The sequence below is a fragment of the Variovorax sp. WS11 genome (assembly GCF_010499245.1).
In the GTDB taxonomy this organism is placed as follows: domain Bacteria; phylum Pseudomonadota; class Gammaproteobacteria; order Burkholderiales; family Burkholderiaceae_C; genus Variovorax.
Window position 1 is genome coordinate 1 of sequence record NZ_JAAGOW010000003.1, and the last position, 111930, is coordinate 111930.

Annotated in this window: 99 protein-coding genes, 4 pseudogenes and 1 riboswitch (1 of these 104 only partly in view); of the genes and pseudogenes, 54 read left to right on the forward strand and 49 right to left on the reverse strand. The window is 68.9% G+C overall.

The window, feature by feature from the left end; translation table 11 throughout:
• Positions 1 to 168, reverse strand: a 168-nt coding sequence (locus GXN78_RS25755) for an SDR family oxidoreductase (protein ID WP_164255764.1), incomplete at its 3' end; no start/stop codon positions are given.
• 37 nt (positions 169 to 205) lie between these two features.
• On the opposite strand from GXN78_RS25755, the gene GXN78_RS25760 reads away from it, so the two are divergent.
• The 13 genes and pseudogenes from GXN78_RS25760 to GXN78_RS25820 all read left to right on the forward strand — a co-directional run bounded on the left by GXN78_RS25760 (position 206) and on the right by GXN78_RS25820 (position 16866).
• Positions 206 to 2011 (forward strand): extracellular solute-binding protein, encoded by a 1806-nt coding sequence (locus tag GXN78_RS25760; RefSeq protein WP_106556666.1) that lies wholly within the window; start codon positions 206 to 208, stop codon positions 2009 to 2011.
• Positions 2012 to 2027: 16 nt separating this feature from the next.
• Positions 2028 to 3056 (forward strand): ABC transporter permease subunit, encoded by a 1029-nt coding sequence (locus tag GXN78_RS25765; protein WP_106556667.1) that lies wholly within the window; start codon positions 2028 to 2030, stop codon positions 3054 to 3056.
• A 61-nt stretch (positions 3057 to 3117) separates the two neighbouring features.
• The gene (locus GXN78_RS25770; protein ID WP_106556668.1) at positions 3118 to 4176 is read left to right on the forward strand and encodes an ABC transporter permease; all 1059 of its coding nucleotides are present in this window, start codon (positions 3118 to 3120) and stop codon (positions 4174 to 4176) included.
• Complete coding sequence (locus GXN78_RS25775) at positions 4173 to 5786, forward strand: dipeptide ABC transporter ATP-binding protein (RefSeq protein ID WP_106556669.1); 1614 nt, start codon at positions 4173 to 4175, stop codon at positions 5784 to 5786. The genes GXN78_RS25770 and GXN78_RS25775 overlap by 4 nt, the downstream gene beginning before the upstream one ends.
• Positions 5787 to 5809: 23 nt before the next feature.
• Positions 5810 to 7007, forward strand: a pseudogene (locus GXN78_RS41435) (YbfB/YjiJ family MFS transporter).
• 163 nt (positions 7008 to 7170) lie between these two features.
• Positions 7171 to 7794 carry a ribosome maturation factor RimP gene (rimP, locus tag GXN78_RS25785; RefSeq protein ID WP_106556671.1) on the forward strand — a complete coding sequence of 208 codons (624 nt, stop codon included), beginning with the start codon at positions 7171 to 7173 and terminating at the stop codon, positions 7792 to 7794.
• Between the two features lie 17 nt (positions 7795 to 7811).
• The gene (gene nusA / locus GXN78_RS25790) at positions 7812 to 9296 is read left to right on the forward strand and encodes a transcription termination factor NusA (protein WP_106556672.1); all 1485 of its coding nucleotides are present in this window, start codon (positions 7812 to 7814) and stop codon (positions 9294 to 9296) included.
• 24 nt (positions 9297 to 9320) lie between these two features.
• The gene (infB, locus tag GXN78_RS25795) at positions 9321 to 12239 is read left to right on the forward strand and encodes a translation initiation factor IF-2 (protein ID WP_106556673.1); all 2919 of its coding nucleotides are present in this window, start codon (positions 9321 to 9323) and stop codon (positions 12237 to 12239) included.
• A gap of 30 nt (positions 12240 to 12269) precedes the next feature.
• Positions 12270 to 12641 carry a 30S ribosome-binding factor RbfA gene (rbfA, locus tag GXN78_RS25800; RefSeq protein WP_068685509.1) on the forward strand — a complete coding sequence of 124 codons (372 nt, stop codon included), beginning with the start codon at positions 12270 to 12272 and terminating at the stop codon, positions 12639 to 12641.
• A 2-nt stretch (positions 12642 to 12643) separates the two neighbouring features.
• Positions 12644 to 13588: a tRNA pseudouridine(55) synthase TruB gene (gene truB / locus GXN78_RS25805; RefSeq protein ID WP_106556674.1), complete on the forward strand. Its 945-nt coding sequence runs from the start codon at positions 12644 to 12646 to the stop codon at positions 13586 to 13588.
• A complete protein-coding gene (gene typA, locus GXN78_RS25810; protein WP_106556675.1) occupies positions 13585 to 15420 on the forward strand; it encodes a translational GTPase TypA in 1836 nt (611 codons plus the stop codon). The genes truB and typA overlap by 4 nt, the downstream gene beginning before the upstream one ends.
• On the forward strand, positions 15383 to 16324 hold the full coding sequence (locus GXN78_RS25815; RefSeq protein WP_106556676.1) for a DMT family transporter: 942 nt from the start codon (positions 15383 to 15385) through the stop codon (positions 16322 to 16324). Before typA ends, GXN78_RS25815 begins: the two co-directional genes overlap by 38 nt.
• Positions 16325 to 16398: 74 nt before the next feature.
• Complete coding sequence (locus GXN78_RS25820; protein WP_106556677.1) at positions 16399 to 16866, forward strand: YXWGXW repeat-containing protein; 468 nt, start codon at positions 16399 to 16401, stop codon at positions 16864 to 16866.
• 21 nt (positions 16867 to 16887) lie between these two features.
• Here GXN78_RS25820 and GXN78_RS25825 read toward each other — a convergent pair whose 3' ends face one another.
• The 6 genes from GXN78_RS25825 to GXN78_RS25850 all read right to left on the reverse strand — a co-directional run bounded on the left by GXN78_RS25825 (position 16888) and on the right by GXN78_RS25850 (position 20799).
• On the reverse strand, positions 16888 to 17277 hold the full coding sequence (locus GXN78_RS25825; RefSeq protein ID WP_106556678.1) for an ATP-binding protein: 390 nt from the start codon (positions 17275 to 17277) through the stop codon (positions 16888 to 16890).
• Positions 17278 to 17345: 68 nt separating this feature from the next.
• On the reverse strand, positions 17346 to 18068 hold the full coding sequence (locus GXN78_RS25830; protein WP_181360542.1) for an anti-sigma factor: 723 nt from the start codon (positions 18066 to 18068) through the stop codon (positions 17346 to 17348).
• Between the two features lie 11 nt (positions 18069 to 18079).
• A complete protein-coding gene (locus GXN78_RS25835) occupies positions 18080 to 18592 on the reverse strand; it encodes a sigma-70 family RNA polymerase sigma factor (protein WP_106556679.1) in 513 nt (170 codons plus the stop codon).
• A 58-nt stretch (positions 18593 to 18650) separates the two neighbouring features.
• Positions 18651 to 19229: a putative colanic acid biosynthesis acetyltransferase gene (locus tag GXN78_RS25840; RefSeq protein ID WP_106556680.1), complete on the reverse strand. Its 579-nt coding sequence runs from the start codon at positions 19227 to 19229 to the stop codon at positions 18651 to 18653.
• A gap of 26 nt (positions 19230 to 19255) precedes the next feature.
• Positions 19256 to 19732, reverse strand: coding sequence for an SsrA-binding protein SmpB (smpB, locus tag GXN78_RS25845; RefSeq protein WP_106556681.1), 477 nt, complete (start codon positions 19730 to 19732; stop codon positions 19256 to 19258).
• A gap of 89 nt (positions 19733 to 19821) precedes the next feature.
• Positions 19822 to 20799 (reverse strand): AraC family transcriptional regulator, encoded by a 978-nt coding sequence (locus GXN78_RS25850; protein WP_106556682.1) that lies wholly within the window; start codon positions 20797 to 20799, stop codon positions 19822 to 19824.
• Between the two features lie 133 nt (positions 20800 to 20932).
• Here GXN78_RS25850 and GXN78_RS25855 point away from each other — a divergent pair, with 133 nt between their 5' ends.
• The 6 genes from GXN78_RS25855 (at position 20933) to GXN78_RS25880 (ending at position 25687) form a co-directional block, all read left to right on the forward strand.
• The gene (locus GXN78_RS25855; RefSeq protein WP_106556725.1) at positions 20933 to 21718 is read left to right on the forward strand and encodes an SDR family oxidoreductase; all 786 of its coding nucleotides are present in this window, start codon (positions 20933 to 20935) and stop codon (positions 21716 to 21718) included.
• Positions 21719 to 21749: 31 nt separating this feature from the next.
• Positions 21750 to 23018, forward strand: coding sequence for a styrene monooxygenase/indole monooxygenase family protein (locus tag GXN78_RS25860; RefSeq protein WP_106556683.1), 1269 nt, complete (start codon positions 21750 to 21752; stop codon positions 23016 to 23018).
• Between the two features lie 3 nt (positions 23019 to 23021).
• Positions 23022 to 23567, forward strand: a complete 546-nt coding sequence (locus GXN78_RS25865) for a flavin reductase family protein (protein WP_106556684.1) — start codon at positions 23022 to 23024, stop codon at positions 23565 to 23567.
• Positions 23568 to 23620: 53 nt separating this feature from the next.
• Positions 23621 to 24850, forward strand: coding sequence for a dienelactone hydrolase family protein (locus tag GXN78_RS25870; protein WP_106556685.1), 1230 nt, complete (start codon positions 23621 to 23623; stop codon positions 24848 to 24850).
• A gap of 64 nt (positions 24851 to 24914) precedes the next feature.
• Complete coding sequence (locus GXN78_RS25875) at positions 24915 to 25355, forward strand: type II toxin-antitoxin system RatA family toxin (protein ID WP_106556686.1); 441 nt, start codon at positions 24915 to 24917, stop codon at positions 25353 to 25355.
• Positions 25355 to 25687 carry an RnfH family protein gene (locus tag GXN78_RS25880; RefSeq protein ID WP_106556687.1) on the forward strand — a complete coding sequence of 111 codons (333 nt, stop codon included), beginning with the start codon at positions 25355 to 25357 and terminating at the stop codon, positions 25685 to 25687. Before GXN78_RS25875 ends, GXN78_RS25880 begins: the two co-directional genes overlap by 1 nt.
• A gap of 31 nt (positions 25688 to 25718) precedes the next feature.
• Here the strand turns inward: GXN78_RS25880 and GXN78_RS25885 are convergent, their stop codons facing one another.
• On the reverse strand, positions 25719 to 26255 hold the full coding sequence (locus GXN78_RS25885; RefSeq protein WP_106556688.1) for a DUF4124 domain-containing protein: 537 nt from the start codon (positions 26253 to 26255) through the stop codon (positions 25719 to 25721).
• A gap of 149 nt (positions 26256 to 26404) precedes the next feature.
• Between GXN78_RS25885 and guaB the strand changes: the two genes are divergently transcribed.
• From guaB to GXN78_RS25900, 3 genes are all read left to right on the forward strand, one after another.
• Positions 26405 to 27874, forward strand: coding sequence for an IMP dehydrogenase (gene guaB, locus GXN78_RS25890; protein ID WP_106556689.1), 1470 nt, complete (start codon positions 26405 to 26407; stop codon positions 27872 to 27874).
• A gap of 11 nt (positions 27875 to 27885) precedes the next feature.
• Positions 27886 to 29499, forward strand: coding sequence for a glutamine-hydrolyzing GMP synthase (gene guaA, locus GXN78_RS25895; RefSeq protein ID WP_106556690.1), 1614 nt, complete (start codon positions 27886 to 27888; stop codon positions 29497 to 29499).
• 804 nt (positions 29500 to 30303) lie between these two features.
• The gene (locus GXN78_RS25900) at positions 30304 to 33390 is read left to right on the forward strand and encodes an adenylate/guanylate cyclase domain-containing protein (protein ID WP_106556691.1); all 3087 of its coding nucleotides are present in this window, start codon (positions 30304 to 30306) and stop codon (positions 33388 to 33390) included.
• A 13-nt stretch (positions 33391 to 33403) separates the two neighbouring features.
• Here the strand turns inward: GXN78_RS25900 and GXN78_RS25905 are convergent, their stop codons facing one another.
• Both GXN78_RS25905 and GXN78_RS25910 read right to left on the reverse strand, forming a co-directional pair.
• On the reverse strand, positions 33404 to 34324 hold the full coding sequence (locus GXN78_RS25905) for a hypothetical protein (RefSeq protein ID WP_106556692.1): 921 nt from the start codon (positions 34322 to 34324) through the stop codon (positions 33404 to 33406).
• Between the two features lie 35 nt (positions 34325 to 34359).
• Entirely contained in the window at positions 34360 to 38154 is a 3795-nt protein-coding gene (locus GXN78_RS25910; protein WP_106556693.1) for a Dyp-type peroxidase, read from the reverse strand.
• Between the two features lie 259 nt (positions 38155 to 38413).
• Here GXN78_RS25910 and GXN78_RS25915 point away from each other — a divergent pair, with 259 nt between their 5' ends.
• Positions 38414 to 39088, forward strand: a complete 675-nt coding sequence (locus GXN78_RS25915; protein ID WP_181360543.1) for a protein-L-isoaspartate(D-aspartate) O-methyltransferase — start codon at positions 38414 to 38416, stop codon at positions 39086 to 39088.
• A gap of 5 nt (positions 39089 to 39093) precedes the next feature.
• Here the strand turns inward: GXN78_RS25915 and GXN78_RS25920 are convergent, their stop codons facing one another.
• The 7 genes from GXN78_RS25920 to cyoA form a co-directional block, all read right to left on the reverse strand.
• Complete coding sequence (locus GXN78_RS25920) at positions 39094 to 39633, reverse strand: response regulator transcription factor (protein WP_106556695.1); 540 nt, start codon at positions 39631 to 39633, stop codon at positions 39094 to 39096.
• Positions 39623 to 40918 (reverse strand): ATP-binding protein, encoded by a 1296-nt coding sequence (locus GXN78_RS25925; protein ID WP_106556696.1) that lies wholly within the window; start codon positions 40916 to 40918, stop codon positions 39623 to 39625. The genes GXN78_RS25920 and GXN78_RS25925 overlap by 11 nt, the downstream gene beginning before the upstream one ends.
• Positions 40902 to 41690 carry an SURF1 family protein gene (locus tag GXN78_RS25930; RefSeq protein ID WP_239142932.1) on the reverse strand — a complete coding sequence of 263 codons (789 nt, stop codon included), beginning with the start codon at positions 41688 to 41690 and terminating at the stop codon, positions 40902 to 40904. Before GXN78_RS25930 ends, GXN78_RS25925 begins: the two co-directional genes overlap by 17 nt.
• Positions 41687 to 42067, reverse strand: a complete 381-nt coding sequence (gene cyoD, locus GXN78_RS25935; RefSeq protein ID WP_106556697.1) for a cytochrome o ubiquinol oxidase subunit IV — start codon at positions 42065 to 42067, stop codon at positions 41687 to 41689. Before cyoD ends, GXN78_RS25930 begins: the two co-directional genes overlap by 4 nt.
• Positions 42064 to 42708 carry a cytochrome o ubiquinol oxidase subunit III gene (cyoC, locus tag GXN78_RS25940; RefSeq protein WP_106556698.1) on the reverse strand — a complete coding sequence of 215 codons (645 nt, stop codon included), beginning with the start codon at positions 42706 to 42708 and terminating at the stop codon, positions 42064 to 42066. Before cyoC ends, cyoD begins: the two co-directional genes overlap by 4 nt.
• On the reverse strand, positions 42701 to 44704 hold the full coding sequence (gene cyoB / locus GXN78_RS25945) for a cytochrome o ubiquinol oxidase subunit I (protein WP_106556699.1): 2004 nt from the start codon (positions 44702 to 44704) through the stop codon (positions 42701 to 42703). The genes cyoC and cyoB overlap by 8 nt, the downstream gene beginning before the upstream one ends.
• Before the next feature lie 79 nt (positions 44705 to 44783).
• Complete coding sequence (cyoA, locus tag GXN78_RS25950; RefSeq protein WP_106556700.1) at positions 44784 to 45842, reverse strand: ubiquinol oxidase subunit II; 1059 nt, start codon at positions 45840 to 45842, stop codon at positions 44784 to 44786.
• Between the two features lie 173 nt (positions 45843 to 46015).
• Here cyoA and GXN78_RS25955 point away from each other — a divergent pair, with 173 nt between their 5' ends.
• Both GXN78_RS25955 and GXN78_RS25960 read left to right on the forward strand, forming a co-directional pair.
• Complete coding sequence (locus GXN78_RS25955) at positions 46016 to 47362, forward strand: MFS transporter (RefSeq protein WP_106556701.1); 1347 nt, start codon at positions 46016 to 46018, stop codon at positions 47360 to 47362.
• The gene (locus GXN78_RS25960; RefSeq protein ID WP_106556702.1) at positions 47359 to 47961 is read left to right on the forward strand and encodes a 2'-5' RNA ligase family protein; all 603 of its coding nucleotides are present in this window, start codon (positions 47359 to 47361) and stop codon (positions 47959 to 47961) included. Before GXN78_RS25955 ends, GXN78_RS25960 begins: the two co-directional genes overlap by 4 nt.
• Positions 47962 to 47970: 9 nt before the next feature.
• On the opposite strand, the gene GXN78_RS25965 is transcribed toward GXN78_RS25960, so the two are convergent.
• The 4 genes from GXN78_RS25965 to GXN78_RS25980 all read right to left on the reverse strand — a co-directional run bounded on the left by GXN78_RS25965 (position 47971) and on the right by GXN78_RS25980 (position 51335).
• On the reverse strand, positions 47971 to 48453 hold the full coding sequence (locus GXN78_RS25965) for a hypothetical protein (protein ID WP_106556703.1): 483 nt from the start codon (positions 48451 to 48453) through the stop codon (positions 47971 to 47973).
• A 4-nt stretch (positions 48454 to 48457) separates the two neighbouring features.
• Positions 48458 to 48976 carry a hypothetical protein gene (locus GXN78_RS25970; RefSeq protein ID WP_106556704.1) on the reverse strand — a complete coding sequence of 173 codons (519 nt, stop codon included), beginning with the start codon at positions 48974 to 48976 and terminating at the stop codon, positions 48458 to 48460.
• A 115-nt stretch (positions 48977 to 49091) separates the two neighbouring features.
• Positions 49092 to 50201 carry an alpha/beta fold hydrolase gene (locus tag GXN78_RS25975; RefSeq protein ID WP_239142933.1) on the reverse strand — a complete coding sequence of 370 codons (1110 nt, stop codon included), beginning with the start codon at positions 50199 to 50201 and terminating at the stop codon, positions 49092 to 49094.
• 87 nt (positions 50202 to 50288) lie between these two features.
• Positions 50289 to 51335: a DUF72 domain-containing protein gene (locus GXN78_RS25980; protein WP_106556706.1), complete on the reverse strand. Its 1047-nt coding sequence runs from the start codon at positions 51333 to 51335 to the stop codon at positions 50289 to 50291.
• A 201-nt stretch (positions 51336 to 51536) separates the two neighbouring features.
• Here GXN78_RS25980 and GXN78_RS25985 point away from each other — a divergent pair, with 201 nt between their 5' ends.
• Positions 51537 to 51677 carry a hypothetical protein gene (locus GXN78_RS25985; RefSeq protein WP_164255762.1) on the forward strand — a complete coding sequence of 47 codons (141 nt, stop codon included), beginning with the start codon at positions 51537 to 51539 and terminating at the stop codon, positions 51675 to 51677.
• Positions 51678 to 51684: 7 nt separating this feature from the next.
• On the opposite strand, the gene GXN78_RS25990 is transcribed toward GXN78_RS25985, so the two are convergent.
• Positions 51685 to 53955, reverse strand: a complete 2271-nt coding sequence (locus GXN78_RS25990; RefSeq protein ID WP_106556727.1) for a glycoside hydrolase family 3 N-terminal domain-containing protein — start codon at positions 53953 to 53955, stop codon at positions 51685 to 51687.
• Between the two features lie 79 nt (positions 53956 to 54034).
• Here GXN78_RS25990 and GXN78_RS25995 point away from each other — a divergent pair, with 79 nt between their 5' ends.
• The 8 genes from GXN78_RS25995 (at position 54035) to GXN78_RS26030 (ending at position 60383) form a co-directional block, all read left to right on the forward strand.
• On the forward strand, positions 54035 to 55510 hold the full coding sequence (locus tag GXN78_RS25995; protein ID WP_106556707.1) for an ATP-binding protein: 1476 nt from the start codon (positions 54035 to 54037) through the stop codon (positions 55508 to 55510).
• Positions 55507 to 56133 (forward strand): response regulator, encoded by a 627-nt coding sequence (locus GXN78_RS26000; RefSeq protein WP_106556708.1) that lies wholly within the window; start codon positions 55507 to 55509, stop codon positions 56131 to 56133. The genes GXN78_RS25995 and GXN78_RS26000 overlap by 4 nt, the downstream gene beginning before the upstream one ends.
• Positions 56134 to 56251: 118 nt before the next feature.
• Positions 56252 to 56770, forward strand: coding sequence for a heme-binding protein (locus GXN78_RS26005; protein ID WP_106556709.1), 519 nt, complete (start codon positions 56252 to 56254; stop codon positions 56768 to 56770).
• Positions 56771 to 56775: 5 nt separating this feature from the next.
• Positions 56776 to 57471: an ankyrin repeat domain-containing protein gene (locus GXN78_RS26010; protein WP_106556710.1), complete on the forward strand. Its 696-nt coding sequence runs from the start codon at positions 56776 to 56778 to the stop codon at positions 57469 to 57471.
• 41 nt (positions 57472 to 57512) lie between these two features.
• Positions 57513 to 58160, forward strand: coding sequence for an FMN-binding negative transcriptional regulator (locus GXN78_RS26015; protein ID WP_106556711.1), 648 nt, complete (start codon positions 57513 to 57515; stop codon positions 58158 to 58160).
• A gap of 3 nt (positions 58161 to 58163) precedes the next feature.
• Positions 58164 to 58376, forward strand: a complete 213-nt coding sequence (locus GXN78_RS26020; protein ID WP_106556728.1) for a hypothetical protein — start codon at positions 58164 to 58166, stop codon at positions 58374 to 58376.
• Entirely contained in the window at positions 58363 to 59442 is a 1080-nt protein-coding gene (gene tadA / locus GXN78_RS26025; protein WP_219910068.1) for a tRNA adenosine(34) deaminase TadA, read from the forward strand. The genes GXN78_RS26020 and tadA overlap by 14 nt, the downstream gene beginning before the upstream one ends.
• Complete coding sequence (locus GXN78_RS26030) at positions 59439 to 60383, forward strand: LD-carboxypeptidase (protein WP_106556713.1); 945 nt, start codon at positions 59439 to 59441, stop codon at positions 60381 to 60383. The genes tadA and GXN78_RS26030 overlap by 4 nt, the downstream gene beginning before the upstream one ends.
• Positions 60384 to 60444: 61 nt before the next feature.
• Here the strand turns inward: GXN78_RS26030 and GXN78_RS26035 are convergent, their stop codons facing one another.
• Positions 60445 to 60702, reverse strand: a complete 258-nt coding sequence (locus GXN78_RS26035) for a hypothetical protein (RefSeq protein ID WP_239142934.1) — start codon at positions 60700 to 60702, stop codon at positions 60445 to 60447.
• Positions 60703 to 61078: 376 nt separating this feature from the next.
• Here GXN78_RS26035 and GXN78_RS26040 point away from each other — a divergent pair, with 376 nt between their 5' ends.
• Together GXN78_RS26040 and GXN78_RS26045 are read left to right on the forward strand one after the other, a co-directional pair.
• Entirely contained in the window at positions 61079 to 62026 is a 948-nt protein-coding gene (locus GXN78_RS26040; RefSeq protein ID WP_106556715.1) for an adenylate/guanylate cyclase domain-containing protein, read from the forward strand.
• A 97-nt stretch (positions 62027 to 62123) separates the two neighbouring features.
• Positions 62124 to 63512, forward strand: coding sequence for a phenylacetate--CoA ligase family protein (locus GXN78_RS26045; protein WP_106556716.1), 1389 nt, complete (start codon positions 62124 to 62126; stop codon positions 63510 to 63512).
• A 187-nt stretch (positions 63513 to 63699) separates the two neighbouring features.
• On the opposite strand, the gene GXN78_RS26050 is transcribed toward GXN78_RS26045, so the two are convergent.
• A complete protein-coding gene (locus GXN78_RS26050) occupies positions 63700 to 65025 on the reverse strand; it encodes an IS1182 family transposase (protein ID WP_164255356.1) in 1326 nt (441 codons plus the stop codon).
• Between the two features lie 145 nt (positions 65026 to 65170).
• Between GXN78_RS26050 and GXN78_RS26055 the strand changes: the two genes are divergently transcribed.
• From GXN78_RS26055 to GXN78_RS26080, 6 genes are all read left to right on the forward strand, one after another.
• Entirely contained in the window at positions 65171 to 65389 is a 219-nt protein-coding gene (locus GXN78_RS26055) for a hypothetical protein (RefSeq protein ID WP_106558787.1), read from the forward strand.
• A gap of 140 nt (positions 65390 to 65529) precedes the next feature.
• Positions 65530 to 66954 (forward strand): methyl-accepting chemotaxis protein, encoded by a 1425-nt coding sequence (locus tag GXN78_RS26060; RefSeq protein ID WP_275407608.1) that lies wholly within the window; start codon positions 65530 to 65532, stop codon positions 66952 to 66954.
• A gap of 338 nt (positions 66955 to 67292) precedes the next feature.
• On the forward strand, positions 67293 to 68774 hold the full coding sequence (locus tag GXN78_RS26065) for a DUF4331 domain-containing protein (protein ID WP_106558786.1): 1482 nt from the start codon (positions 67293 to 67295) through the stop codon (positions 68772 to 68774).
• A gap of 10 nt (positions 68775 to 68784) precedes the next feature.
• Positions 68785 to 69066: a hypothetical protein gene (locus tag GXN78_RS26070; protein WP_106558785.1), complete on the forward strand. Its 282-nt coding sequence runs from the start codon at positions 68785 to 68787 to the stop codon at positions 69064 to 69066.
• A gap of 16 nt (positions 69067 to 69082) precedes the next feature.
• Positions 69083 to 70255, forward strand: a complete 1173-nt coding sequence (locus tag GXN78_RS26075) for a hypothetical protein (protein ID WP_239142935.1) — start codon at positions 69083 to 69085, stop codon at positions 70253 to 70255.
• Complete coding sequence (locus GXN78_RS26080; RefSeq protein WP_106558784.1) at positions 70242 to 71435, forward strand: HupE/UreJ family protein; 1194 nt, start codon at positions 70242 to 70244, stop codon at positions 71433 to 71435. The genes GXN78_RS26075 and GXN78_RS26080 overlap by 14 nt, the downstream gene beginning before the upstream one ends.
• A gap of 3 nt (positions 71436 to 71438) precedes the next feature.
• Here GXN78_RS26080 and ligD read toward each other — a convergent pair whose 3' ends face one another.
• From ligD to GXN78_RS26100, 4 genes are all read right to left on the reverse strand, one after another.
• Positions 71439 to 74018 (reverse strand): DNA ligase D, encoded by a 2580-nt coding sequence (gene ligD / locus GXN78_RS26085; RefSeq protein ID WP_106558783.1) that lies wholly within the window; start codon positions 74016 to 74018, stop codon positions 71439 to 71441.
• An 18-nt stretch (positions 74019 to 74036) separates the two neighbouring features.
• Positions 74037 to 74870, reverse strand: a complete 834-nt coding sequence (locus GXN78_RS26090) for a tetratricopeptide repeat protein (RefSeq protein WP_239142936.1) — start codon at positions 74868 to 74870, stop codon at positions 74037 to 74039.
• Positions 74867 to 75814 (reverse strand): Ku protein, encoded by a 948-nt coding sequence (locus tag GXN78_RS26095; protein ID WP_106558791.1) that lies wholly within the window; start codon positions 75812 to 75814, stop codon positions 74867 to 74869. The genes GXN78_RS26090 and GXN78_RS26095 overlap by 4 nt, the downstream gene beginning before the upstream one ends.
• Positions 75815 to 75988: 174 nt before the next feature.
• Complete coding sequence (locus GXN78_RS26100; protein ID WP_106558781.1) at positions 75989 to 77149, reverse strand: ABC transporter substrate-binding protein; 1161 nt, start codon at positions 77147 to 77149, stop codon at positions 75989 to 75991.
• 207 nt (positions 77150 to 77356) lie between these two features.
• On the opposite strand from GXN78_RS26100, the gene GXN78_RS26105 reads away from it, so the two are divergent.
• Positions 77357 to 77794 (forward strand): hypothetical protein, encoded by a 438-nt coding sequence (locus GXN78_RS26105; protein WP_106558780.1) that lies wholly within the window; start codon positions 77357 to 77359, stop codon positions 77792 to 77794.
• Here the strand turns inward: GXN78_RS26105 and trmB are convergent.
• The 4 genes and pseudogenes from trmB to GXN78_RS26125 form a co-directional block, all read right to left on the reverse strand.
• A pseudogene (gene trmB, locus GXN78_RS26110) lies at positions 77791 to 78454 on the reverse strand (tRNA (guanosine(46)-N7)-methyltransferase TrmB). The gene GXN78_RS26105 and the pseudogene trmB overlap by 4 nt on opposite strands.
• A 67-nt stretch (positions 78455 to 78521) precedes the next feature.
• A complete protein-coding gene (gene gluQRS, locus GXN78_RS26115) occupies positions 78522 to 79436 on the reverse strand; it encodes a tRNA glutamyl-Q(34) synthetase GluQRS (protein ID WP_106558778.1) in 915 nt (304 codons plus the stop codon).
• 16 nt (positions 79437 to 79452) lie between these two features.
• Positions 79453 to 80523: an FAD-dependent oxidoreductase gene (locus GXN78_RS26120; protein ID WP_239142937.1), complete on the reverse strand. Its 1071-nt coding sequence runs from the start codon at positions 80521 to 80523 to the stop codon at positions 79453 to 79455.
• 68 nt (positions 80524 to 80591) lie between these two features.
• Positions 80592 to 81545 (reverse strand): LysR family transcriptional regulator, encoded by a 954-nt coding sequence (locus GXN78_RS26125; RefSeq protein ID WP_106558777.1) that lies wholly within the window; start codon positions 81543 to 81545, stop codon positions 80592 to 80594.
• Positions 81546 to 81703: 158 nt separating this feature from the next.
• Here GXN78_RS26125 and GXN78_RS26130 point away from each other — a divergent pair, with 158 nt between their 5' ends.
• Genes GXN78_RS26130 through GXN78_RS26145 form a run of 4 tightly spaced genes read left to right on the forward strand, consistent with a single transcriptional unit; the run spans position 81704 to position 84421 of the window.
• Entirely contained in the window at positions 81704 to 82405 is a 702-nt protein-coding gene (locus GXN78_RS26130; protein WP_106558776.1) for a pirin family protein, read from the forward strand.
• Between the two features lie 47 nt (positions 82406 to 82452).
• Positions 82453 to 82893 carry a DoxX family protein gene (locus GXN78_RS26135; RefSeq protein WP_106558775.1) on the forward strand — a complete coding sequence of 147 codons (441 nt, stop codon included), beginning with the start codon at positions 82453 to 82455 and terminating at the stop codon, positions 82891 to 82893.
• A gap of 30 nt (positions 82894 to 82923) precedes the next feature.
• Positions 82924 to 83487, forward strand: coding sequence for a flavodoxin family protein (locus GXN78_RS26140; RefSeq protein WP_106558774.1), 564 nt, complete (start codon positions 82924 to 82926; stop codon positions 83485 to 83487).
• Between the two features lie 16 nt (positions 83488 to 83503).
• Positions 83504 to 84421 carry a pirin family protein gene (locus GXN78_RS26145; protein WP_106558773.1) on the forward strand — a complete coding sequence of 306 codons (918 nt, stop codon included), beginning with the start codon at positions 83504 to 83506 and terminating at the stop codon, positions 84419 to 84421.
• A 31-nt stretch (positions 84422 to 84452) separates the two neighbouring features.
• Here the strand turns inward: GXN78_RS26145 and GXN78_RS26150 are convergent, their stop codons facing one another.
• Entirely contained in the window at positions 84453 to 85238 is a 786-nt protein-coding gene (locus GXN78_RS26150; RefSeq protein WP_106558772.1) for a sulfurtransferase, read from the reverse strand.
• Positions 85239 to 85301: 63 nt separating this feature from the next.
• On the opposite strand from GXN78_RS26150, the gene dnaE reads away from it, so the two are divergent.
• Positions 85302 to 88799, forward strand: coding sequence for a DNA polymerase III subunit alpha (dnaE, locus tag GXN78_RS26155; protein ID WP_164255769.1), 3498 nt, complete (start codon positions 85302 to 85304; stop codon positions 88797 to 88799).
• 30 nt (positions 88800 to 88829) lie between these two features.
• On the opposite strand, the gene tolA is transcribed toward dnaE, so the two are convergent.
• The 10 genes from tolA to ribD all read right to left on the reverse strand — a co-directional run bounded on the left by tolA (position 88830) and on the right by ribD (position 96639).
• Positions 88830 to 89405 carry a cell envelope integrity protein TolA gene (gene tolA / locus GXN78_RS42255; protein WP_343231032.1) on the reverse strand — a complete coding sequence of 192 codons (576 nt, stop codon included), beginning with the start codon at positions 89403 to 89405 and terminating at the stop codon, positions 88830 to 88832.
• Positions 89406 to 89796: 391 nt separating this feature from the next.
• On the reverse strand, positions 89797 to 90234 hold the full coding sequence (locus tag GXN78_RS26165; protein WP_106558769.1) for a biopolymer transporter ExbD: 438 nt from the start codon (positions 90232 to 90234) through the stop codon (positions 89797 to 89799).
• A gap of 17 nt (positions 90235 to 90251) precedes the next feature.
• The gene (gene tolQ, locus GXN78_RS26170; RefSeq protein WP_106558768.1) at positions 90252 to 90968 is read right to left on the reverse strand and encodes a protein TolQ; all 717 of its coding nucleotides are present in this window, start codon (positions 90966 to 90968) and stop codon (positions 90252 to 90254) included.
• Positions 90965 to 91429: a YbgC/FadM family acyl-CoA thioesterase gene (locus GXN78_RS26175; RefSeq protein ID WP_106558767.1), complete on the reverse strand. Its 465-nt coding sequence runs from the start codon at positions 91427 to 91429 to the stop codon at positions 90965 to 90967. Before GXN78_RS26175 ends, tolQ begins: the two co-directional genes overlap by 4 nt.
• Positions 91426 to 92625 carry a pyridoxal phosphate-dependent aminotransferase gene (locus GXN78_RS26180; RefSeq protein ID WP_106558766.1) on the reverse strand — a complete coding sequence of 400 codons (1200 nt, stop codon included), beginning with the start codon at positions 92623 to 92625 and terminating at the stop codon, positions 91426 to 91428. The genes GXN78_RS26175 and GXN78_RS26180 overlap by 4 nt, the downstream gene beginning before the upstream one ends.
• Positions 92622 to 93155, reverse strand: coding sequence for a transcription antitermination factor NusB (nusB, locus tag GXN78_RS26185; protein WP_106558765.1), 534 nt, complete (start codon positions 93153 to 93155; stop codon positions 92622 to 92624). The genes GXN78_RS26180 and nusB overlap by 4 nt, the downstream gene beginning before the upstream one ends.
• 11 nt (positions 93156 to 93166) lie before the next feature.
• Positions 93167 to 93637 (reverse strand): 6,7-dimethyl-8-ribityllumazine synthase, encoded by a 471-nt coding sequence (gene ribH / locus GXN78_RS26190; protein ID WP_106558764.1) that lies wholly within the window; start codon positions 93635 to 93637, stop codon positions 93167 to 93169.
• Positions 93638 to 93665: 28 nt separating this feature from the next.
• Positions 93666 to 94826: a bifunctional 3,4-dihydroxy-2-butanone-4-phosphate synthase/GTP cyclohydrolase II gene (gene ribBA, locus GXN78_RS26195; protein ID WP_106558763.1), complete on the reverse strand. Its 1161-nt coding sequence runs from the start codon at positions 94824 to 94826 to the stop codon at positions 93666 to 93668.
• A complete protein-coding gene (locus GXN78_RS26200; protein ID WP_164255771.1) occupies positions 94823 to 95476 on the reverse strand; it encodes a riboflavin synthase in 654 nt (217 codons plus the stop codon). The genes ribBA and GXN78_RS26200 overlap by 4 nt, the downstream gene beginning before the upstream one ends.
• A gap of 44 nt (positions 95477 to 95520) precedes the next feature.
• The gene (gene ribD / locus GXN78_RS26205; protein WP_106558761.1) at positions 95521 to 96639 is read right to left on the reverse strand and encodes a bifunctional diaminohydroxyphosphoribosylaminopyrimidine deaminase/5-amino-6-(5-phosphoribosylamino)uracil reductase RibD; all 1119 of its coding nucleotides are present in this window, start codon (positions 96637 to 96639) and stop codon (positions 95521 to 95523) included.
• Positions 96640 to 96807: 168 nt separating this feature from the next.
• On the opposite strand from ribD, the gene GXN78_RS26210 reads away from it, so the two are divergent.
• From GXN78_RS26210 to GXN78_RS26220, 4 genes and pseudogenes are all read left to right on the forward strand, one after another.
• Positions 96808 to 97389: a GspH/FimT family pseudopilin gene (locus GXN78_RS26210; protein WP_164255773.1), complete on the forward strand. Its 582-nt coding sequence runs from the start codon at positions 96808 to 96810 to the stop codon at positions 97387 to 97389.
• The gene (gene pilV, locus GXN78_RS26215) at positions 97386 to 99524 is read left to right on the forward strand and encodes a type IV pilus modification protein PilV (RefSeq protein WP_106558759.1); all 2139 of its coding nucleotides are present in this window, start codon (positions 97386 to 97388) and stop codon (positions 99522 to 99524) included. Before GXN78_RS26210 ends, pilV begins: the two co-directional genes overlap by 4 nt.
• Before the next feature lie 64 nt (positions 99525 to 99588).
• A pseudogene (locus tag GXN78_RS42260) lies at positions 99589 to 99690 on the forward strand (prepilin-type cleavage/methylation domain-containing protein); the annotation flags it as partial.
• A complete protein-coding gene (locus GXN78_RS26220; RefSeq protein WP_275407614.1) occupies positions 99648 to 99998 on the forward strand; it encodes a type IV pilin protein in 351 nt (116 codons plus the stop codon). The pseudogene GXN78_RS42260 and the gene GXN78_RS26220, both read left to right, overlap by 43 nt.
• Here the strand turns inward: GXN78_RS26220 and nrdR are convergent, their stop codons facing one another.
• From nrdR to GXN78_RS26235, 3 genes and pseudogenes are all read right to left on the reverse strand, one after another.
• Positions 99999 to 100442: a transcriptional regulator NrdR gene (gene nrdR, locus GXN78_RS26225; RefSeq protein WP_106558758.1), complete on the reverse strand. Its 444-nt coding sequence runs from the start codon at positions 100440 to 100442 to the stop codon at positions 99999 to 100001.
• A gap of 19 nt (positions 100443 to 100461) precedes the next feature.
• A complete protein-coding gene (glyA, locus tag GXN78_RS26230) occupies positions 100462 to 101706 on the reverse strand; it encodes a serine hydroxymethyltransferase (protein WP_106558757.1) in 1245 nt (414 codons plus the stop codon).
• 42 nt (positions 101707 to 101748) lie between these two features.
• Positions 101749 to 101874, reverse strand: a riboswitch (ZMP/ZTP riboswitch).
• Positions 101851 to 102753: pseudogene (locus GXN78_RS26235) on the reverse strand (transglycosylase SLT domain-containing protein). It overlaps the preceding riboswitch by 24 nt.
• Positions 102754 to 103346: 593 nt before the next feature.
• Between GXN78_RS26235 and GXN78_RS26240 the strand changes: the two are divergent.
• Positions 103347 to 107150 (forward strand): DUF748 domain-containing protein, encoded by a 3804-nt coding sequence (locus tag GXN78_RS26240; protein ID WP_106558755.1) that lies wholly within the window; start codon positions 103347 to 103349, stop codon positions 107148 to 107150.
• A 94-nt stretch (positions 107151 to 107244) separates the two neighbouring features.
• Complete coding sequence (locus GXN78_RS26245) at positions 107245 to 110046, forward strand: DUF349 domain-containing protein (protein WP_106558754.1); 2802 nt, start codon at positions 107245 to 107247, stop codon at positions 110044 to 110046.
• 13 nt (positions 110047 to 110059) lie between these two features.
• On the opposite strand, the gene GXN78_RS26250 is transcribed toward GXN78_RS26245, so the two are convergent.
• The 3 genes in view from GXN78_RS26250 to GXN78_RS26260 are tightly spaced (at most 2 nt apart) and all read right to left on the reverse strand, a layout consistent with a single transcriptional unit that may run on beyond the window.
• Positions 110060 to 110857, reverse strand: a complete 798-nt coding sequence (locus tag GXN78_RS26250) for a M90 family metallopeptidase (RefSeq protein WP_106558753.1) — start codon at positions 110855 to 110857, stop codon at positions 110060 to 110062.
• Complete coding sequence (locus tag GXN78_RS26255; RefSeq protein ID WP_106558752.1) at positions 110857 to 111618, reverse strand: UDP-2,3-diacylglucosamine diphosphatase; 762 nt, start codon at positions 111616 to 111618, stop codon at positions 110857 to 110859. Before GXN78_RS26255 ends, GXN78_RS26250 begins: the two co-directional genes overlap by 1 nt.
• 2 nt (positions 111619 to 111620) lie before the next feature.
• Positions 111621 to 111930: the 3' portion of a peptidylprolyl isomerase gene (locus GXN78_RS26260; RefSeq protein ID WP_106558751.1), read on the reverse strand. 200 nt of this gene lie beyond the right edge of the window; only the last 310 of its 510 coding nucleotides appear in the window; the start codon falls outside the window, past its right edge — the gene reads right to left on this strand; its stop codon occupies positions 111621 to 111623.

Here is a 111930-nt window from a genome sequence, read left to right on the forward strand (position 1 = left end):
GCCGAAATCGGCGGCGAATTCGGTGATGCGGTCCTTGAAGCGCTCGCCCACGTAGCTGAAGGCGAGTTCGGCGCCTTGCTCGTGGCAGGCCTTGGCGATGCCGTAGGCGATGGAGCGGTTGCTCAGCACGCCGGTGATCAGGAATTTTTTGCCGGAAAGAAAGCCCATGAAGCGACCTCGTGAAAATCTTGGGCAGAATTCTCGCATGCGGGTTCTCTGGCTCTGGTCTTTGGCGTTGTGTGCGGTGCCCGCGTGGGCGGCCCATGGCTATGCGCTCTGGGACGACCTCAAGTACCCGCCCGGCTTCAAGGCCTTCGACTACGTGAATGCCGATGCGCCCAAGGGCGGCGAGCTGCACCTGGTGAGCAACCTGCGCTACTCCACCTTCGACAAGTACAACCCGTTCACGATCAAGGGCTCGGCCCCGGCCTACCTGGCCGGCATGCTCTTCGACACGCTGCTCGCCGGTTCCATGGACGAGACCGCGTCCGGCTACGGATTGCTGGCCGAGGACGTGAGCGTGGCACCCGACCGGCTGAGCGCCACCTTCAAGCTGCGGCCCGAGGCGCGCTTCCACGACGGCTCGCCGGTCGAAGCCGCCGACGTGAAGCACAGCTACCAGACGCTGATCGGGCCCTACGCCACGCCGAGCTACAAGACGCTGCTGGATGAAGTGGAGGGCGCGGACGTGCTGGATGCGCGCACCATCCGCTATCGCTTCAAGAAGCCGAACCGCGAGTTGCCGCTGGTGGTGGGCGGGCTGCCCGTCTTCAGCCGCAAGTGGGGCATGGAGAACGGCAAGGCCAAGCCCTTCGACCAGGTGGTGATGGACATCCCCATCGGCAGCGGCCCGTACAAGATCGGCCCGGTGCGCTTCGGCAAGGACATCACCTACGTGCGTGATCCCAGCTACTGGGCGCGCGACCTGGGCGTCAAGCGCGGCACCGGCAACTTCGACCGCATCACCATCAAGATCTACAAGGACAACACCGCGCGGCTGGAGGCGCTGAAGGCCGGCGAGTTCGACATGATGAGCTTCTACTCGGCGGGCGACTGGGCGCGCCGGGTCAACGGCAAGCGCTTCGACAAGGGCGAACTGGTCAAGTACGAGTTCGCACACAAGCAGCCCTCGGGCTTCCAGAGCTATGTGCTCAACAGCCGGCGCGAGCGCCTGAAGGACCCGCGCGTGCGCGAAGCCCTGGGCCTTGCGCTCGACTACGATTGGATGAACCGCCAGCTGTTCTACGGTGGCTATCCGCGCGTGAAGGACCTGTTCGGCAACACCGACTGCGCCGCCGAAGGCACGCCTTCGGTGGAAGAGCGCGCGCTGCTCGAGCCCTGGCGGGACAAGATCCCCGACTCGACCTTCGGGCCGATGGTGGTGCCGCCCACCACCGAGGGGCCGGACCATTCGCTGCGCAACAACCTGCGCCGGGCCCAGCAATTGCTGAAGGAAGCCGGCTGGGAATACCGCGACGGCGCACTGCGCAACGCCAAGGGCGAGGCGATGGAGCTCGAGTACCTCGACAGCAGGGAGGGCGGCGTGCGCACCGTCTCGCCCTGGGCGCGCAACCTCGAGAAGCTGGGCATCACCCTGAAGTTCGCCTCGGTCGACTTCGCGCTCTACCAGCAGCGGCTGGACAAGTTCGAATTCGACATCACCACGATAAACTTCCCCGGTACGCACAACCCCGGCCAGCAGTTGGCCGACATCTTCGGCAGCAAGGCGGCGAAGACCGAGAGCTCCGGCAACTTCATGGGCGTGAGCAGCCCGGCCGTCGATGCGCTGGTGGCCGACATCGTGCGCGCCGACACCAAGGCCGAGCTGCTGCCGGCCTGCCGCGCGCTGGATCGGGTGATCATGCATAGTCATTACCTGATCCCGCAGTGGACCCTGACGGTGCACCGGATCGCCTACAACGCCTGGCGCCTCGCGCACAAGGCGCCAATGCCGCCCTACGCGGGCGGCGAAGACTGGGTCATGTCGACCTGGTGGGCCCGCAAGCCCTGACAGGAAGGACGCACAGGTGCTGGGTTACGTTGTCAAGCGGCTTCTGCTCTTCATCCCGACGCTCCTGGGCGTACTGCTCGTGACCTTTCTGGTGATCCAGTTCGTGCCCGGCGGGCCGGTCGAGCAGTACCTGGCCGAGGCCCGCGCCGGCGCGCGCGGCGGCGTCGAATCGGGCGGCTCGAACTACCGCGGTGACCAGGGCGTAGACCCGAAGCGGCTGGCGGAGATCAAGGCGCTCTACGGCTTCGACAAGCCGGCGCACGAGCGCCTCTTGCAGATGCTCGGGCAGTTCGCGCGCTTCGACCTGGGCCGCAGCTTCTTCCAGAACAAGGACGTGTGGACGCTGATCCTCGAGAAACTGCCGGTCTCGATCAGCCTGGGCCTGTGGACCTTCTTCATCAGCTACGGCATTGCCGTGCCGCTGGGCGTGGCCAAGGCGGTGCGGGCCGGCACGCGCTTCGACCTGGTCACCACGCTAATCATCCTCGTCGGCTACGCGATCCCGGGCTTCGTGCTCGGCGTGGCGCTCCTGGTGGTCTTCGGGGGGCAGCTGCAGTGGTTTCCGCTGCGTGGCCTCACCTCGGCCAATTGGGACGAGATGAGCTGGGGCTCGCGCATCGTCGACTATCTGTGGCACATCGCGCTGCCGGTGACTGCGATGGTGGTCGGCAGCTTCGCGGTAACCGCCATGCTGACCAAGAACGCCTTCCTCGAGGAGATCCGCAAGCAATACGTGCTGACCGCGCGGGCCAAGGGCCTGGGCGAGCGGCAGGTGTTGTGGAAGCACGTGTTCCGCAACGCGCTGATCCCGATCATCACGGGGCTGCCGGCGGCCTTCGTGGGGGCCTTCTTCACCGGCTCGCTGCTCATAGAGACCTTGTTCTCGCTCGACGGCCTGGGGCTGCTGGGCTACGAGAGCGTGATCCGGCGCGACTACCCTGTCGTGCTGGGTACGCTTTACCTGTTCACGCTGATCGGGCTGGTGACCAAGCTGATCAGCGACCTCAGCTACGTGTGGGTGGATCCGCGTGTCAAGTTCGATTGAGTCGGCCACTGCCGGCACCCAGACCGTCCTGGCCGAGGCTGTCGAGGCCGTGCCCCTGTCGATGAGCTCGGGACAACCGAAAGGCGCGACCAGGGCGAGCCTGAGCCCGGGCCGCCGCGCCTGGCTTCGCTTCAAGCGCAATCGGCTGGGCTTCTGGAGCCTCGTCCTCTTCGCGTCGATGGTGGTGGTGAGCCTGTTCGCGGAAGTGCTGTCGACCGACCGGCCGCTGATCGTGCGCTACGAGGGCAAGACCTATTTCCCGGTGCTGCGCGACTATTCGGAGAAGACCTTCGGCGGCGACTTCGAAACGCCCACCGACTACCTCGATCCCTTTATCCGCGAGCGCATCACGCAGGGCGGCAACTGGGCGATCTACGCACCCAATCCCTATGGCCCGAAGACGCTCAACTATTTTGCCAAGTCGCCCAGCCCGGCCGCACCCACGCACGACAACTGGCTCGGCACCGACGACCGCGGCCGCGATCTGCTGGCGCAACTTCTCTACGGCTTCCGGGTGAGCGTGCTCTTCGGGCTGGCGCTGACCATCACCGGCACGGTGCTGGGCGTTGCCGCCGGGGCGGTGCAGGGCTACTTCGCGGGCAAGGTCGACCTCGCCTTGCAGCGCTTCATCGAAATCTGGAGCTCGATGCCCGAGCTGTACCTGCTGATCATCTTCAGCGCCATCTTCGCACCCAGCGTGGCGCTGCTGCTCATCTTGCTGAGCCTGTTCGGCTGGATGGGCCTGTCGGACTACGTGCGCGCCGAGTTCCTGCGCAACCGGCAGATGGACTATGTGCGGGCCGCGCGCGCGCTCGGCGTGGGCAACCTGCAGATCATGTGGCGCCACATCCTGCCCAACAGCATGACGCCGGTCGTGACTTTCCTGCCATTCCGCATGAGCGCGGCGATCCTGGCGCTGACCTCGCTGGACTTCCTGGGGCTGGGCGTGCCGCCCGGAACGCCTTCGCTGGGCGAACTGCTGAACCAGGGCAAGGCCAACATCGATGCATGGTGGATCTCGATCTCCACCTTCGCCGTGCTCGTGGTGACGCTGATGCTGCTGACCTTCATGGGCGACGCGCTGCGCGATGCGCTGGATCCGCGGAAGGCCGATCAATGAGCGCCGCGCTGCTGGAAGTTCAGGGGCTGCGTGTCGCCTTCGGCGGCAAGGAAGTGGTGCATGGCATCGACTTCGGCATCGCGCCCAGCGAGAAGCTGGCCCTCGTGGGCGAGTCGGGATCGGGCAAGACCGTCACCGCGCTGAGCCTGCTTCGGCTGGCCCTCAATGCCGAGGTCTCCGGCCATGCGCGGCTGGCGGGGAACGGGGAGGGCGCCGGCCCGCGCGATCTGCTGTCCCTGCCCGAGCGCGAGTTGCGCGCCATCCGCGGCAAGGAGATCGCGATGATCTTCCAGGAGCCGATGACCGCGCTCAACGCGCTCTACAGCGTCGGCGACCAGATCGCGGAGGTGCTGGAACTGCACGAGGCGCTGCCGAAGCGGGCGGCGCAGGAGGCGGCGGTGCAGCTCCTGGCCGACACCGGCATTCCCGAGCCGCAGCGGCGGGCGCGGGCCTTTCCGCACCAGCTCTCCGGCGGTCAGCGCCAGCGCGCCATGATCGCGATGGCCCTGGCGTGCAAGCCGAGGTTGCTGCTGGCCGACGAGCCGACCACCGCGCTCGACGTGACCGTGCGCGCGCAGATACTGGAACTGCTGGCCGAGTTGCAGGACAAGTACCACATGGCGGTGCTGATGATCACCCACGACCTGAACCTGGTGCGCCGCTTCGCCGACCGCGTGGCCGTCATGGAGAACGGTTACATCGTCGAGCAGGGCGCGGTGACCACCGTGTTCGGCGCTCCGCAGCATCCCTACACCCGCAAGCTGATCGACAGCCGGCCGGTGCGCGACGTGCCGCCCGTGCCGCCGCAGGAGGAGCCGCCGGTGCTCGAGGCCCAGGGCCTGCGCGTGAGCTATCCGGTCTCGCGGCCCGGCCTCGCCGGCTGGTTCCGCAAGGGCGAGTTCGTGGCGGTGCAGGGCGCCGATTTCCGCATCGCGCAGGGCGAGACGCTGGGCGTGGTGGGCGAGTCGGGCTCGGGCAAGTCGACGCTGGCGCTGGCCGCGCTGGGCCTGCTCAAGCATGGCGGCAGTCTCGGCGTCGCAGGCCAGCGCTGGAACACGGGCGGCGCGAGCAATCGCGCGCTGCGCCGGCAAATGCAAGTGGTGTTCCAGGATCCGTTCTCCTCGCTCTCGCCGCGCATGACGGTGGAGGAGATCGTCGGCGAGGGCCTGACCGTGCATGCGCCGGAACTGGACGTCGCCGCCCGCCGCACGCGGGCGCTGGCGGCGCTGGCCGACGTGGGCCTGAGCGAGGCGCAGTTCCCGTCGCTGCTCGACCGCTACCCGCACGAGTTCTCGGGTGGCCAGCGCCAGCGGCTGGCCATCGCGCGGGCGCTGATCGTCGATCCGCGGCTGCTGGTTCTGGACGAGCCCACCAGCGCCTTGGACGTCACCATCCAGAAGCAGGTGCTGGGGCTGCTGCAGCGCCTGCAGCGCGAGCGCGGCTTGAGCTACCTGCTGATCACGCACGACGTCGAGGTGATCCGCGCCATGGCGCACCAGGTCATCGTGATGAAGGATGGCGCGATCCTCGAATCCGGCGCCGCCCTGCGGGTCCTCGATGCGCCCGAACATCCCTATACGCAGAAGCTGGTGGCCGCGGCCGTTGGCTGATTGAAAGAACGCGGAACGAATCGATGTCGACAATCGGAAGCGAGCGGCGCGGCGCCTGGCGTGCGGCGCTGGCCTGCATGGTGACTCTGGCGGTGGCGATGGGCCTGGGGCGCTTCGCCTTCACGCCCATGCTGCCGGTCATGCTGCACGAGGGCAAGCTGGACCTGCAGGAGGGCGGGCTGCTGGCCTCGCTCAACTACCTGGGCTATTTCGTGGGTGCGCTGTCGTGTGCGGCGATCCGGCTCGAGGCCGCTGCCATGGTGCGCGGCGGACTGGTCGCCACCGCGGCGCTGCTGCTCGGGATGGGGCTCTGGGACAACTTCACCGTCTGGGGCGTGCTGCGCACGGCGGCCGGGGTGGTCAGCGCCTGGACCTTCGTCTTCGCCTCGGGATGGGGCCTCAGGCGCCTCGCCGAGACCCATGCGCCGACGCTGCAGGGCGTGATCTACACGGGGCCGGGGATCGGAATCGTCGTCACAGGGTCTTGGCAGCACGATCGGGCGTTGGGCTCGAGGCCGGCTGGATCGGCTTCGGCTGTTTCCGGTGGTGCTGATCGCCGGCGTCTGGCGCATCTTCGGCGACGGAATCCATTCCCAGGCCGCCGCGGTCGCAGGTGCAGCCGCCACGGGGCAAGCCGACTCGGCCGCGACACGCAGCGATGCCCGCTGGCTGGTCGCTCTCTATGCCCTGGCCGGCTTCGGCTACATCATCACCGCCACCTTCCTGCCCGTGATCGCGCGCCAGGCGCTGCCGGGCTCGTCCTGGCCCGACCTGTTCTGGCCGATGTTCGGCCTGGCGGTGGTTCCGGGCGCGCTCATCGGCGCACGGGCGCCGGTGCAGTGGGACAACCGGCTGCTGCTCGCGCTCGCCTACGGGCTGCAGGCGCTCGGCGTGCTGCTGTCGGTGGCCTGGCCCAGCATCGCCGGCTTCATGCTGGGCAGCCTGCTGCTGGGCCTGCCGTTCACGGCGATCACCCTGTTCGCGATGCGGGATGCGCGCCGCCTGCGCGGCAACGCGGCGGCCGGGCTGATCGGCTATGCCACGGCTTCCTACGGCGTCGGCCAGATCCTGGGGCCGCTCTTCGCCGCGCCGCTGGCGCAGCGCACCGGCTCCTTCACCGTGCCGCTGCTGGTGGCCGCCGCCGCGCTGGCGCTAGGCGCGCTGCTGTTCGCCTGGGTCTGGTGGCGCTCCAGGCGGCCGGCAGGCGCATTCGCCGCGTAGAACCCCGCGTTTCCTGACGTGTTTGGCATATAATTCGAGGCTCACGACCAAACGGGCGGGTACCTACCGCCCGTTTTTTATTGGTCGAAGCATTTTTCCGGAGCGCCGAGCGGGCGGCGCACCGGGCACACACACAGAAAACTCAGAAGGCGCACTCAAGCACGTGGCATTGCAGCAGACAGTGGAACGAACCGTGGCCGGCCTCGGCTACGACCTGGTCGAGATCGAACGCTCGGCGGGAGGACTGCTGCGTGTCACGATTGATTTGCCCTGGAGCGGCCCCATATCGGATGCGGTGGCGCCCGAGGTGCCCGAGGCTTTCGTCACCGTCGAGGACTGCGAGAAGGTCACGCGGCAGCTGCAGTTCGCGCTCGAGGTGGACAGCATCGACTACAAGCGGCTCGAGGTTTCTTCGCCGGGGATTGACCGGCCGCTGCGCAATGAGCAGGATTTCGAACGTTTCATCGGCGAGGTGATCGACGTCACGCTGAAGGCGCCCATGGGCGCCGCCGCGGCTGGCCAGGTGGCGGCCAACCGCAAGAAGTTTCGCGGCACGCTGGAGCGCGTCGCAGGGGCAGACGGCGCCCAGGGCTGGCAGATCGTCTGGAACCAGGAGCCCGAAGGAAAGACGGCGCCGAAGCCCGGCCAGAAGATCAGCAGGAAGCGCGCGCCCGCCCCGATGCAGGCGCTGGGCTTCACCCTGGACGAGCTGCGCGAGGCGCGGCTCGCCCCGATCGTGGATTTCAAGGGGCGCAGGCCCAAACCCGACATGACGGCGTCGGAATGAACAAGGAGAGTGGTGGCATGAATCGCGAAATGTTGATGTTGGTGGATGCGATCTCGCGCGAGAAGAACGTCGAGCGCGACGTTGTCTTCGGTGCGGTCGAGTCCGCCCTGGCGCAAGCCACCAAGAAGCTCTACCAGGGCGATGTGGACATCCGCGTCGCGGTGGATCGCGACAGCGGCGACTACGAGACCTTCCGCCGCTGGCACGTGGTGCCCGACGAGGCCGGCCTGCAATTGCCCGACCAGGAAATCCTGCTGTTCGAGGCCAAAGAAGAGATGCCCGACATCGAGCTCGACGAGTACATCGAGGAATCGGTGGAGTCGGTGCCGATCGGCCGTATCGGCGCGATGGCGGCCAAGCAGGTCATCCTCCAGAAGATCCGCGACGCCGAGCGCGAGATGCTGCTCAACGACTTCATGTCGCGCGGCGAGAAGATCTTCACCGGCACCGTCAAGCGCCTCGACAAGGGCGACATCATCGTCGAGGCCGGCCGCGTCGAGGGCCGCCTGCGCCGCAGCGAGATGATCTCCAAGGAGAACCTGCGCAACGGCGACCGCGTGCGGGCCATGATCATGGAGGTCGACCTCACGCTGCGCGGCGCCCCCATCATCCTGTCGCGCGCGGCGCCCGAGTTCATGATCGAGCTGTTCCGCCAGGAAGTGCCCGAGATCGAGCAGGGTCTGCTCGAAATCAAGAGCTGCGCTCGCGATCCCGGCTCGCGCGCCAAGATTGCCGTGCTCTCGCACGACAAGCGTGTCGACCCGATCGGCACCTGCGTCGGCGTGCGCGGCACGCGCGTCAATGCCGTCACCAACGAGCTCGCCGGCGAGCGCGTGGACATCGTGCTGTGGAGCGAGGACCCGGCCCAGTTCGTGATCGGTGCGCTGGCCCCGGCCAACGTGTCCTCGATCGTGGTCGACGAGGAAAAGCACGCCATGGACGTGGTGGTCGATGAGGAAAACCTCGCGATCGCGATCGGCCGCGGCGGCCAGAACGTGCGGCTCGCTTCCGAGCTGACCGGCTGGAAGATCAACATCATGGACGCCAACGAGTCGGCCCAGAAGCAGGCGACCGAGACCGACGCCAGCCGCAAGCTCTTCATGGAAAAGCTCGACGTCGACGAGGAAATCGCCGACATCCTGATCTCCGAGGGCTTCACCAGCCTGGAGGAGGTGGCCTACGTGCCGATCTCCGAGCTGCTCGAGATCGAGAGCTTCGACGAGGACACGATCAACGAGCTGCGCTCGCGCGCCAAGGATGCGCTGCTCACCATGGAAATCGCCCGGGAAGAGAACGTCGAGAGCGTCTCGCAGGACCTGCGCGACCTCGAGGGCCTCGACCCCGCCCTGATCCCGAAGCTGGCCGATGCCGGCGTGCATACGCGCGACGACCTGGCCGACCTCGCGGTCGACGAACTCACCGAAATCACCGGCCAGAGCGCCGATGAAGCCAAGAACCTCATCTTGAAGGCCCGCGAACACTGGTTCGCCGGCCAAGAGTGACGGTCATGGAGGCACGAAAGCAATATGTCCAGTACCACTGTCGCCGAGTTCGCGAACGAGCTCAAGAAGACGCCCGAAATCCTGCTTGACCAGCTCAAGAGCGCGGGCGTGACCAAGGCTGCCGTCACCGACGCGCTCACCGAGGCCGACAAGCAGCGCCTGCTCGGCTTCCTGAAAGCCAGCCATGGCACGGTCGACCCCGAGCGCAAGAAGATCACGCTGACCAAGAAGTCGACCACCGAGATCAAGCAAGCCGACGCCACTGGCCGTGCGCGCACGATCCAGGTCGAGGTGCGCAAGAAGCGCACCTTCATCCAGCGCGACGAGGGACATCCGGCCACGCCTGAGCCGGTGAAGGCACTCGCCGACGCTCCTGCGCCTGCCGTTGCCGAGCCCGCCGCGCCGCGCGTCGACGAGGCCGAACTCGCTCGCCGTGAGGAAGAGGCGCGCCGCCAGGCCGAGCTGATCCGCCGCCAGGAGGAAGAACTGGTCGAGAAGCGCCGCCTGCGCGAGGAAGCCGAAGCGCGCGAACGCGAGAAGGTCGAGCGCGCCGAGCAGGCCGAGCAGGCCGCCCGCGCTGCGCGTGCCAAGGCAGCCGCCGAGAAGGCTGCCGCCGCCGTGACCGAAGGCGCGCCCGAAGCGCCCGAAGAAGCCCCGGCCGTGACCGACCGCAAGGCCGCCGCCGAAGCCGCTGCCGCCCAGGTCAAGGAAGACGCCAAGGCCAAGGCGGCTGCCGAATCGAAGGCCCGTGCCGACGAGGAAGCCGCGCGCGCCAAGGACCTCGACGAGCGCCGCCGCAAGGCGCTGGCCGAGGCCGAAGCCATTCGCGCCATGATGAATGCACCGGCCCGCGTGCTGGTCCCGCACAAGGCGCCCGAGAAGCCGGCGCCGGAAGCCAAGGCCGCAGGCGTCAAGGGCACGCTGCACAAGCCGACCGCACCGGCCGCCCGCACGGCCGCGCCGGGCACACCCGGCGCCGCGGCAGCGCCCGGCGCGGGCAAGGAAGTCAAATCGGCCAAGCTCTCCTCGAGCTGGGCCGGCGACACCGCCAAGAAGAAGGAAATCAAGACCCGCGGCGATGCCAGCGGCGGGGTCGGCCGCGGCAACTGGCGCGGCGGCCCGCGCGGGCGTCGCGGCAATGACCGTGGCAGCCAGGAAGAACGCGTGCAGGCCGCGCCGGTCGAGGCGCGCGTGCTCGAAGTGCACGTGCCCGAGACCATCACGGTCTCCGAGCTGGCGCACAAGATGGCCGTCAAGGCGTCGGAAGTCATCAAGCAGCTGATGAAGCTGGGCCAGATGGCGACCATCAACCAGTCGCTGGACCAGGACACTGCGATGATCATCGTGGAGGAAATGGGCCACAGCGCGGTCGTTGCCGCGCTGGACGATCCGGAAGCCTTCACCGACGAGGACGTGTCGGCGCAGCAGGCCGAGGCGCTGCCGCGTGCGCCGGTCGTGACCGTGATGGGTCACGTCGACCACGGCAAGACCTCGCTGCTGGACTACATCCGCCGCACCAAGGTCGCGGCGGGCGAAGCCGGCGGCATCACGCAGCACATCGGTGCCTACCACGTGCACACGGATCGCGGCATGGTGTCCTTCCTGGATACCCCGGGCCACGAGGCCTTCACTGCGATGCGGGCCCGCGGCGCGCAGGCGACCGACATCGTGATCCTGGTGGTGGCGGCGGACGACGGCGTCATGCCCCAGACCAAGGAAGCTATCAGCCACGCCAAGGCGGCCAAGGTGCCGATCGTGGTGGCGATCAACAAGATCGACAAGCCCGATGCCAACCTCGACCGCGTCAAGCAGGAGCTGGTGGCCGAGCAGGTGGTGCCCGAGGAATACGGCGGCGACACGCCCTTCGTGTCGGTGTCCGCAAAGACCGGCCAGGGCGTGGACAACCTGCTCGAGCAGGTGCTGCTGCAGGCCGAGGTGCTGGAGCTCAAGGCGCCGGTCGATGCCGCCGCCAAGGGGCTGGTGATCGAAGCGCAGCTGGACAAGGGCCGCGGCCCGGTCGCGACCGTGCTGGTGCAGTCCGGCACGCTCAAGATCGGCGACGTGGTGCTGGCGGGGTCGACCTACGGCCGCGTGCGCGCCATGCTGGACGAGGATGGCAAGGCGACCAAGGAAGCCGGCCCCTCGATCCCGGTGGAAATCCAGGGCCTGACCGAGGTTCCGCAGGCCGGCGACGAGTTCATGGTGATGGGCGACGAGCGCCGTGCGCGCGAGATCGCGACCTACCGTGCGGGCAAGTTCCGCAACACCAAGCTGGCCAAGCAGCAGGCCGCCAAGTTCGAGAACGTGTTCTCGGAGCTGGGCGCCGAGGTCAAGACGCTGCCCATCATCATCAAGGCCGACGTCCAGGGCTCGCAGGAAGCGCTCGCGCAGTCGCTGCTCAAGCTCTCGACCGACGAGGTCAAGGTGCAGGTGGTGTACGCGGCGGTGGGCGGCATCAGCGAGTCGGACATCAATCTTGCGATCGCCTCCAAGGCGACGGTCATCGGCTTCAACGTGCGCGCCGACGCCGGCGCGCGCCGGCTGGCCGAGGGCAACAACGTCGCCATCAGCTACTACAGCATCATCTACGACGCGGTGGACGAGCTGAAGACGGCGATGGCCGGCATGCTGGCGCCCGAGCGGCGCGAAGAGATCATCGGCTCGGCCGAGATCCGCACCGTGTTCGTGGCGTCCAAGATCGGCACGGTCGCGGGCTGCTACGTCACCTCGGGCTACGTTACCCGCAGCGCGCATTTCCGCCTGCTGCGCGACAACGTGGTTGTCTACACCGGCGAGCTGGAGTCGCTCAAGCGCATGAAGGACGATGTGCGCGAGGTGCGCGAAGGCTTCGAGTGCGGTATCAAGCTCAAGAACTACAACGACATCAAGGAAGGTGATCAGCTGGAGTTCTTCGAGATCAAGGAGATCGCGCGGACGCTGTAAAGCGTCACCAAAGCGTCACGGATTCTGGCCATGCCCAAGAGAAAAGCCGCAACCCCCAATCGCGCCTTCAAGGTCGCCGATCAGATCCAGCGCGATCTGACGGAGCTGATCGCGCGCGAGCTGAAGGATCCGCGGGTGGGCATGGTCACGATCCAGGCGGTCGAGGTCACGCCCGACTACGCGCATGCGAAGGTCTTCTTCAGCCTGTTGGTGGGCGATCCGGTGGAGACCACCGAGGCGCTCAACCAGGCGGCCGGCTTCCTGCGCAACGGTCTCTTCAAGCGCCTGCACATCCACACGGTGCCGACGCTGCATTTCCAGTTCGATCGCACCACCGAGCGCGCCGCCGACATGAATGCGCTGATCGCGCAGGCCGTCGCCTCCCGTTCCAAAGACGACTGAGGATGAACGCGCCACGCACACGGGTGCAGCGGCGCCCTGTGCATGGGGTGCTTCTGCTCGACAAGCCGCTGGGCCTGTCCAGCAACCAGGCCTTGCAGAAGGCCAAGTGGCTGCTGCGCGCCGAGAAGGCCGGGCACACGGGCACGCTCGACCCGCTCGCCAGCGGCGTGCTGCCGCTGTGCTTCGGGGCGGCGACCAAGTTCAGCCAACTGCACCTCGAGGCGGACAAGACCTACGAGGCCACTGCGCGGCTGGGCATCCGAACCTCCACCGGCGATGCCGAAGGCGAGGTGATCGAGGAGCGGCCCGTTGCCGTCACGCCCGAGGACCTCGCGCGCGTGCAGACGCAGTTCACCGGCCCGATCCGGCAGGTGCCGCCGATGCACAGCGCCCTCAAGAAGGACGGCAAGGCGCTCTACGAGTACGCCCGAGAGGGCATCGAGGTCGAGCGTGCGCCACGCGATGTCGTGATCCACGCGCTGGAGCTCGTTCAGCTGTCGGCGCACGAGATCCGCATCCGGGTTAGCGTGAGCAAGGGCACCTACATCCGCACCCTCGGCGAGGACATCGGCGCGGCGCTCGGCTGCGGCGCGCATCTCAGCGCGTTGCGCCGCACGGCCACCGGCAGCTTCGACGTCTCGCAGTGCGTCACGCTGGAGGCGCTGGAGGCCATGAGCGAGGCGCAGCGCATCGCCCAACTGCTGCCGACCGAGGCGCTGGTCGCCGGCCACACCAACGTCACGCTCTGCGCCGAAGATGCGGCACGTTTTCTGTCGGGCCTGCGCCGCCGCGGCGCCTGGCCCGATGCCGCGGAGGTCGCCGTCTTCGGCCAGGCCCCGGCCGCCTTCCTCGGCACGGCCCACGTGAAGGCCGGCGAACTCATCCCGGGGCGCTTGCTGAACCCCATCGAAATCCAGCAGACACTTTTGACCGAAGCCACACCATGAGCACCAACCAGATCCGCAACATCGCCATCATTGCCCACGTGGACCATGGCAAGACCACCATGGTCGACCAATTGCTGCGCCAGTCCGGCACTTTCGCGGCGCACGAGAAAGTGGTCGACACCGTGATGGACAACAACGCGATCGAGAAAGAGCGCGGCATCACGATCCTGGCCAAGAACTGCGCCGTGACCTGGAAGGGTATGCACATCAACATCGTGGACACCCCCGGTCACGCCGACTTCGGCGGCGAGGTGGAGCGTGCGCTCAGCATGGTGGACGGCGTGGTGCTGCTGATCGACGCCCAGGAAGGCCCGATGCCCCAGACCCGCTTCGTCACCAAGAAGGCGCTGGCCCTGGGCCTCAAGCCGATCCTGGTGGTGAACAAGGTCGACAAGCCCGGCGCGCGCCCGGACCACGTGGTCAACGCCGCCTTCGACCTGTTCGACAAGCTGGGCGCGACGGACGAGCAGCTGGACTTCCCCGTGGTCTACGCCTCGGGCATCAACGGCTGGTCGTCGCTGGAAGAGGGCGCGCCGGGCGAGCAGTGGGGCCCCGACATGTCGGCCCTGTTCGACACCGTCCTCGAGCACGTGCCGGCCCATGCGGGCGATCCGGACGCACCGCTGCAGCTGCAGATTTCGGCGATCGACTTCTCGACCTTCGTGGGCCGCATCGGCGTCGGCCGCATCAACGCCGGCACCATCCGCCCGATGATGGACGTGGTCGTGATGGAAGGCCCTGACGGCAAGTCCTTCAAGGGCCGGGTCAACCAGGTGCTGACCTTCCAGGGGCTGGAGCGCGTGCAGGCCACCGAAGCCGGCCCGGGGGAAATTGTGCTGATCAACGGCATTGCCGACATCGGCATCGGCGTGACCGTCACCGACCCGACGACGCCGGAGCCGCTGCCCATGCTCAAGGTCGACGAGCCGACGCTGACGATGAACTTCTGCGTCAACACCAGCCCGCTGGCCGGCCGCGAAGGCAAGTTCGTCACCAGCCGCCAGATCTGGGACCGCCTGCAGAAGGAGCTGCAGCACAACGTGGCCCTGCGCGTCAAGGAGACCGACGAGGAGGGCGTGTTCGAGGTCATGGGCCGGGGCGAACTGCACCTCACAATCCTGCTGGAGAACATGCGCCGCGAGGGCTACGAACTGGCGGTGTCGAAGCCGCGCGTGGTGTTCCGCGACGTCGACGGCGTGCGGCACGAGCCGATCGAGATGGTGACCGCCGACATCGAGGACCAGCACCAGGGCGGCGTGATGCAAGCCCTGGGCGAGCGCAAGGGTGAACTGGTCAACATGGAGCCGGACGGCCGTGGCCGCGTGCGCCTCGAGTACCGCATTCCGGCGCGCGGCCTGATCGGCTTCACCAACGAGTTCCTGAACCTCACGCGCGGCTCGGGCCTGATCTCGAACATCTTCGACAGCTACGAGGCGCACAAGGGCGAGATCGGCAGCCGCAAGAACGGCGTGCTGATCTCCATGGACGACGGCGAGATCTTCACCTACGCGCTGGGCAAGCTGGACGATCGCGGCCGCATGTTCGTGCGGGCGAACGACCCGGTGTACGAAGGCATGATCGTCGGCATCCACAGCCGCGACAACGACCTGGTGGTCAATGCCACGCGCACCAAGCAGCTCACCAACTTCCGGGTGTCCGGCAAGGAAGACGCGATCAAGATCACCCCGCCGATCGACCTCACGCTCGAATACGGCGTGGAGTTCATCGAGGACGACGAGCTGGTCGAGATCACGCCCAAGAGCGTGCGCCTGCGCAAGCGCCACCTGAAGGAACATGAGCGCAAGCGCGCCAGCCGCGAGACCACTGTCTAGCACGGTGCTCACGCACGGCCGCGCCGTCTGGCTGATGGTCGCCGTGACCCTGATGTGGGCCACGGCGGGCGTGGTCACGCGCCATCTCGAGCATGCGCGCAGCTTCGAGATCACCTACTGGCGCAGCTTCTTCACGCTCGCGGCCCTGCTCGTGATCCTGCCGGCCTGGCAGGGCCGGGCGGTGTTCGCGAAGATCCGATCGGGCGGCCGCGCGCTCTGGATCTCCGGCGTCTGCTGGTGCGTGATGTTCACCGCCTTCATGGTGGCGCTTACGCTGACCAGCGTGGCCAACGTGCTCGTGACCATGGCGCTCGGGCCGCTCCTCACGGCGCTTGCGGCGCGGATCTTCATCGGTCACCGGCTGCCGCCGCGCACCTGGGCGGCGATCGTGGTGGCCGGCCTCGGCATCGGCTGGATGTACGGCACCCAGCTGGGCGACGGCCTTCTGGCCGGCACCCTGGTGGCGCTGTGCGTGCCGCTGGCCGGCGCCTGCAACTGGACCGTGGTGCAGCATGCCCATGCGAAGGGGACCGAGGTGGACCTGGTGCCTTCGGTGCTGGTGGGCGCTGCGATGTCCTCGCTGCTCACGCTGCCGCTGGCCTGGCCCTTTCAGGCCAACACGCACGACGTCGCGTTGCTGGCCTTCCTGGGCGTGTTCCAGCTGGCGATTCCCTGCGTGCTCTCGGTGCTCTGCGCACGGGTGCTGAAGGCGCCGGAGGTGGCTTTGCTGGCGCTGCTGGAGATCATCTTCGGCATCACCCTGGCCTGGCTCGGTGCCGGCGAGGCGCCGTCGTCGAGCGTGCTGGCCGGCGGCGCGCTGGTGATCGGCGCGCTGGTGTTCAACGAATGGCTCGGGCTGCGCGACCGGCGCGCGGCGGCCGTGGCCCTGCCGGGGACCCGGTAGCATCCGGGCTTTCACCTATTTCGCGCCCGAGGTCGGGCGCGTTCAAGACTTTTCATCCAATGAGGGAGATAGCGATGCGACTTTCCGCCTTCCTGCTGGCCGCCGTGGCGGCTGCGGCATCTTTGGGGGCCTCGGCCCAGGTGTCGGTCAACATCCATGTGCCCGGCCTCATCGCAGTGGCGCCGCCGGCGCCGCGCTACGAGGTCGTGCCGGCGCCACGGTCGGGCTTCGTCTGGGTGCCGGGCAACTGGCAATGGCAACAGAGCGCCTATGGCTGGCGCGCGGGCTACTGGGAGCGCGCGCGGCCGGACTATGTCTATGCGCCGGGCAACTGGGTGCGTGCGGATGGAGGCTGGCGCTGGGCCGAGCCCAATTGGCGGCGTGCCGAAAGGCGTGCCTACCGGGACGACCGCCACGAGCGGCACGACCGCCACGAACGCCACGACCGGCACGACGATCGTCATGGCCATCGCGGCCATGACGGCGGCCACCACGGCGGCTACCACTGCCCGCCGGGGCAGGCCAAGAAGGGGAACTGCTGAGCGCAGCACCCCCGGGGCCGGTCAGGGCCGCGCGACCTTCCAGACGTTGTTGACGCCGTCGCCCGTCTTGTCGCCGGCCTTCGCGTCCTTGGCCCAGTAGTAGAGCGGCCAGCCCTTGTAGGCCCACTGGCGCTTGCCGTCGTCGCGCACGACGATGGTGTAGGCGCCCATCGGCTTGGCCGCGTCGGCCGCCATCAGGGGCGGCCAGTTGGTCGCGCAGGGCCCGTTGCAGGTCGATTTGCCGCTGCCGGCGGCATCGCGGTCGAAGGTGTAGAGCGTCATGCCGCTGGGGCCGATCAGCACGCCGTCGGCGGTGCGGGTCGGGGCGTCCGGCATCGACGCGGTTCTGGACATGCCGCCGCAGCCGGCGAGCAGGGCGGCCGCGAGGATCGAGGCGCTGAGCAGTTTCATGAGAAGTTTCTCCTTGGTTGAACAAACAGTTTGGAAAAGGCCGGGCGGTCTGGCGTCCCGGCCTTTCATCAGAGCTGGCGGTACACCGCGCCGGCCAGGTTGAGCAGGACTTCGCGGGGCAGCTTGCCCGTCAGCGCATAGCCGAAACCCTGGTCGACCCAATAGAAGCTCGGCGCCGGGCCCTCTTGCGAATAGCGGAATGCGCTTTCTCCCGACCGCGGCTGTTGCGCCGCTGCGGCGTCGAGGCTGCCGATGTAGAGGGTCAGGCGCTCGCCGTCGCCACGCTCGAACATGAACTGTGCCCGGGCCCCCTCGCCACCGGGCAGCAGACGACCGCCGACCAGCGCGTAGCCCTGGGCCGACAGATCGGGCACCTTGAGCGGCTTGTCGAGCCGCTTCGAGAGCCACTGCACCAGATGCTGCTGCTCGGTTGCGGCCACGTCGACGGGGTGGCGCTTCTCGGGCGCGTAGACGACGTGGGCCACCGCGGCGGCATGCACGAACTCCTGGGTCGCAGGCCCGTTGGCCAGCAAGGCCCGGCGCTGGTGGGTCCATTCCAGGCTCCCCAGCCAGCCGGCGCCGAAGGCGACCAGCAGGCCGGCCGCGATGCCGCTCCAGCGCATCCAGCGTGCATGCTGGTCCTGGCGCGCCGCGACCATCTCCGCGGCCGCAAGCAGGGAAGGCGGAATCGGCTCGTCGAGCACCTCGCCGTGCAGCCGGCGCAGCGCGTCGCGCTGGGCCCGCCAGGCGGGCTGGTCGGTGTCGGGCGTCGAGGAGGACGGCGGCTTCATGGCAATGCGCTTCACTTGAGGCGGCGCAGCCCGGGACGGCCGGCCGCCGGCGGCGGCGCGCCTTCCATCAGGTCCTGCAGCCGCACGCGCGCCCGTGCCAGGCGCGACATGACGGTGCCGAGGGGGACGTTCAGCACCCGGGACAGCTGCGCATAGGACATGTCTTCGAGCGCCACCAGCAGCAGCGCGGCGCGCTGCTCTTCGGGCAGCAGCAGCAGGCAGCGCTGCAGGTCGATGGCACGGTCGCGCGCGCCTTCCGCGCCGGGCAACTGCGCCGCGACCTCGTCGATGTCCACCATGGCGCGCGGCGGCGGCGCGCGACGCGTCTGGCTCGCGAACACGTTGTGCATGATCGTGAACAGCCACGCCCGCAGGTCGCTGCCGACGATCCAAAGCTGCCACTTGTGGCAGGCGCGCTCCAGTGTGTCCTGCACCAGGTCGTCGGCCGCCCAGGCGTCGCCGGTCAGCGCGCGGGCATAGCGCCTGAGGCTGGGGATCTGGTCGATGAGCGCGCGTGAATCCATTGCTGCATGAACGCCGGAAACCCGCAGCTTATTCCCGGCGCCGCGAAAAAAACATCGCTCAGCGCTCGGCGGCGCGCAGCACCCGCGGTTTGATGGCCTTGGCCGGGTTGCCGCCGTAGACCGTCCAGGCCTCGAGCGAGCGGAAGGCCACGCCGCGCGCGCCCAGCACCGCACCTTCGCCCACCTCGACGCCGGGGCCGACGAAGGCTTCGGCCGCGATCCACGCACCGGCGCCGATGGTGATCGGGCTGGCCGTCAGCTGGAAGGTGGCCGAGCCGATGTCATGGGTGCCGGCGCACAGGTGGGCGCCCTGCGAGACCAGCGCGGCGCGACCCAGCGTGATCGGCGCCATGTTGTAGCAAGTGACCCGCTCCGCCAGCATGGCGCGGTCGGCCAGGTGCAGGTGGGGTGGATACCAGACGCGCGCACTGCCGCGCACGTCGCTCGATTCGCCCAGCTGCGCACCGAAGAGTTTGAGCAGGAAGCGGCGCCAGAAGCGCATCTGCGGCGGCGTCCAGGACGCCAGCAGCGCCCAGCTGACGTTCCAGGCCGCGCGCAGCAGCCGGTTGCGCAGCGAGAAGCTGGGGCCGCCCTCCAGGGGATTGGTTCGCTCGGCATCGAGGGGTTGGGCGGCCATGGCGGTGGTTCCTTTGGGGGACTCTGTTAACGGTGGCGGCTCTTCATCGCGCGCTCGACCTCGCGCTTGCCTTCGCGGTCCTTGATGGTGTCGCGCTTGTCGTGCTCGGCCTTGCCCTTGGCCAGCGCGATCTCGCACTTCACCTTGCCGGCCTTCCAGTGCAGGTTGAGCGGCACCAGCGTGTAGCCCTTCTGCTCGACCTTGCCGACCAGGCGCTTGATCTGCTCCTTGTGCAGCAGCAGCTTCTTGGTGCGCACCGAGTCGGGGTTGATGTGCGTCGAGGCGGACTTCAGCGGGTTGATCTGGCAGCCGATGACGAAGAGCTCGCCGTCGCGGATCACGACATAGCCGTCGGTCAGCTGCACCTTGCCCTCGCGCAGGGACTTGACCTCCCAGCCTTCCAGCACCATGCCGGCCTCGAAGCGCTCCTCGAAGAAGTAGTTGTACGCGGCCTTCTTGTTGTCCGCGATCCGGGAGGAGGTGTCTTGTTTTTTGGTGGCCATGGCTTCGTGATGTGGGGGCGCATGGCATCCACACAACGGTCAAACGCACACACGCGTGCGATTCTATGAAATGAGGCAACGGCCACCCGTCAGTGCCTGGACAACGTGAGGTGCGGCGCCTCGCCGAAGCGCCGGGTGTAGTCCTGCGCGAAGCGCCCCAGATGCGCAAAGCCGTACTGCAGGGCCACCGCCGTCACCGTGGTTCCAGGCGCTGCCTGCAGGAGCTGCCGGTGCACCGCCTGCAGGCGCAGCTCCCGCAGGAAGGCCATCGGCGTCTGCCCGGTGTGCTGGCGGAAAGCCGACTGCAGGCCGCGCACGCACAGCCCGCTGGCTTCCGCGATGTGGTTGACCGAGATGGCCTCGCCCAGATGAGCCTCGATGTATTCCTTGGCCCGCCGCACGGCACGCGGCGACACCTCGGGCAGCCGGGCCAGCAGGCGTGCGCTCAGGCTGTGCGGCAGCTGGCCCAGCAGGGTGTGGGTCAGTGCGGCCTCGGCCTGCACCAGGAAGGGCGTGGTGAGCGTGGTGCGGCCGCAGGACAGCTCCTGGGCCATGAACTCGACCAGGTGCCTGACGCTGGCGCCCGCCCCGCGGTCGACGGGCACGGCGGGCTCGAACTCCAGCGGGCGCGGGCCGGCGGGCTGGCCCGTCAGCGCCTCCCAGTGCCGCGCGATCACGGCCGTGTCGAGCTTGACGATCAGGTGCGGCGTGGCGTCGCCCCAGCGCATGCGCAGGGGCTGGCTGGGCGAAGCCAGCGAGGCGCAATCGGTATCGGACACGAAGCTGTGCTTTCCCCACTGGATCGCCGCGCGACCGCCCAGCGGGATCTGCAGCAGGTAGAAGCTGCCCAGGCAGCCGGGGTCGATGTCGACCTCGGCGCCGTACTGCACGTAGTTGAGCGAGATCTCCGTCAGCGGCGCGACATGGTGCCGCGTATCGAAGCGCGCCGCACCGTGGCCCAGGCTCAGGCGATGCGGGCAGAAGATCCGCGCAACCTCGTCCCGTGCCCGGTCCAGGTCGGGGGTGTCGATCACGGCGAAATTCGACAAGGGCAGCGTAATGCTCATCGCGGCGCGGGGTCCATTCGAGGGGGCGCTGAAAGAAATTCGCTTTCCGGACAGCGACTGCGCAATCCGGATTGGGCGGCAACTGCTTCAAATCTAAAGTATCCGCAAGCCAATGACAAACAGGAGCCGAATGATGACAGCGGATCTGCGCGACAAGACAGTGCTTATCACCGGTGGCGCCACCTTGATCGGTGCCGGCGTGGCCCGGTGCTTCCGGGACGCCGGCGCCCAAGTGGTGCTGGCCGACATCGATGCCGAGGGCGGGCAGGCCGTGGCCCGCGAGACCGGGGCCAGCTTCATGGCCACCGACGTAACGCGCGACGAGCAGGTGCAGGCCTGCGTCGATGAGGTGCTGCGGGCACACGGACGCATCGATGCGCTGGTCAACCTGGCCTGCACCTACACCGACAACGGTCTGGCCTCGCCGCGCGCCGAGTGGCACCAGGCGCTCGACGTCAACCTGGTGTCTGCCGTGATGATGGCGCGCGCGGTGGTGCCGCACATGCGGGCGGCGGGCGGCGGCGCGATCGTGAACTTCAGCTCGATCTCGTCCAAGGTGGCGCAGACCGGCCGCTGGCTCTATCCCGTGAGCAAAGCCGCGCTGGTGCAACTTACGCGCAGCATGGCCATGGACCTCGCGCCGATGAACATCCGCGTCAACTCGGTGTCGCCGGGCTGGACCTGGTCGGCCGTCATGAACACCCTCAGCCACGGCGACCGCGCGAAGACCGACGCGGTGGCCCGGCCCTTCCATCTGCTGCGTCGCGTGGGCGAGCCGGAAGAGGTGGGCCACGTGGTGGTGTTCCTGTGCTCGGACAAGGCCTCGTTCGTGACCGGCGCGGACTGGGCGGTCGACGGCGGCTATTCGGCCATGGGGCCGGAGTCCTACGAGCCGGCGATCCCGAAGCTCGCCGCCTGAAACGCATTCTCCAACCCGAAAGAGGCACACCATGAGCATCGTTTCCCCCGCCGCGGCCGCGCGCCGCATCATGATCGTGGGCGCCGGCCAGGCCGGCCTGCAGCTCGCGCTGGGCCTGCAGCAGCAGGGCCTGCAGGTGACGCTGGTCTCCAACCGCAGCGCGGAGGACATCCGTACCGGCAAGGTGATGTCCAGCCAGTGCATGTTCGACGCCAGCCTGCAGATCGAGCGCGACCTCGGCATCGACTTCTGGGAGCGCGAATGCCCGCCGGTGGAAGGCATCGGCCTGAGCATCCCGCATCCGGAGCGGCCCGGCGAGAAGATGCTGGCCTGGGCACACCGGCTGGACCGCGTGGCCCGATCCGTGGACCAGCGCGTGAAGATCCCGGGCTGGATGAAGGTGTTCGCCGAGCGCGGCGGCGAGATTCTGTTCAAGGAGGCGACCGTCGAGGATCTCGAGCAGTGGACGCAAGCGCACGAGCTCGTGATCGTCGCGGCCGGCAAGGGCGAGATCGCGCAGCTCTTCGAGCGCGACGCGGACAAGTCGCCCTTCGACAAGCCGCAGCGCGCGCTCGCGTTGACCTATGTGCACGACATGCGGCCGCGGCCGGCCTATTCGGCGGTCGACTTCAACCTGATCCCGGGCGTGGGCGAGTACTTCGTGTTCCCGGCGCTGACCATCACGGGCCCCTGCGACATCATGGTGTTCGAAGGCGTGCCCGGCGGCCCGATGGATTGCTGGGCCGGCATCGGGACGCCCGCGGAGCATCTCGCTCGGTCCCTGAAAATTCTGGAGACATTCGCACCCTGGGAGGCCGAGCGCTGCCGTGATGTGCGGCTCACCGATGACAACGGCATCCTCGCGGGGCGCTTCGCGCCCACCGTGCGCCGCCCGGTCGGGCGCCTGCCCTCGGGGCGCATCGTGCTGGGCATGGGCGACGTGGTCTGCCTCAACGATCCCATCACCGGGCAGGGCTCCAACAACGCCGCCAAGTGCGCCCATGCCTACCAGCGGGCGATCCTGGCGCAGGGGACGCGGGCCTTCGATGCCGCCTTCATGCAGGCCGCCTTCGACGGCTACTGGGAGTACGCCCAGCATGTGGTGAACTGGACCAACGCGATGCTCCAGCCCCCGCCGCCGCATGTGCTGGAACTGCTGGGCGCGGCCAGCGCGATGCCCGCGGTGGCGCGGCGCATCGTGAACGGCTTCGACGATCCGCGCGACTACGCGAACTTCTTCATGGCGCCGGACAAGGCTTCCGCCTACCTGCGCGCCGAGACCCAACCCGAGGCGGCCTGACCCATGACTCAGCTTCTGCGTGCGCTCGAGCAACTGCGCTGCGAGCCCAACCTGGACGCCGGCGATTTCCGCCGAGCGATGCGGCACCTGGTAGGTGCCGTCACCCTCGTCACCAGCACGGACGGTGAGACGCCCGTGGGCCTGACGGCCACCGCCGTGTCCTCCTTCTCGGCGCAGCCGGCGCGCATCCTGGCCTGCGTCAATCTGCAAGGCAGCAGCTTCCGCACCATCGCCCAGAGCCGGCGCATGGCGATCAACCTGCTGACGGTGGCACAGTCCGATCTGGCGCGCGTCTTCGCCGGGCTGTGCGACAGCGCCGGCGAGCGCTTCGATCCGCGCCACTGGGAGACCCTGGTCACGGGCGCGCCGGTCCTGCGCGGCGCGCTCGCCGCCTTCGACTGCGTGGTGGACGAGATGATGGTCGCGCACAGCCACGCAGTGGTCATCGGCGAGATCAAGGCCGTGAAGATCGACGAGCCGCACGGTTTGCCGCTGCTCTACGCTGGCGGACAGTTCACCACGCTGCAGGACAGCGCGGTTGCGGCATGACGCCGGGCAAGGTGCCCGGTTCCCCCTCGATGCATCTTGAAAGGAGACCCCCCATGTCAGGTCAATGGTTGCAGGTGCCCGCTTCCGACGGCAGCGGCAGCTTCCGCGCCTATCTCGCAACGCCGAAGGCCGGCAAGGGGCCGGGCATCCTGCTGGCGCAGGAGATCTTCGGCGTGAACGCCACCATGCGGCAGGTGGCCGACTACTACGCCGAGGAAGGCTACGTGGTGCTGGTGCCCGATCTGTTCTGGCGCCAGCAGCCCGGCGTTGAACTGGGCGATACGCCGGACGATTTTCAGAAGGCCTTCGGCTTCTACCAGGGCTTCGACGAGAACAAGGGCGTGGAGGACATCGCCGCGGCGATGGCGGCGGTGCGCGCGCGGCCCGAGCACGCGGGCAAGATCGGGGTGCTGGGCTTCTGCCTGGGCGGGAAGCTGGCATACCTGGCCGCCTGCCGCACCGATGCCGACGTGGCGGTGAGCTATTACGGCGTGGGGATCGAGAACGCGCTGGACGAGGCCGCGAACATCCGCGGCCGCCTGCTGCTGCACATCGCGGAGCTGGACAAGTTCTGCCCGCCGCCCGCGCGCGAGAAGATCCTCGCCGCGCTCGACGGCAAGCCGAACGTGGCGCTGCATGTCTATCCGGGCGTGGACCATGCCTTCGCGCGACGGGGCGGCGAGCACTTCCACAAGCCTTCGGCGCTGATGGCGCACGAGCGCAGCGTGGCCGCATTCAGGCAGGCAATGGGGCCGTACTACGACTTCTCGGCGCTGTGGGACAAGCACTGCGAATACGAGTTCGCCACGCGCAACGTCGCCGACACCATGGCCACAATGGTGGCCGAGCCCTACGTGAACCACATCCCGACGATGACCGGCGGCGTCGGCCATGCGATGCTGAGCCGCTTCTACCAGCACCATTTCGTCGACAGCAATCCGCCCGACACCCGGCTGGTGCCGATCTCGCGCACCGTGGGTGCGACGCAGATCGTCGACGAGATGCTGTTCTGCTTCACCCACAGCTGCGAGATCGACTGGATGCTGCCCGGCGTGGCGCCCACCGGCCGGCCGGTGGAGATCCCGCTGGTCGCCATCGTGAAGTTCCGTGGCGACAAGCTCTACCACGAGCACATCTACTGGGACCAGGCCAGCGTGCTGGTGCAGATCGGCCTGCTCGACCCGAATGGCCTGCCCGTGGCCGGCGTCGAGACGGCCCGCAAACTGCTCGACGAGAACCTGCCCTCTAACACCCTGATGGGGGCCTGGACCCGGTCGAGCTGAGGCTGCGCAGCGGGCTGAGCGGCGGCCTTCATACAATGGAACGCAGCCCCCTGATTCGTTTTTCATGAAAGCAGTCCACAAGTCCATCCTGATCTGGTACAGCGCCGAGGAGATGTACAAGCTGGTCACCGACGTGACGAAGTATCCCGAGTTCCTCCCCTGGTGCGACAAGGCCCGCGTGATCGAGCAGGACGCAGGGGGCATGACAGCCGAGGTCGGCCTGGCCTTCAGCGGCTTCCACCACAGCTTCACCACCCGCAACACCCATGTGCCGGGACGCGAGGTGCATCTGCGGCTGGTCGACGGGCCCTTCTCCAACCTCGACGGCGTCTGGAAATTCACGCCCGTGGGGGAAGAGGGCGAGCGGGCCTGCCGCGTCGAGCTGAACCTCAGCTACGGCTTCAACAACTTCGCGCTGCAGGCCCTGGTCGGGCCGGTGTTCGACAAGATCGCCTCCAACCTGGTCGAAGCCTTCGTCAAGCGCGCCGAGCACGTCTACGGCTGATGCTCCAGGTCACGGTCGCGTATTCGCCGGCCCCGCGCGAGGTGTTCGAAGAGGACCTCGGCGTGATCGAAGGCACCACGGTGCGCGATGCGGTGCTGGCGAGCAGCCTGGCCGCGCGCTATCCGCAACTCGATTGGCAGGCCCTCACGCCCGGCATCTGGGGCCGGGCCGTGGAATGGGAGCAGCCGGTACAGTCGCTCGACCGCATCGAGCTGTGCCGCCCGCTCACGGTCGATCCCAAGCTCGCGCGGCGCGAGCGCTTCAAGCAGCAGGGGGCGAGGGGAACGGGACTCTTCGCGCGCCGGCGCAAGGGCGGCAAGGCGGGGTACTGAGTCCGGTGGCCCGGGCTATCTGCCGGGCTATTTATTTGCAGTCGCTGTCGATCACCGACTGCAGGCGCTGGTTCTCCGCGGCGCGCATCTTGTCGTCCATGATCTCGCGCTCGCCCTGCGCGTTGAGGCGGGCGACGCGCATGCCGCTGTCCATCGTGGCCTTGCCCTGGCGCGCGCGCTGGCAGTTCTCGGTCTTGGCCTGGGCCACCTTCTGCGCTTCGGCGGCCTGCTTGGCCTTCTCGGCTTCCTCGGCCTTGCGGGCCTTTTCCTCGAGTTCCTTGTCCACGCCCGCGGGCTTGGGGCTGCCGGCGGGGCGGGGCGCCGTGGTCGGCGCCGCAGCCTGGGCGCCCGCATCCGGTGCGGCAGCAGGCGCGGGACTGAAGGTGACGCGCCCCGAAGAGGCGGGCCCCGGGCGGCGAAGAATGTTCCTCTCCGGAATGTCCGGCGGCGGCGCGGTGTCGCTGAAGACCTTCTTGTTGTTCTGATCGATCCATTGCCATTGGGCCTGGGCGGCCGTCGCCATGAGGAGGCAGGCCGATCCGAGTACGAGCAGGTGCGCGAGCTTCATGGGTGCCAGTTTAGCTTCGACTTACGTTTTGCAACGTTTCCGGCCGAGCATTTGCTGAGTTTGCGAGGCATTTGGCCAACATCCGGATGAACCCGCGCGCCGGGCGGGCATGGCGCCATCGTTACAATCCGTCTTTTGGAGCCTCACCCATGCGCCTTCTCGGCAAAGCGCTCACCTTCGACGATGTGTTGCTGGTGCCAGCCTTCTCCCAGGTCCTCCCCAAGGACACCTCCCTCGCCACCAAACTCTCCCGCAACATCACGCTGAACCTGCCGCTCGTCTCCGCGGCCATGGACACCGTGACCGAAGCCCGCCTCGCGATCGCCATCGCGCAGGAAGGCGGCATCGGGATCGTGCACAAGAATCTCACCCCCGCCGAGCAGGCCGCGCACGTGGCCAAGGTCAAGCGCTACGAATCGGGCGTGCTGCGCGACCCGGTGGTGATCACCCCCACCCACACCGTGCTGCAGGTCATGCAGCTGTCCGACGAGCTCGGCATCTCGGGCTTCCCGGTGCTGGACGGCGGCAAGGTGGTGGGCATCGTGACCGGCCGCGACTTGCGCTTCGAGAACCGCTACGACGTGCCGGTGAGCGAGATCATGACGCCGCGCGAGAAGCTCATCACCGTGCCCGACGGCACCACGCTGAGCGAGGCGAAGGCGCTGCTCAACAAGCACAAGCTCGAGCGCCTGCTGGTGATCAACAGCGCCTGGGAGCTCAAGGGCCTGATCACCGTCAAGGACATCACCAAGCAGACCAGCTTCCCCAACGCCGCGCGCGATGCCAGCGGGCGGCTGCGCGTGGGCGCGGCGGTCGGCGTGGGCGAGGGCACCGAGGAGCGCGTCGAGGCGCTGGTCAAGGCCGGCGTCGATGCCATCGTGGTCGATACCGCGCACGGCCACAGCGCCGGCGTCATCGAGCGCGTGCGCTGGGTCAAGAAGAACTATCCGCAGGTCGACGTGATCGGCGGGAACATCGCCACCGGCGACGCTGCCCGTGCGCTCGCCGATGCAGGCGCCGATGCGGTCAAGGTCGGCATCGGCCCGGGCTCCATCTGCACCACGCGCATCGTGGCCGGCGTGGGCGTTCCGCAGATCATGGCGGTCGACAGCGTCGCCACCGCGCTGCAGGGCAGCGGTATCCCGCTGATCGCCGACGGCGGCGTCCGCTATTCGGGCGATATTGCCAAGGCCATCGCGGCCGGTGCCAGCACCGTCATGATGGGCGGCATGTTCGCCGGCACCGAGGAGGCGCCGGGCGAGATCGTGCTGTTCCAGGGCCGCAGCTACAAGAGCTATCGCGGCATGGGCTCCATCGGCGCCATGCAGCAGGGGAGCGCCGACCGCTATTTCCAGGAATCGACCACCGGCAATCCGAACGCCGACAAGCTGGTGCCCGAGGGCATCGAAGGCCGCGTGCCCTATAAGGGCTCGATGGTCTCGATCATCTACCAGATGTCCGGCGGCCTGCGTGCCAGCATGGGCTACTGCGGCTGCGCCACGATCGAGGACATGAAGAACAAGGCCGAGTTCGTCGAGATCACCACCGCCGGCATTCGTGAGAGCCACGTACACGACGTGCAGATCACCAAGGAAGCGCCGAACTACAGGGCGGAGTAACTGAGCCGCCCATGCAACACCAGAAAATCCTCATCCTCGACTTCGGCTCCCAGGTTACGCAGTTGATCGCGCGGCGCGTGCGCGAGGCCCATGTGCTCTCCGAAGTCCACCCCTGCGACGTCAGCGACGAGTGGGTGCGCGAGTATGCGAAGGATGGCACGCTCAAGGGCGTGATCCTGTCCGGCAGCCACGCGAGCGTCTACGAAGAAACCACCGACAAGGCACCGCAAGCCGTGTTCGAGCTCGGCGTGCCGGTGCTCGGCATCTGCTACGGCATGCAGACCATGGCGCACCAGCTGGGCGGCAAGGTCGAGGGCGGCCACAAGCGCGAGTTCGGCTTCGCGGCCGTGCGCGCGCGCGGCCACACCGAGCTCCTGCGCGACATCGCCGACTTCACGACCGATGAAGGCCACGGCATGCTCAACGTCTGGATGAGCCACGGCGACAAGGTCACCGAGCTGCCGCCCGGCTTCAAGCTGATGGCCTCGACCGACAGCTGCCCGATCGCGGGCATGGCCGACGAAGAGCGGCATTTCTATGCCGTGCAGTTCCATCCCGAGGTCACGCACACGCAGCAGGGCAAGGCGCTCCTCGAGCGCTTCGTGCTCGGCATCTGCGGCGCGAAGCCAGACTGGGTGATGCGCGACCACATCGCCGAGGCGGTGGAGGCGATCCGCCAGCAGGTCGGCGACGAGGAGGTGATCCTCGGCCTCTCGGGCGGCGTCGATTCCTCAGTGGCCGCGGCGCTCATCCACCGTGCCATCGGCGATCAGCTGACCTGTGTCTTCGTCGACCACGGCCTGCTGCGCCTGAACGAGGGCGACATGGTGATGGACATGTTCGTCGGCCAGCTCCACGCCAAGGTGATCCGCGTCGACGCGAGCGAGCTCTTCCTCGGCAAGCTGGCCGGCGTGAGCGACCCCGAGGCCAAGCGCAAGATCATCGGCGGCGAGTTCGTCACCGTCTTCAAGCAGGAGGCCGCCAAGCTCACCAGCGCGGGTGCCAAGGGCGCCAAGTGGCTGGCCCAGGGCACCATCTACCCCGACGTGATCGAGTCCGGCGGCGCGAAGAGCAAGAAGGCCGTCACCATCAAGAGCCACCACAACGTGGGCGGCCTGCCCGAGCAGCTGGGCCTGAAGCTGCTGGAGCCATTGCGCGACCTGTTCAAGGACGAAGTGCGCGAGCTCGGCGTGGCGCTGGGCCTGCCGCCCGAGATGGTCTACCGCCATCCTTTCCCGGGCCCCGGCCTGGGCGTGCGCATCCTCGGCGAAGTGAAGAAAGAATACGCGGAGCTGCTGCGCCGCGCCGACGCGATCTTCATCGAGGAGCTGCGCAACTTCAAGGACGCGTCCAGCGGCAAGAGCTGGTACGACCTCACCAGCCAGGCCTTCACCGTCTTTCTGCCGGTCAAGAGCGTGGGCGTGATGGGCGACGGCCGCACCTACGACTACGTGGTCGCGCTGCGCGCCGTGCAGACCAGCGACTTCATGACCGCCGACTGGGCCGAGCTGCCCTATGCGCTGCTCAAGAAGGTGTCGGGGCGGATCATCAACGAGGTGCGCGGGATCAACCGGGTGACTTACGACGTGAGCAGCAAGCCGCCGGCGACGATCGAATGGGAGTGACCGGCAAAAGCACTGATGGGTGGTTTAGCACTGACCGGTGCCGTAGAACTCAAGAAGCTGCGCCAGTTTCAGCGCGCCCTTGCGACGACGATGGAAGCTGTGGAAATCGGCCATTACATCCGCAAGCGATTCAACCCCCCATGTCAGCTTGCTCTATTGTCAGCAACATGTGGCCCGCGAAGCTATCGCGCCGATTCGCTGGCGAGTGGCTGAACTGGTATTGATAGACAGTCTCGTTGGCTGCGGCAAACATGTCGACTTGGGAAACTGGCCGTTGCGGAACCGGCAGATGAGTTTCGGCGACTGGTGACCCACTGTCGTGGCGGCGAGTTGTAGTCAAGCCCGGGTTGTGGTGTTCGCTTTGCGCTGAATGGCGCGACATTGATCCATCAACGCTTCAAAAGGCTCGACCTCATCGAGAAACAGACCATCGTCGACCATGTGCTGGTAGTCGGCAGCCAACCTGACCAAGGCACTGTTGTCGGGAACGAGACGAAGACTGCCTGAGACGGCGGCGTGGTAGTCGATCGGTTCGCCATCCGGGCTCTTCTCCGCCCTTCAACCATGCGGGTTTGGACGGCCTGTTGATGATGGAGTGGGAGTGAGGGGTGCTGGTGGCCGGGTCGGGTGTCTGAGGGGAACAGACAGGCCCTGGGTCGCCCGCGTGCTGGACGGCATAACGCTTTTGTGGGATACCCCGCGCTTCCAATCCCCCAGTCACAGCCTAGACTACGAAGGTACTAGGTCTTGGCGTTCCCAGCGCAGGCGGGCGCCGACCGCATGCTCCCCCTCGGCCCCTGACACATGCTCCGACCATTCGAAGAAGAACCCGCTGCGGACGAAGACCCGACCGACGACGCCCCCGGGCGGCGCCGGTATCTGACCATCCTCTTCTCGGACCTCTCCGAATCCACCCGCCTCGGCGAGCTGATGGAGTCCGAGCTCTACGCCGGCATGCTCGCCCAGCTGCGCCGCCTCTGCCGCGAGATCATTCCGCGCCACGGCGGCAACATTGCCCGCATCCAGGGCGATGGTGTGCTGGCCTTCTTCGGCTATCCCGAGACCCGCGAGGACGACGGGCGCCGCGCAACCGAAGCCGCTCTCGAGCTGCACGCGGCCGTGAGCCGGATGGCCATCGCCGGCGCCCGCTTCCCGGCCGGCGCGCTGACCCTGCATTCCGGCATCCACGCCGGGCTGGTCCTTCTTTCGGACGGCGACGTCGAGCGCGGCCGCTTCGAGCTGCTGGGCAACGTGCCGAACATCGCCGCGCGCCTGTCGGACCTCGCCGAGCGCGACGACATCTGCGTGAGCGAGGAGACGCTCGGGCCGCACGCCCACTTCTTCACCTGCAGCGAGCCGGCCCTGGTGCAGCTCAAGGGCAGCACGCCGCCGCTGGCCGTGCGCCGGGTGCTGGGCCGCGCGCCCGCGCCGCAGCGCTTCGAGGCGATGGAGCGGCGCAGCCTCTGCCCCTTCGTCGGTCGCGAGCCGGCGCTGCGCCTGCTGCGCGATCGCCTGCGCATGGCGATCGCCGGCGATGCGCAGTGCGTCGCCCTGTCGGGCGGGCCCGGCGTCGGCAAGACGCGCCTGGTCGACGAACTGCGCCGCCATGCCGCCGCCGGCGAATGCCTCGCGCTCCAGGGCTACTGCGGCACCTACCTGGCGGAGCCCCTGCAGCCCTTTCTGCACATGCTGCGCGCGCTGTTCGGGCTCTCGCCGGGCCTGCCGGCCGAGCCGGCGCAGGCGCATCCGCTGCTGGCGGCGCTGGATCAGGAGGAGGGCGGCGCTGCCGTGCTGGCCCAGGCCCGGCAACTGGTGACGCCGCGCGAAGAGGCGGGCCCGCTGAGCCCCGGCGCCACGGTGCCGGCGCTGCGGAGCCTGTTCGAGCGGCTCGCGGCCCGCCAGCCGCTGCTGCTGGTGGTGGACGACTGGCAGTGGGCGGACGAGGTCAGCCAGCAGGCTCTCGATGCGGTGCTGTCGCTGCGGGGGCCGATCTTCGTCGTCGCCGCCACGCGAGCAGCAATCAGCGAGAGCCTGTTCCTCACGCCCGTCACCACCCTCGAGCTGCAGCCGCTGGACGACGGCGAGGCCGCCCGCGCCACCCGCCACCTGCTGCCCGGTGCCGATCCCTTCGTGGTCGCCGAGATCCAGCGCTACGCCGGCGGCATCCCGCTCTTCATCGAGGAGCTCTGCCACTCGGCTTCGGCGCAGGGCGCGCAGTGGCTGCGCGAGCTCCGCCTGGGCAGCGCGGCCTGGCTCACGGCCCTGATCGAATCGCGGGTCGACCGGCTGCCGCCGGCGCAAGCCGAACTGCTGCGGGCGGCGGCCGTCATCGGCGGCGTCTTCCCGGCCTGGCTGCTGGAACAGCTCACCGGGCACGGCGCCGACGATCCGCTGGTCGCGGCGCTGGCCGAGCAGGACTTCCTCTTCGCGGGCGAGCAGCCCGGAACGCTGCGCTTCAAGCACGGCATCACCCGCGACGTGATCTACGAGGCGGTCGGCCTGCACCGGCGCCGCGAGATGCATCGCCGCATCGCGCAGGTGCTCGAGGGCCGCGGCGAAGGCGCGGCACAAGGGGAGCTCTACGAGGCCCTGGCCTACCACTGCGCCGCCGCCGCGCTGGCCGAGCCGGCGGCGCGCTATGCCGAGCTGGCCGGCGACAAGGCCATGGCTGCCTCGGCGCTGGACCGCGCGCGCGCCCAATACTCGGCCGCGCTGAAGGCGCTGGACGAGCTGGGCCCGCCCTCGCGCGAGCTGGCGCTGCGCTGGTGCGCGATCGCGCAGAAGCTGGGCATGGCCTGCGTCTTCGATCCGCTGGGCCTGGCGGACGGCGTGGCCATCTTCGAGCGCGGCCTGACGCTGGCGCGCCAGAGCGGCAGCATGGACGCGATCGCGCGCGCCTCCTACTGGCTCGGCTACATCTGCTATGCCAAGGGCATGTCGAAGGCGGGGATCGCGCATGGCGAAGCCGCGCTGGATCTCGCCACGCAGATCGGCGATGCACGGCTCGCGACGCAAGTGCGCGCCACGCTGGGCCAAGCGCTGCTGGCCGGCTGCGAATACGGTCGGGCGCTGGTGCTGTTGGATGCGGCGGTGGACAGCAAGCGGCGCCAGAGCCGCCCGGGCAGCAGCCTGGCCGTCGGCTCGGCCTATGCGCTGGCCTGCAAGGCCTACCTGCTCGGCGACCAGGGGCACTTCGCGCAGGCCGATGACTGCTTCGCCGAAGCCCTGCACCTGGTCGGCGATTCTCTGCACCAGGTCTCGGCCTCGGTGCGCCACTGGATCAGCGTGGTCTACCAGTGGCAGGGGCGCTGGGAGGAGGCACTGCGAGTGGCAGAGCGTGCGTCTGAAATCGCCGAGCTCGTGAGGAGCCGCCAGCAGCTCGCCATGGGCCGTGCGCTGGCCGGTTACGCGCAGTGGAACCTGACGCGCGACCCGGACGCCCTGCAAGCGGTGCGCGACGCGACCGCCTGGATCGACGCGCGCAAGGGCGCGCTCGCCACCTCGCTGAACCACAGCTGGCTGGTCGACGGCGCGGTCGCCCTCGGCCGCAACGAGGAGGCGCGGCGCCACGCGGCGCGGCTGTTCATGCGGGTGCGCCAGCACGACCGCATCGGCGAGGCCCTGGGCTGCCGCGCCCTGGCCCGCGCCGCCGCCAAGCTCAACGACTTTGCGCGCGCCGAGCACTACCTCGCCGGTGCCGAGCGCTCGGCGCAGGTGCGCGGCTCGGCGCACGAGTTGGCGGCGACCCAGCTGTGCCGCGCGCAGATCGAAGTGGGCCGCGGTCGCGTCGCGGAGGCGCAGCGGCTGCTCGATTCGGCCTGCACCGCCTTCGAGATCATGGGCATGCGCTGGCATCTGGAGCGTGCTGAGCGCACGCGCGACATGCTGTAGCTGCAGGGTCGGCTCAGGCGGGGATCTTCGCAGCCACCTTGTCCGCCACCAGCTCGAAGCCGGTCGGGATCGTGGGATGCAGCTCGTTCTGCCAGAACTCCTGGTAGTCCGCATCCAGGGTGGAGAGGGTGCCGCGCAGGTTCGCGTGCAGCACGTGCTGGAACTCCGGGTTCTGCAGCAGCGCGATCTGCATCATGTTGAGCCGGTCGATCAGCGTCTTCAGGATCTTCTTGCGGTCATCCAGCACGTTGTAGCCCAGCTCGACCAGGCCCGGCTTCAGCCACACGTTCAGGAAGACGCCGCGGCCATCGGGCACGGGGTAGTCGTAGCCGTGGAGCAGGATCGGCACCTTGCGCCCGACCGAGGCGACGCTCACGGTGGTGATGGCCGAGAGCATGACCGTCAGCAGCTCGCGCAGGCGTCCGTCGACGAGCTTCACGAGCATCTCTTCCTTGACCGGCTGCGCATGGCCCTCGGCCGCCGGATGCACCAGCGACTTGAGCGTCTGCTTGTCGCCCACCACGTCGTTGCCTCCGCCCGAGAGCAGGATGGCCTTCAGGCTGCTCTTCTCCTCTGGAGTCAGGCCCTGGATGCGGGCGGTCAGCCATTTGAGCTGCTCGCCCTGGGCTGTCTCGTCGGGGTCGGGAATCTGGTCGCCCGGCGGCACCTCGAAGATCATCTCCGCGAGCGTGCAGCCGGCGCGGGCGCGCGAATCCACGTTGTAGTGGTGCTTGCGCTCCAGCACGTCGAGCACGTCCCCCCGCGGCCAGTAGGCGAACCAGGAGTCGCCGAGCGCGATCAGCATCTTCTGCGCCGCGGCCAGGGGCGCGACCCCCACGCCGCGCGCCAGCCTCCGGCGCTGCCCCTCCACCAGGAAATCGCCGAGCCGGCGTCCGCGTTCGATGGCCGGCTGGTCCTTGTCGTAGGTGCTCATGTCTCGCTCCTTCGCAGCCTTTGCCGCGCCGTGGTTCAGAGGCGGCCCTCGAAGGTGAAGGCCAGCGGCGCCGGGCTGGGCCGCATGCGCTCCTTCACGTCCGCCAGGCCGGCCAGCATGCCCAGCAGCACGCCCATGCCCGCCTTGTAGCCCGGGCAGGCATGCGCGGGGTGCGCGCCGTCCTGGGTGCGCCGGCCGCCGAAGATCGGCGTCACGTCACGCTTGGCTCCGGGCTTGTCTTCGCGCAGGCTCTGCTGCGTCGCCGAGACCAGCGATAGGACCACGGCCTCGCCGTCGGCGAGCTTTTCGTTGCCGATCCGCACACCACCGCCCTTGACCCGGCGCCACACGAGTTCCGGCGAGGGCCGCAGCTGCATGACTTCCTTCAGCGGCTCCTCGAGCAGCGCCTTCGCCCTGTCGTAGGCGTCAGCCTCGCCGCGCTGCGCCCAGGCCGTGCGCAGGGCCCAGAAGGTGCCGTCGCGCAGCCACTCGTTGAGCGAGAGGCGCAGGTTGCCGTCCACGGTCGGCAGAAAGCCCATCAGCGCCCCGGCAAAGGTGCGGGCCACGAAATCGTCGTCCGGCTTGGCGTCGGGGAAGGCGCCGAGGATGGCTGACGCGAGCACCGCGTCCTTGCCCTGCGGCGTCTTCGGCGCGGACTTGCTTTCCTGGAACGGTCGGATGAAGGCATGCAGCGATTGGGTCAGCGCATTGCCGTAGCTTTCGCCGTAGCGCTTCACGTCGTCGTTGGGACGGGGCTGGAAGATGTAGCGCGAGGGCGCGGTGAACTGGCTCGGGTAGATGGCGGGATCGCCTTCCTTCCAGTCCCAGCGCCAGCTGCCGGGCACCAGGGGCGGTGTCGGCTCGTTGGGCCGAAGCGCGGGCAGGCCGAACCATTCCTGGCACAGCAGCGCCAGCACCTTGTCCGCGACCTCCTTGACGTCGAGGTTGAGTTCCCAGCGCCCGCGGCCCAGCATTGGGGCGATCTTCTTCTCGGCCTCCATGAATTCCTGCAGCACCTGCCCCGTGAAATCGAAGGCCAGCCGGAAGGCGCTCTTCTCGTCGATGGCACCGATGGCTTCGTTGACCTGGGTCGATTGCCGCTCGTACTCGCCGCTGCCGTCGCCGCGGTCGAGGCCCAGGTAGATCTGCCGGATCGAATCATCCATCCGTTCCCGGTAGCCGGCCACCGTGTAGTGCGCGTCGTCGCCCAGCACTTGCAGCACGCGCTCGCGATCGGCCACCAGCACGCCGTAGGGCGTGCGCAGGACGCCGCCGTGGCGTTCGCGGATGGCGGCCCAGACTCCGGCGCTGATGAACTTCTCCTGCGCCTCCGGGTCTTCGAGCACGCTCTTCCAGGCCCGGATGGCCGCCGCGGGGCAGGCCGCCCCTTCGAGCTGCAGCAGCGCCTGGATGCGTTGCTCGCCCTCGTCGGCCGACCAGACGGGCAGGGGGCGCGGGCCGAGCGCGGCGAGGCGAATGAGCTCCTGCAGCGCATGCACCGAGGGCGTGAACAGGTAGGCGCCCCAATCCACGCGCACGAAGGGCCGCGACTCCTCGCTGAGCCCGGGCGCCTGGTCCAGTGCGATGCGATGGCTTCGCGGCACGTCGTTCACCGGATGCTCGAAGCGGAAGCTGCGGTCCTCGCCCGCCTCCGGCACGCCGAGCAGCACGTCGCTCTGGCCCGAGAAGTTTCCGGCGCTGTTGCCGCCCACCAGCCAGCGCTGAATCACCTCGAACTGCTCACTGATGCTGGCGTTGTAGGCCATGAACATCAGGCCGCGCTCCTGGCCGTCGTCCGCGTAGCCGCCTTCGGGAACCACGTCCGGGAATGCATAGCGCGGCCCGAAGGACATGCTGCGGCGCATCAGCCGCGGGCGGCGGCGCCCCGGCGGGTCTTGCGGCGCATTGGCCACGTCGTCCTGCCGCGGGTTGGCGCGGCGGATGTGTGCGTGGAAGGGACAGACCCTGCCCTCCGCATCGGCGCGATAGTCGAAGTCGTTGATCGCCTCGGCGTCGACCAGCGGCCGGCCGTCCCGGTGCCGCCCCATCAGCTTCGCGAAGATCAGGTCCTCGTCGAGCCCGGTCTCGCGGCCGGCGCGGCGCACGGTCTCGTAAAGCGCGGCCACGTCCTGCCGCAGCTTGCGCACGACCAGGAAGCTGCCGTTGTGGAAGAACTGGAGGCGCTCGCGCTCCGCCTCGCTGTCGCCCTGCGGTTTGGCATCCGCTTCGTTCGGGTATCCGAGCAGCAGCTCGCCCAGGTGCACCTGGTTGCGGTAGACGGCGCCCTCGGGCACGGCATCGAGCACCGGCTGGCCGTCGCCGTCGGCAAAGCCGAAGTGCTCCTGGATCCGCTCCTTGTCGTTGAGGTAGCGGCGCAGCGGCTCGATGGCGAGCAGCCGCACGCCCTGGCGCGTGCCGCCCTGGCCGACATCGCCGAAGATCTTTCCGATCGCCCCGTGCAGGGGATGGCCCTTGTCCTCGGGATCCATCGCGTCGTTGCCCGGCGCCCCGATGCGCAGCTGGATCACGAGGTGGACGGCCGCCATCTCGACAGCGGTGTCGTGCGCGGGTGCACCGGCCTGCGCGACGCGCTGCGGCAGCCGCCAGCGGCGCGGATGGTTGGCGCGGAAGTCCCCGAGCATGCTGGCGCGCGCCTCCATGCCCTCGCGGAATTCCTGCGGGAACCAGGCCAGCTGCTCCTCCGGCATGCCGAGAAAGCGCAGGCCTTCGTAGGTGAGCGCGACATTGACGATCGGCTGGCCCGCGGGAGGCTGGCCGGTGGCGGTCGTCAGCGACTTGAGCAGTTCGTCGAGCAGGCCCGCGCCGGCGCCGCGCACGTCGAAGGCGACCAGCAGCAGGCAGCCGTGCGTGATGCTCTCGTAGGGCCGCAGGATGCCGCCCTGCACGTCGGCGGGATCGTCCACCTGCGCCCGGGGCGGCAGCGCGGGCACCTCGCGCGGCCGGGTGACCTCGGGGTCGTCCGCCGGCATCAGCCAGCGAAGGTGGCGATCGAAGCGCACCTTCATGGCTTCCTTCAGCTCCTTGGGCAGATCCTCGTCTTCCATGAGCGACACGAACTCGCGCAGGATGTCGCGCGCGGCCCGTTGCAGGACCCGGCCGTCGGACGTGTCCGGCAGGTACATGTCGGTGAGCCGGAACAGCACGGCCAGCGACTGCAGGGCCTGGCGGCTGGCGTCGAGCGCCAGTCCCGTGTTTCCGGTAGCGGCCTTCCAGGCGATCTCTTCGGGGGTTCGCACGCGCAGGCGGGTTGCCGCGAGCGCTTCGGCCTGTGCGTCCGGCGAAGCGGGCGCGGGCGGTTGCCGATGCAGCCGTTCTTCGTCCCGCAGGTAGCGCGCGTCTTCGACGGTCAGCCCGTGCGTGTTGTAGTAGAAAGCGGTTTCGATCTGCACCTTGCGCACCCAGCCGGCCCAGGCGTCGAAGCCCGCGTCGTGCGACACCACGTAGCCCTCGGTGTTGCAGAAGATCACGTCCAGCAGGGTGCCCACCTTCTGCCACAGCACGCGGATGTAGGCCTCCCAGGTGCCGTCGAAGGTGACGGCCAGCAGGATCTTGTCCTCCGGCTCGAGCACCGCGACGCGGAAGGAATGGATCTTGGCCACGCGCTCCACCGCATCGGAGATCGGGCGCAGCAGCGCGTACTCGTGCAACGAGGCGCGGCCGCCTTGCAGCGTCTTGAGCAGGCGCTTGGCGCGTGTCTTGTACGTGATGGCCTCCAGCGAGGACACCAGCCCCGGCTTGATCGGCGCCAGTAGCGTCAGGTCGCTCGAGCCGGTCAGGCTCTTGCCCTTGATCACCAGTTCTGCTCGCATGTTGCCTCCTCCTCCCGGTGGGCGGCCGCGCGACGTGCCGCGGCACGCCATGCGAGGCCATGAAGTGGGTCGGATTGTCGTGCGCGGCCGCCGTGTGGCGCAAGGCTCGCGCCCAGGCCTTCGGTGACAGCGGACGGGACGATATCGTCGGGGTGCAAACCCTGCATCCTCCAGAAAGGGGAGAGGTGTCACCCGGTGTCTTGCGCCCGCGCGCAAGCGTAGGATCGGGACGTCGGCACCGCCGCCTCGAGGAGGCACCATGAGCGAACCGGATTTCACGACCCTGCACCAGCGCATGCTCGCCGAGATCGCCGCCAAGACCATTTTTGCGACCACGCATCTGGGCAAGGCCGCGCTCGACCCGCGGGTCATGGAGGCCCTGGCCAAGGTGCCGCGCCATGTCTTCGTGCCGATCGAGCTGCGGCCCTATGCCTATGTCGATACGCCGCTTCCGATCGGCTACGGCAAGACCATCTCGCAGCCCTTCATCGTGGCCGTGATGACCGATCTGCTGCGCGTGGGGCCGACCGACACCGTGCTGGAGATCGGCACCGGGCTGGGCTACCAGTCGGCGATCCTGTCGGCGCTCGCGCAACAGGTCTACAGCGTCGAGCTCATCGAGGAGCTGGCTCGGCAGGCGCGCCAGCGGCTGGCCCGCCAGGGGCACGCCAACGTCGAGGTCAAGATCGGCAACGGCTGCCACGGCTGGCCCGAGCACGCGCCCTTCGACCGGGTGATCGTCACCGCGGCGCCGGAGCTGATCCCGCCGGCGCTCATCTACCAGCTCAAGCCCGGCGGGCGGATGGTGATCCCCGCCGGCCTGCAGGAGGCGCAGCAGCTGCTGCTGGTCGAGAAGGACGCTGATGGCTCGCTCTCGACGCGGGAGATCTTCCAGGTGCTGTTTTCGACGCTGGAGGACAGCGAGGCCGACTGAGGGCGCTACTTGACCCGCTGCTTCCCCAGCTTGCGCGCCAGCGTGCGCCGGTGCATGCCGAGGCGCCGCGCCGTCTCCGAAATGTTGAAGCCGGTCTCGGCCAGCACCTCGTGGATGCGCTCCCACTCCAGCGTCTTGATCGAGGTGGAGCGCTCGGTCAGCGCCACCTCGGCGTCGCCTTGGGCGCGGCCGAAGGCGGCCTCGATGTCGTCGGTGTTGGAGGGCTTGGCCAGGTAGTGGCAGGCGCCCAGCTTGATGGCCTCGACCGCGGTGGCGATGCTGGCGTAGCCCGTGAGCACCACGATCAGCATCGTGGCGTCGTGCTCGTGAAGCATCTGCACGCAGGCCAGGCCCGAGGCGCCTCCGGCCAGCTTGAGGTCCACGACCGCATAGCCCGGCGAATGCGCCTTCAGCAGCACCGCCACCTGCTCGGCGCCGGCGGCCACCAGCACCTGGTAGCCGCGCCGCTCGAAGGAACGGCTCAGCGTGCGGGCGAAGGCCGCGTCGTCCTCGACGATCAGCAGCAGCCGTTGCTCAGCTTCCATGGCTCGTCACCTCCTCGAGGGTGATCGCCGCCAGCGGTAGCCGCAGCGTCACGGTCGCGCCGCCTTCCGGGCGGTTGCGCGCCGACACGCTGCCGCCCAACGTGCGCGCGACGTTGACGACCAGGAACAGGCCCAGCCCGCCGCCGGGGCGCCCCTTGCTCGACTGGTAGGGCTTGCCGAGCTGCGCCAGCATCTCCGGCGCGAAGCCCGGGCCGGCGTCGCTCACGGTCAGGCTGAGCCAGTCGCCGTCGCGCGCCGCCTCCAGGCCGACCCAGCGCGGCGAGGCCTCCAGCGCGTTGTCGAGCACGTTGTAGATGGTCTGCTTCAAGGCCGGGTCCGAGACGATGGCCACATCGTCGCCGAAGGCCGTCGAATAGGCCAGCGTGTCGATCGGGCGGGTGGCGCGCCACTCGGCCACCAGCTCGTCGAGGAAGGCGATGACGGTGGTCTGCGCCGGCGCCTCGCCGCGCGCCTCGCCGGCCGACAGCAGGATGCCGGTGACGATGGTCTTGCAGCGCGCCACCTGGGCCTGCATCTCCTCGATCTCCTGCCGCAGCTCGGGCTCGGCGGCGAAGGGCTGCATGTGCTGCCAGTCGCCCAGGATCACCGCCAGGGTGGCCAGCGGCGTGCCCAGCTCGTGCGCCGCGCCGGAGGCCAGCAGGCCCATGCGCACGATGTGCTCCTCCTCGGCGGCGCGCTGGCGCAGATCGGCCAGGCGGGCATCGCGCGCGCGCAGGTTGCGGCTGATGCGGGCGACGAAGATGGCCAGCAGCGAAGCATCGAGCGCGAAGCACAGCAGCAGGCCCTGGATGTAGGGGCTGGCGAGGCCGCGGCCGTTCTCCGTCGGGATCTCCAGCGGCCGGTGGAACAGGATCAGCCCGACGAAGGAGGCCACCGTGACGCCGATCAGGGTGCGCGTGTAGACCGGCCCCAGCAGCACCGCGCCCAGGCACACCTGCAGCAGGAATAGGAAGATGAAGGGGTTGGTGACGCCGCCGCTCAGGTAGAGCTGCACGGTCAGCGTGCCGACGTCGGCCAGGAGCGCGACGAAGAGCTCCAGGTCCGTCACGTCCTCGTGGCGGTCCCAGCGCCACAGGCTGACCAGGTTGAAGATGGCGAGGAAGCCCAGCGCCCCCAGCATCGGCCCCAGCGGCAGCCGGATGCCGAAGCCGAAGTGGACGACCCCGATGGTCGCCACCTGGCCGACGACCGCGATCCAGCGCAGCTGGATCAGCTGCTGCATGTTCTTCAGGCCGGTGGCGTCGGCTTCAGTCTGCGGCTGCATCGCGGGCTTTTCTTGCGGTGCGGTCCGTGCGTGCCACCAGCCAGGCTGCCAGCAGCACCCCCAGGGCCAGGCAGAACCAGGTGAGGGCGTAGACCAGGTGGTTGTTGTGGAAGGCGATCACGGTCAGGCCTCCCACCGGCCAGCGCGGCTCGGCGCCGGCGGGTTGCGGCGGGGGGGCGTCCTCGTCCACGAAGAAGGGGGCGGCGTCCGCCAGCCCGCGCGCGGCGGCGATGGCTTGCACGTCGCGCGAGAACCAGCGGTCGGCCGCGGGATCGTTGCGGCGCAGGAAGCCGCCGCCGGGCTCGCTGATGCGCAGCAGGCCGGTGAGGTGCACCTCGCCGGCCGGCTCGTTGCCGCTGCGTGTCGCGCGTTCGCGCCGCTCGGCCGGGACGAAGCCGCGGTTGACCAGCACCACCGGGCCCTGCACGGTGCGCAGCGGCGTCAGCACCCAGTGGCCGGGGCCCAGCGTGGTCGAGGCCTGCACCAGCGTCTCGCGCTCGTGGAGGAACACGCCTGCGAGCCGCACATGCCGGTACTCGTCGTCGGCCGCATTGATGCGCGGCCATCGCGCGGGCTCGGGCACATCGACGGGCGTGGCATGCACGCGCGCCTCGACGCGCTCGATCAGCGCCAGCTTCCACGCCCGCCGCTCGATCTGCCACGCACCCAGCGCAGCGAACAGCGCGAAAAGAAGAACGCCGGCGACGGCGAGCAGCGCCAGCGCCGGCGTGGAACGCGGTCCCCGGGTCGTGTCGGGCAGCGTCCGGCTCAAGGCATGTTGCGCATCTCGTGCATGGATGCCGGCATCATGTTGTGGTTGAGGTGGAACATCACCCACAGCGAGCCGCTCAGGGTGATCACCACCAGCACGATGGTGAAGATCAGCGCCAGCATGTTCCAGCCGCCCTGCGACTGCGCGTTCAGGTGCAGGAAGTACACCATGTGCACCACGATCTGCACGGCCGCAAAGGCCAGGATGACGATGGCCGTGGTGCCGGGCTTGTCGAACACATTGCCCATGACCAACCAGAAGGGGATGGCGGTCAGGATCACCGACAGGACGAAGCCCGTCATGTAGCCCTTGAGGCTGATGTGCAGGTCGTCTTCGACGTGCGGGTCGTGGTCGTGAACGTCGTGCGCTTCGCTCATTTCAGGGTCCCCATCAGGTAGACGAAGGTGAAGACGCCGATCCACACGACGTCCAGGAAGTGCCAGAACATCGACAGGCACAGGAGGCGCCGGCGGTTCTCGGGGATCAGCCCATGCTTGCCGACCTGGATCATCAGCGTGACGAGCCAGATGATGCCGAAGCTGACGTGCAGCCCGTGCGTGCCCACCAGCGTGAAGAAGGAGGACAGGAAGGCGCTGCGTTGCGGGCCCGCGCCTTCGTGGATCATGTGCGCGAACTCGTAGAGCTCGATGCCGATGAAGCCCGCGCCCAGCAGGCCAGTGACGGCCAGCCACACCAGCGTGCCGCGGACGCGCTTCTTCAGCATCTCCAGCATCGCGAAGCCGTAGGTGATGGAGGACAGCAGCAGCAGCGATGTGTTGAGCGCCACCAGCGGCAGCTCGAACAGGTCGGCGCCCGAGGGCCCCGCTGCATAGCTGCGGCCCAGCACGCCGTACATCGCGAACAGGCAGGCGAACACCAGGCAGTCGCTCATCAGGTAGAGCCAGAAGCCCAGCAGCGTGCCGTTCTCGGGGTGGTGGTGGTCGTCGAAGACGTGGAAGTGCGCGTGCGTGGCCGCAACGCCGGCGGCGCGGGGAGTGGGGGCGGTGATCTCAGACATGGCCGGCCATGAGTCGGGTGCGCGCCGCTTCCGTGCGGACGACCTCGTCCACCGGAATGTGATAGTCGCGCTTGTAGTTGAAGGTATGGATGATGGTCGCGATGATCAGCACGGCGAAGGACACGCCGGCGACCAGCCACATGTGCCAGATCAGCGCGAAGCCCATCACCGCGCTGATGGCGGCCAGCACGAAGCCGGCGGCGGTGTTCTTCGGCATGTGGATCGGCGCGAAGCCTTCCTGCGGCCGCTCGTAGCCGCGCTGCTTCATGTCCCACCAGGCGTCGTTGTCATGGATGCGCGGCGTGAAGGCGAAGTTGTAGGCCGGCGGCGGCGAGGAGGTGGACCACTCCAGCGTGCGGCCGTGCCACGGGTCGCCGGTGGTGTCGCGCAGCGACTCGCGCCGCATGAAGCTCACCACCAGCTGGATGAGGAAGCTCCCGATGCCCAGCGCGATCAGCACCGCACCGAAGGCGGCGACCTGGAACCAGATCTGCAGCGAAGGGTCCTCGAAGTGGCTCAGGCGGCGCGTCACGCCCATCAGCCCCAGCACGTACAGCGGCATGAAGGCGAAGTAGAAGCCGACCAGCCAGAACCAGAAGGAGCACTTGCCCCAGAACGGGTCGAGCTGGTAGCCGAAGGCCTTGGGGAACCAGTAGGTGATGGCCGCGAAGGCGCCGAACACCACGCCGCCGATGATCACGTTGTGGAAGTGCGCGATCAGGAACAGGCTGTTGTGCAGCACGAAGTCGGCCGGCGGCACCGCGAGCAGCACGCCCGTCATGCCGCCGATCACGAAGGTCACCATGAAGCCGATCGTCCATAGCATCGGCACGTCGAACTTGATGCGCCCGTGGTACATGGTGAACAGCCAGTTGAAGATCTTCGCCCCCGTCGGGATCGAGATGATCATCGTGGTGATGCCGAAGAAGGAATTCACGCTCGCGCCCGAGCCCATGGTGAAGAAGTGGTGCAGCCACACCAGGTACGACAGGATGGTGATCACGACCGTCGCATACACCATGGAGGCATAGCCGAACAGGCGCTTGCGGCTGAAGGTCGACACGATCTCGGAGAAGGCGCCGAACACCGGCAGGATCAGGATGTACACCTCCGGATGGCCCCAGATCCAGATGAGGTTGACGTACATCATCGGATTGCCGCCGAGCTCGTTGGTGAAGAAGTTCGTTCCCACGTAGCGGTCCATCGACAGCAGCGCCAGCACGGCCGTGAGCACCGGGAAGGCGGCGACGATGAGCACGTTGGTGCACAGCGCAGTCCAGGTGAAGACGGGCATCTTCATCATGCCCATGCCGGGGGCGCGCATCTTCACGATGGTCGCGATCAGGTTCACCCCCGAGAGCAAGGTGCCGACCCCCGCGATCTGCAGCGACCATATGTAGTAGTCCACCCCCACGTCCGGGCTGTAGAGGATGCCCGACAGCGGCGGATAGGCCAGCCAGCCGGTCTTGGCGAACTCTCCGATGAAGAGCGAGGCCATCACGAGCATCGCGCCCATGGTGGTCATCCAGAAGCTGAAGTTGTTCAGGAAGGGGAAGGCCACGTCGCGCGCGCCGATCTGCAGCGGCACCACGTAGTTCATGAGCCCGGTGACCAGCGGCATGGCGACGAAGAAGATCATGATCACGCCGTGCGCCGTGAAGACCTGGTCGTAGTGGTGCGGCGGCAGGTAGCCCGCGTTGTCGCCGAAGGCGATGGCCTGCTGCAGCCGCATCATGATGGCGTCGGCGAAGCCGCGCAGCAGCATCACCAGCCCCAGCACGATGTACATGATGCCGATCTTCTTGTGGTCGATGCTGGTGATCCAGTCGCGCCAGAGCGTGCCCCAGACACGGAAGTAGGTCATCGCGCCCATCATCGCAAGGCCGCCCAGCACCACGGCGGCGAAGGTCGCCACCAGGATGGGCTCGTGGTAGGGGAAGGCCTCCCAGGTGAGGCGTCCGAAGATCGGATGGGTCATGGCGGGGTGGTCGGGCATCTTGCGTCTCGGATAACCAAGGGTGGGGCGCCGCCCGGGGCCGCGCCTGGAATGTGGGTGATCTCCGGGATCGGGTGGCTTACTGGATCGTCGTGCGCGCGGGCAGCGGCGCGCCGGTCGGGTTGTCGGCCGTGCAGATCTCGGCGGCGACGGTGCGCATCGGCAGCCCCTGCTCGCCGCGCGGCACCTCGGTCAGGGCCAGGGGCGAGAGGCCGGCCTTGCCGGCGCCGCCGGTGGCATCGAGCGCCATCATCTGCCGCATGCACATCTTGCCGGGCTCGACGCAGCGGTTGAGGATGGCGTCGTACAGGCCGGGCGCGACGCGGGCGTAGCGGCGCACGGGCTCGCGTTCGCTCGGGCGTTCGAGTTGCATGTAGTCGTTGCGGCCGAGCGCCTTGCCCTCGGCCTTGGCCTTCTGCACCCACTGGTCGAACTCGGCGCCCTGCAGGCCGTGGAACTTGAAGCGCATGCCCGAGAAACCGGCGCCGCTGTAGTTGGCCGAGAAGCCCTCGTACTCGCCGGGCTTGTTGATGACCGCGTGCAGCTTGGTCTCCATCCCGGGCATGGCGTAGATCTGGCCGGCCAGGGCGGGCACGTAGAAGGAGTTCATGACCGAGGAGGCCGTGATCTTGAACTGGATCGGCCGGTCCACCGGCGCCGCCAGCTCGTTCACGGTGGCGATGCCCTGCTCGGGGTAGAAGAAGAGCCACTTCCAGTCGAGCGCCACGACCTCGACCACCAGGGGTTGCGTGCCTTCGGGCACCTGGCGGCCCACGCCGATGCGATCGAGCGGCCGGTAGGGGTCCAGCGTATGGGTGCTGATCCAGGTGACCGCGCCCAGGGCGATGATGATCAGCAATGGGGCTGCCCAGATCACCAGCTCCAGCTGGGTGGAGTGGTCCCAGTCGGGCTTGTAGGTCGCCTCGGTGTTGGACTGGCGATACCGCCATGCAAAAAGAAAGGTCAGCGCGATGACCGGCACGATGATCAGCAGCATCAGCAGCGTGGAGATCACGACCAGCCGGCCCTGCTGGGCGGCCACATCGCCGGAGGGATTCAGCACCACCATGTTGCAACCCGCCAGCAGCAGGGCAAGAACGAGCAGGGCCGACCGGCGAAGAAGGGATAGGAGTGGCATGCCAGGATGGGAAGAAGAGCGCGCACCGCGGGAAGACGCGGATGGCCAATGCGCGCAGAATGTATCCCGATCGGGGGCGGTTGGCGATTGGACGTTTTGTCCTATGGCGCAAAACTGCATCTGATGCGACCCTGATGGATTCCTGCAAGGCTCCCTGAACCCGTAGCACCGCGATGTCCAGCATCAGTCATACCCATCCCGATCCCTCGTCCGAATCCCTCGAGAGGGATGCCCGGCTCATCACCGCCGACCATTCCAAGGTCGCCCCCGGCGAAATCGCCGTCGGCGTGGTCATCGGCCGTGCCTCCGAGTATTTCGACTTCTTCGTCTACGGCATCGCTTCGGTGCTGGTCTTCCCGGCCCTGTTCTTTCCCTTCGAGCAGCGCCTGGAGGGCACACTGTACGCCTTCGTCATCTTCTCGTTCGCATTCATCGCACGGCCGATCGGCACGGTGATCTCGATGCATGTGCAGCGCCGCTGGGGGCGCGCCACCAAGCTGACCATGGCCCTGTTCCTGCTGGGCACCTCCACGGTCGGCATCGCCTTCCTGCCGGGCTACGAGAGCGCAGGCGTGCTCTCCATCGTGCTGCTGTCGATCCTGCGGGTCGGACAGGGGCTGGCGCTCGGCGGCTCGTGGGACGGGCTGCCCTCGCTGCTCGCGATGAACGCGCCCCCGAACCGCCGCGGCTGGTACTCGATGCTCGGGCAGCTGGGGGCGCCCGTGGGCTTCGTCGTGGCCAGCGGGCTCTTCGCCTTCCTGTATGCCAGCCTGTCGCTGGACGACTTCCTGGCCTGGGGCTGGCGCTACGCCTTCTTCGTGGCCTTCGCGATCAACGTCGTGGCCCTGTTCGCGCGCCTGCGCCTGGTGGTCACGCACGAGTACGAGGAGCTCATGGAGGAAGGCGAGCTCGAGCCCACCAGCGTGATCGAGCTGGTTCGCACTCAGGGCGGCAACCTCCTGATCGGCGCCTTCGCGGCGCTCGCGAGCTATGCGCTGTTCCACCTGGTCACGGTCTTCCCGCTGTCGTGGATCCGGCTCTACTCGGACCAGTCCATCACCCAGTTCCTCATGATCCAGGTGGTCGGCGCCTTCCTGGCAGCCGGCGGCATCGTCGCTTCGGGCTGGATCGCCGACCGCATAGGCCGGCGCCGCACGCTCGGCACCCTGGCCGTGATGATCGCCGTCTTCAGCGGCTTCGCGCCCACGCTGCTGGGCGGCGGCACGCTGGGGCAGAACGTCTTCATGCTGGTCGGCTTCGTGCTGCTGGGGCTCTCCTACGGCCAAGCCTCGGGCACCGTGACGTCGAACTTCATCCGCAAGTACCGCTACACCGGAGCTGCGCTCACGGCGGACTTGGCTTGGCTGATCGGTGCCGCCTTCGCGCCGCTGGTGGCGCTGGGCCTGTCGGCCAACTTCGGGCTTGCCTACGTCAGCGTCTACCTGCTGTCGGGCGCCGCGTGCACGCTGGCGGCGCTGAGCATCAACCGGGCGCTCGAGGCGCGCGGCGACGAGTCGTGACGCCGGGGCGCGGTGCGCGGCAGCCTTCGCTCGAAGGCACTGCGCCCGCGCCGCGATACACCGACAGGCTGTTCTTCGCGCTGCTGCCGGATGCGCCGGCCATCGTCCGCATCGAGCGGCTGATCGCGGATCTGCGCCGCGATCACGGGCTCAAGGGCAAGGCGCTCGGCGCTTCGCGCTTCCATGTCACCGTGCACCTCGTGGGCAACTTCCGGGGCTTCCCGCAGGAGGTGGCCGACGCCGCCTGCGCAGCAGCCCAGGCGCTGACGGTCATTCCTTCGTTCAAGCTCGGCTTCGATCGCGTGGGAAGCTTCGCGCGCAGGCCGCGCAACATGCCGCTGGTGCTGCTGGGCGCCGAGGGCCTGATGGCGGCGAAGGCATTCCAGCAAGCCCTCGGCAAGGCGATGGCCCGAGCCGGCGAAAGCCACGGCGACGCGGCCCACTACACGCCGCATCTGACGCTGCTTTACGACGACACCCACGTGGCCCCGCGCGCCATAGAGCCGATCGGCTGGACCGCGAACGAGTTCGTGCTGGTGCGCAGCTTGATCGGGCAAAGCCGGCACGAAGTGCTGGCGCGCTGGCTGCTGCACGGCTGAGCTGGGGCGCTACTCCTGAGGCACGTATTTGATGCCCGCCGCCTTGTCCGCCTTGTACTTGTCGATGGCCTTCGAAAGATCATCGAGCTCCTCGCAGGGCGGGGCGCACAGGCGTGTCAGCCGTTCGCGGCGCTCCTCGGCCTTGGGCAGGTCGTCCAGGATGAGATAGAGCTCGCCGGAGTACTCCAGCGCGCCACGGTGGTTGGGGTCGATGCGCAGCGCCGTGTCGTAGAAGCGCTCGGCCGATGCGTAGTCGGGCGTTTTGCTCTTGCGCAGGCTGTAGCCCATCAGGTTGTTCCAGTCGGCGTTGCCCGGGTCGTTGACCCGCTTGAGCTCGGTGATCGCGCGCGACCAGTTCTTGGCCTCGATCTGCGAGCGGGCCGCTGCCAGCTTGAGCGCGGGCGGCGTGGACTCGTTGTCCGCGGCAATGGCCGGGTGGAGGAAAGTCGCGGCCAGCGCCGCGCAGGCGAGGAGACGTTGGGCGAGGTTCATCCGCTCATTGTGCAGCGCGCGCGCTGGTTTGCGCAGGCTCCTCGGGCTCCGGCACGTACTTGTTGCCGGCGGCCTTGTAACGCGCGATCGCCTGGGCCAGCCGGTCTTGTTCGAGGCAGGCGTTGTTGCACACCAGCTTCAGCGTGGTGAGGCGCTGCTCGGCCTTGGGCAGCTTGTCCTGCATCAGGTAGAGCTCGCCGGAATACGAGAGGGCGCCCCGGTGGCTGGGCTCGATGCGCAGGGCGGCATCGTAGAAGCGCTCGGCCGCCACGTAGTCGGGCTTCTTCGCCTTGCGATGGCTGAAGCCCATCAGGTTGTTCCAGTCGGGGTCGTTGGGGGCATCCACGCCCTGCAGCTCGGCGATGGCGCCCTTCCAGTCCTTGGCCTCGATCAGCGCCCGTGCGTTGGCGAGGCGGATCGAGGAGGGCAGGGAGGCCGAGTCGATGGCCTCTGCCTGCGGCGTTTGCAGCGCGAGCGTGGCGAGAAGGGTGACAGCGGCGAGGTGCAAGAGCCTGGAGGTCATGGCGAAATCCGATCGATGCGAGGGAAGAAGTCAGGCCGAGGATAGGCAGCGCCGCCCGCGCGGTCTTGAAGATTTGCGCCACGCGCAGGCAGCCGGCCGCTGGTCGCTCAGGCGCTCAGGCGGTCAGCTTGCCGAAGCCCGAGTCGCGTGCCAGCACGATCGCGCGGCCGCGGCTGTCGACTTCCAGCTTGGCGAACACGCTGGTCAGTCGATTGCGCACGGTCTTCTCCGACAGGCCCAGCGTGGCCGCGATCTGGGCGTTGTCGCGGCCCTGGGCCAGCAGCTCGAGCAGCTCGCGCTCGCGCGCCGTGAGTGTCTCGAACACCGCGGCGCGCGCAGGCGCCGCCTCGGCCAGGAAGCTGCGCACCTCGGCCAGCCAATGGGGCCAGCCGAGCTCATGCTCCAGGACGAGGTGGTTGCCGCTGTCGATCGGCACGAAGCGCGCGCCCGGGATCGCGCTCGCGATCAGCCGTCCTTCGGCGAAGGGCACACGGACGTCACGCGTGCTGTGCAGCACCAGCGTGGGGCAGCGCACGTCGGCCAGACGGGCGACGACGTCGATGTTGTCGAACTCGCGCATGAAGCGCGCCGCGTTGGCCGGCGAGGTGGAGATGCGCTCCAGCTCGTTGAACCAGCGATGCTGCTGCGGCGTGCCGCCGGGGATGAACTGGCTGGTGAAGAACTGGCGGAAAGCGGTGTCCTGCTTGCCCCAGCCCAGCTCGGCCAGCTTGCGCATCATCTCGGCCTCCTCGCGCTGCTCGGGCGTGGGGTTGCGCACCAGGCGCCCTCGCGCGTAGCCGCCGTGCAGCACCAGGTGGCTCACCCGCTCGGGATGCCGGGCCGCATAGGCGATGGCAATGGAGGCGCCCTGCGAGATGCCGAGCAGGCCGAAGCGCTCGGCGCCCAGCGCGTCGACCAGCGTCTCGAGGTCGCGCAGCCAGCTGTCGAAGCCGAGGTCCTCGACCTCCCAGTCCGACAGGCCGCAGCCGCGCTCGTCGTAGCGCACGAAGGTGGCGTTGGAGGACAGCCCGTCGAGCAGGTGGCGCCACACCGGGCTTTCCCAGTCGAACTCGAGGTGCGAGAGCCAGGTGGCGGCCTTGATCAGCAGCGGGCCCTGGCCGGAGAAGGCATAGGCCAGCCGCACGCCGTCGTGGCCGCGCGCGAAGCGGATCTGCTGCCGGGCCGGCACAGGCTGGCCGGGGGGCGGGTGGGGCGATTTCTGCACAGCCCTTAGTGAAGAACCTTTGCCCCGGCCGGTCAATAAACCAGATGGCCGGCCGCGAGGCGAATCCGGGGGGTGTCCAGCGGCCCGCTATCGCGCCGCGAGCGCCTGCGCCAGCGCCAGCACCGACAGCGGTGCCGAGCCCTCGGCCTTGTTGTTGATCGCCACATAGGCCGCGTGGCCGGCGCCGGTGGTGCCGGCGATCACGCGGGCCAGGGCCTCGCGGGTCTCGAGGTCGGGATCGGCGATCCTGTCGAAGGGCTCGTAGAGCTTCTTCGCCTCCTCGTAGCCGTAGGCGCCGTGCAGGCGGTTCAGGTTCCAGCGGCACACCAGCGGGCCCGGCCACAGCGCACGCAGCAGCGGCAGCTGTGCGGTGATCGGTGGCATCTTGGGATGCAGGCCCAGGCAGTAGGTGGCGCCGCAGTCGCGCAGCAGCTCGGCGAGGGCCGGCGTCAGCAGCTCGGGATTGCGCAGCTCGACCGCGATCACCCCGTCCGGCGCGGCGGGGCGAAGCGCAGGCAGCGCCTCCAGCATGCGGCGCAGGCGCTGCAGCAGGACCGGCAGGTCGGCCCACATCGGTGCGGGGATCGGGCTCAGCTGGAACACCAGCACGCCGAGCCTGGCGCCCAGGCCGTCCAGTGCAGGCTGCACGAACTCCTGCACCGCCAGGGCCGGATCGAGAAAGGCCGGATTGGGCTGCATGCCGCGGCCGTCCTCGTCGCGCACCAGCGCGTCGGCGACCAGGCCGGGCGCCTTCACGATGAAGCGGAAGTCCTCCGGCACCACCGCGGCATAGGCGGCGTACTGGCTGGCCGAGAGCGGGCGGTAGAAGCTGCGGTCCAGGCTGACGGTGCGGAAGAGGGGATGCTGCGCATAGGCGGCCAGGCCGTGTTTGGAAAGCACCGACTGCTCGTAGTCGCCGTCCCAGACCAGGTCGGCCCAGCCGGGGAAATACCAGGAGGAGGTGCCCATGCGCAGTTGGGGAGGGAGAGCCTGCGCCAGGCTCTGCTGTGCGGGATCGGGTGCGGCCGGCCGGACCTTGGGACCGCCGGCGGTCGCGCGCTTCCTTGGCGCGGGGGCGAGTGCGGGTGGCGGTGGGCCGGCTTCTTCCGGATCGTCGAACAGCGAGTCTTGCATGGTGGGGCTTCTCGATGCGCCCCATTCTCGGGGAGGTGACTGGAGGTTGAAGCGTTGTGCGCGCTTCGGAGGCTCGGTGCCCTCACCCCCGCCCTCTCCCAAAGGGAGAGGGAGCAAGACCAGGAGCCGGGATGCGCGCCTCAGGACCTTGTCGAGAAGTCCAGCGCGCCCGTCAGGTTGCCCATCGGGTGGCTGCCGTTCTTGAGCAGCGCGGCGTCCCGGAAGCCGGGCGGCAAGCCGGCCCTGACCGAAGCCGAGATCCGCGACGTGATCGCCTTCCTGCGCACCCTGACCGATGCCGACCAGCTGCCCGCGGCCGCGGGCAATGCGCCGAAGAAGTAGGTGCGGGTCAGTCCGGCACCAGCGTCATGCTGGTGCGCAGCCCGCCCGTCGCCGAAGGTCCGACCCACAGGTCGAACTGGCCCGGCTCCACCGTCGGCGTCATGGACTGCCCGATGAACATCAGGTCGGCCCGCGTGAGCGTGAACTCGACCGTGGCCGACTGGCCCGCGGGAATGCGCAGCTTGCGGAAGCCCTTGAGCTCGCGCACCGGCCGCGTGATGCTGGCCGCGCGGTTGCCGATGTAGAGCTGCGCCACCTCCTCGGCATCGCGCTGGCCGGTGTTGGTGATGCGCGCGCGCACGGTCGTCGTGCCGTTCCAGTCCAAGCGCGCGGGGCTGATCTCGAGCGCGTCGTAGCGCACCCGTGCATAGCCCAGGCCCTGGCCGAAGGCGAAGGCCGGATCGTTGCTCGCGTCCAGGTAGCGCGCCTTGTAGAAGGTGGCCGGCGCATCGGCCAGCTGCGGCCGGCCGGTGCGCTTGTGGGCGTAGTAGTAGGGCACCTGGCCGGGCGTCTGCGGAAAGCTCACCGGCAGCCGGCCCGAGGGATTGACGTCGCCGAAGAGCACGTCGGAAATGGCGGGCCCGGTCTGCGAGCCGAGGAACCAGGTGACCAGGATGGCGCGCGCATCGCGCACCGCGCCACGCAGCGCCAGCGCGCGGCCGTTGCGCAGCAGCACCACCACCGGCTTGCCGGTGGCGGCAACGGCCTCGGCCAGCGCTTGCTGCGCTTGCGGAATCTCGATGTCGCTGCGTGAGCGGGCTTCGCCGGACATCTGCTCGTTCTCGCCGATGGACAGCAGCACCACGTCGGCCTCGCGCGCGGCCGCCACCGCTGCCGCGATGCCGCCGGGGATGGGCGTCTCCACGTTGGCGCCGCGCACCACCGTCAGCAGCTCGGGCGAGGCGAGCGACTGCCGGATCGCCTGCTCGATGCCCGTGGGCGGCTGCTGGCCGGGGAAGATGCGCCAGGGGCCGAACAGGTCCTCGGCGCCGGCGAAGGGGCCGATCAGCGCAATGCGCTTGCCCGACTTCGGCAAGGGCAGCACTTCGTTGTCGTTGCGCAGCATCACGATCGAGCGGCCCGCCGCCTCGCGCGCCAGCACCTGGTGCGCGGCGGCGTCGAAGCGCGGGCCCGGCGTGTCTTCGAGGCCGCGGAAGGGATGGTCGAAGAGTCCGAGCCGCTGCTTGATCCGCAGCACGCGCCGCACCGCATCGTCGAGCTGCGACATCGGCACCTCGCCCGCGGCGATCAGGCCGGGCAGGTACTTCATGTACAGACCGCTCTGCATGCTGACGTCGGTGCCGGCCATGAAGGCGCGCTTGGCAGCCTCGCGCCCGTCGGCCGCGAAGCCGTGCGCGATCAGCTCCTCGTCGGCGGTGTAGTCCGAGACCACGAAGCCCTGGAAGCCCCATTCCTCGCGCAGCACGCCGGTCAGCAGCGCGCGGTTGGCGTTGGAGGGAATGCCGCCGATCTCGTTGAAGGCGCTCATGATCGACAGCGCGCCGGCATCGATGGCGGAGCGGAAGGGCGGCAGGTAGACCTCGCGCAGCGTGCGCTCCGAGAGATCGACCGCGTTGTAGTCCAGCCCGCCCTCGGCCGCGCCGTAGCCGGCGAAGTGCTTGGGCGTGGCCAGCATCGCGTCGGCGCGTCCGAGCTCCGGGCCCTGGAAGCCGCGCACGCGCGCGGCGGCGAACTGCCGGCCCAGGAAGACGTCCTCGCCCGCGCCCTCGATGCCGCGGCCCCAGCGCGCGTCGCGCGCGATGTCCACCATCGGCGCGAAGGTCCAGCGGAAGCCGTCGGCCGTGGCCTCCACCGCGGAGGCATGCGCGGTGCGCTCGGCCAGCGCCGGCTCCCAGCTCGCGGCCTCGGCCAGCGGCACCGGAAACACGGTGCGAAAGCCGTGGATGATGTCTGCGCCGAAGATGAGCGGGATGCCCAGGCGCGACTCCTTCACCGCCGCCTGCTGGGCGCGGCGCTTGCCCTCGAGGCCCTCGTTGTTGAAGAGGCCGGTCACGCGGCCGGCGCGGATCTGCGCCAGCTGTTCCTCCTCGCTCTGGCGCGCGCCCTGTGGGTTGGCCACGGTGTCGACGGCGGCGGGGGCATAGAGGCTCAGCTGGCCCACCTTCTCTTCCACCGTCATGCGCGCGATCAGCGACTCGATGCGCGTCAGCGACACCGGGTCGAGCCCACCGGGTGACAGGCGGGTGGCGCAGGCGCTGAGGAGGGAGAGGAGAAGAAGGGCGAGGGCGAGGCGGAAGGATCTGCTGCGAACGCTCATCGGCGCCATTGTCGCGTGCCTGGGCAATACACCCCCGCTTGCGTCGGGCATCGGAGCCGGCACGGGCACAATCCGCGCCATGAGGCAATGGTGGCGCACGCAGGCTGGCTGGTGGCTCGCAGGGCTGCTGCTCGCCGGCGCCGGCGCGGCCTGGATCGCGCGCGCCGAGCTGGCGCAGCTGCACGAGGACTTCGAGGTCAACGGCCGCATCGCGCACCGGCTCATGAGCCAGCAGGTGGTGCAGTACGACGCGGTGCTGGCCACGCTGGCGCTGCTGGCCCCGGCGCCCGATGCCGAGCGGCCGGAGCAGCGGCTGTCGGCGGTCTATCCCTCGATCCTCGGCGTCGAGCGGCGCGAGGGCGGCGCGGCCTGGTCCGATCCCGCGCTCGCCGCCGCGGAGACGAAGTCGCGCGAGCTCCGGCGCCCCGAGCTTGCGAGCCAGGACCTGGCGAAGGGCCGCTACCGGCTGGTGATCGGCGCCACGCCTGCCAGCTATGCGCTGGACATCGACCTCGCGGGCACGGTGCCTTCGCGCGATTGGCCGATGGACCCCAAGACCAGCCCGGTGCGCGTGGTGCTGGAACGCGCGGGGCAGCAGTTCGTGGTGCAGCCCGGGCGGCCGGCAACGCCGCAGGGCTGGCCCTTTTCCTTCCGCAAGGCGCTGGCCTCGGACAGCCAGCCTTTCGACCTGGTGGCCGAGCGCCACGTGTCCTGGGGCGAACTGCCCTGGGCCTGGATGCTGGCATGGGCCGGCGCCATGGGCGCGGTGCTGTGGGGCGCCCGCGCGCTGCAGCGCCAGCGCGTCGAGCGCCGGCGCGCGGAGGAGCTGCTGCGGCTGGGCCAGGTCGCGCGGCTCAATGCGCTGGGCGAGCTCGCGGCGGGCATGGCGCACGAGCTCAACCAGCCGTTGACGGCGGTGCTGGCCAACACGCAGGCGGCACGCCGGCTGCTCGACGAGGACCCGCCCGAGCTCGCGACCGCGCGCGGGGCGATGCAGCAGGCGGCCGAGCAGGCGCGCCGTGCCGCCGACGTCGTGGGGCGCCTGCGCCGCGTGATCGAGCGCCCCGGCCAGGCCGGCGCCGCCAGGCCGGTGCCGCTGCAGGAAGCGGTGCGCAGCGCCCTGCACCTGCTGGCGCCGGAGTTCGACAAGCGCGCTATCGCGCCGGTGCTCGAAGGCGCGCAGCAGGCGCCGGTCAGCGTGCAGGCCGAGCCGGTGGCGCTGGAGCAGATAGTCCACAACCTGCTGATGAACGCGCTGCAGGCGCTCGACGAGCTGCCGGCCGGCGAGCGGCAGCTGCGGCTCGCGGTCGAGCGCCAGGGCGGGCAGGGCGTGCTGCGCGTGAGCGACAACGGTCGCGGCATCGCGCCCGAGCTGCTGGCGCGCATCTTCGAGCCCTTCTTCAGCACGCGCGAAGGCGGACTGGGCCTGGGCCTGAGCCTGTGCGAGACGCTGGCCGGCGCGATGGGCGGCACGCTGGCCGCGGAGCCGGAGCTGCCGCGCGGCGCGCGCTTCACGCTGCGGCTGCCGCTGGCGATGCAGGAAGGCCAGACATGACGAATGAGCCGCAGTCGCCGCTGGTCCACCTGATCGACGACGACCAGGCGGTGCGCGAGAGCCTGGCCCTGCTCATCGGCACAGTGGGCCTGCGCACCGAGAGCTGGTCGGACCCGCAGGCCTTCATCGCGGGCTTCGACCGCAGCGGCATCGGCGCCATCGTGCTCGACGTGCGCATGCCCGGCATCAGCGGGCTCGCGGTGCTCGACACGCTGGTCGCGCAGGGCGTGGACCAGCCGGTGATCATGCTGACCGGCCACGGCACGGTGGAGATGTGCCGGCGTGCCTTCAAGGCCGGCGCGGCGGAGTTCCTCGAGAAGCCGGTCGACGACGAGCAGTTGCTCGAAGCCCTGCAGCAGGCGGTGCGCCAGCATGTGCGCTCGCGCGAGCGGACCCAGGCCGACCAGGCGGCGCGCGAGCGGCACGCGCAGCTCTCCGAGCGCGAGCGCGAGGTGCTGCGATTCATCGTCGAGGGGCTGACGAACAAGGAGATCGCGCGCACGCTGGCGCTGTCGCCGCGCACGGTCGAGACCCACCGCGCCAACCTGTTCGCCAAGCTGGGCTGCGAATCGCTGGCGCAGCTGATCCGCCGTTACGCCACGCTGGCCGGCGATGCTCCGTAGTTCTACGGAGGCCGGGCGTAGCCGTACGAATGGCGGCGGCGGGGCGCGATTCCTACAGTGGCGGTGCGGTCGGCAAGGAGCCGGCGCATCACACCCAACCACCTTCGGAGAACTCTTCATGCATTCGTCCCTTCGCCTCGGCGCGCTCGCCGTCTCGCTCGCTTTCAGTGCGCTGAGCGTGCAGGCCCAGCAAGCCCCGGCCAGCGCCCCGGCCGTGCGCACCGAGCGCAACCTCTCGCTGGAGCTTGCGAACCAGATCGCCACGGCCACCGTGGCAGCCTGCGCGGCCAACGGCTACGCGGTCGCGGCGACCGTGGTCGACCGCGCCGGCGTCGTGCGCGCGGTGCAGCGCGCCGATACCGCGGGCTCGCACACCCTGGCGGCCAGCGAGCGCAAGGCCTGGACCTCGGCCTCGGCCAAGGCGCCCACGCTGGCGATGATGGAGAACGCGCAGAAGAATCCGGCCGCGGCCAACCTCGTGAACATCCCCGGCTTCCTGCTGCTCGGCGGCGGCGTGCCGGTCAAGGTCGGCAACGAGGTCATCGGCGCGGTCGGCGTCGGCGGCGCACCCGGCGGGCACCTCGACGAGCAATGCGCCAACGCGGGCATCGAGAAGGTCAAGGCGCAGCTCGGTTGAGCGCGATGAAGGCCGTGCATCGCTGGTGCCTTGCCTTGGCCGCGCTTGCGATCGGCGCCGCAGCGCCGGTCGCGGCACAGGTCCCTCCCTCGGCAGCGGAGGTGCTCGCCTACGAGGGCGTGCACCAGGCCGCGTGGCGCGGCGACCTGGCGCGGCTCAAGGCGCTGGTCGCAGCCGGCGCCGACCTGGAGGCGCGCGACGGCCGCGGCCGCACGGCCCTGCACGTGGCGACGCATGCGCGCCAGCGCGAGGCGATCCGCCAGCTCGCGCAGGCCGGCGCGAAGCTCGACGTGCTCGAGGACGACCGTTACGACGCGATCACCATCGCCGCCGTGGCCGACGACCCGGCCACGCTCTCGCTGCTGCTGTCGCTGGGCGCCAGCCCGCGCCAGACCACCAGCCGCTACGACGGCACCGCGCTGATCGCCGCCGCGCACCTCGGGCATGACGAGGTGGTGCGGCGCCTGATCGCGGCCGGCGCGCCGCTGGACCATGTCAACAACCTGCACTGGACCGCGCTGATCGAATCCATCGTGCTCGGCGATGGCGGGCCGCGGCACCAGCGCACGCTGGCGGCTCTTGTCGATGCCGGCGCCAACCTGCAGCTGGCCGACCGGCAGGGCAACACGCCCCTGCGGCTGGCGCGTCAACGAGGCTACGCGGCCATGGTCGGCAAACTCGAGGCGGCCGGCGCGAAGTAGAGCGCCTCGCGGACAATGGGCAATCACGAGGAGGTCCGCCCATGTACATGCCGCCCCATTTCAACAGCCAGGACCGCGCCATCGCCGCGGAACTGATGCGCGCCCATCCCTTCGCCAGCCTGATCTCGACCGACGACGACGGCCTGCCCTTCGTCACGCACCTGCCGCTGGTGCTGGATGACCGCGGCGAGGAGGGCGGCTTCGCGCTGCTGGGCCACTGCGCCAAGCCCAATCCGCAGTGGCGCTACCTGCAGGCGCGGCCCAAGGCGGTGGCGACCTTTCTCGGGCCGCATGCCTACATGTCGCCCTCGGTCTACCCGGACCTGGCGCGCGTGCCGACCTGGAACTACCTGGCCGTGCACTGCACCGTCGAAGCCCGGCTGATCGAGACGCCGGTCGAGAAGGACGCGCTGCTCAAGCGCCTGATCGGCGAGCACGAGCCGGCCTATGCCCAGCAGTGGCGCGACCTGGGCGAAGAGTTCCAGCTCAAGATGCTCAACGGCATCGTCGGCTTCGAGCTTCAGGTGACGGTGCTGCAATGCAAGCTCAAGCTCAACCAGCACCGGCGCGAGGCGCATGCCGCGACGTACGCGCGCTACAGCACGGGCACGCCGGACGAGCAGGCGCTGGCAGCCTGGATGCAGCGGCTCGGCATGAAGACCGATGCGGCGCAGGCGCAGGAGAACTGAAGGATGCGCGCGCTCGGATTGATCGGACTGGTGCTCGCCCTCGTGATCGCCGGCGTGCTCGTCAAGAAGCAGATGGGCGGCATGGCCGGCGGCGCACCGGCCGCTCCCGATGGGCGCGCGCCGGTGTCGCAGCCCCGGCAGGTCCAGCAGCAGTTCCAGCAATCGCTGGACGCCGCGATGCAGCAGCCGCGCCCGGTCCCCGATGACGCCAAGTGACGAGCACTGGATGCGCCTCGCGCTCGACGAGGCGCGCCGCGCCGCAGAAGCCGGCGAGGTGCCTGTCGGCGCCGTGCTCGTGAAGGAGGGCCGGCTGGTCGCCACCGGTCGCAACGCCCCGGTCGCGTCCAGCGACCCAAGCGCCCATGCCGAGATGAATGCGCTGCGCGCGGCCGGCGTGACGCTCCGCAACTACCGGCTCGACGGCTGCGAGCTCTACGTGACCCTGGAGCCGTGCGCGATGTGCGCGGGTGCGTTGCTGCACGCGCGGCTCGCGCGGGTGGTGTTCGGCGCAGCCGATCCGAAGACCGGCGCGGCCGGCTCGGTGCTCGACCTGTTCGCCCTGCAGCAGCTCAACCACCGCACCCAGGTGCAGGGCGGCGTGCTCGCGCCCGAGTGCCAGGCGCTGCTGCAGGACTTCTTCAAGGGCCGGCGCACCGCAGCGCGCGAGGCGGCCGAGCCTTTGCGCGACGATGCGCTGCGCACGCCGGCCGAGCGCTTCGATGCACTGGCGGACTACGGCTTCGCGCCGCGCTACGTCAGCGACCTGCCCGGCCAGCAGGGCTGGCGCATGCACTACCTCGACGAAGGGCCGTCCGATGCCGCCTGGGCCTGCCTGTGCCTGCACGGGCCGGGCGAGTGGAGCTACTTCTTCCGGCACCTTGCGCGCGAGCCCGGGCTGCGCGTCCTGGCGCCGGACCTGATCGGCTTCGGCCGCAGCGACAAGCCCAAGCGCGAGGCCGTGCATCGCTGGGACTGGCACTGCGCCTTGCTGCTCGAATGGCTGGAGCGGCTGGAGCCGGGCCCGCTCGCGCTGGTGTACAGCGCCGGCGCCGCCGAGCTCGCGACGCTGCTCACGCAGGCCGCGCCGCAGGGCTTCGGCCTGGCGCTGGCCGCGCCCGATGGCCACGGAGATGCGGCGGCCGCCTGGCGCGTGCCTTTTCCCGACCGCGGCTACGAGGCCGCCTTGCGCGCGCTCGGCCCCATTCCCCAGGAGGTGTCCGGCCCCACCCCCGAGCAGGCTTCGCTGATCGCCCGAGAGGCAATGGGATACTTCGGCCCGTGAAGAAGAAGCACATCTACATCTACTCCCCCTCCAGCGCCGTGCGCGACAAGGCCGCCTTCCGGCGCGGCATCAAGCGGCTGCAGGCGCTGGGCCACGAGGTCGAGGTCGACGAGGCCACGCTGGACACCCATCAACGCTTCGCGGGCGACGACGCGACCCGCCTGGCGGCCATCGCCCGCGCCGCGGCCAGCCGGGCCGACGTGGCGCTGATCTCGCGCGGCGGCTACGGCCTCACGCGCATCCTCGACGCCATTCCCTACAAGGCGGTCGCCAAGGCCATCGAGCGCGGCACCGAGTTCGTCGGCCTGAGCGACTTCACCGCGCTCCAGAGCGCGCTGCTGGCGAAGACAGGCGCGGTGAGCTGGCAGGGCCCCGCGGTGGGCGAGGACTTCGGCGCCGAGGACGGCGCCGACGACATCATGGAAGCCTGCTTCGACGACCTGCTGCACGGCCAGGGCGAAGGCACCGGATGGCGCGTGCCCAAGCGCGACGCCGAGGCGCTCGCCGGCTTTCGCGGCCTGCATGGCGCGACGCTGTGGGGCGGCAACCTCTGCGTGCTGGCGAGCCTGCTGGGCACGCCGTACTTCCCGGCGATCGACAAGGGCGTGCTCTTCCTGGAAGACGTGAACGAGCACCCCTACCGGGTGGAGCGCATGCTCGACCAGCTGCGCCATGCCGGCGTGCTGGCGCGCCAGAAGGCCGTGCTCTTCGGCCATTTCACCGGGGCGCGCAAGGTGCCGCACGACCGGGGCTTCGACCTGCAGACGGTGGTCGCGCGGCTGCGCACGCTGATCAAGGCGCCGGTGCTCACGGGCCTGCCCTTCGGCCATGTCCCGACCAAGGTGCTGCTGCCCGTCGGCGCCCAGGTCGAGGTCGCGGCCGATGGGCGCGATGTCTTCATGGTGTGGGGCCACCGGCACGGGCATTCGCATTCGCACTGAACGCACACCCAAAAACAAAAGCCGCTGCACGGGCAGCGGCTTTTGCGGGAGCTGAGGGCGCTCAGGTGGTGATGCGGTGATGCGGCCGCGGCACCATCGCGCCGGGCAGTCCACCCTTGAACAGGCGGTTGATCTGGCGCATCTGGCGCCGGGCGGCGGCCTCGCCATCGACCGCGCTCAGGGCGGTCAGCACGTCCTGGCGCAGGTACCAGAGCGCTTCCATGTCGCCGGCGAACCGAACGCGCTGGGCCACGCGCTGGGCGCCATGGCCGCCATGGTTCTGCAACAGCGACAGCATGGCATTGCGAATCTGTCCCATTTGGCGTTCCGTCGAGCGGCGCAAGCCCAGAAACGGGAACGACAGAACGCGAAGAATACTTTGGATTAGTGTCATGTCACGAAGGCAGTTGCCAGGAGCCCAGAGGATTACAACGTTAAGGCCGAGAATCGCGCCGCACAAGGGAGGCCGTCAGATTTCATGTTCAAAAACAACATACTTCACAAATCTGTTCATGCACTGGACGAAGAAGTGATACATAAGTTGTAATGACGACATTCATCGTACGTACAGCAATGTTTCCGGATGAAAATGCAAATCGCCCGGCCCCGCAATGGATTGGATTGAATCCTCTCCGGAGCGTTTGCGCCGTGCTTTGCCATAATCCTTTCGGCGCGAGCTACCAAAAATTGCACAAATGACCGGTCATCCCACTGTCGTTTTCGCTGACCTGACGGGGAGCACGCGGGTCTTCGAGGCCATGGGCAATGCCAGGGCCACCGAAACCGTGACTCGGCTGATCCAGTGGATCGGCGGCGTCTGCGAGGCGCACGGCGGCCGTGTCGTCAAATCGCTGGGTGATGGCGTGTTTGCAATATTTACCAACGGCATTAACGCGACCCGCGCCGTGCTCGAGCTCCAGCGCAATCACCAGAAGCGCCTGCAGACCTGGCCGGCCCCGCTGCGCATGGAACTGCAGATCGGCGTGGCGAGCGGTGACGTGGTCGAAGTCGACGGCGACTGCTATGGCGATGCCGTCAACCTGGCGTCCCGGCTCAGCGACCTGGCCGGCCCGAGCCAGATCTGGGCCACCGAGTCGGTCATCGACCAGCTGCAGGGCGGCGAGGTGCGGCATCGCAGCCTCGGCCCGATCAATATCCGCGGCAAGAGCGAGATGCCGGTCGTGCACCGCATCGACTGGCAGGACGAGGTCACCGAATTCCTCACCATGCCGGCCTCGCTCCCCGTGTCCGCGCGCGTGGCCGATTCCTCCTTCGGGCAGATCGAGCTCGCCTGGCTCGATGTGCGCTCCATGTTCCGCGCCGCCGAGCTGCCCATCCACCTGGGCCGCGTGGACGAGGCGCAGTTCGTCGTCAACGATCCGCGCGTGTCGCGGCTGCATGCGCGCATCGAGGCGCGGCAGGGCAGCTGCGTGCTGGTCGACATCAGCACCTACGGGACCTGGGTCCGCTTCCACGGCACCGCCGGCGCCAGCGGCGAGATCGCGCTGCGGCGCGACGAATGCGTGCTGCACGGCAGCGGCGAAATCGGGCTGGGCGCGCCGCTGAGCGACTTCAGCGCACCGACCATCTCCTTCAACACCACCGGCGGCAACGTGCTGCTCGCGCGGCGCGAAGCGCGCTGACGCCGCGGCGGCGGATCGCCCGCCGTGCCGCGCTGATATTCCTTGGCAAGCCGGGCGGCTGCGTCCAACATGGCGGGTTCTGCCTTCCGCCGTGCCCATGCTGCCACCCTTCGATCCCTGGCTGACGAGCCGCATCGCCCTCGATGCGGCCGCGGCCTCGCATGCCGGCGCGCAGGGGCTGGCCGAGCGGCAGGCGCGGCGGCTGACCGACCTTTTGCGCGCCGCCGTGCGTGGATCGGCCTTCTATCGCCAGCGGTTCCAGGGGCTGGACCCTGCCCACGCGCGGCTGGACGAGCTACCGATCGTGCGCAAGGCCGAGCTGATGCACGCCTTCGACGATTGGGTCGCCGACCCGGCGCTGCGCCTCGATGCGCTGCGCCGCTTCACCGCCGACCGCTCCCGCATCGCCGATCCCTTCGCCGGCCGCTATGTGGTGTGGGAGAGCTCGGGCAGCAGCGGCGAGCCGGGCATCTTCGTGCAGGACGCCCACGCCATGGCGGTCTACGACGCACTGGAGTACCTGCGCCGGCCGGCGGCGCGCTCGCTGGAGCGCCTGATGAACCCCTTCGGGCTGGGCGAGCGCATCGTCTTCGTCGGCGCGACCGGCGGGCATTTCGCGAGCACGGTTTCGATCGAGCGGCTGCGGCGGCTCAACCCGGCCCTCTCGATGAGCCTGCGCAGCGTCTCCTTTTTACAGTCCTCCGAGGCGCTGGCGGCCCAGCTCGACGCCCTGCGCCCCACCGTCGTCACCACCTATCCCAGCGTGGCGCTGCTGCTGGCCGAGGAGCGCCTGGCCGGCCGGCTGCATGCGGTGCCGCGGGAGATATGGACCGGCGGCGAGGAGTTGTCGGCGACGCGGCGCGGCTTCGTGCAGCAGGCGCTGGGCTGCCCGGTGGTCGACAACTACGGCGCCTCGGAATTCCTCACCCTGGCCAGCGAATGCCGCCAGGGCCGGCTCCATCTCAACAGCGACTGGGCGATCCTCGAATCGGTGGACGCGCAAGGGCGTGCGGTCCCGCCGGGCGAGTTCGGGGCCAGCTCGCTGCTGACCAACCTCGCCAACCATGTGCAGCCGCTGATCCGCTACGAGCTCGGGGACCGCGTGCGGCAGGACCCCGCGGCTTGCCCCTGCGGCTCCGCCTTGCCCGTGATCGAGGTGGAAGGCCGCAACGACGACGCGCTGCGCCTTGGCCGGCCAGGCAAGCGCGCCGTGTACGTGCCCGCGCTGGCGGTGAGCACGGTGCTGGAGGACGATGCGGGCCTCTTCGATTTCCAGCTGGTTCAGCAGGGCCCCTGCGAGCTGCTCCTGCGCACCGGCCTGCAAGGCAAGGCGGCGGTCGAGGGCCTGCGCCGCGCGCGCATCGCGCTGTCGGCCTACCTGCTGAGCCTGGGCGCCGACGGCGTGCACATCCACTGCAAGAGCGGCGAGCGCGAGTGCCGCGGCGCCAGCGGTAAGGTGCAGCGCGTGCGGGTCGAAACGGCTTGATGCGGGGGAGGGCATCCACTAGGAGTCCGCGCGGCAGAAGTTTTTCTGCGCGGAGGTGAGCCCCGCGTTGAGTTCGTGCACGGCGAGGAAGGGTTGGCGCTGCGCCTTGGCTGTTCCTGAAGCTCCCGGACAGGGTCTATTTGGCCTGCCGGAGGCGAGGGGCACGCGTGTGCCCCCACTGTGGACCTTATCTGACCATCAAGGTGCTCATGCGCCGCAGGTTCAGCGCCAGGCACACGAGCTTGAACTCGGCCTTGACCTTGTTCAATCCCCGCAGGCTGAACTGCCGGAAGCCCAGCACGCTCTTGATCCACCCGTTGGGCGCCTCCACGATCCACTTCCTCTTGCGGTAGGCCGCTTGGCCTGGTGGCGTCTTCAGCCTGGCATCCATCGCTGCAGTGCGCGGGTATTGTTCGGCGTCGATGTCCAGCGCCTGCTTGCCCTCTCGGCCCAATGCCACGATCAGCTCGCTCGGGCTGTCCTTGAGCTGCTCGAACACGGCCTCCGAGCGGAATCCCGCATCCGCCAGCACCTGTCGGGCGTCCTCGCCCAGGTTGGCCTTCACCGCCGCCAACAGCACCGGCAGGCGGTCACTGTCGGCGGCGTTGTTGCTCAGTTCCGCGGCCACCACGAGTTGCGCGGCCTCGTCCACCGCGGTGTGGGCGTTGTAGCCGTAGTCGTAGCCGCCACCTGAGCGTTTCATGATCCGACTGTCCGTGTCGGTGAAGCTCTCCTGGGCGCTGTCCTTGGGAACACCGAAGTCGCGCTTGTAGCGCCCGCCCTTGGGCTTGCCGTCCTTGTCGCGGGGTTTGCGCTCGTCGTCGGCGCTGCGCCCGCGGGCCGCATCGGCCTCGCGCTGGCGTTGCTCCAGGCGCAGCTTGGCCTCGGTGATCGCCTTGAGCCGGTCCTCACGGCGCTTGATCTCCCCGGGGATGTCCAGGTCGGGTTCGTTCTTCTCCAGGTCGTCGGCGGCACACGCTCGGTTGAGCAAGCCATCGATCTGCGCCTTGAGTTCGCCCTCGGCCTTGACCATCCTGTCATAGCTCATGGCCTTGTGGCGGCTCGCGTTGGCCTTGAGCTTGGTGCCGTCCACCGCCACGGTGCCCAGCTTGACCAGGCCGCACTCGCGCGCCAGGCGCACCACCTGCACGAACAACGCCGCCAGTTCCTCCAGGTGCAGTGCCCGGAAGTCCGAGAGCGTGCGGTGCGCCGGGTAGTTCTCTGCAGCCAACACCCGCAGCGCAACGTCTTCGTGCAGCTTGGCCGCGAGCTTGCGCGAACTGAAGGTGCCGGTGGCATAGCCGTAGATCAGCACCTTAACCATCATGGCCGGGTGGAACGGCTGATTGCGCGGCCCACCCTTGGCGTATCGCGCATGGAAGGCGCTCAGATCCAGGCTGTCGACGCTGTCGCTGATGAAGTACGCCAGGTGCCCTTCGGGCAGCCAGTCTTGAAGTGCGTCAGGAAGCAGTCTTTGCTGCTGAGGCTCGTAGGGCAGGTAGCTGATGGGCATGCGCCCAAATCTATCAAGCATCTGCGCGCTCGTCACGCTTCTGCCGCGCAGGCTCCTAGGCTTCATGTTTCGACTCGGCACAAGGCGGCGCGGCCTTGCGAGCCAACGACTGTTTCCAATTCAAATTCCATGGAGACCCTTCGCCATGACCATTGCCTCCGCCGCCGACCTGCCCAATAGCGCTTATGGCAGCTTCCAGCCGGTCCTCGACTTGCAGGCCGCCATCATCCAAAGCCTGATGCAGGCGCAGCAGATCCAATTGCAAATGCTGACTGCCTGGCAGCGGCCCTTCGCCGCCGTCAACCAGGAGCTCTGGGACCAGTGGGTCGTCCACTTCGGCGGCGGCGTGCCGCTGGACGGTTAGCCGCTGCGGCGGCGCCAATGGGTCGCTATTTCCTTGTTGCATAGGGTTTCTGCCTAGATCTAAGCCCTCAAGTTCCGCAGCCCGCCTGCCGATAAGCCTCATGACCAGGCCCCGCATTCGGCGGCCGTCGAGGAACAAGCATGCGGAATATGAAGATCGCGACCCGCCTCGGGTGGGGTTTCGGGATCGTCCTGCTGTTGATGGCAGTGACGATCACGATGGGCATGGTGCGTCTGCGCGGCATGGCCGAGATCCACGAACGGGCCCAGGCCGTGCAGCAGGAAGCGCTGCAGGGCGGCATCCGGCAGCTCGCGCAGGGCGCCCCGGCGCCGGATGCGGTGCAGAAGCAGCTCACGGCCCTGGCCGAACTGCAAGACCGGCAGGACCGGGCCACGGCCGTCGAGCTGGAGCAGTCCATCGTCGGCACGCGCTGGCTGTTGATCGGGCTGGGCCTGCTCGCGTTGGCGACGGGCATCGGCTGGACCGTCGGGCTGGTGCGCAGCATCGTCCGGCCGTTGGACGAGGCCATCTTCATCGCCGAGACGGTGGCGGCCGGCGACCTCAGCAAGGAATTCGAAACCGAGCGTGGCGGCGAGTTCGGCCGCCTGCTGCGAGGCATGGGCGAGATGGAGGACACGCTGACCGACGTGGTGACCCGTATCAAGGAGTCGACCGATTCGATCGTGACGGCGTCGCGGGAGATCGCCGCGGGCAACCAGGATCTTTCGTCGCGCACCGAGGAGCAGGCCAGCGCGCTGGAGCAGACGGCGGCCTCGATGGAGGAGCTGACCTCCACCGTCAAGCAGAACGCCGACAACGCGCGGCAGGCCAATCAGCTGGCGCTGTCGGCTTCCGATGTGGCGGTCAAGGGCGGCGAGGTGGTCAGCCAGGTGGTGGACACGATGGCCTCGATCAATGCTTCGTCGAAGAAGATCGTCGACATCATCGGCGTGATCGACGGCATCGCCTTCCAGACCAACATCCTGGCGCTGAATGCGGCGGTGGAAGCGGCGCGCGCCGGCGAGCAGGGCCGCGGCTTCGCGGTGGTGGCCTCCGAAGTGCGCAACCTGGCGCAGCGCTCGGCCGCCGCCGCCAAGGAGATCAAGGGCCTGATCGACGACTCGGTCGGCAAGGTCGATGCCGGCAGCGCGCTGGTGGGCGAGGCCGGCAAGACCATGGGAGAGATCGTGGGCAGCATCCGCCGGGTGACCGACATCGTCGGCGAGATCACCGCGGCCAGCCACGAGCAGACCCAGGGCATCGAGCAGATCAACCAGGCCATCACCCAGATGGACCAGGTCACGCAGCAGAACGCGGCGCTGGTCGAAGAGGCGGCCGCGGCGGCCGCGTCGATGCAGGAGCAGGCCGGCAAGCTTTCGCAGGTGGTCCGTACCTTCAAGCTGGATGACGACGAAGCGCCGCCCGCGCCGGTGGTGCCGGTGCAGATCCGGCCGGTCCCCCAGACCGCTGCGCGCGCGAAGCCGCCCGTCCAGCGCATCGCCGCCGCGCCGGCGCGCAAGCCCGCGGCGGCCCTGCCTGCCGGCGGTGACTGGGAAAGCTTCTAGCCCCGGCAATCTCGAGCGGCCAAGAAAAAACCCGCCGAAGCGGGTGAAAGACAGCCCTGATTGAGGGAGGAGGGAGGAGAAAGAACGGGCTGCCGGTACGCAGTGTGTGCCCCCAGTCTTAGGGGAAACTTAAGCTTGGAAACGGCCACGTCCCGCTGTCGGTCGTCGGCCTGAGCGTCACGGATCACCGGGTCTCCATTGCGGCGCAAGCAATGGTCCATTGCGCGACAAGGCGAATCCGCACGGATCGCCCACGCGTAGTTCGGAGGCATCGCCAGCGCGCACCTGCGCATTGCCGATGCACCGCCCGGAAACCACTCACTCCAGAGGTGACGCCGATGAGATCCACTCCCCACCCCCTGCGGGCCTGCGTCCTCGCCTTGTGCGCGGCAGCGGCCGGCGGCGCCTTCGCGTCCAGCCACCGCGAAGCGCCTTCCATCGCCGGCATGCCGAAGCTCGATGCGACCGATTTCTACATGTTCCGCAGCTACGAGCCGGGCCGCCAGGACTACGTGACGCTGATCGCCAACTACCAGCCCGACCAGAGCCCGTACGGCGGCCCCAACTACTTCGCGATGGACCCGGACGTGCTGTACGAGATCCACCTGGACACCGATGGCGATGCGGTGGAGAACATCAGCTTCCAGTTCCGCTTCAGGAACACGCTGCGCGACATCCAACTGCCGATCTCCGACAAGCAGGTGTCGATCCCGCTGGTGCAGTCGGGCGGCATCTCGGCGCCCAACGGCGCGACCAGCAACCTGCGCGAGACCTACACCCTGGGCATCGTGCGCGGCGACCGCCGCAAGGCCAAGGCCGAGGCGGTCACGATGGCCGGCGGCGGCGCCGAGTTCGACAAGCCCACCGACAACATCGGCGACAAGACCTTCGGTGGCCCGGCCGGCTATGCCGCCTACGCCAACCAGCATCTCTACACGGTCAACATCCCGGGCTGCGCTGCGCCCGGTCGCGTGTTCGTGGGGCAGCGCAAGGACTCGTTCTCCGTTGCGCTGGGCCAGGTCTTCGACCTGATCAACCTCAATCCGCTGGGCGCGCCCAATGCCAACCCCGACGCGCTGGCCGGGAAGAACATCACGACGATGGCGCTGGAAGTGCCCATCGCCTGCCTGGCCGGCAGCGACCCGGTGATCGGCGGCTGGACCAGCGCCAGCGTGCGCCAGGGCCGGCTGATCGCGAGCCCGCCCAAGCGGGGCCACGGGACCACCGCCCTGAACGGCGGCGCCTGGGCCCAGGTCTCGCGCCTGGGCATGCCGCTGGTCAACGAACTGGTGATCGGGCTGAAGGACAAGGACCGCTTCAACAGCGCGAAGCCGAAGGACGACGGCCAGTTCGCGGATTACGTGACCAACCCGACCCTGCCGGCCCTGATCCAGACGCTGTTTCCCTCGGCCCAGGCGCCGACCCACTTCCCGCGCACCGACCTGGTCGCCGCCTTCCTCACCGGCGTGGAGGGCGTCAACAAGCCGGCCAACGTAAAGGCGGCCGAGATGCTGCGGCTCAACACCGGCATCGCACCCACGCCGAAGGCCGGCCAGATGAACCTGGGCGTGCTGGCTGGCGACCTGGCCGGCTTTCCGAACGGGCGCCGGCCGGGCGACGACATCGTCGATGCCGAGTTGCGCGTGGCGATGGGCGTGCTGTGCGTCGCGACCGGCGCGAGCGACACGCTCAAGGTCGGCTGCAAGCCCGCCGACGCGCCCGCGGGCGCTGCGGCGCTGACCGATGGCGCGACACAGAGCGCCGCGCAGTTCCTCGAGGTCTTTCCGTACCTGACGACGCCGCTGCCCGGTGCGCAGTGAGGAGAAGAACATGAACCGGACCACTCGACTTCTGGGCGCCTCCCTGCTGGCGGCCGGCCTGCTCGCGGCGTGCGGCGGGGGCGGCGATGGCGCAGGGGGCTTCGTCTTCACGCCGCCGCCCGCGGCGACGCCACCCGCGCAGCCGCCGGCAATGGCCGATCCGTACGAGGCTTTCATCGCCTACGTGAAGGGGCTGATCGCGTCGGCCCTCGACATGGCCGAGCCGGCCGATGTCGCGGCCTTCGATCCGCCGCCGACCTCGGACTCGCGGGACCCGGTCGCCACGCCCTGAACTGCGGAGTGCAGGCATGACGATGCGGAACCTGCTGCGGCAGCTGGCCCTGGCCTTCGCCGCGTTCGCAGCCGCCGGCGCCGCCTGCGCGGTGCCGCGCGTGCCGGCGAGCGACGCCGAGATCGTCGAAGCCTTGCCCGCGCTGACGGACGGCTCGCGCGAGACGCGCCGGCTGCGGCGCGAGCTGGCGCAGCATCCGCGCGACGAGCGGGTGGCGGTCGCGGCGGCGCAGGCCTTGCTGGAGCTGGCGCGCGCGCAGGGCGACGCGCGCTACGCCGGTCATGCCCTGGGCGCGCTGCAGGCCTGGGGGCAGGCCGCGGCCGACGCGACGCCCGTCGAGGTGCTGGTCATGCGCGCGACCGTGGCGCAGTTCCTGCACGATTTCGACGGCGCCGAGGCCGCGCTGAAAGCCGCCCTGGCGCGGAGGCCGAGCCACGCGCAGGCCTGGATCACGCTGGCCACCCTGCTGCGCGTGCGCGGCCGCTATGCCGAATCGGATGTCGCCTGCCGGGCGCTGGGCCGCGCCGGTCCCACGCTCTACGGAATCGCCTGCCTGGCCGAGAACACCGGGTTGCGTGGTGACCCTGCAGCTGCCCGCCAGGCGTTGTGGGGGCTGCTAGCTGACCCGGCTCTCGCAGGTCCGCGGCAGACAGCGACCCGCCAATGGCTGCTCACCAGCGTGGCCGAGATCGAGGAGCTCGCAGGCCGGCCCGCGGCGGCCGTGCGGGCCTACCGGCAAGCCCTGGGGGCCGAACGCTCAGGGTACCTGCTGCTGGCCTACAGCGACTTCCTGCTGCGCAGCGGGCGCGCGTCCGAGGTGGCGCCGCTGCTCGCCGACCAAGCGCGCAGCGATGCCGTGCTGCTGCGCCTCGCCGTCGCCGCTCCGCCGGGCAGTGACCGGCAGGACGCGCAGGAATTGCAGGCGCGCTTCGACGCCGCCGCGCTGCGGCCCGGTGCGGGCGCGGCGCATGCGCGGGAGGAAGCGCTGTTCGCGCTCGATGTGAAGAAGGACGCGCCGCGCGCGCTTGCGCTGGCGCGTGTCAACGTGCGGCTGCAGCGCGAGCCGGTCGACGTACTGCTGTTCGCGCGCGCGGCTGCCGCGGCGGGCGACGAGGCCGCGCGCCTCGAAGTGAAGGCGCTGCTGCGGCAGACGGGGCTGCGGGATGCACGCATCGATGCCGTCCTCTGATGTCCGCGCGCCGCGGCTCACGCTGGCGCGCTGGTGCCGGCGCTCGGTGGCCGGCTGGCTGGCGCTGATCCTCATGGGTGCCGTCCTGCCGGCCCACGCCCACAAGGCGAGCGATGCCTACCTGCAACTGCAGCGCGACGGCGACGCACTCACCCTGCGCTGGGACATCGCGCTGCGCGACCTCGATGCCGCGCTCGAGCTCGACCGCGATGGCGACCGGCAGCTGCGCTGGGGCGAGGTCCGTGCGCGCATGGACGACATCCGCGCCTACGCGCTGGCGCGACTGCGCCCGCAGCAGGGGCGCTGCAGCCTGGCGCCGGCGCAGTCGCCGTCGGTGGAAGATCGCATCGATGGTGCGTACCTGGTGCTGCAGCTGCAAGGCCGCTGCGCGAGCGGCGATGCGCTGGAGATCGACTACCGCCTCTTCGGCGAGGTCGATCCCACGCACCGGGGGCTGCTGCGCATCGCGGGGGAGGGCGGCGCCGCGCCGGCTGCGCTCTCGTTGGACCCCACGGGCGACTGGGTCGCCGTGGCCTGGCCGGGCGCGCCTCCTGCTGGTGGCACGGCTGCGTCATCCGCCGGCTTCTTCCGCGACGGCGTGCACCACATCCTGATCGGCTACGACCACCTGCTGTTCCTCCTGTGCCTCCTGCTGCCCGCCGTGCTGCGGCGCTGCGGCGACGGATGGGTTCCGGTGGCGCGCTGGCGCGAGGCCGTGTGGCCCATGGTCGGGCTGGTCAGCATGTTCACCGTCGCGCATTCCCTCACGCTCGCGCTGGCCGGGCTGCAGCTGCTGACGATCCCGCCGCGCATCGTCGAGCCGGCCATCGCGCTCACCATCGTGGTGGCAGCGCTCGACAACCTGTTCCCGCTGCTGCGTGGCAGGCGCAAGCTCTTCAGCTTCGTGTTCGGCCTGATCCACGGTTTCGGCTTTGCCGGCGTGCTGCGCGAGCTCGAACTGCCGACGCGCGATTTCGTCGGCGCGCTGCTGCAGTTCAACCTGGGCGTGGAGGCCGGACAGCTGGCCGTGGTGGCCCTGGCGCTGCTGGTGCTGGCCGCGCTGCGCGGCTGGCGCGGCTATCGCCCGGTGGTGCTGCACAGCGGCTCGATGCTGGCTGCGGGCGTTGCGATGCTGTGGCTGTTCGAGCGCGTGTTCGATGTGCAACTGCTGACGATGTAGCGTTCAGCCGGCCTTCGGGCGGAAGTCGAGTAGTTTCATCGCCGCCGCCAACGGCTGCCTGCATTTCCAGTAGCCCGCCCACGGGTCCGCGGTCTGGAACGACAGATGCTCGCGTGCCGTGGCGATGTTCCATTGCGCCCCGCTCTTGAGCTTCGGAACGTCCTCCCAGGCAACGGGCATGGAGACCCCCAGGCCGGGCCGCGCACGCGCGGAGAAGGCGGCGACGGTCGTGGCGCCGTGCCCGTTGCGCAGGTAGTCGACGAAGAGCTTGCCGACCCGGTTCGCCGCGCCGCTGCGCGCCACGAAGCGCGAGGGGATGACGCGCGCCAGGTGCTGCGCGACGGCCAGCGAGAAGGCCTTGACGGTGTCGTAGTCGTAGCGCGGCGCAATGGGCACGACCACATGCATCCCCTTGCCGCCGCTGGTCTTGACCCAGGCCGCGAGGCCCAGCTCCGTCAGCAGGGTTCTGACCAGCACAGCCGCCTCCTGAACCTGGGGCCATGCCGTGCCCTCGCCGGGATCGAGGTCGAACACCATGCGGTCGGGTTTGTCGATGGTCCTGGCCCGCGAGTTCCAGGTGTGGAATTCGATGACGTTCATCTGGGCCGCGCCGAGCAGGGCCTGAGCCGTCGCGACCTCGAGCAGCGCCTGGTGGCCGGGCCACAGGGCAGGGTCCAGCTCCCGCACGCCGGGGATGCCGATCTTCTCGCCGTGCTTCTGGAAGAAGAGCTGGCCGCCCACGCCGTCCGGGCCGCGCACGAAGGAGCAGGGCCGGCCCGCCACATGCGGCAGCATCCACTCGGCCACCGAGGCGTAGTAGCGCGCCAGGTCCAGCTTGGTGAGGCCGGTGCTCGCGTCGATGACGCGGTCCGCGTTGCTGACCTGGATGTCGCCGATCACCGTCCTGCCCGGCGAGCGCACGGGCCCGTTGCCGGCGAGCGGCCGGGCCGTCTCGCGCATCACGGCGGCGGCCGGCTTGTCGCTTCGCAGCGAGACGAAGGAGGCGTGCCGGATCTGGCCGTCCGGCGTCCACGCCGCGAACTCGACCTCGGCGACCAGGCGCGGCTCGATCCATTTCTCGCTGCCGAGGGTGCGCTTCGACCATCGCCCCGCTTCGGGTGCGCCGGCGGGGAAGGGGGGCTGCGTTCTCTTGCTCTGCGCCAGCTTCTGCTTGAGCTGCTTGGCTTCCTCGACGCTCCAGCCGGTGCCGACGCCGCCCACCGACAACAGCGCACCGTGGGCATCGTGGACGCCGAGCAGCAGGCTGCCGACGCGGGCCGGGTCCTCGCTGTTCTCGGTGTAGCCGCAGATCACGAATTCCTGGCGCAGCCTGCACTTGAGCTTCAGCCAGGTGTCGGTGCGTCGCGACGAGTAGGGCGCATCGGCGCGCTTGGCGATCACGCCTTCGAGGTTCATGCGCGCGGCCGAGTCGAGGATGGAGGCCGGGTCGGCTTCGAAGTCGGCGCTGAAGCGCAGATGCTCGCTGCCGTGCTCGTCCAGCAGCGCCTGGAGCAGCTGGCGCCGCGCGACGAGCTCGACGCCGCGCAGGTCGTAGCCTTCGAGGAAGGGGAGATCGAACAGGAAGTAGACGATGTCGGCCTTCGCGACCCGGCTTTCGAGCGCCTTCTGCAGCGCATTGAAGCTGGGTAGGCCGTCGCTGCCGAACACCACGATCTCGCCGTCCAGCCATCCCGACTTCAGGCCCAGCTTCTCGATCTCGCGGGCCAGGCCCGGCATCTTCGAGGTCCAGTCGTGGCCGTTGCGGGTGATGAGCGCGGCCTTGCCGGCGTCGATGCGCGCCAGCAGCCGGTAGCCGTCGAACTTGATCTCGTAGAGCCAGCGTCCGCTGGACGGCACACCCGTGGCGAGCGTGGCGAGCTGGGGCGTGAGCCGCTCGGGCAGAGCAGCCTTCACCGCGCCGGGAACGGGCGCTTCCTGCGCCTTCTTGCCGGCCGTGGAACGCCGCGTCTTCGCGCGGGACGGGATGGCCGCATCAACGCCTCGCGCCGCAGGCGGCTTCAAGGGCTTGGCGATCACGCTGTCCGGCAGCGCGCTGACGACGTCGTACTCGGACCGCGGCCGCGCGAAGGCGTCGCGCTTCTTGAACAGGATCCAGGGCTCCTGCCGCTCGCCGCCCTTGGCGATCTTCACCAGCTCCCAGAGGCCTTCCATCTTCTGGCCGTGCAGGTGGAAGACCAGCTTGCCCTTCGCCAGCCCCTCGCGCGGATCGCCCACCGGCTCCCAGGTGCCGTTGTCCCACACGATGACCGTGCCCGCACCGTACTGCTTCGGCGGAATGGTGCCTTCGAAGGAGCCGTAGGACAGCGGATGGTCCTCGACGTGGATGGCCATGCGCTTGTCCGTCGGGTCGTAGCTCGGGCCCTTCGGCACGGCCCAGCACAGCAGGACGCCGTCGAGCTCCAGGCGGAAGTCGTAGTGCAGCCGGGTCGCGGCGTGCTTCTGGATGACGAAGGAGAGCGCCTGCGCGCCCGCGGCGACATGCTGCCCCCGGGGCTCGGAGGTCCTGGAGAAGTCGCGCTTGGCCCAGTACCGGGCCAGGGGATCGGCTTCACGGGCGGGCATGGCGGGCGGCCGGGGGACTCAACGGGTCAGTCGCCGGTACGCATTGAGGTGGCGCAGCGCGCCGCGGGCATCGCCGAAGAGCTCCTGCAGCCGGCCCAGGTTGTAGTGCGCGTCGGCGAAGTCCGGGTCGAGCTGCAGGCTGCGCTCGTAGTTCAGCGCAGCGATGCGCAGGCGCCCGAGCTCCTCGAGTGCGATCGCGTGGTTGAAGAACAGCAGGGCCGAGTGCGGGCAACGGGGCAGCGCGTACTCGTGGAGCTGGACGGCGTCCTCGTAGCGCTGCAGGTCGCAGAGCAGGGCGCCGAGATTGACGTAAGCATCGACGTGGTCGGGCGCCGCGGAGATCGCAGCGCGGTAGGCCGCTTCGGCGCCGGCCGGGTCGGTGCTCTCCAGCGCCTCCCCGTCGGCCAGCAGTTGCCGCGCGTCGGCGTCGCCGGCCGTCGGTGCCGGGCTCGGCGCCAGGAAGGCCACGCTGCCGTCGACCGGCGCGACCTCGAAGTCCAGCAGCAGCTGTCCCGAGCCCGCTTCCCAGGTGTTGTGGCGATCGCGCACGGCCACGTCGGTGCCCACCGCCGTGATGCGCATGCCCGTCAGCGGCAGCTCGCCCGGCAGCGTTGCGCGCAGCTGGCGCAGCGAGCGCAGGATCTTGCGTGGCGGGATCTGCGCCTCCTGCAGCCCCTGGGCGGTGCGCAGCAGCATCAGGTCCTGAAAGCTGAAGCGGAACTCGTTGCGCGCGCCGCGCGTCGGCGTGACGAAGCCCGCGTTCACGAGGCGCTGAATCGCGATGCGCGGCATGCCGAGCATCTGCTGCACGCGCCGCATGGTGTACGGCGACGCGGCTCCGGCAGCGCTCACCCCTTCCTGGCCCGCGCGCGGGCCGGCGTCGCGGCGGCTTCGTCGCTCTTGGCGGCCCGCTTGGCCGACTTTCTTTCGCCGGCTTCGAACATCGGGGAGACGTTCTCGCTCGCTGCCTTGGCGGCGGTCTTGACGGGGGCGGCAGGTGCTGCGGTGGAGGGGCGCGGCTTCTTGCCGAGGCTGGCCTTGAGCGCATCCATCAGGTCGATGACCTGGCCGCCACCACCCGTCTCTTCGGCACGGGCGGAGGCGACGATGTGCTTGCCGGCGATCTTCTCGTCGATCGCCGCGAGCACGCGCTTCTTTTCTTCGTCCTGGTACTGGCTCGGGTCGTATTCGTCTTCCGAGATCTGGTCGATCAACTGCAGCGCGAGTTGCAGCTCCGCCTGGGAGACGCTGACCTTCTCGATGTCGAGCTCCTTCATCGAGCGCACCTCGTCGGCATAGAGGAGCTGCTGCAGGATCAGGCCGTCTTCCGCGGGCCGGACCTGCACCACGTACTGCTTCGCCTTCCACGACCACTTGGCCAGGGCGCAGCGCCCGCTCTTGCGCATGGCTTCCGAGAGCAGGGCGTAAGGCTTGCCGCCCCGCTTGTCGGGGGCCAGGAAGTAGGCCTTGTCGTAGTAGATGGGATCGACGGCGCTCTCGGGAATGAAGGCGGTGATCTCGACGATGTGGCTGCTGCCTTCCTCGAGCGCCTTGAGCTCGTCGGGCGTGAAGAGCACGAAGCGGTCCTTCTCGAACTCGTAGCCCTTCACCATCTCGGCGCGCGGCACCACGCTCTGGTCCTTCTCGGACACGTACTGCTGCTTGACGCGGGAGCCGTCCTTGGTCAGCAGGTTGAACCTGACGGTGGCGGCGCTTTCGGTCGCCGAATAGAGACGCACCGGGATGGAGACCAACCCGAAACTCAGCGTCAACGAGGCAATGGAACGTGCGGCCATGGTGTGGTCCTTCGCGCCCGGATGGCGGGCGCCGCGGGCGGGGTGCCGCGGCATCGCCAAATCCTATGCGCTGGGCGGCGGGCTGTCACGTAGGACGTTGCCTGCGTCCCACTCCGCTCGCCTAGGGCCTGTTAACGCTATGCAACGCGACCCCTTGCATAGCGTTAACAGGCCCTAGCGCAGCACCCGCCCGTCCGCCGTGATGCTGATCAGGTCGATGGTGCGCTGCGGGTCCCGCAGGCCCGGCCGCAGGTTGATGCGGAAGCCGCCGACGTCGTAGTCGGTCATGCCCGCCATCACCCGCTGCAGGCTCGCTGCCGTGAAGGCGTGCCCCGCGCGGCGCACCGCCTCGCCGGCGGCCTTGGCGGCGATGAAGCCTTCGAGGCCTTCGTAGGAGGCCGTCTGGTCCGAGCTGTCGATGGCCGCGAGGTACTCCTTGACGATCGGGATGGCCGGGGAGCGCGGCGAGGGCACCACCTGCGCGATCACGATCCCGCGGATGTCCTTGCCCAGCGTCGCGTACAGCGGGTCGATGCCGACGATCGAGAAGGCCATGAAGCTGCCGCCGTAGCCGCTCCTTCGCAGCTTGCGGATGGCTTCGGCGGTGGTGCCCGAGAGCGACACCAGCACGATGGCCTGCGGAGAGGTCTTCAGCACCTCCTCCAGTGCGGCGTCGAGCTTGCCGCCGGAGGTCGGCACCAGCGCGCTGGCCACCAGCGCGCCGAGCTTCTGGTCGGTCATCGCCTGCTGCACCGCGGCCAGGCCGGCGCGGCCCATGGCGTCGTCGTCACCCACCAGCGCGATGCGGTTCTGCCCCACGGTCGCGCACTGGCGCACGATCTTGATGGCCTCGTCGGCCATGCTGGGGCGCACATGGAATACGTTGGAATGGGCGGCCGTGCGCAGGCTGTCGGCGGCGGCGAAGGGCGCGAACAGCACCGTGCCCTGCTGGGCCGCGGCCTTGGCGCCGGCCTCGCTGCTGGCGGTGCCGACGAAGCCGAACAGCATGTCGGCCTTGTCGTTGACCAGCAGGGTGCGCGCATTGGCGGCGGCGCGCTGGGCGTCGTAGCCGTCGTCGAGCTGCACCAGCTTGAGCTGCAGGCCGCTGGCTGCATTGGTGTCGTTGAACTGGGTCGCATAGAGCCGGCAGCCCGCCGCGAAGGCCAGGCCGATCTCGCTGGCCGCGCCCGTCAGCGGGACCGACTGCCCGAGGATCACCGTGCGGGCTGCGGCTCGGGCGGTCTGCGCCTGGGCGAGCCTGCTGCCGGCCAGTCCACCGCCCAGCAGCAGCGCCGCACCCGCCTTGCCCAACAAGAGCCTGCGTGACCGATCCATGGGAAACCTTTCGCTACATTGATCAAAAAATGTAGCAACTTCAATGCCTTAGACGAAGGTAGTAAGTCACGTTGGGGCCACAGTTCCGTGGCCGGCGTACGTCAATGATTGTTAACTTTTGTTTTTGGTCTGTGGCTTTTTGCACGCGGCAAAAGAGGGCTCCGATGGCAACATCCTTGTCGATCCGGATGTCCTCCCGGCCACCACATGAAGAAAAAGCCCTCTGATATCGCCCTGCTGGAAAGCGCCCTCTCCACCATCGAGCAGGTGCTGGCGCGCGCCGACAGCGACATGCAAGGTGCGCCGTACCTCGGCCCCACCACCCACCAGCCGCTGGATGCCTTACAGCGGTCCGACTCGACCGGCGGTGACAATCGTTTCCGGACCAGCGCCGCGCAGTCGGCGATCAACATCTGCCTGAGCTCGGCGGCCGCGCTGATCGACGTGAGCCAGGCGCTGATGAACCGCAGCGTCGACCGCTCGCCCCAGACCCTGGAACGCGAGTGGCAGAGCATCATTGCCCACACCAAGATCGCGAGCCGCTCGGCCTATCGCGCGGCGCTGATCATGGCGGCACAAAAGCACGTGCTGGAGGCGCAGGGCGAACGGCAGTCCGAGAACGTCTACAGCGGGATTGCGCACTAAACGCGCTCGAACACCAGATCCCACACCCCGTGGCCCAGCTTGAGGCCGCGGTTCTCGAACTTGGTGAGCGGCCGGTAGTCCGGCTTGGGCGCATAGGCCGCGGCCGTGTTGCGCAGCAGCGGCTCCTGCGACAGCACCTCCAGCATCTGCTCGGCATAGGGCTGCCAGTCGGTCGCGCAATGCAGATAGCCGCCGGGCGCCAGCCGGTCGGCCAGCTTGCGCACCAGGGGCGGCTGGATCAGGCGGCGCTTGTTGTGCCGCTTCTTGTGCCAGGGGTCGGGGAAGAACACATGCACCCCGGCGAGCAGGCCGGGCAGCAGCATGTGGTCGAGCACCTCGACCGCGTCGTGCGCGCAGATGCGGATGTTGGAGAGCTGCTGCTCGCCGATGCGCTTGAGCAGCGCGCCGACGCCGGGCTCGTGGACTTCGCAGCACAGGAAATTGATCTCCGGCTTCAGCGCGGCGATGTGCGCCGTAGCCTCGCCCATGCCGAAGCCGATCTCCAGCACGGTAGGCGCGGCACGGCCGAAGGCGGCCTCGAGGTCCAGCGGCTCGGCCCGGTAGGGCAGCAGGAAGATCGGGCCCAGCTCGGCGAAGGCGCGTGCCTGGCCATCGGTGGCGCCCCGCGCGCCGAACGAAGCTCTTCAGGCGGCGGTGCAGGGGATGCGGCGGGTGTCGTCGGAGGGCGGGGCCCCATCGCGCGTGGGGTCGTTGTCGGGCAGGGTCATCACGGGCGCGGATTGTAAAGAGCGCGCCAACCCTCGACCCATCCGCCGAGCGCTTCGGCGGGGGTCAATGCCTTCGTTGCAGCCAGGCCCAGCACCTGCGCGGCGGCATTCAGTGCGGCCGCGGCGGCAGCGGGCGTGGCGGTGTCGATGGGTGTGGCGCCGTTCTGCTTCGAGAGCTTTTCGCCATCGCTGCCGAGCACCAGCGGCGTGTGCAGGTAGCCCGGCTGGGGCAGCCCCAGCGCGCGCTGCAGCAGGATCTGGCGTGCGGTGTTGTCGGCGAGATCCACGCCGCGCACCACGTCGGTCACGCCCTGGTCGGCATCGTCGACCACCACGCAGAGCTGGTAGGCCCAAGGCCCGTCCGCCCGCTTGAGCACGAAGTCGCCGACCTCGTGCGCAACGTCCTGGTATTGGCAGCCGAGACGGCGGTCGGTCCAGCAGAGCCGCTTCGACGTCCGGGCCGCCTCGTACTGCTCGGCGGCGAAGCGCCAGGCCCGCGGCGGCTTGCCGTGCAGGCCGTCGCGGCAGGTGCCCGGGTACACGCGCTCGCCGTGACGGTGGTGCTTCTCGCCGCGCAGCGCGAGCGCCTCGTCGATGTCCTTGCGCGAGCAGCCGCAGGGGTAGGCCAGCTGCAGGGCCTTGAGGTGCTCGAGGGCGCGCGCGTAGAGCGCACCGCGCTGCGTCTGCCAGACCGGCGGGGCGTCGGGCAGCAGGGCGCAGTCGGCCAGTTGCGACAGGATGTGCTCGCCCATGCCGGGCAGGCAGCGCTCGGTGTCGGCGTCCTCGATGCGCACGAGCCAGCGCGCCTGCGGGCCGCGGGCGCGCACGTCGAGCCAGCTCGCGAGCGCCGCGACCAGCGAGCCGGCATGCAGGGGACCGGTGGGCGAGGGCGCAAAGCGGCCGACGGCAGTCATGGCGCGCACTTCCGGTTCAGGCCACCTTCAACGCCAGGCTGAGGCCCGACAGGAATGCATCTTCGACGCGGTGCCCGGTGCACCAGTCGCCGGCCAGGCCCACGCGGACCTTGGCGTCCCACAGATGCGGCGCGCCGACCGGCACCTGGGTCTGCGCTTCCGGCCAGCAGCGGGCCTGCGCATGCGAAGGCGTGGCACGGATGCCGGTGATCTCGGAGAAGGCGCGCAGCAGCTTGGCCTCGACACGCGCGGCATCGTCGCGCAGGTGCTCGCTGGACCAGGCCGGGCTGGCCTGCAGGGTCCAGCGCTCGATGCGCTCGCGACCCGGCTTGGAGGACTCGCGCGCCAGCCAGGCCACGCGATGGTGGTTGCTGCGCGCCGCGTTCCACTGCGGGCCCAGGTGCGGCAAGGTCGGCTGGCTGGCCTGCGGGAAGGCGATCATCAAGGTCCAGCAGGGCGCGATGCGCACCGCCTCGATCGTCTCGCGCAGCATCGCCATCGCCGCGCTGCCGCCGAGCAGGGCGCGCGCGCTTCCGGGCGGCACGGCCAGCAGGACGGCATCGAAGCCCGAATAGACGTGCTGCGCCTCCTCGGCGCCCTCGGTGCGCAACTGCCAGCGCTGCGCATCGAGCGCATCGGGCTCGATGGCGGTCACGCGGGTGCGGGGGACGAGCGCATCGCCCAGCGGCGCCGCCCAGTGCGCGACCAGAGCGTCCATGCCGGGCTGCGCCACCCAGTGCTGCTCGAGGCCGGGCAGGGCGGCCTCGGCCACGCGGCCGTGGGCGTCGAGCACGCGCACGAGGTTGGCGCTCCAGGGCCGGCAGCAGGCGTTGGCGGTCTCGAGGGCGCGGGCGAAGCGCGCGTCGCGCACGGTGAAGTACTGGGCGCCGCTGTCGAAGCTGCCGAAGGGCGTGGATTCGCTCGCCATGCGGCCGCCGGGCGCGGCCTCGCGTTCGAGCACGCTGACGCGGTGCCCGGCCTGGACCAGGGTGCGGGCGCAGGCCACGCCGGCCATGCCGGCACCGACGATGGCGTAGTGGCGCGAAGCGGGGGATCGGTGGCGGTCGGCGGGCGGGCGAAGGATCATGGTGCTGTCTCGGGTCGGTGGTTGGCGGGCAGAGGTGACTCTAACCGGCCCGGGGCGCACGCCTTTCGTCATCGCCCGCGATGGCGTTCCAGCAGCGCGCGGCGCGTGCCCTCGTGCTCGAACTGCTCGAGCCACCATTTCAGCGCGCGGCCCGGCTTGCCCGCGGTGCGCTCGCGCCAGGCGCAATGCATGGTGGCCATCGGGGGCGTGCGCTCGGTCTTGAGCTCGACCAGGTGGCCGGCCTCGATGTAGGGCCGCGCCATGGGCTCCGGCAGGAAGCCGCCGCCCAGGCCATGCAACTGCGCGGCGAGCTTGGCCTGCGTGGACGGCACGGTGAGCACGTCCTGCCCGCTCACCAGGTTGACCGTCATGCCCCGGCCCAGCCGCGTCGAGTCGGCGGCGGCCACGGCGCGATGCTGGCGCAGCATGGCGTCGGACAGCGGGACGTCGATGCGCGCGAGCGGGTGGTGCGGTGCCACGGCATAGACGAAGCGCAGGTTGCCCAGCGGCCGGCTGCGGATGCCCATGGTGCCGAAGGCCAGGCTGGACGCGTCCAGCACGGCGCCCACGGCGAGGTCGGCCTCGCCTCGGGTCACCGCCTCGATGGTGCCCAGCAGGGTCTCGTCGCGCAGCTTGAGCCTCGTGGGCGGATCGAGGGCGAAGAAGGCGGTGGCCAGGTCGAGCATCGGGTCGCGCGCGATCACGCTGTCCATCGCGATGGTGAGCATCGGCTCCCAGCCGGTGGCGACCCGCTTGACCCGGTTGGCCACCGCATCGATCTCGTTCAGCAGCCACGAGGCCTCGCGCAGCAGCTCGGCGCCGGCCTCGGTGAGGCGCGCCTGCCGCGCACTGCGGTCGAAGAGCAGCACGTCCAGCGCGTCCTCGATCTGCCGCACGCGGTAGCTCAGGGCGCTGGGCACCAGGTCCAGCCGGCGCGCGGCGGCGGCGAAGCTGCCGGCGTCGACCACGGTCTGCAGCATCGCGAAGGCATCGGGCGTGAGGACGTCGCGGGGACTGTGCATGGTGCAAAAACCCTTCAAACAATTTGAATGATGCCATCAAATCCAGGCGCTTTCGAGGCCGGAGGGGCGCCCTAAAGTTCATGCCATCCGCTGCGCATCCGGCGCGGCATACGAAGGCTCTGCGCAGATTCTCAGGCGTCGGGGCAGGAGGTTCAGAGATGTTGAAGGTTCGTAAATCCCAGGAGCGCGGTTATGCCGATCATGGCTGGCTGCGTTCCTTCCACAGCTTCTCCTTCGCGGGCTACTACGACCCGGCCTACATGGGCTGGGGCAACCTGCGGGTGATCAACGAGGATCGCGTCGCCGCCGGTGCCGGCTTCGGCACGCACGGCCACCGGGACATGGAGATCATCAGCTACGTGCTATCGGGCGAGCTGGCCCACAAGGACAGCATGGGCAATGTCGAGTCGATCCCGCCCGGCGACGTGCAGCGCATGAGCGCGGGCCGCGGCGTGATGCACAGCGAGTTCAACCACAAGCCCGACGAGACGACGCATTTCCTGCAAATCTGGATCGAGCCCAACGTGCGCGGCATCGCGCCGGGTTACGAGCAGAAGGCCTTTCCCGATGCCGACAAGCGCGGCCGGCTGCGCCTGGTGGCTTCGCCCGACGGCGCCGAGGGCTCGGTGCTGGTGCATGCCGACGCGCGGCTGTACGCCGGCCTGCTCGACGGCGACGAGAAGGCCGGCCTGGCGCTCGACCCGGAGCGCAAGAGCTATGTGCATCTCGTGAAGGGCGAGCTCGAGGTCAACGGCACGAAGCTTGCGACCGGCGATGCCGCGCTGATCGAGCGCGAATCGCAACTCACGCTCGGCGCCGGCAAGAACGCCGAGGTGCTGGTGTTCGACCTCGCGGCCTGAAGGCCGCCACCTTTTCTTTTTTTCATCAACCAGAGGAGTTTCTACCCATGTCCACCACCACTGCATCGACCTTTGCCGCACCGGCCTCCGCCAGCACCGCCCAGGACACGCTGGCCCTGATCGGCCGCGTGCTGATCGCGCTGCTGTTCGTACCCGCCGGCTTCGGCAAGCTCACGGGCTTCGCCGGTGTCGTCGGCTACATCGGCTCGGTCGGGCTGCCGATGCCGCAGGTAGGCGCCGTGGTCGCGATCCTCGTGGAGCTGGGCGTCGGCCTGATGTTCCTCGTGGGCTACAAGACGCGCATCGCTGCCATCGTGCTCGCGCTCTTCACCGTCGCGGCCAGCATCTTCTTCCACAACTACTGGGCCATGCCGGCCGACAAGGCCTTCGTGAACCAGCTGATGTTCTTCAAGAACATCGCGGTGGCGGGCGGCCTGCTGGCCTTCGTCGCCTTCGGCGCCGGCCGCTTCAGCTTCGACAAGCGCTGATCGGCGATCGTCGATCGCCAATAATCCCGCATGACCGACATCGTTGTTGTTTTTCATTCGGGATACGGCCACACGCAGCGCGTCGCGCAGGCGGTGGCCGATGGCGCGGAGGCCCGGCTGCTGCAGATCGACGCCGACGGCAACCTGCCGTCCGAGGGCTGGGATCTGCTGGCCGCGGCCGATGCGATCGTGATGGGCTCGCCCACCTACATGGGCGGCGTGAGCTGGCAGTTCAAGAAGTTCGCCGACGCCTCTTCCAAGGTCTGGTACGTCCAGGGCTGGAAGAACAAGCTCTTCGCCGGCTTCACCAACAGCGCCGGCATGAACGGCGACAAGGACGCCACGCTGACCTACCTGTGGCACTTCGCCAGCCAGCACGGCGGGCTGTGGGTGCCGATCGGCATGAAGCCGAGCAACGACAAGGCGGCGCGGCGCGATTCGATCAACTACGTCGGCGGCTACAACGGGCTGCTGACCACTTCGCCAACGGACGCGAGTCCAGCCGAGATGTCCAAGGGCGACCTGGAGACCGCCATCGCCTTCGGCGAGCACGTGGCCGAGGTGGCAAGATCCCGCGGCCAATCGCCGGCATGATTCACGGAGAACCACGATGACCGAAACACTGCTCCTCCAAGCGCATGACAAGGACCTGGGCGGAGGCTTCAAGGTCCGCCGCTTGCTGCCTGCGGCAAAGCGCCGCTCGGTCGGCCCCTTCGTGTTCTTCGACCATTTCGGCCCGGCCACCGAGACCCCGGGCAACGAGCATGACGTGCGGCCGCATCCGCATATCGGCCTGGCCACCGTCACTTATCTGTTCGAGGGCGCGATGATGCACCGCGACAGCCTGGGCGTGGTGCAGGAGATCCGCCCTGGCGCGATCAACTGGATGACGGCCGGCCGCGGCATCGTGCACTCCGAGCGCAAGCCCGAGCCGCTGCTAGCTGCCACCTACGTCAACCACGGCCTGCAGCTCTGGGCCGCGCTGCCGCAGGCCTTCGAGGAGGTCGAGCCCAGCTTCTCGCACACCGCAGCCGACCAGATCCCGGCCGTCGAAGTGCAGGGCGTCGCGGTGCGGGTGCTGGTGGGCGAGGCCTTCGGCGCAAGCTCGCCGGTCAAGACCTATTCGAAGACCCTCTACCTCGACCTGGCCTTGCCGGCCGGCGCACGCTTCGAGCTGCCCGCGCTGGCCGATGAGATGGCCGTCTACGCGATCGACGGGCCCCTGCGGCTCGACGGCGCGGCGGTCGCGCAGCACCAGATGGCCACGCTGCCGGACGGCCAGGGCGGCGTGCTGGAGGCGGACGATGCGGTGCGCATCGTGATCATCGGCGGCGAGCCGCTCGATGGCCCGCGCTACATCACCTGGAACTTCGTCTCCAGCCGCCGCGAGCGCATCCTGGAAGCCGGCGACGCCTGGGCCGCGCAGAGCATGGGCCAGGTGCCGGGCGAGACCGAGTTCATCCCGCTGCCGGGGCATCCGTTCAGGGTGCAGGGGCAGGAGCCGGATGTAAAGACGACGCCTGTTTGAAGGCTGCGGACGCGGGCGGCAGTGCGATCCCTCAGCGCTTGATCGCCAGGTCCGGATCTTCAGCCGCCCGGGCGCTCGCCTTGTTCGAGCGCGCACTCAAGTCAGGCGCCAGCGTTTCGCGCCCGTCGAACACGAAGCACTCGCCGCGGTAGTGCGCCCCGCCCACCTGCTCGAAGTACTTGAGGATGCCGCCCTCGAGCTGCAGCACGTCGGGCAGGCCTTCCTCGCGCATCAGGATCGCCGCCTTCTCGCAGCGGATGCCGCCGGTGCAGAAGCTCACCACCGTCTTGCCGGCCAATTGCTCGCGGTGCGTCCGCAGCGCCTTCGGGAACTCGGTGAACTTGTGGATGCGCCAGTCGATCGCGCCTTCGAAGCTGCCGTGGTCGACCTCGAAGGCATTGCGCGTGTCGAGCAGCGCGATGGGCTTGCCGGCGTCGTCATGCCCCTGGTCGAGCCAGCGCTTGAGCGTGGGCGCGTCCACGCTGGGGGCGCGGCCGGCGGCGGGCTGGATGGCGGGGTGGTCCATGCGGATGATCTCGCGCTTGAGCTTGACCAGCATGCGCCGGAAAGGCTGGGCCTGGGACCAGCTCATCTTGGCTTCCAGGTCGGCGAAGCGCGCATCGGCGCGCAGGCCGTCGAGGAAGGACTCCACCGCAGCGGCCGTACCGGCAACGAACAGGTTGATGCCCTCCGGTGCCAGCAGGATGGTGCCCTTGAGCGCGAGCGCATGGGTGCGCGCGCGCAGCGCGTCGCGCAAGGCCTCGCCGTCCTCGATGGCGACGAACTTGTAGGCCGCGATATTCAAAATCTCTTGCACGGGGGCGGATTGTAGGGATGACCAACTCACAGGGTGGGAAGGGGGCTTTCTACAATCGGGCCCATGTTCGTTCACCTGCGCCTGCACACCGAGTTCTCCGTCGTCGACGGCACCAATCGCATCGATGAAGTCGTCAAGGCCGCCGCCGCCGACAAGCAGCCCGCGCTGGCGATCACCGACCTCAACAACCTCTTCGGCGGCGTCAAGTTCTACAAGGAAGCGCGCGGCAAGGGCGTCAAGCCGGTGCTGGGCGCGGAGGTCTTCGTCGACGGCCTGGGGACCGAGCCCGGCGTGCTCACGCGCATGCTGCTGCTGGTGCAGAACTTCGAAGGCTACCTGCACCTCTCCGAGCTGCTGGCGCGGGCCTGGACCCAGAACGTGGGCCGCGGGCAGGCGCAGGCGGTCTGCAAGCTGGCCTGGATCGAAGAGCTCCAAGGCGGACTGATCGCGCTGTCGGGCGCGCAGGCCGGCCCGCTGGGCGCACCGCTGCTGCAGGGCCAGGCCGAGCGCGCGGCCGAGGTCGCGCTGCAGCTTGCGGGCCTGTTCCCGCACCGCTTCTACATCGAGCTGCAGCGCGCCGGCCGTCCCGAGGACGAGCCGCACGTGGTGGCCGCAGTGCAACTGGCCGCGCGCCTGAACCTGCCGGTGGTCGCCACGCATCCCGTGCAGTTCGCGACCGCCGAGGACTTCGAGGCGCACGAGGCGCGCGTGTGCATCTCCGAGGGCGAGATCCTCGGCAACGCGCGCCGCGTGCGCCGCTTCACGCCGCAGCAGTACTTCAAGTCCGCAGCCGAGATGGCGCAGCTCTTCGCCGACGTGCCGAGCGCCATCGCCAACACGGTGGAGATCGCCAAGCGCTGCAACCTCACGCTCACGCTGGGCAAGCCGCGGCTGCCCGACTTCCCGACGCCCAACGGCATGCCGATCGAGGAGTACTTCCGCCATGCCTCCTTCGAGGGCCTGGAGGAACGCCTCGCGCACCTGTACCCCGATGCGGCCAAGCGCGATGCCGAGCGGCCTCGCTACGTCGAGCGGCTCGAGTTCGAGATCAACACCATCCTCAAGATGGGCTTCCCGGGCTACTTCCTGATCGTGGGCGACTTCATCAACTGGGCCAAGAAGAACGGCTGCCCGGTGGGCCCGGGCCGGGGCTCGGGCGCCGGCTCGCTGGTGGCCTATGCGCTGAAGATCACCGACCTGGACCCGCTCGAATACAAGCTGCTGTTCGAGCGCTTCCTGAACCCCGAGCGCGTGTCGATGCCCGACTTCGACATCGACTTCTGCCAGGGCAACCGCGATCGCGTGATCGACTACGTGAAGGACAAATACGGCCGCGACGCCGTGAGCCAGATCGCGACCTTCGGCACCATGGCCGCGCGCGCCGCCATCCGCGACGTGGGCCGCGTGCTGGACATGAGCTACACCTTCTGCGACGGCATCAGCAAGCTGATCCCGAACAAGCCGGGCATGTCGGTGACGCTTCAGTATCCGCCGGTGCCGAAGATCGAGGGCGACAAGAACAACTACGCGATCGAGATGGAGCCGCAGCTGGCGGCGCGCATCGAGAAGGAGGAAGAAGTCCGCATGCTGGTCGAGCTGGCGCAGAAGCTCGAAGGCATGACGCGCAACATCGGCATGCACGCCGGCGGCGTGCTGATCGCGCCGGGCAAGCTCACCGATTTCTGCCCGCTCTACCAGCAGCCGGGCAGCGACTCGGCCGTAAGCCAGTACGACAAGGACGACGTGGAGGCCATCGGCCTGGTGAAGTTCGACTTCCTGGGCTTGGCGACGCTGACCATCCTGGAGATCGCCAAGGACTTCATCGTCCAGCGCCACAAGGGCCAGGAGGGCTTCGCCTACGAGAACATCCGGCTCGACGACACGCCCACCTACAAGCTCTTCGCCGAGGGCAAGACCGAGGCCGTGTTCCAGTTCGAATCGCGCGGCATGCAGGGCATGCTGAAGGACGCGCGGCCGACGCGGCTGGAAGACCTGATCGCGCTGAACGCGCTGTACCGTCCGGGCCCGATGGACCTGATCCCCAGCTTCGTCGCGCGCAAGCACGGCCGCGAGCCGGTGGAGTACCCGCATCCACTGGTGGAAGAGATGCTCTCGGAGACCTACGGGATCATGGTCTACCAGGAGCAGGTGATGCAGACCGCGCAGATCCTGGGCGGCTACTCGCTCGGCGGCGCCGACCTGCTGCGCCGCGCGATGGGCAAGAAGAAGGCCGAGGAGATGGCCGAGCACCGGCTGATCTTCCGTGCGGGCGCGGCCAAGAACGGCATCAGCGAGGAGAAGGCCGACGAGATCTTCGACTTGATGGAGAAGTTCGCGGGCTACGGCTTCAACAAGTCGCATGCGGCCGCCTACTCGCTGCTGGCCTATCACACGGGCTGGCTGAAGGTCCACTACACGGCCGAGTTCTTCTGCGCCAACATGACCGTGGAAATGGACGACACCGACAAGCTCAAGGTGTTGTTCGAGGACGCGCAGAAGAACTTCGGCATGACCTTCGAGCCGCCGGACGTGAACCGCGGCAACTACCGCTTCGAGCCGGTGACCGACAAGGTAATCCGCTACGGCCTGGGCGCCGTCAAGGGCACCGGCCAGCTGGCGGTGGAGGCGGTGGTGCGGGCGCGGGAGGTGGAGCCCTTCATGAGCCTGTTCGACTTCTGCGTGCGGGTGGACCGCCAGCGCATCAACAAGCGCACGGTGGAGGCGCTGATCAAGGCCGGCGCCTTCGATGCGCTGCAGCAGAATCGCGCGGCGCTGGTAGCCTCGATCGATCGTGCCTTCGAGTTCGCGAGCGCCACCGAGGCCAACGCGTCGCAGGTCGACATCTTCGGCGACTGCGAGCACGGCTCGGCCACGCAGGAGCCCGAGCTGGTCGACGCCACGCCCTGGGGCGTGAAGGAGCGCTTGACCCTGGAGAAGACGGCCATCGGCTTCTACCTCTCGGGCCACTTGTTCGACGAAGTGGCCCACGAGGTGCGGCGCTTCTGCAAGCGCGAGATCGACGACCTGATCGACAGCCGCGAGCAGCAGGTGATCGCCGGCATCGTGAGCGACATGCGCGTGATCAACGGCCAGCGCGGCCGGCTGGCGATCTTCAAGCTGGACGACAAGTCCGCCTCCATCGAGGCCACCGCCGACGAGGCGTTGATCAACAACAACCGCAACACGCTGAAGGACGACGAGCTGGTGATCGTCAGCGGGCGCCTGCAGCCCGGCCGCGGCGGCTTCGAGGCGCGCTTCCAGGTGCAGCAGGTGTGGGACTTGGCCACCGCGCGCTGTCGCTTCGGCAAGTTCCTGCGCGTGGCGGTCAACGGCAAGGCGCCGGACATCGCGCGGCTGGTGCGCGAGTTCCCGCCGCGCACCGAGCAGAGCGAGCACGGCGAGCTGCTGCAAGGGCTGGCGGTGCGCCTGTCGATGGCGCGCGGTGGGGCGCAGGTGGAGCTGCAGCTGGGCGAGCGAGCGAAGTTCTTCCCGACCGATGCGGCGCTGGCCAGCTGGATGGCGCAGGCGGAGGCGGGGAAGGCCTCGGTGGTGTACGAGTAGCGGCGCTGCCGGAGCGCGTGCAGGGCTGCCTCAGCCGCGCTTCGGACGCAGCGTGACGATCAGGCGCGGCGGCACGGTGCCGTCGACGTCGCGCGGCAGCTTCTCAGTCTTCTGCAGCGCGCGCAGCGCTGCCTCGTCCCAGTTCGGCAGGCCGCTGGTCTTGACCAGCGTCGGCGTGCCGACGATGGTGCCGTCGGGCGCCAGCCGGACGTCGAACTCGGCGCCGGGGTTGCCGCTGACCAGCTCCGCCTCGGGGAACACCACATTGGGCCGCACGGCGGCGGCGACCTTGCCGCCGTAGCTGCCTGAGGGCCCCGACGAGCGTGCGGCGTTGCCCTCGCCGCCCGTGCCGGCCATGGCCTGCATGCGCTTGAGCGTGGCCGCGCGGTCAGCCGACGCCTGAGCGGCGGCCTTGGCTTCGGCCTCTTTCTTCTTGGCGGCCTCGGCTTCCTGCTTCTTCTTGGCCTCGGCCAGCTTCTGCTGCTGTTCCTTCTTGCGCTCGGCCTCGTCCTCGGTGCGCTCGCGCTCCTTGGCTTCCTGTTCCTTCTTTTCCTGCACGGCCTTGCGGGCGGCTTCGAGCTTCTTTTGCTGCTGCAGCTTGGCCACTTCCTCTTCGCGCTCGCGTTCCTTCTGCTCGCCGAGCTTCTTCTCGCGTTCCAGGGGCGATGTCGGGCGCCTGGGTGGCGGCGGCGCGGAGTTCAGGCGGCCGCGCGACCTGGGGCGGCGGCGGAGGAGGTGAGGCGGCGGCGGTGCCGGCGCAAGGGCGGGTGCGGGCGGCGGCGGTGTGGGCGCGACGCGCGCGGCGCCGCTGCTGGATGGTCGAGGACCACAGCTCGGCCTCGACCGCGTCGTTCTCGGCCTCGCGCCGCCAGCTCACGCCCCATGTCAGCGCAATGATCAGCAGCGCATGGGCGATCAGCGCCAGCAGGACTGCACGGAAGGTGCCGCGCTGCGGCGGCGGCGCGAACTCGGGACGGTCGGCGGCCAGCGACATGGCTTACTTGGCGCCCGTGGTCTGCACGGACAGGCCGACGCGCTCGATGCCGCTGGCCTTGAGCTGGTTCATGGCCTTGACAACGGTCTCGTACTTGACCGACTTGTCGGCGCTGATGACCACGGGGCGCTGCGCATCGCCGCTCTGCGCGGTGCGCGCGGCGCTGCCGATCTGGGTCATGGGGATGGAGAGGGCGCCGGTGCCGGTCGACGCGTCTTTCTTGATCTGGACCTCGTCGTCGCTCTTGATCACGATCTCGACCGGCCGGTCGGGCTGCTTGTTGGCGCGGTCCACCGTGGGCAGGTTGATCACGCTGGGCGTGATCAGCGGCGCCGTGACCATGAAGATGATCAGCAGCACCAGCATCACGTCGATGAACGGGACCATGTTGATCTCGTTGATCGTTCGGCGGCCGCGGCCGCGGGAGGACATGGCGGGCATGGTGCTTTCTCCGGCTTTCAGCGCACCGTGGCCGGGCCCATCTGCGATGGGTTGACAACGTGGGCCGTCAGGTTGCGCTGCAGGATGTTCGAGAACTCCTCGATGAAGGTCTCGAGGCCGATGGCGATCTTGTCGATCTCGCGGGCGAAGCGGTTATAGGCGACCACGGCGGGGATGGCGGCGAACAGGCCGATCGCGGTGGCGACCAGCGCCTCGGCGATGCCGGGCGCCACGGTCGCAAGCGTCACCTGCGCCAGCGCCGCCAGGCCGGTGAAGGCATGCATGATCCCCCAGACCGTGCCGAACAGGCCGACGTAGGGAGAGACCGAGCCGACGGTGGCGAGGAATGAGAGGTTCTGCTCCACCGCGTCGAGCTCGCGCTGGAAGCTCGCGCGCATCGCGCGGCGCGCGCCGTCGAGCAGGGTGACGGCGTCGGACACATGGCGCTCGCGCAGCTTTTGGTACTCACGCATGCCGGAGGCAAAGATGCGCTCCATGGGGCCGGCGAACTTGGCGTGCTGGGCGGCTGACGAGAACAGTTCGTTCAGGCTGGTGCCCGACCAGAACTCGCGCTCGAAGTCTTCATTGAGCGAGCGCGTGCGCTTGAGCGAGAAGTACTTGCGGAAGATGGCGGCCCAGCTGGCGATCGAAACCACGATCAGCAGGAGCACGACGAGCTGCACCGGAAGGCTTGCATGCAGCAGGAGGGAAAGGATCGAGAGTTCTTGATTCATGACTTCTGGGGTTGAGACATGGAGCCCGCATGGCGCGCAAGGGTTCCCGAAACCTGCGCCGGGATGCGCGCGGGCCGCAGCGTGTCGGCGTGGACCCAGCCGATGCGGATGCTGCCTTCGCAGAGCACCGGGGCATCGGCCGTCGGATCGGCAGTGGGGGCGTGGGCTGGCCGGGCCAGCACGCGCTGGCCGATTATCAGGGACGCCGTGCCGATCTGGCGCAGCTCGGCGGTCACCAGCAGCTCGTCGTCGAGGCGGGCGGGCCGGTGGTACTTGAGCTGGGTTTCGCTGACGACGAAGATGCCACCGGTTTCCTCGCGCAGCCGGCGCTGCGCAATGCCCAGCGAGCGCAGCCACTCGGTGCGGGCGCGCTCCATGTACTTGAGGTAGTTTGCGTAGAACACGATGCCGCCGGCATCGGTGTCCTCCCAATAGACGCGGATCGGAAAGGCAAAGCTCATGCGGGAACGGCGGCACCCGCCCAGGCCCGCAGGCGCTCCACCGACTCCTGCAGGTGCGCCATCGAACTGGCGGTCGAGAAGCGGACGAAGCGGGCGGTCTCGGCCGAGCCGAAGTCGCGGCCGGGCGTGATGGCAACATGGGCCTTCCTCATCGCCTCGAAGGCGAAGTCCCAGCTGTTGGCGATGCCCAGCTTTTCGCCGAAGGCCGAGCAGTCTGCCCACGCGTAAAAGGCGCCGTCGGGCACCACCGGCACTTTGAAGCCCAGCGCCTCGAGTTGCGGAATGAACCAGTCGCGCCGGGCCTTGAACTCAGTGCGGCGGCGCTCGTACTCGGCGATGCTCTCAGGCTCGAAGCAGGCCAGGGCCGCGTGCTGCGAGACCGTGCTCGCGCAGATGAAGAGGTTCTGCGCCAGCCGCTCGACCGCCGGCACCAGCGCCTCGGGCACCACCAGCCAGCCCAGGCGCCAGCCGGTCATGCTGAAGTACTTGCTGAAGCTGTTGATGCTGATGATCTGGTCGTCGATGCCCAGCGCGCTCTGGCCGAAGGTCTCGTCGTAAGACAGCCCCAGGTAGATCTCGTCGATCAGCGTGATGCCGCCGCGCCGCGTCACCACCTCGTGGATGCGGCGCAGCTCGCCCGGCTCGATCGAGGTGCCGGTGGGGTTGGAGGGCGAGGCCAGCAGCACGCCGCGCGTGCGCTCGGTCCAGGCGGCCTCGACCTTGGCGGCGCTGAGCTGGAAGCGCTCCTCGGCCGTGGTCGGGATCAGCACCGCGCGGCCGTCGGCGGCGCTCACGAAGTGGCGGTTGCAGGGGTAGCTGGGGTCCGGCAGCAGGATCTCGTCGCCGGCCTCGATCAGCGCCAGGCAGGCCAGCTGCAGCGCGGCCGAGGCGCCGGCCGTGACCACGATGCGGCGGGCAGGGACGTCGACGTTGAAGCGCTCGCGGTACCAGCCGCTGATGCGCTCGCGCAGCACCTCGAGGCCGGTCGCGTGCGTGTACTGGGTGGCGCCGGCGCGCACGGCGCGCAGGGCCGCTTCCTGCACCGGCAGCGGTGCGGTGAAGTCGGGCTCGCCGATGTTGAGGAAGATCATCGGCCGGTCGGTGTGCGCGACCTCGCGTGCGACGGCCGAGGCCGCCTTGGCGACCTCCATCACGTAGAAGGGCTCGATGCGCTCGGCGCGCTTCGAAATTCTCATGGCCTGGCCTTGCCGCTGGCGCGATCGGCTTCCACCTCGGCGGGGCGCAACTGCGGCGCGAGGCCGTTGAGCACCGCGTTCACGTACTTGTGGCCGTCAGTGCCGCCGAACTCCTTGGCCAGCTCGATGCATTCGTTGAGCACCACGCGCCAGGGCACGTCGAGGCAGTGCTGAAATTCGTACACGCCGATCCACATCACGGCGTGCTCGATGGGGGAGATCTCCTCGAGCTTGCGGTCGAGCAGGGGCACGATCAGCGCATCGAGCTCCTGCGCGGCGGCGATGGCGCCGTGCAGCAGGGCGTCGTAGTGGGCCGCGTCGGCCTTGTGGAAGCCGGCCAGGTCGCGGGTGAACTGGTCGATGGAGACGGCGTCGTTGCGCCCCACGAGATGCTGGTAGAGCGCCTGGAGCGCGAACTCGCGCGCGCGGCTGCGCGTGGATTTGGCGGAGGCCTTGCGTGCGCCCGTGCTGGTGAGCCCGGTGCGCGACTGGCGCGGCCGCTCGCCGCTGGTCTTGGTGTCGTCGGTCATGAAGAAGTGGATCAGGGCCTGGTGGCAGACCCGAGAAGGCGCGCCATCTCGACCGCGACGCGCGCCGCGTCGCGGCCCTTGTCGGTCTGGCGTGCGAGCGCCTGGTCGAGGTTCTCGGTGGTGAGGATGGCGTTGGCGACCGGAATGCGGTGGTCGAGCGCGACGCGGCTCACGCCGGCGCCGGATTCGTTGGCCACCAGCTCGAAGTGGTAGGTCTCGCCGCGGATGATGCAGCCCAGCGCGATGAGCGCGTGGTAGCGTTTGCGCTCGGCCATCGCCTGCAGCGCGATGGGCACCTCGAGGGCGCCCGGCACGCTCATCCGGTCGATGTCGTCGGCCACCACGCCGAGCTGTTCTAGCTCGCCGAGGCAGGCTTTGGCCAGCGCGTCGGTGATGTCCTCGTTGAAGCGCGCCTGCACGATGCCGATGCGCAGGCCCTTGCCGTCGAGCGCGGCGGCGCTGCCCTTGTTCGCGTCCTGCATCAGTGTTCCTGCCTTCCCGGGTGGTTGTTCATTTCTCGTCCTTCGTGAGGTAGCCGGCGATCTCCAGGCCGTAGCCTGCCGCCATGCTGGGCATGCGGCGCGGCGTGCCCAGCAGGTTCATCCGGTGCACACCGCATTCGCGCAGGATCTGCGCGCCGATGCCGTAGCTGCGCAGATCCATGCGGCCGCGCTCCGGCGCTTGCGCGGGCCGCGCGGTGCCGTCGAACTGCGACAGCAGCTCGGCGCCGGTCTCGCCGCAGTTGAGGAACACCGCCACGCCCTTGCCCTGGGCCGCGATGTGGGCCAGGCTGGCATCGACGCTCCAGGAGTGCAGCGAGCGGTTGACCTCGAGCGCGTCCAGCACCGAAAGCGGCTCGTGCACGCGCACGTCCACCGTGTCGCCGCCGTTCCACTTGCCGCGCACCAGCGCCAGGTGCACGCCGTGGCTGGGCTTGTCGCGGAAGGCGTGGGCGGTGAACCAGCCCCAGGCGGTCTGGATCTCGCGGCAGCCGACCTTTTCGACCAGCGTTTCGGTGCGGCTGCGGTGCTCGATCAGCGCGGCGATGGTGCCGATCTTGATGCCGTGCTCGGTTGCGAAGAGCTGCAGGTCGGGCAGGCGGGCCATGGTGCCGTCCTCGTTCATGACCTCGCAGATCACGGAGGCCGGCGAGCAGCCGGCCATGGCGGCGAGGTCGCCGCCGGCCTCGGTATGGCCGGCGCGCATCAGCACGCCGCCGTCGACCGCCTGCAGCGGGAAGATATGGCCGGGCTGCACCAGGTCGGCAGCCACGGCATTGGGCGCGACGGCGGCCTGCACGGTGCGTGCGCGGTCGGCGGCCGAGATGCCGGTGGTCACGCCCTCGGCCGCCTCGATCGAGACGGTGAAGGCGGTCGAATGCTTGGCGCCGTTGCGCGCCACCATGGGCGGCAGCTGCAGCCGCTCGCACATCTCGCGCGAGAGGGTGAGACAGATCAGGCCGCGGGCATGGCGGGCCATGAAGTTGATGGCCTCGGGCGTGATGTGGTCGGCCGCGATGACGATGTCGCCTTCGTTCTCGCGGTCTTCCTCGTCGACCAGGATGACCATGCGGCCGGCGCGCAGCTCGGCCACGATGTCCTCGACCGGGGAGATCGGCGCGGGCGTCAGGCTGCTGCGCGGGGCGCCGATGGGCGTGACGGTGGCGTTCATGGGGTGGTGTCCTTGGGGGTGGAGGGCAGGGCGCCGGCCTGGAGCATGCGCTCCACGTAGCGCGCGACCGTGTCGATCTCGAGGTTGACGCGGCTGCCGGCCTCAGGCTGCCGAGGGGCGGTGTTCTCGACGGTGTGGGGGATGAGGTTGATGCTGATCTCGCTGCCTTCGGGGCCGTCGCTCACGCTGTTGACGGTGAGGCTCACGCCGTTGACGGTGATCGAGCCCTTGTAGGCGAGGAAGCGGGCCAGGGCCTGGGGCGCCAGCACCCGGAGTTCCCAGCTCTCGCCCACCGGGGCGAAGCGGCTGACGGTGCCGATGCCGTCCACGTGGCCGGAGACGATGTGGCCGCCCAGGCGGTCGCTGGCGCGCAGGGCTTTTTCGAGGTTGACGCGGGCGCCGGGCTCGGCGAGGCCGGCCGTCTTGTCCAGCGATTCGGCCGAGATGTCGATGGTGAAGAGCTGGTGCGCGGGATCGAGGGTGGTGACGGTCATGCAGGCGCCGTTGAGCGCGATGCTGTCGCCGAGGCCCACGTCGTCCAGGTAGCCGGCGGGCGCCGCGATGCCGAGCCGTTTGCCGTGGGATGAAGAGCTGCCGAGGTCGTGGACGGCGGCGATGCGCCCCACGCCGGTGATGATTCCGGTGAACATCGCGGCATTTTCGCAGAGATGCGAAGCCGCCCCGGCGGGGCGGGCTAGAAGCGGTCCCGGCCGGCGATGCGGGCGATGATCCGGATGTCCGGGCCGAGGGCTTCGAAGGACTTGAATTCCAGGGCCAGGGCCTGGTCCAGCCGGGTCAGGGCACCGTCTGCGTGGGGCTGATTCGCGATGCCCAGGCCCTCGCCGATGAGCTTGGGGGCGAGGTAGAGCAGCAGTTCGTCGACCAGCCCCTCGCGCAGCAGGGAGCCGTTGAGCTTGTGGCCGGCCTCGACATGGAGCTCGTTGACCTCGCGCACGCCGAGGTCGCGCAGCACGGCAGCGAGATCCACTTTGCCGTGGGGATTGGGGAGGTAGCGAACCGTGGCGCCCCGGGCTTCCAGGGCGGCTTGCGCGGCCGCATCCGGGGCTGCGGCGTAGATCCAGACCGGCCGGGCGGGCTCGAAGATGCGCGCGGCAGGAGGCGTCTGCAACTGGCTGTCGACCACCACCAGAGGCGGCTGGCGCGGCGTTTCGGCCAGCCGCACATCCAGCCGCGGATCGTCCTCGAGCACGGTGCCGACGCCTGTGAGCACGGCGCCGGCGCGCGCGCGCCAGGCATGGCCGTCGGCGCGCGCGGCTTCGGAGGTGATCCATTGGCTGGTGCCGTCGGGCAGGGCGGTCTTGCCGTCGAGCGAGGCGGCGACCTTGAGGCGGACCCAGGGGGTCTTGCGGATCATGCGGCTGAAGAAGCCGAGGTTGAGTTCGCGGGCTTCCTCGGCGCCGGGGCCGATTTCGACATCGATTCCGGCCGCGCGCAGGCGCTCGAAGCCCTGGCCCGCCACCAGCGGATTGGGATCGGCCAGCGAGGCCACGACTTTTCGAACCCCGGCCGCCGCCAGCGCATCGCAACAGGGGCCCGTGCGGCCGTGGTGGGAGCAGGGTTCCAGCGTTACGAAGGCCGTGGCGCCGGTCACCGAAAGGCCCCTGGCCCGCGCATCCCGCAGCGCCATCACCTCGGCATGCGGGCCGCCCACGGCCTGCGTGGCGCCGCGGCCGATCACGCCGCCCCGCTCGTCGAGGAGAACGCAGCCGACGCGTGGGTTCGGTGCGGTGTCGAGGCTGGCTTGTCGAGCCAGCTCGATGGCTTCGGCCATGGCCGTGGGTTGAAGGCTCATGCTTTCTTTCGATCAATGCCTCGGATTCTCTCCAAGAGAAAAACAGTTCGCGACATTTCCTGGATGAGTGGTCAATCTGCGCCGTTTGTCGGGCGGCGGATGTGGGTCATGCCTGTGTCCAATTCACCAGGAGTTTTGGTGGTCCGTCAACAGGAAGTCCGGCTCGTCATGAAGCGATTGTTCTACTCGTCAAAGCCAATGCCAGGCGCACCCCGGCGCAGGGAGGGCGGTTTCACCCTGGTGGAATCGATGGTCGTGATTGCGATCTCCGCCATTCTCGTGGGGCTCGCCGCACCGTCGATGCGCAAGCTGATTGAGCGCAACGGCGTCAACGAGAGCCTCGATAGCCTGACGAGCAGCCTCGCCTTTGCGCGAGCCGAGGCAATCAAGCGGGGCTTCCCCGTCATCGTGTGCCGGAGCACCGGAGCCGAGACCAACACGCCAACGTGCAGTTCGAACCTCGCGTGGAACACCGGCTGGCTGGTGTTCGCGGACTTCGACAGCGACGGCGGCTTCGATTCGAGCAAGGATGATGTCCTGCTGCGCGTGCAGGGCAGCCTCGAGAAAAACGGCACGCTCCAGCAAACCAGCGCCAGCTACCAAAGCCTCCTGTTTCGGCCGACTGGAACACTCAGATTTGCAACCAGCTTCGCCCTGACCTCCCCCTCCGACCCTTCTTCGGCGGCGCGTGTCGTCTGCATAAGCGTTGGAGGGAGGGGGCGCGTCGCTTCTGGCGAGTGTGGATCATGATCACGCTGAGAACGCGCTCCCATGCGGGTCGCATGCATCAAGACGGAAGTTCGCTGCTCGAAGTGCTCATCGCCATCCTGATCATGTCCTTCGGCCTGCTGGCGCTCGGTGGTCTCGCCGCCGCGGCGCAACAGTACGTGAAGATGGCCCAGTTCCAGTCCGTCGGAATGGCACTGGCCTCCGATCTCGGGGAGCGCATGCGTGGCAATGTCGCAGGCTTTCAAAGCGATGGCTATGTACGGGCCTCGGCCTATTCCACGGCGACAGTCACGGCACCGTCCTGCGCTATCGACACGGCTTGCACCGTCGCCGAGATGGCGGCGAAGGACATGGCGGAGTGGGTCAAAGACCTTCAGCAGCGCCTGCCAGGCGGAGATGCCTATGTCCGGCGCGACACCAAGAACACCCTGGCGACCGACATCTGGATTCTCTGGATCGATCCCAGCACCTCCGAACTTTCCGTAGCCGCCAACACCGGTGTCGCCGAGCCCGCCAAGCTGATTGGTTATGTGCGCGGAGAGCGGTTCGAAGAGCAAAACACCTACCGCAAGAGGATCTCGGTACTGGGCGATATCATCAATTCCACTCCTGTGCTGGTGAAAGACCTCGCAGACAGTCAGTACGACTTCCTCCCATCCACCACGGCTGGGCAGAGCAGCTATCTGCGCTATTTGAAGAGCAAGAAGTTCCGCACGCCTCAACTCTTCGTGGGTGCCAATGACGGAATGCTGCATGCGTTCAATGCAGAAAGTGGCGCTGAAAGCTTTGCCTTCGTGCCTCGGAGCGTGCTGGGGCAGCTCAAGGACTTGGCGATTCCCGCCTATGACCACAAGTATTTTGTCGACGGCCCCTTGACCGAGGTCGATGTCTACGACAACACCGCCAGCAAATGGCGAAACCTGGTCGTCGGCACCGGGGGGGCGGGCGCGAAGAACCTGTTTGCGATCAATGTGCCCGTTCCGTCCATGCCAACGAGTGGCAATCCGACAGCGCTGACTGCCCAGCAATCGGCGCCCGGCGCAGCCGACATCTTGTGGGAAATCAACAGTAACAATCCGGACTACAGCGAGCTGGGGCATGTGCTGCAGGCGCCGGAGGCCGGCATCATGCAAGACGGCACCTCGGTCATCATCACCGGCAATGGCTTTGGCAGCGCCAGCGGACGTTCCCGGTTGTATGTGATAGATGCGCGGACAGGCGCGCGCATCAAGGTCTTGAGCCCAGCTTTCAGCAGCTCCTCCGCTGGCCTCGGTGGCGTGAAGCTGGTACGCGACGCCAACAAGCGCGTTGTGGCCGCCTATGCGGGTGATCTCTTGGGCTTTATCTGGAAGTTTGATTTTTCGTCCGCCAATCGTTCTGAATGGGGAGTGGCTTTTTCCAACACCCCGTTCTTCGGTGCGTCGAACAGCGCGAATAAGCCAGAGCCGATCACGGCCGCGCCCACCGTGCTGCCCCATCCGCTCGGCGGCGTCATGGTCCTCGCAGGAACGGGCAAGCTGTTCGAGAGCGATGACGCGTCCAGCACGGGCGAGCAAAGTCTTTATGGCATCTGGGACAAGCCAACGCTGAGTGGTGATGTAACAACCGCCGCCCTGGTGACGCAGACCATCACCCCTTTGACGATCAGTGACAGGACTGGCGACTACTACGCCATCAGCAGCAACAGCGTGGACTACGGCACCGGCGACACCGCCAAGAAGCGCGGCTGGAAGATCCGACTGACTATCGCCCCCGGCCAGCGGCAGATCGACGCGCCGCAGATCGAATCGGGTCGTGTGCTCTTCGGCACCATGGTGCCCGGCGGCACGGCCACCGGTTGCGCTGCGATGCAGCCCCAGGGTTATACCTTCGTGCTCGATCCCTTCACGGGTGCGCCCAGCCAGGACGGCCCGACTTTCGATACCAACAATGACGGGTTGTTCACGGCTGCGGACAACGCCAATGCCGCCGTGACGCATTTCTCATCGATCGGGCAGCGCCGGATTGTGCGGGTTCCCGGAAGTTCCGAGGTCCGGCTTGAAGGGCCGGGAACACCCGGAAGTCCTCTGGGCGAGGATTCCACCAAGAAGGTCAAGCTGGGAGGAACGCCAATCAAGCGCCAGTGGCGGCAGATCGCCACGCCTCCTCCGTATTGAGCTGGCAATGACAATGATTAACCAAACACGCCGGCGCCAACGCGGCTTTACCCTCATCGAGGTGATGATCGTGGTCGCGATCGTCGCCATCCTGTCGGCGATTGCCTATCCGAGCTATCTTGAATCCGTGCGCAAGTCGAAGCGCGCCGAGGCGCGCGCACAGCTCATGGAAGCGGCGCAGTACATGCAGCGCTTCTATTCGCAGAACGACAGTTTCATATCAAGCGTGCGATCGGGGCGACCGCAGACATGAATCTGCCGGGCACGCTGGCAACGGTGCCACGAGAAGGTGCGCAGAACTACACGATTGGCTTCGTCGCCGGCACGCGGGCTGACAGTTCTTTCAGTCTCGAGGCCGTGCCGACGGGGTCGATGCAGGGAGATCGCTGCGGCACACTGCAACTCGACAACAAAGGGGTCCGGGGTATCGTGAACGCCAAGACCGGCTTGGTGCCCAGTGACTGCTGGCGCTGATCAAATATCCCGCAGCAACTGCCTGAACTCGTCCACGTCCTCGAAGCTGCGATAAACCGAAGCAAAGCGCACGTAAGCCACCTTGTCCATGCGCTTGAGCTCGCGCATGACGAGCTCGCCGACCTTGGTCGATTCGATCTCTCGCAGCCCGCTGGACAGCAGCTTCTGCTCGATGCGCAGCAGCGCATGGTCGATCTGCTCGATGCTCACCGGCCGCTTGCGCAGCGCCAGCATCATCGAGGCGCGGACCTTCTTGGCGTCGAAGTCGGCACGGCTGCCGTCCTTCTTGACCACCACCGGGAAGTTGACGTCTGGCCGCTCGTAGGTGGTAAAGCGCTTTTCGCAGGTGCCGCATTGGCGGCGGCGCCGCACGAAGTCGGCATCCTCCGACACGCGGGTCTCGACGACCTGCGTTTCGAGATGACCGCAGAAAGGGCACTTCATGCGGACGCCATGCGGGTGATCAGCGGTAGACCGGGAAGCGGCTGGTCAGCGCGTGCACCTTGGTGCGCACCGCCTCGATGGTGGTGGCATCTCGCGGGTTGTCCAGCACATCGGCGATCAGGTTCGCGGTGAGGCGCGCCTCCTCGTCCTTGAAGCCGCGCGTGGTCAAGGCAGGCGTGCCGATGCGCACGCCGCTGGTCACCATTGGCTTCTCGGGGTCGTTGGGGATGGCGTTCTTGTTGATGGTCATGTGGGCGCTGCCCAGCACCGCCTCGGCTTCCTTGCCGGTGATGCCCTTGGCGCGCAGGTCGACCAGCATCACATGGCTTTCCGTGCGGCCGCTGACGATGCGCAGGCCCCGCGCACTCAGCGTCTCGGCGACGATCTGCGCGTTCTTCACGACCTGCTGCTGGTAGGTCTTGAATTCCGGCGACAGCGCTTCCTTGAAGGCCACGGCCTTGGCCGCGATCACGTGCATGAGCGGCCCGCCCTGCAGCCCGGGGAAGATCGCGCTGTTGATGACCTTCTCGTGCTGCGACTTCATCAGGATGATGCCGCCGCGCGGGCCGCGCAGGCTCTTGTGGGTGGTGGAGGTCACCACGTCCGCGTGCGGCACGGGGTTGGGGTACACGCCCGCGGCGACCAGGCCGGCGTAGTGGGCGATGTCGACCATGAAGATCGCGCCGACGTCCTTGGCCACCTTGGCGAAGCGCTCGAAATCGATGCGCAGCGAGTAGGCCGAGGCGCCGGCGATGATCAGCTTGGGCATGGCGTCGTGTGCCTTGCGCTCCATCGCGTCGTAGTCGATCTCTTCCTTGTCGTTCAGGCCGTAGCTCACGACGTTGAACCACTTGCCGCTCATGTTGAGCGGCATGCCGTGGGTCAGGTGGCCGCCTTCGGCCAGGCTCATGCCCATGATGGTGTCGCCGGGCTTCAAGAAAGCCAGCATCACCGCCTCGTTCGCCGAGGCGCCGCAATGGGCCTGCACGTTGGCCGCATCGGCGCCGAAGAGCTGCTTGACGCGGTCGATGGCCAACTGCTCGGCGACATCGACATGCTCGCAGCCGCCGTAGTACCGCTTGCCGGGATAGCCCTCGGCGTATTTGTTGGTGAGTTGCGAGCCTTGCGCAGCCATGACGGCCGGGGAGGCGTAGTTTTCGCTCGCGATGAGCTCGATGTGCTGTTCCTGCCGAGTGTGCTCGGCTTGAATGGCGGCCCAAATTTCGGGGTCGGCTTGTTCGACCAGGATGTTCCGGTTGTACATGGCAGTCCTTTGAGAACGATGGTCCTTGTTCTTCAACCAAACAAGGGCTGCCCAGGCGAACGGCTGAACGCCTGCTTGGCACCGCAGGCGGCACGCTTCCCAGTGGTCATCCACGTCAGCGCCAGCACCTGAAGAGGGCTGCGCCTATCGCCAGTCGCGCGCCGTGGGAGTGTAGCCGACGGCTTCGGCCGCCGCCGCAAAAAAGCCTAGAGCTCCGATGCCAGCGCCACGTTCTGCGCTGGTGCCTTCCGGCTTGGCGGGCGCCACCACCGGCAGAGGGCTGCGCACGCATGCCGGGTGGCGTGGGGGTGGGGGCGGTGGAGGGCGGCGCACGGCCGGCGATCACCTGCTGCAGGCGCGCATGCTCTGCCATCACCTTGCCCCATAGCCGCCGTCGTCCGGCAGGTTGGCCACGCCCGTAGTACGCAGGCCGCCTTCCAGCGAGCCCGCCCGAGCGATGCATTCCTGCAGCACCTTGACGCCGACCCGCATGTTGGTCACCGGGTCGAAGGCGGTGAGGGTGCCGCCCGCGCTTTCGTACTTCTCGCCATGCACCCGGGTCATCACCTGCATCAGGCCCTGGGCGCCGACCTGGCTCTGGGCGAAGGGGTTGAAGCTGGACTCGACCGCCACGATGGCCAGGATCAGCGTCGGGTCGAGCTTGGAGCGCTTGCCGAGCTCGAAGGCCTCGGACACCAGGACGCTCAACGGCTCGACCGCCACGCGGTACTTCTTGCTCAGCCAGTAGGCAACCGCGGCCTGCGGCTTCGGCAGTTCATGCGGGCTGGCGGCCGTGGTTCGGTCGATGGCCGTGGGCTCGAGGTCGATGGTGGGTTCGGCCGGGGGCTTGCGCGCCTGCAGCCAGCCCATGAGCTGTTCTTCGCCCGACTGGCGCAGGTCCGGCCGCGCGGCCAGCGCCAGCACGGCGAACACCGTGGCGAGCCCGAGCAGGGCAAAGCCGTTGTGGGTCACTTCGAAAAAGCCTTCGGCCACGTCGGACGTGAAAGTCCGCAGCCCTCGGGCTGTGGCAGCAAACGCCTGTTTCATCGCTCTTCCTCCTTCTGTGCGGCACCTGGGTCGCAGCGCCGGAAGGCGGTGGTCGAAGGCGGCGGCGCTTGTGGATTGGTACGAATCAGGTACCGCGCGAGAGGGGTTAGAGCGCGGCCGCCTGATTAAGCCGAAAGAATTCGGCGGCGGGTGTAGGACAGAACCCGGCCGGCAATGGGCGTTCGGGTAGGGCGGATTTTAGGAGGCGCTTAATACCCGGTCAAGCATAAGGAACTGACAAATTATGCTATTTGTGAGCTTTGGAAAGGGCGTGCATCGCTCTGCGCTGGCCCATTGAAAAGCTTATTTTGCAATCTCGTGACAGCAGGCCTACCCTGAGGTTGCCTGAGGTTTCAGGCGTTTAACCGAGGTCCGGTAACCGGGAGAGATCCATCGAACGGTTCAGAGGCCGAGGCCCCATGGTGGCAATCTCTTGCTGCCAGCATGACTGGAACAATCCAACTTCCGGTCGAGCGAAAAGATGGCATGGGCGTGGCGCCCGCCATCGAGCCCGGAGGCCAGACATCAAGTCAGGCAGCCGGGCTTTCTAGTTTCTGGGAAGCTCCATCGGTTTGGGGCAAACTCGCCCTCCGATGAATGCTGCTTCGCTGAAACAAAACAAGTGGGTGCGGCGGGCGGTGCTGGCCTTGCTGGTGTTGCTCGCGCTCTGGGCGCTCGCCTGGCTCGCCGTCCCGCCGATCGCCAAAAGCCAGATCCAGAAGATCGCGAGCGAAAAACTCGGTCGCCAGGTCACGGTCGGCAAGATCGACTTCAAGCCCTGGACGCTGGAGCTCACGCTCGACGACCTGCGCATCGCGACCGCCGACGGCAGCCGCCCGCAACTATCCGTCGGGCGCATCTATGCCGACGCCGAACTGCAGTCGATCGTGCGGCTGGCGCCCGTGATCGACGCCATCAGCGTCGATGCCCCCGCCATTCTGTTGACCCACCAGGCGGACGGCAAATACGACATCGACGACATCCTGGCCAAGCTCGCCAGCGCCCCCGAGACGCCCAAGAGCGAGCCGCCGCGCTTCGCGATCTACAACATCGCCATCACCAACGGGTCGGTCGACTTCGACGACCAGGCCGTCAAGCGCAAGCACGAGCTGCGCAACTTCGTGCTCAAGGTGCCGTTCCTGAGCAACCTCCCTTCGCAGCGGACGATCAAGACCGAGCCCAAGCTGGCTTTCGTGCTCAACGGCAGCGCCTTCGATTCGGCGGCCGCGAGCACGCCCTTCGCCGACGACCGCAAGACCGACGCCCAGATCAGCTTCAAGGACCTGGACCTGGTGCACTACCTGGGCTACATCCCCGGCGGCCTGCCGGTCGCCCTGCAGGCCGGCAAACTCGACGCGGACCTGAAGATCGATTTCGTCCAGACAGCCACCGCCGGTCTCAAGATCACCGGAACGGTGGCGGCGCACAGTATCCAGCTTGCCGACTCGAAGGCGCGCGATCTGCTTCGCTTCGACTCGCTCAAAGTGGCGCTGGCCGATGTGCGCCCGCTGGAGCGTGTGCTGCACCTGAGCGAGGTGGCACTGGCAGCGCCGCAGCTGGTGGTGGCGCGCGACGCGGCCGGCCGGCTCAACCTGCTGCCCGCCGCACCGGGCGGTGGCGCAGCCGAGAAGGCGCCGCCGCCCGATGCTCCGCCGAACGGCGAGGCCGGCGCCAAGCCCGCAGCGGCCGCGGCGCCTGGCTGGCGCGTGCAGGTAGACAAGCTGGCCCTGTCCGGCGGCGAGATCGGATGGCGCGACCAGAGCATCCAGCCGGCGGCGGCGGTCGACATGAAGCAGCTCCAGATCGACGCCAGCGCCATCGCCTGGCCGATGGAGAAGCCGGCCGTCTTCAGCGGTTCCACCGCCGTGGGCGGCGCCGCACTCAAGTTCGGCGGCGAGGCGACCGACAAGGTCGCCAAGGTGCAGGCCGAGGTCGAGGCCCTGCCGCTGTCGCTAGCAGCGCCGTACCTGGCGCAGAGCCTGGAGCCCACGCTCGACGGCAAGCTCAGCGGCCAGATCGACGTCGCCTGGAATCAGCCCGACCTGAAGTTCAAGGCCAAGCGGGTCGCGGTCGACGGGCTGGCGCTGACGCAGGCGAAGACCGCGCTGGCCAGCGTGGGGCGCTTCGAGCTGGCCGATGCCGAAGTCGACATGACGAAGCACACGCTGAGCATCGCCTCGTTCAGCGCCAACAGCCCCAAGGTGCTTGTCGAGCGGGACAACGAGAAGCGCTGGATGTTCGAGCGCTGGCTCAAGGCACCGCCGGGCGGCAGCCAGGCCGCGGCCACGGAGGCCAAGGCCGCCGCGCCCAAGAATCCGAAGGTGCCTGCCGCCGATGCCAACACCAAACCCTGGGAGCTGTCCATCGGCACCGTGGCGGTCGACAACGGTGCGCTGTCCTATTCCGACAAGGCGGGGGCGACGCCGGTGGCCTTCGAAATCAGTGCCCTGAAGGTCAACGCCCAGAAAATCGCGCCCAACACTGCCACCGCCTCGCCGCTGCAGCTGTCGGGGCGCATCGCCGCCGGCCGTGCGGAAGCGGGGCGCTTCGACTACAAGGGCACGGTGGCGCTCAAGCCGGTGGCGGCCGAGGGCCGGCTGGAAGTGGCCTCCGTCCCGGCGCACGCCTTCAAGGCCTACTACGCTGACGCGCTCAATATCGACATCCGGCGCGCCTTTGCCAGCTATCGCGGTACGGTCAAGTACAGCGCCACGCCAGCCGGCATGAGCGTGAAACTGGCGGGCGACACGGCGCTGGAAGACTTCCGCGCCAACAGCGCGACGCTGACCCAATCGCCCGGCCAGGCCAATCGCAGCAACCAGCTGCTGAGCTGGAAGACCCTGAACCTGCGCGGGCTGCAGGTCAATCTGGTGCCCCAGGCGCCGCTGGCGGTGGACGTGCGCGAAACCACGCTGACCGACTTCTTCGCGCGCGTGATCATCGACCCGACGGGCCGCCTCAATCTGCAGGATCTCACCAAGAAGCCCGGAGAGCCGGCGCCAGCGCCCGCCGGCGAGGCCAGCACGCGGCGCAGCCTCGGCGGCACCACCACGACCACGACCGCCAAGAAACAGGCGGCGCCTTCCGGCGGCGCCCCGGTGTCCGCGGAGGCGATGGTCGGCGGTGCGCCCCCGCCTGCTGCCGCCGCCCCCGCGGCGACGGCGAAGGCGCCGGCGACCGAGAGCGGCGGTCCCGCGCCGGTCATCAACTTCGGCCCCATGAACCTGGTCAACGGGCGCATCGACTTCAGCGACCTGTTCGTCAAGCCCAACTACTCGGCCGACCTCAGCGAGCTGACCGGCAAGCTCAGCGCCTTCTCGTCCAAGCCGCAGGGCGACAGGCCGGCGCTGGCCGACCTCGAACTGCGCGGCAAGGCCCAGCAGACGGCCGCGCTGGAGATCACCGGCAAGCTCAACCCGCTGGCCAAGCCGCTGGAGCTCGACATCACCGCCAAGATGCGCGAGCTGGATCTGCCCCCGCTCTCGCCGTACTCGGTGCGCTACGCCGGCCACGGCATCGAGCGCGGCAAGCTCAGCATGGAGGTGAGCTACAAGATCACGCCGGATGGCCAGCTCACCGCCACCAACAAGCTGGTGCTGAACCAGCTGCAGTTCGGCGAGGAAGTGCAGGGCGCGCCCAACAGCCTGCCGGTGCGCCTCGCCGTCGCTCTGCTGGCCGACCGCAACGGCGTGATCGACATCGACTTCCCGATCAGCGGCTCCCTCAACGACCCGCAGTTCAGCATCGGCCCCTTGATCCTGAAGGCGATCGTCAACCTGATCGCCAAGGCTGCGACCGCGCCTTTCGCGCTGCTGACGGGCGGCCTCGGCGGCGGCAGCGGGGATTCGAGCACCATCACCTTCGCGCCCGGCAGCGCTGCGCTGTCCACCGAGGCGAAACAGGGCCTGGACAAGGTCGCGAAGGCGCTCACCGACCGGCCCGCGCTGCGCATGACGGTGGTGGGCACCTCCAGCATTGAGCAGGAGCGTGAGGCCTACCAGCGGCAGCGCGTGCGCGACCTCGCTCAGTCCGAGAAGCGCCGCGCGGCGGTGCGCAGCAACCAGAATGCGGCCGACGTGACGCCGGTTACCGACGCCGAATACCCCGATCTGCTGGCCGCGGTGTACAAACGCTCCGACCTCAAGACCAAACCCCGCAACATGGTCGGCCTGGCCAAGGACGTCCCGGTCAAGGAAATGGAAGACTTGCTGATGGCCAGCATCCCGGTCGACGAGGAGTCGATGCGCCAGCTGGCCGTCGAGCGCGGCGCCGCCGTGCGCGACTACCTGCTGGCGCAGAAGCTGCCCAGCGAGCGGCTGTTCCTCGGCGCGGTACGCACCAAGGGTGGAGACGCCAACTGGAAACCCGGCGCGGAGCTGAATCTGGCCACCCGCTGACCCCACGCGCCGCAACTCGGCGAAAATGGCGAAGTGCGCCGGCAAAATGCCGGCGCCTTCGCTTTTCCTCCACAGATCAGGTTTTATTCGCGCAGTGACTTCAACTTCGACCAAGCCCCACGACCTCCAGTCCCTCGACACGATGACGGGCGGCGCCTTCACTGCACCGACCTCGGGGGAGCGTGCCCAGCGCATCCGCGATTGGCTGGCGGGCAATCCGGCGCCCGAGCAAATGCAGGAGGTGTTCAAGGAACTGAGCGGCCGCGACAAGGGCGCCGCACGCCTCCTGCGCGAGAAGCTCGACGAGCTCAAGCGCGCCCGCGGCCAGGAGGCCATCGCTGCCGAATGGGCCCAGAAGGCCGAGGCGCTGCTGGCCCAGCCCAAGCTCAACATTGCCGATGCCCTGGCCTGGCAGCGTGATGCAGCCAAGGCCGGCGCCCCCTTGTCGCGCGAGCCGCTGGCGAGCTTCAAGGCGCGCCTGGCCGAGCGAGTGAAGGGCATCGAGGATCTGCAGCACCGCGCCCAGGTGCACCGCGAAGCGGCCGTGCTGCTGGCGCAGCGCTTCGAGGTGCTGTCGACCAAAGGCTGGCGCGACGCCCAGGCCGCTGAAGAAGCGCTGCGCGCCGACGTGACGCACTGGCAGCAGCAGGCCGCCGAGATCGCGGCCGACGGCAACTGGACCAGCCTGGACGCCAAGTTCGCGCCGCAGCTGGAGTCGTCCAAGGCGCAACTGCTGGTCGTGTCCGATGCCTTCCACCAGGCGCTGGGCCAGACCGTGGCTGCCGCCGAGGATGCGGCGGCGCCCCTGCCGCCCGTGCCGGTGTGGGCCGACGAATTGCGCGTGGCCCGCGGCGGCGCACCCGAAGCGGCGCCTCCCGCCGCGCAGAAGCCACCGGCGCCGAAGGTCGATCCCGAGAAGCGGGCTGCAGCTCAGGCCGCCGTGGAGGCCGCACTCGCCAAGCTCGAGCAGGAAACCGCCGAGGGCCATGGCAAGGCCAGCGCCGGCGCCGCCGCAGCGTTGCGCGCGGTGCTCAAGGAGCACGGCAAGATGGTCGATGCCCCGCTCGAAGCCCGCGTGCATGCGGCCCTGGTCGCTGCCGGCGAGCTCGAAGGCTGGCAGCGCTGGAGCGCCGACAAGGTGCGCGAGGACCTGGTGGCCAAGGCCGAAAGCCTGCTCAAGCGTCCCGAGGGCCAGGCCCTGGGCGGCCGCAAGATGCAGGAGACGCTGCGCAGCCTGCGCGAGCAATGGAAGCAGGCCGACCAGGGTGGCGTGCCCAATCACGCGCTGTGGAAGCGCTTCGACGAGGCCTGCAACGAGGCTCACAAGGTGGTCGAGGCCTGGCTCGACAAGGTGCGTGCCGATGCGGCAGAGCACCGCGCCCAGCGCCTGGCGCTGATCGAGGAGGTGAAGGCCTGGGCCGAGGCGCAGGCCGGCAACACCGACCTCAAGGCCTACAACCGCGCGCTGCACCAGTTCGCCGATCGCTGGCGCGACGCCGGCCATGTGGGCGAAAAAGTGTTCGCCGAACTGCAGCCCCAATGGAACGCGGCCTTCGGCACAGCGCGCGCGCCCTTCGAGCTGGAGCAGAAGGCCAGCATCGAGCGCCGTCAGGCCATGATCGCCGAGGCCACGGAGCTCGGCGCCGCGCCGATGCTGCGCATCGATGCCGTCAAAGCCCTGCAGCAGCGATGGCAGGCCGAGGCGCAGACGGTGCCGCTGGACCGCCGCCAGGAACAAAAACTGTGGGACACCTTCCGCGCCCCGATCGACGAGGCCTTCAACCGGAAGACCGCCGATCGCGAGAAGGCGGCCGCCGCCATGAGCGAGCACGACCGCTACGTGCTCGACGCCTCGAAGGCGCTCGAAGCCGCGAATGCCACGGGGGATGCGCAGAAGATTCGCGCCGCAGTGGCTCGGCTCGAAGGCGCCCTGCGCGGCGAGGCGCCACCGCCCGCACCGCCCGCACCGAAGACTGCAGCGGCCGACGGGCCTTCTGTTGGAGCGACCGAGGTCGTGGCGCCCGGTCAGGCGGCCGCCGAGTTCGGCGAGAGCGCCGAGCAGGCGCCCGCGTCGGGCGATGCCGAGGCTTCGCCTCCGTCGGCCGCCGCCGAAGCCGCGGCGCCAACGCCCGACCTGGTGGCGCCTGCCGATGGCGCCGATGCCTCGGCCCGCACCGACGCCGCCGAGGCTGAGGCCCCACCGGCGCCCGCAGCGCCGCCCAAGCCGGCACCCAAGCCCGTGATCGCGGTGCGCGGCGATGACCGGCCCGGCAACAAGAAGGCCGAAGCAGCGCCCATGGGGCGCGGCAACAGCCGCTTCGGCGGCGATCGCCGCGACAGCCGTAGTGGCCCGCCCGGCCGCGCCGGCGACCGAGGAGGCCCGGGCGCCGGCCGCTTCGGCGACCGTCCGCCGCGCGAGGAGCGTGGCCCCCGCCTCGGCGACACCGCCTTCCGCGCCCAGCGCGATGCACTGGAGCGCGCCGAGCAGGCCCTGCGCAAGCTCGCCGCCCAGGCCCACGGCGAGGCGCTGACCCAGGTGCTGGGCGCGTGGGAGCAGCGCGATGCGTCGAAGCTGCCCAGCGTGCAGGAGCTGGGCCGCGCGGTCACGCCCGCCGTGCGCGGGCAGTGGTCGCAGGCCCTGACCTCCGGCCCCTCGGCCAAGGCCGACGATGCCGCCGAGGCCCTGCTTCGGCTGGAGATGGCGGCCGAAGTGCCGACGCCGGCCGAGCAGCTCGACGCGCGTCGCGCCCTGCAGCTGAAGCTGCTGACGCGGCGCGGCGATCCCGCCCCGGCGCAGACCTGGGGCCAGGACGCCGGCACGGTGCTCGCGGCGGCGCACGACTCCGCCTTGGCGCGCCGGCTTCAGAACGCGCTCAAGGCGCTGCTGCGCAAGTGAGGGAGGAGGGCGCCTAGGCCAGTGAAGCCGGGCGCCTGAAGAACTCGTCGAACAGCGCGACCAGGCCGGCGAACTCCGACGCCAGCTTCGCGCGGTTCACGAAATAGGCCTCGCAGGCCACGGCGAAGAACTCGCCCGGCGATGTGGCGCCGTATGCATCGAGCCACGGCGCCTCGCCGCCGAAGCGCTCGGCGACGATCGTTTTCTCGCGGAAGCCCTCGTAGGCCGGCTGCAGCACCGCGAACCAGGCAATGCGCGCGGCGCGCGCGCTCGTCGTGCCCGCAAATCCGGCCGGCAGCAGCGGGCAGCCGTCGGCCGCGCCGCTCTTCATGTCGATCTTGTGGGCGAACTCGTGAATCACGACGTTGTAGCCCGCGTCCTGCGTGACGCTGCCGGCCAGCACGTCCTGCCAGCTCAGCATCACCGGGCCGCGGTCCATCGCCTCGCCGGCCAGGATCTCGTCGTACTCGTGGACCACGCCGGTCTCGTCGACGGTCTTGCGCCGGGCCACGGCCTCGGAAGGGTGGATCACGATGCCGACGAAATCCTCGTACCAGCGCAGGCCGCCCGTCAGGTGCAGCACCGGCAGCACGGCCTGCGCCGCCACGGCGAGCGCGACCTCGTCGGTGATGACGAAGCCGTGGGCGCCGTGGAATTCCTTGTCGCGCAGGAACTCCGCCGCGAGGCGGCGCAGGCGCTCGAGGTCGGCACCGGGCCGATCGGCAAGGAAAGGGTAGCGCGCGAGGGTCGCGCGCCATGCGGGCTCGGGGATCGGGGGCGGAGTGCGCAGGCCGCGCAGCCAACCGAACATCAGCGCAGATCGACGCGTTGCGGGCCTGCGCTCGACAGGCACAGCAGCTGCGCGCGGGCCGGATGGGCCTTGAGGTCCCAGTCGCTCAGCACGAGGCGCTGGAGGCCGTCGCCGAGCGCATGGACCGCGGGCCGGTGCGTGTGGCCGTGGACCAGCGTCGTCGCGCCGGCCTGCCGCAGCCAGCTGCGTGCGGCATCGGCATCGACATCGGCCCAGACCATGCCGGGGCTGCGCTTGCGGTCCTCGCTCTGCGCGCGCATCGATCGGGCCAGGGCGCGCCGTTGCGCCAGCGGGCGGGCGAGGAAGGCGCCCTGCCACGCGGCGGTCCGCACCTCGGCACGGAAGCGCAGGTACTCGGTGTCCTCGAGGCAGAGAAGATCGCCGTGGCTGAGCAGCCAGCGCCGGTCATGCAGGGCCAGCACGGTCGGGTCGTCGAGCAGCTGCATGCCGCATTGCGCGGCGAAGGCGGCGCCGAGCAGGAAGTCGCGGTTGCCGTGCATGAAGAACAGCGGCCGGCGCGCAGCGGCCTCGCGCAGCACCTCGGCGCATTGCGCCTCGAAGCCGGGCTCGGCTGCCGCATCGTCGCCGACCCAGACTTCGAACAGGTCGCCGAGGATGAAGACGGCATCCGCCGGCGTGGTCTGCAGGTAGCCGCGCCACGCCTCGAAGGTCGCCGGGTCCGAGGACTGCAGGTGGAGGTCGGAGATGAGGTCGACCGTGCGCCACGCCGCGGGAGCCACGAGCTCGGCGAAAGCCGTCATCTTCAGCCCTTGACGACGGCCTTCTCGATGATCACGTCTTCCAGCGGCACGTCGTCGTGGAAGCCCTTGCGGCCGGTCTTCACGGCCTTGATCTTGTCGACCACTTCCTTGCCGTCGATGACCTTGCCGAACACCGCATAGCCCCAGCCCTGCGCCGACGGCGCGGTGTGGTTGAGGAAGCCGTTGTCGGCCACGTTGATGAAGAACTGGGCGGTGGCCGAGTGGGGCGCGCTGGTGCGGGCCATGGCCACGGTGTAGTTGTCGTTCTTCAGGCCGTTGTTGGCCTCGTTCTGGATCTCGGCACCCGTCGGC

Excerpts from the sequence above, each read along its gene's own strand:
- ribH (WP_106558764.1), bottom strand. The coding sequence starts at position 93,637 with ATGCAGGACGCGAACAAGGGCAGCGCCGCCGCGCTCGACGGCAAGGGC.
- GXN78_RS25760 (WP_106556666.1), top strand. The coding sequence starts at position 206 with ATGCGGGTTCTCTGGCTCTGGTCTTTGGCGTTGTGTGCGGTGCCCGCG.
- GXN78_RS26080 (WP_106558784.1), top strand. The coding sequence starts at position 70,242 with ATGCCGTCCTCTGATGTCCGCGCGCCGCGGCTCACGCTGGCGCGCTGG.
- GXN78_RS26165 (WP_106558769.1), bottom strand. The coding sequence starts at position 90,234 with ATGCCCGCCATGTCCTCCCGCGGCCGCGGCCGCCGAACGATCAACGAG.
- GXN78_RS26130 (WP_106558776.1), top strand. The coding sequence starts at position 81,704 with ATGTTGAAGGTTCGTAAATCCCAGGAGCGCGGTTATGCCGATCATGGC.
- GXN78_RS25995 (WP_106556707.1), top strand. The coding sequence starts at position 54,035 with ATGAGGCAATGGTGGCGCACGCAGGCTGGCTGGTGGCTCGCAGGGCTG.
- GXN78_RS26145 (WP_106558773.1), top strand. The coding sequence starts at position 83,504 with ATGACCGAAACACTGCTCCTCCAAGCGCATGACAAGGACCTGGGCGGA.
- GXN78_RS26070 (WP_106558785.1), top strand. The coding sequence starts at position 68,785 with ATGAACCGGACCACTCGACTTCTGGGCGCCTCCCTGCTGGCGGCCGGC.
- GXN78_RS26050 (WP_164255356.1), bottom strand. The coding sequence starts at position 65,025 with ATGCCCATCAGCTACCTGCCCTACGAGCCTCAGCAGCAAAGACTGCTT.
- GXN78_RS25980 (WP_106556706.1), bottom strand. The coding sequence starts at position 51,335 with ATGCAAGACTCGCTGTTCGACGATCCGGAAGAAGCCGGCCCACCGCCA.
- GXN78_RS26135 (WP_106558775.1), top strand. The coding sequence starts at position 82,453 with ATGTCCACCACCACTGCATCGACCTTTGCCGCACCGGCCTCCGCCAGC.
- GXN78_RS26095 (WP_106558791.1), bottom strand. The coding sequence starts at position 75,814 with ATGGCCGCACGTTCCATTGCCTCGTTGACGCTGAGTTTCGGGTTGGTC.
- GXN78_RS25875 (WP_106556686.1), top strand. The coding sequence starts at position 24,915 with ATGAAAGCAGTCCACAAGTCCATCCTGATCTGGTACAGCGCCGAGGAG.
- cyoB (WP_106556699.1), bottom strand. The coding sequence starts at position 44,704 with ATGCCCGACCACCCCGCCATGACCCATCCGATCTTCGGACGCCTCACC.
- GXN78_RS25855 (WP_106556725.1), top strand. The coding sequence starts at position 20,933 with ATGACAGCGGATCTGCGCGACAAGACAGTGCTTATCACCGGTGGCGCC.
- GXN78_RS26100 (WP_106558781.1), bottom strand. The coding sequence starts at position 77,149 with ATGGATCGGTCACGCAGGCTCTTGTTGGGCAAGGCGGGTGCGGCGCTG.
- tadA (WP_219910068.1), top strand. The coding sequence starts at position 58,363 with ATGACGCCAAGTGACGAGCACTGGATGCGCCTCGCGCTCGACGAGGCG.
- GXN78_RS26250 (WP_106558753.1), bottom strand. The coding sequence starts at position 110,857 with ATGTTCGGTTGGCTGCGCGGCCTGCGCACTCCGCCCCCGATCCCCGAG.
- cyoA (WP_106556700.1), bottom strand. The coding sequence starts at position 45,842 with ATGCCACTCCTATCCCTTCTTCGCCGGTCGGCCCTGCTCGTTCTTGCC.
- GXN78_RS25825 (WP_106556678.1), bottom strand. The coding sequence starts at position 17,277 with ATGAAACTGCTCAGCGCCTCGATCCTCGCGGCCGCCCTGCTCGCCGGC.
- pilV (WP_106558759.1), top strand. The coding sequence starts at position 97,386 with ATGATCACGCTGAGAACGCGCTCCCATGCGGGTCGCATGCATCAAGAC.
- tolQ (WP_106558768.1), bottom strand. The coding sequence starts at position 90,968 with ATGAATCAAGAACTCTCGATCCTTTCCCTCCTGCTGCATGCAAGCCTT.
- GXN78_RS25920 (WP_106556695.1), bottom strand. The coding sequence starts at position 39,633 with ATGGAAGCTGAGCAACGGCTGCTGCTGATCGTCGAGGACGACGCGGCC.
- guaB (WP_106556689.1), top strand. The coding sequence starts at position 26,405 with ATGCGCCTTCTCGGCAAAGCGCTCACCTTCGACGATGTGTTGCTGGTG.
- GXN78_RS25840 (WP_106556680.1), bottom strand. The coding sequence starts at position 19,229 with ATGGCCGCCCAACCCCTCGATGCCGAGCGAACCAATCCCCTGGAGGGC.
- ligD (WP_106558783.1), bottom strand. The coding sequence starts at position 74,018 with ATGCCCGCCCGTGAAGCCGATCCCCTGGCCCGGTACTGGGCCAAGCGC.
- GXN78_RS25970 (WP_106556704.1), bottom strand. The coding sequence starts at position 48,976 with ATGACCTCCAGGCTCTTGCACCTCGCCGCTGTCACCCTTCTCGCCACG.
- GXN78_RS25820 (WP_106556677.1), top strand. The coding sequence starts at position 16,399 with ATGCGACTTTCCGCCTTCCTGCTGGCCGCCGTGGCGGCTGCGGCATCT.
- GXN78_RS25770 (WP_106556668.1), top strand. The coding sequence starts at position 3,118 with ATGAGCTCGGGACAACCGAAAGGCGCGACCAGGGCGAGCCTGAGCCCG.
- GXN78_RS25830 (WP_181360542.1), bottom strand. The coding sequence starts at position 18,068 with ATGAAGCCGCCGTCCTCCTCGACGCCCGACACCGACCAGCCCGCCTGG.
- truB (WP_106556674.1), top strand. The coding sequence starts at position 12,644 with ATGAACGCGCCACGCACACGGGTGCAGCGGCGCCCTGTGCATGGGGTG.
- GXN78_RS25905 (WP_106556692.1), bottom strand. The coding sequence starts at position 34,324 with ATGAGCACCTACGACAAGGACCAGCCGGCCATCGAACGCGGACGCCGG.
- dnaE (WP_164255769.1), top strand. The coding sequence starts at position 85,302 with ATGTTCGTTCACCTGCGCCTGCACACCGAGTTCTCCGTCGTCGACGGC.
- GXN78_RS26200 (WP_164255771.1), bottom strand. The coding sequence starts at position 95,476 with ATGTTCACCGGAATCATCACCGGCGTGGGGCGCATCGCCGCCGTCCAC.
- cyoC (WP_106556698.1), bottom strand. The coding sequence starts at position 42,708 with ATGTCTGAGATCACCGCCCCCACTCCCCGCGCCGCCGGCGTTGCGGCC.
- GXN78_RS26210 (WP_164255773.1), top strand. The coding sequence starts at position 96,808 with ATGAAGCGATTGTTCTACTCGTCAAAGCCAATGCCAGGCGCACCCCGG.
- GXN78_RS26180 (WP_106558766.1), bottom strand. The coding sequence starts at position 92,625 with ATGAGAATTTCGAAGCGCGCCGAGCGCATCGAGCCCTTCTACGTGATG.
- GXN78_RS26175 (WP_106558767.1), bottom strand. The coding sequence starts at position 91,429 with ATGAGCTTTGCCTTTCCGATCCGCGTCTATTGGGAGGACACCGATGCC.
- GXN78_RS25910 (WP_106556693.1), bottom strand. The coding sequence starts at position 38,154 with ATGCGAGCAGAACTGGTGATCAAGGGCAAGAGCCTGACCGGCTCGAGC.
- GXN78_RS25880 (WP_106556687.1), top strand. The coding sequence starts at position 25,355 with ATGCTCCAGGTCACGGTCGCGTATTCGCCGGCCCCGCGCGAGGTGTTC.
- GXN78_RS25815 (WP_106556676.1), top strand. The coding sequence starts at position 15,383 with ATGAGCGCAAGCGCGCCAGCCGCGAGACCACTGTCTAGCACGGTGCTC.
- guaA (WP_106556690.1), top strand. The coding sequence starts at position 27,886 with ATGCAACACCAGAAAATCCTCATCCTCGACTTCGGCTCCCAGGTTACG.
- GXN78_RS26040 (WP_106556715.1), top strand. The coding sequence starts at position 61,079 with ATGACCGGTCATCCCACTGTCGTTTTCGCTGACCTGACGGGGAGCACG.
- GXN78_RS25925 (WP_106556696.1), bottom strand. The coding sequence starts at position 40,918 with ATGCAGCCGCAGACTGAAGCCGACGCCACCGGCCTGAAGAACATGCAG.
- nusB (WP_106558765.1), bottom strand. The coding sequence starts at position 93,155 with ATGACCGACGACACCAAGACCAGCGGCGAGCGGCCGCGCCAGTCGCGC.
- GXN78_RS26000 (WP_106556708.1), top strand. The coding sequence starts at position 55,507 with ATGACGAATGAGCCGCAGTCGCCGCTGGTCCACCTGATCGACGACGAC.
- GXN78_RS25885 (WP_106556688.1), bottom strand. The coding sequence starts at position 26,255 with ATGAAGCTCGCGCACCTGCTCGTACTCGGATCGGCCTGCCTCCTCATG.
- GXN78_RS26055 (WP_106558787.1), top strand. The coding sequence starts at position 65,171 with ATGACCATTGCCTCCGCCGCCGACCTGCCCAATAGCGCTTATGGCAGC.
- rbfA (WP_068685509.1), top strand. The coding sequence starts at position 12,270 with ATGCCCAAGAGAAAAGCCGCAACCCCCAATCGCGCCTTCAAGGTCGCC.
- nusA (WP_106556672.1), top strand. The coding sequence starts at position 7,812 with ATGAATCGCGAAATGTTGATGTTGGTGGATGCGATCTCGCGCGAGAAG.
- GXN78_RS25860 (WP_106556683.1), top strand. The coding sequence starts at position 21,750 with ATGAGCATCGTTTCCCCCGCCGCGGCCGCGCGCCGCATCATGATCGTG.
- GXN78_RS26010 (WP_106556710.1), top strand. The coding sequence starts at position 56,776 with ATGAAGGCCGTGCATCGCTGGTGCCTTGCCTTGGCCGCGCTTGCGATC.
- glyA (WP_106558757.1), bottom strand. The coding sequence starts at position 101,706 with ATGTACAACCGGAACATCCTGGTCGAACAAGCCGACCCCGAAATTTGG.
- GXN78_RS25955 (WP_106556701.1), top strand. The coding sequence starts at position 46,016 with ATGTCCAGCATCAGTCATACCCATCCCGATCCCTCGTCCGAATCCCTC.
- GXN78_RS25990 (WP_106556727.1), bottom strand. The coding sequence starts at position 53,955 with ATGAGCGTTCGCAGCAGATCCTTCCGCCTCGCCCTCGCCCTTCTTCTC.
- ribBA (WP_106558763.1), bottom strand. The coding sequence starts at position 94,826 with ATGAACGCCACCGTCACGCCCATCGGCGCCCCGCGCAGCAGCCTGACG.
- GXN78_RS26035 (WP_239142934.1), bottom strand. The coding sequence starts at position 60,702 with ATGGGACAGATTCGCAATGCCATGCTGTCGCTGTTGCAGAACCATGGC.
- GXN78_RS26140 (WP_106558774.1), top strand. The coding sequence starts at position 82,924 with ATGACCGACATCGTTGTTGTTTTTCATTCGGGATACGGCCACACGCAG.
- GXN78_RS25850 (WP_106556682.1), bottom strand. The coding sequence starts at position 20,799 with ATGAGCATTACGCTGCCCTTGTCGAATTTCGCCGTGATCGACACCCCC.
- GXN78_RS26015 (WP_106556711.1), top strand. The coding sequence starts at position 57,513 with ATGTACATGCCGCCCCATTTCAACAGCCAGGACCGCGCCATCGCCGCG.
- GXN78_RS25915 (WP_181360543.1), top strand. The coding sequence starts at position 38,414 with ATGAGCGAACCGGATTTCACGACCCTGCACCAGCGCATGCTCGCCGAG.
- ribD (WP_106558761.1), bottom strand. The coding sequence starts at position 96,639 with ATGAGCCTTCAACCCACGGCCATGGCCGAAGCCATCGAGCTGGCTCGA.
- GXN78_RS25965 (WP_106556703.1), bottom strand. The coding sequence starts at position 48,453 with ATGAACCTCGCCCAACGTCTCCTCGCCTGCGCGGCGCTGGCCGCGACT.
- GXN78_RS26125 (WP_106558777.1), bottom strand. The coding sequence starts at position 81,545 with ATGCACAGTCCCCGCGACGTCCTCACGCCCGATGCCTTCGCGATGCTG.
- GXN78_RS25865 (WP_106556684.1), top strand. The coding sequence starts at position 23,022 with ATGACTCAGCTTCTGCGTGCGCTCGAGCAACTGCGCTGCGAGCCCAAC.
- GXN78_RS25835 (WP_106556679.1), bottom strand. The coding sequence starts at position 18,592 with ATGGATTCACGCGCGCTCATCGACCAGATCCCCAGCCTCAGGCGCTAT.
- GXN78_RS26240 (WP_106558755.1), top strand. The coding sequence starts at position 103,347 with ATGAATGCTGCTTCGCTGAAACAAAACAAGTGGGTGCGGCGGGCGGTG.
- nrdR (WP_106558758.1), bottom strand. The coding sequence starts at position 100,442 with ATGAAGTGCCCTTTCTGCGGTCATCTCGAAACGCAGGTCGTCGAGACC.
- GXN78_RS26065 (WP_106558786.1), top strand. The coding sequence starts at position 67,293 with ATGAGATCCACTCCCCACCCCCTGCGGGCCTGCGTCCTCGCCTTGTGC.
- cyoD (WP_106556697.1), bottom strand. The coding sequence starts at position 42,067 with ATGAGCGAAGCGCACGACGTTCACGACCACGACCCGCACGTCGAAGAC.
- GXN78_RS26120 (WP_239142937.1), bottom strand. The coding sequence starts at position 80,523 with ATGATCCTTCGCCCGCCCGCCGACCGCCACCGATCCCCCGCTTCGCGC.
- GXN78_RS26005 (WP_106556709.1), top strand. The coding sequence starts at position 56,252 with ATGCATTCGTCCCTTCGCCTCGGCGCGCTCGCCGTCTCGCTCGCTTTC.
- GXN78_RS26105 (WP_106558780.1), top strand. The coding sequence starts at position 77,357 with ATGAAGAAAAAGCCCTCTGATATCGCCCTGCTGGAAAGCGCCCTCTCC.
- GXN78_RS26255 (WP_106558752.1), bottom strand. The coding sequence starts at position 111,618 with ATGACGGCTTTCGCCGAGCTCGTGGCTCCCGCGGCGTGGCGCACGGTC.
- GXN78_RS25775 (WP_106556669.1), top strand. The coding sequence starts at position 4,173 with ATGAGCGCCGCGCTGCTGGAAGTTCAGGGGCTGCGTGTCGCCTTCGGC.
- GXN78_RS26075 (WP_239142935.1), top strand. The coding sequence starts at position 69,083 with ATGACGATGCGGAACCTGCTGCGGCAGCTGGCCCTGGCCTTCGCCGCG.
- smpB (WP_106556681.1), bottom strand. The coding sequence starts at position 19,732 with ATGGCCACCAAAAAACAAGACACCTCCTCCCGGATCGCGGACAACAAG.
- GXN78_RS25870 (WP_106556685.1), top strand. The coding sequence starts at position 23,621 with ATGTCAGGTCAATGGTTGCAGGTGCCCGCTTCCGACGGCAGCGGCAGC.
- GXN78_RS26060 (WP_275407608.1), top strand. The coding sequence starts at position 65,530 with ATGCGGAATATGAAGATCGCGACCCGCCTCGGGTGGGGTTTCGGGATC.
- gluQRS (WP_106558778.1), bottom strand. The coding sequence starts at position 79,436 with ATGACTGCCGTCGGCCGCTTTGCGCCCTCGCCCACCGGTCCCCTGCAT.
- infB (WP_106556673.1), top strand. The coding sequence starts at position 9,321 with ATGTCCAGTACCACTGTCGCCGAGTTCGCGAACGAGCTCAAGAAGACG.
- GXN78_RS25900 (WP_106556691.1), top strand. The coding sequence starts at position 30,304 with ATGCTCCGACCATTCGAAGAAGAACCCGCTGCGGACGAAGACCCGACC.
- GXN78_RS26020 (WP_106556728.1), top strand. The coding sequence starts at position 58,164 with ATGCGCGCGCTCGGATTGATCGGACTGGTGCTCGCCCTCGTGATCGCC.
- typA (WP_106556675.1), top strand. The coding sequence starts at position 13,585 with ATGAGCACCAACCAGATCCGCAACATCGCCATCATTGCCCACGTGGAC.
- GXN78_RS26045 (WP_106556716.1), top strand. The coding sequence starts at position 62,124 with ATGCTGCCACCCTTCGATCCCTGGCTGACGAGCCGCATCGCCCTCGAT.